The organism is Rhizobium leguminosarum, from assembly GCF_010668065.1.
Classification (GTDB): domain Bacteria; phylum Pseudomonadota; class Alphaproteobacteria; order Rhizobiales; family Rhizobiaceae; genus Rhizobium; species Rhizobium leguminosarum_S.
On sequence record NZ_WUEN01000018.1, the window covers coordinates 1 to 107,837 of the forward strand.

Here is a 107,837-nt window from a genome sequence, read left to right on the forward strand (position 1 = left end):
GCGCAGCCGCCTGTCGTTCTCGCTGAGCGGACCGCTTTCTCCTTCGATGGTCTTGCCGAAGGGCATCGTCGGGCTCGATTTAAGCTCGGTCTTCTCTTTCGGCAGTTCGGGGGTCACCCGTGCTTCGATCTGCGGCTGGGCCGGCGCTTCCGGCATCTTTGCTGTCGCCGGGCCCTGCGCCACCGCGACGGAAGGCGCCGTTTCCACTTTAGCTTCCGGCACCACCATCTTTTCCGGGAGGGGCGCCTGCGTAGCGCTTGCGGGTCCGATATCGGCAGCTTCGTTTGCCGCAGCTTCGGACGTCTTCTTGTGGCGATCGGGCGAAGAAGCAGCCGCACCGCTCAGCCTGCGAAGGTTCTCGACCGCCTCGTCGATCGCGGATATGCACACATCGGTCATCGGCGCATCCGAGGGAGCGGCGGAGGGAATAGTGCCCGATCTCAGATCGAGGGCGCTGCCTGCCGCAAAGATTTGTTTCGAAATCTGGTTCATCGTGGTTCCTTCGCAATACTCAAGGTCAGGCGACCATGGATTGCATTACGTCGGCGGGGTGCGTCGACGACCATGAAAAATCATTCCCGGCATTGATGACGCCGTCAGCGCAATCGCAGCCGGCCGGATCGTCGTTGTCGAGAAAGGCGATGACTTCATTGGCGAGCCTGTCGTCGGCCGGCTGCGGCTGTGTCGTGTCATGCTCCACCAGCCCGCCCTGAATGAGGATGGCGTCTGAATAGAGCTGGCCTGCCAGATAGGTCGTCTGGCCGAAACTGTCGTAGTCGACGATCTCGGCGATGTTGACCACCGCATTGCTGCCCGTATCGATCGTAACCGTTGCGTCGGGATTGTTTTCGAGGATGGTCGACGCCGCCTGGGTCACATCGTCGGAATCGCCGAGAATGCTGACCTGTTTTATGATCGTCATGTCGTAGAGATTGCCGGTGATGTAGAGGACGTTGAGGCCGGCATAGCCCTGGAAATTCATATCGAAGGACAGCCCTTCCGGCATGTTGGGATCGCGATCTTCGATCGCCTTCTGCGTGTCGACCATGTAGTCGGGCATGGCCTCGAACGGGCCGCCCGTCCCGACATTGTGGATCGAGGCGAAATTCCAGATCAGGTTGTTGCCTGTCTGGAGGGCGGCGCCGGGATCGAGGTCGCCCTCTGCCCGCACCCAGTCATTGTCGTAGAGCAGCGAGACCTGCGTGATGCTGTTGATATCGAGCACATTGCCGCCGATGATCACCAGATCATATTGCAGTCCCATCTGGAAAAAGGAGGAGAAATTAATCGAAGTATTGCCGCCCGTCAGAACCGTGGCTTCGGACCCTGAGGTGGTGACCGTCATCGTGTCGTTGTCGGTGACGAAGTGATACTGCTCGATCCATTGGACGAAGGAGACGTCGCCGTCGATGACGCTGACACGCCAGTTGTTCGGGAAGGTCGGCTCGGCCAAATCGGGTTCGGCATGGCTCGATGCTTCGAAGGTGCTTTGTTCGAAGACGGCGATGTTCTTGGCGATGGTTCCGGCTTCCTCGTCCGAATGACCGGATGAGCGAAGCGCCGAGGCAATCTCGTCATTGTCGCTGTAGACGAAGGCCTGGGAGACCGCGTCGATCTGGTGATAGTTGCCCATGACGGCGGTGACCGACGCAATGACGCCGGTATGGATCACCGAGGCGACGTTGACGAGGACGTTCGCACCGGCGGTCACCTCAAGGCTGTTGCCGCTCGGGTCGTCCTGCTCGATCGATGTTTGGGTGTCGTCGGGCTCTTCCGGGAGCTTGGCGAGACCGCGATCGGGCAGGAAGTCGTCGAGGACCGGTATATCGGTCTCGGCTTTGCCGTTGATGTAGACGGTGTCGTTGACCTCGGGGTCGAGGCGGACGAACTCATGCGTCGCGTCGGTGCCGAGCGAGGTTGCGCCGCTGTCCTCGGTATTTTGGGCGTTCTGGATATAGCTTTCGAGATCCTCGGCGATCTTCAGCGCGCCATCATAGGTATCTGTCCGGTGGAGGCTTGCAAAAGGCGTGAAGATCTCGGCCTTTGTGCTGAAATCCGCGAGCCGCTCGATGACGAAGCTCGTGTCCCGCGGCGCATGGACGCCATCCGTCATATCGAGATAGTCGTCGTCGTAGAGGGCGTTGACCTGGAGGACATGACTGATCGCCGAACCAGGCCCGGCAAAGACTGTCAGTTCCGGCTCATCCCTGAGCACGATATCTGTAGGATCGCCGAAATGCGGTAACGGGATGTCCTTTCCGGCAATCGCCGCCAGCTTCTCGAGGCTCTCTTCGAAGACGCGGCCGAAATGGCGCGCCGGGCCAAATTCGATTTCGTAGCTGCCGCTTTTGTAATTGATGCCCGGATCGTAATCCTTGAGCTGGAGATCGGAAGAGAAGGCGGCGGTAAAGGCATCCTGATCCGGCAGAGCCGGTCCATCCGCGCCCGGTCCTGCGCCTTCGGCATAGTTGGTACGCAACCTCATCTCGTCGGTCGTCATCTCGAAGAGACCGATGAAGTGCGCAATGATTTCCGAAATCTTCTCGATATGCATGGTTCGGCCCTCCCATTCGAGATGACGATCGGCCTTGGTGGCGCCCGCCGGGAGCCGTGGTGTGGTCGTCAAATCGTTTTCAAGCAGTCAAACTGCACCGGCTTGAGCCGGTGCAGTTCGTCTTGGTCGCTGGAGGTCAGTGTCAGGTGCTGGTGTCCTCGCCGACGTCGGAGGCATGAGAATTGCCGCCGATGACGCTGGAGTCGACCGTATTGCTGAGCAGGTTCGCACCCTGAACGAGCTCGAGGTGGAAGCCGGAATTGGCAAGGATCGCCGAAGCATCGGCCGCGCTCGAACCAGCGGCGTCGTCGCCGGCCTTGAGATCCCAGCCTTTGCCGTCCATCTCCATGCCTTCTGCGCTGTCGGCGGTGCCGCCATTGGCATTCAGGTGGTTCTGAGCGCCTGCGTTGTCCATCTTGGTGTTCCAGGCGCTATCCTGGTCGGCCAGATGGTTCGCCTGGACCGCGCTGAAGCCGCTGTCATTGCCTGCGCCGGTCAGCGAATTGTTCAGGATGCTGTCGACGTCGAGAGTGAAGGAGAAGTCGTCCCCGAGGTTGAAGGTGAGGTCGTGTCCGGCAACGCCGAGATTGGAGTCCTTGACGTCCTCGATGACGGCGAAGTCTGTGTCCGTCTTGTTGAAGCTGTCGGAGGTGTTGTTGCTGTCGGTAACCGTCTTCGTATCCGTATCCGTCTCCGTAACGGTCTTGATATCGGTGTCGGTCACGGTCTTCGTATCGGTGTCCGTGATCGTCTTGGTGTCGGTGTCGTTGTCGCTGTACGTCTTGCTGTCATAGCTCCAGTCGTAGTCGGTCTTGGTGTCGGTATCGGTGATCGTCGTGGTCTTGGTGCTCGTATCGTCGTCGGACTTGTAGCTCCAGTCATATTCGTTGTCGCGGTTGTCGCCATTGTTGGCGGCGACATCGATTTCCGCCTTGACGTCGACGTCGACGCTGTTGTCGGTATTATCGCGATTGTCGCCATTGGCGACGCCGCCGACATAACCGGTCGAGCCGTCATCGACTTCGGTGGAATTGACAGCGCTGTTGGCAAAGCCGTCGGCAAGTGCCCCGACCTTGGTGATTTCAATTTCGTCAGACATTGCATTCTCCAGAAAAAACCGGAGCAGCTTTTCGAAATCCCTCTCATCTCAAATGGGATTTTACTCGCGCTCGCTCCGATGCGGTTAACATCGGCAGATGTATTCGATACTAGGTCATCTGCAGCTTCATCGCGATTTGTTGATCAAACCGTTGGTATTGGGAACGTACGTACTCAGTACAAGGCCGCACATATCCGGCTCCGAATCCTGAAAGGATAAGGAGTGGTCAGGTTTTCTTTTCGTTGAGTTGCCCTATAATGGAGGCCGTGTATCAAAAACGCATGACAATACCTGGCTTTTCCATGTCGCCACTTGGACGACGATCACAGAATGCTGGAAAGAATGTGGATCGGATAGATACCAATTCGGGCTAAGGCCGATTTGCCACGTCCGACTAGCCCCTGTCGTTGGAGCGTTGAGACTTCTTCGGCCGGGGCGTCGCTAAGCTGCGAGAACCCAGGACTTCCGGCATTCGCCGCTGGGCTGAGGAGCTGCTTTCGACGTCTGCCGGTCTCATATCCAACACTTCATGCATGACGAAATATAACAATCTGTACTGAAATATTACATTCGGCTCTCATCTATAGTGAGCGCAAATATAGCCTCCAAGTATATATCGCAGTAAGAATGCAACCAATGCTTGGTATCGTATCGTTTTTAGTCCGCTAAAACTAATCACTTTGGGCCATTTCCTTCCTTCTCAATCCGTATTAACATAATTAAGAAATGTCTAAAAAATAAAGCGATGACATTTGGGGTCGGCATTTCTTACTATCTAATACCCGCCATCGCGCCAAGTTGAGTAAAGTGTAACGCTAGGGGAGGCGTAAATGTTCATGACAGGCTCAGGAATGGAGAATGCGGACCAGGGGAGGAAGTTGGGTTCGTCCGGAGATACTATACTAGTGGTGGCCAAGGCGGATCTGTTTTCCGAATGCATGGTAGAAGCACTGGCAAAGAAATTTCCGAACTGTGAAGTGGCAAGCATAACGAGTACAAAGCCGATGCTGGAAAAAGATGCCAGCGATATGAAGCTCGTTTTATTCTATCATATACCCGGCCCGGAGCTTCACGAGGCGTTGCAGGCTGCCCGCGAAAACCACCCTGAAACCTCGATCGGACTTGTCGTCGAAGCCATCGACATGCTCGAGCCCTATGTCAGCCGGCTGGTGGAAGCGCGGATCATCGATGGTGTACTGCCACTCAACCTGCGGCTCGATGTCTTCATGGCTGCAGTGGATCTGCTGATGAAGGGCGGCGAACATTTTCCGTCAGCACTTCTCAATCGCCTCACCAACAAAAACACCCAGCTGGAGCCTTCGCTCTATCAGACAAAATCGGTCGATGCGGCCCGCAGCAATGCGCTCAAGCTGAGACGCGACAGCATCTCCGCTTTGACGACCCGGGAGGTTCAGATCCTGGATCTCATATGCAAGGGCACGCAGAACAAGATCATCGCCGACAAGCTGCATCTATCCGAAAATACCGTGAAGGTTCACGTCCGCAACATCTACAAGAAGATGAACGTCCGAAACCGCACGGAAGCTGCATCCCGTTTCTTCAACGAGCATCCCGCCGGTGAAGACGATATGTCCGGTCGTTGGCGCAATTGATCTGACGCTTTTGCTTCAGATCGAGGGGCGTGCAAAGCAGCGTGACTTCTGTCCGAAGCCGCTCGGAGAGCAGATATAAGGCGCCGAGCCGTGGTAGGCTACGGTGCGGACCGTTGCCCCCGCCGGGCGCACGGCCCGATTTGCCGGATAGGCATAGGCCTTGGAAACGCGCGGCGCCTCGACCACGGCGATATTCTTCTTCGCGACGACCGCGATATCGTCGTCGACGACCGCGCAGGCCGTCGGTCCGATCGCAAGAAGCGCCATTCCCCAGGCGAACATCGCCGAGCGGATACGCCGGCCTTTCAGCTGCGCTGCATCTTGTTTTTTCAACATGCCAAAATCCCTCGCATATGGCGCTTCCGGATGCAAGACCGGCGGTGCCGTTGAGCTCCGCCAATCTCCCGCCTTCCCCTTTATATTAGCTGCATTGAGTGGAGCTTGAGCGGCGGGTGAACGCATTGTGGCGGAGAAGAGTTAAGTGTGATTAATCATTTGTTGCCTTGAAGAATACTTGTGTAATTATTTTGGATACTGGAACTTTTTAAAGTTGACCTTCACGCTAATCGTCTTATCATTTGAGTAGTAAATCAGTTATGCGAAGAGTAACTACAAAGTTATTCATGTCTTGATAGGGGGCACGAACATCCAGACGGATAGGAAGACTTGAGGCGTATAAATAAATCAAAAGACTAAATACATGGGAAGGAGTTTGTAATGCGTAGTTTCGTTCCCAACGAAGGCTATTCTAAAGTGTCAGGCATACCGGTGCTCCAAGGGCGACGCACCGTTCTTGTGAATGGCGGGGGCGGTTTCCTCGGTTCACATCTCTGCGAAAGGCTCCTGCAGCGCGGCCACAGCGTCACATGCCTCGATAATTTTTCAACCGGCCGCCGTGCGAATGTCGCTCATCTTGCAGCGAACACCCGCTTCCGCATCGTCGAGCACGATGTTCGCCAGCCCTTCGATATCGAAGCGTCGCTCATCTTCAATTTCGCCTCTCCGGCCTCTCCGCCCGACTATCAGCGGGATCCTGTGGGAACGCTGCTCACCAACGTGCTTGGCGCCGTCAATACTCTTGATTGCGCGCGAAAGACCGGTGCGATCGTCGTCCAGTCGTCGACGTCGGAGGTCTATGGCGACCCGACCCACAGCCCGCAGCACGAATCCTATTGCGGCAATGTCAACCCGATCGGACCGCGCGGCTGTTACGACGAAGGCAAGCGCAGCGCCGAAACCCTGTTTTTCGACTATCACAGGACTTATGGCGTCGACATCAAGGTCGGCCGCATCTTCAATACCTATGGACCACGCATGCGCCTGGATGACGGGCGGGTGGTTTCAAATTTCATCGTGCAGGCCCTGCGCAACGCGGATCTGACGATCTATGGCGATGGCCAGCAGACCCGTTCTTTCTGCTATGTCGACGATCTCATCGAGGGTTTCCTGCGTTTTTCGGCCGCCGGTAGCGCCTGCAACGGCCCGATCAACCTCGGCAATCCAACCGAAATGACCGTTCGACGGCTGGCGGAAATCATCCGGGACCTGACGAACTCGCGTTCCCGGATCGTCCACCTGCCGGCGGTCACCGACGACCCCCGTCAGCGGCGGCCGGATATTTCCCGGGCCATGGCCGAGCTGGGCTGGCAGCCCCGCATCGGGCTCGAAACCGGCCTGGCTCGCACCGTCGACTATTTCGACGGACTGCTCGCCGGCACAGAGAAGGCGGAGGTCGTATGAGATGCCTCGCTACATTCTCGTCACCGGCGGCGCCGGTTTCATAGGCAGTCATATCTGCAAAGCGCTGTCGCGCGCCGGCATGATCCCGGTTACCTACGATAATCTCTCGACGGGGCATGCCGACAGTGTCCGCTGGGGGCCGCTCATCCGGGCGGAACTTGCCGACGTAGCCACGCTGCGCCGGACCCTTGCGGAGTTTTCGCCCGATTGCGTCATCCATTGTGGTGCCAATGCCTATGTCGGCGAATCCGTCGAGATGCCGAGGAAATATTACCGGAACAACGTCGTCGGCAGTCTGACACTGCTGGAGGCCTGCCTCGATCAGGATATCGACCGGATCGTCTTTTCGAGCAGTTGCGCCACCTATGGCGTTCCCGCCTCGCTGCCGATACGGGAGGAAAGCCCGCAGCACCCGGTCAATCCCTATGGGCGCACCAAGCTGATCTTCGAAATGGCGCTCGAGGATTTTGCCGCTGCCTACGGCATCCGCTTTGCCGCACTGCGTTATTTCAATGCGGCCGGAGCCGATCCAGACGGCGAGCTCGCCGAGCGTCATCAACCCGAGACGCACCTCATCCCGCGCGCCCTTCTCGCCGCCGCCGGCAGGCTGGAACGGCTCGATATCTTCGGCACCGATTATGCGACCGAGGACGGAACCTGTGTTCGCGACTATATTCATGTCAGCGATCTCGCGCAGGCGCATCTTGCCGCCGTCAATCATCTGATGGCGGATGGCGGCTCGCTCAGCGTCAATCTCGGCTCCGGCCGGGGCACCTCGGTGCGCGAGATTCTCGAGGCGATCCATCGCGCCAGCGGCCGCGAAGTCCCCGTGCGTTATCGCTCCCGCCGCGTCGGCGATCCGCCGATCCTCTTTGCCAATACCGCAAAAGCGAAAGCGGAACTCGGCTTCTCGCCGGCTTTCTCGGATATCGATACGATCATCCGCACCGCCGGCCCCACCTTCGGGCTGGAGATGAGGGCATGAGCAACGTTTCGCAAATCGGCCATGGCAGGACGGCCAAAGCCGTCGCTGCTGATGCATTCGATCCTGTTTTCACCGGCTGGAACCGTGTCGCCTATGGCTTCGGCATTCTCTGCTGGCTGACAGCACTTGGCTATTTCTGGATCTGGTGGTGCCAGTCCGCCCATATCATTTCCTGGGCCACCTTCGTGCTCGTCACCCTCGTGCTTGCCTGGATCACGCTTGTGCCGGCCTATTTCATCCTGATCTTCCTCGATGCGAGGACGGTCAGCCCTCGCGCGCGGCTGCCGGAAGGGCGGGTGGCTATGGTCGTTACCAAGGCGCCGTCCGAGCCCTTTGCCGTCGTCCGCACCACGCTGCAGGCGATGCTGGACCAGATCGGCGTCGATTTCGATGTCTGGCTCGCCGACGAGGATCCTTCGGAGGAAACCAGGCGCTGGTGTGCGGCGCACGGCGTGCTGATCTCCACCCGAAAGGGTGTGGCGGAGTATCATCGCACCACCTGGCCGCGCCGGACGCGTTGCAAGGAAGGCAACCTCGCCTATTTCTACGACCACTTCGGCTATGCGCGCTACGATTTCGTCGCCCAGTTCGATGCCGACCATGTGCCGACGCCGACCTATCTCCGTGAAATCCTGCGCCCCTTCGCCGATCCCGAGATCGGCTATGTCTCCGCTCCGAGCATTTGCGATGCCAATGCCGGGACAAGCTGGGCGGCGCGTGGCAGGCTCTATGCGGAGGCAAGCCTGCACGGTTCGCTGCAGACGGGTTACAATAGTGGTTGGGCGCCTCTCTGCATCGGTTCCCATTATGCGGTTCGCACATCAGCCCTTCGTCAGATCGGCGGCCTCGGCCCAGAACTTGCGGAAGACCATTCGACAACGCTGATGATGAATGCCGGCGGCTGGCGTGGCGTGCATGCCGTCGATGCGATCGCGCATGGCGACGGACCGGCGAATTTCACCGACCTCGTCGTCCAGGAATTCCAGTGGTCGCGCAGCCTGGTCACCATTCTGTTGCAACATTCCCGCCGCCACATCATGCACCTGCCCTGGCGGCTGAGGTTCCAGTTCGTGTTCTCGCAGCTCTGGTACCCGCTCTTTTCCGCCTTCATGGCCATGATGTTCCTGCTGCCGGTTGCCGCGCTGCTGACGGGCCGTGTCTTCGTCAATGTCACCTATCCGGATTTCCTGCTGCATTTCGTGCCGATGTCGATCGTGCTGACGCTGTTTGCCTTCTTCTGGCGGGCAACGGCAACCTTCAGGCCGCACGATGCGAAATTGCTCGGCTGGGAAGGGCTTGCCTTCATCTTTCTGCGCTGGCCGTGGTCGCTGGCCGGCAGCATTGCCGCTGTTCGCGACTATATCTGCGGCTCCTTCGTCGATTTTCGCATCACGCCGAAGGGAAGGCAGCAGCAGCGGTCTTTGCCGCTGCGCGTCATCGCGCCCTATATCGGGCTCGCCGGCCTTTCCGCCGCCGCAATGATGTTTGCGACCGATGACGCGGCCGCCCAGGGTTTTTATGTTTTCGCCATGATGAACCTCTCGGTCTACCTGTCGCTGACCGTGCTGATAGTCATTCGCCATGCGGTCGAAAACGATCTGCCGCTGCTGCCGCAATCGCGCGGGCTGTGGCTTGCGACAGCCACCGGGCTTGCGATTTTCGTCGCCGGCGGCACGCAGGCGGGGAGCCACGGCCTGCGCGGCCTCGAAGCTCTTTCGCACGGCCAGACGTTTGTCAGTTTCACCGAAACGCAATTTGCCGTGGCCGGCGCCGGCCTCGGCGGCGGCAAGACCAGGATCGTGAAATTCCACCTGAGATGGAATGGTTTCGGCAGAACCGGCCGAGATGAACAGGGTGCGTGAGCCGGCGGAACCGGCAAGTGTCGAGTATGGAGGATGTAATGAGTATCGGATCGAGACTATGGGGAGCAGCGCTTGCTCTCAGCCTGTGCCTGCCGGTGGCAGCGCACGGCGCCGAGGTTGCCAAAAAGGACGCGCCGACGCCGCTCAGCGCCTATGAGCTCTATCGGATCTACGGCGATAAGACCTGGACCTGGAACACCGGCGGCGGCCGCTTCTTCGATGACGGCCGGCGGTTCGTCGCCTGGAGCAACGACAAGGGGCAGCCGTCCTTCGCCGAAGGCAGATGGGTGGTCGACGATCTCGGCCAGCTCTGCATGCGCGCCACCTGGACGAATGCCGAGGGCGCGGCCCGCGCCAGCACCTGTTTCGGACATCGCAAGATCGGCAATACGATCTACCAGCGGCGCCAGCCGAGCGGCGAATGGTACGTCTTCCGCCACGCATCGGTGCGTCAGGGTGATGAGTTCCAGAAGCTTGTTCCCACGGATACCGTGAGCGCGAAGGCAAGCGAACTGAAGCAGATCCTGTTGAGCCAGGAAATAACCCGAAAAGGAGGGTGAGCCATGAAGAAGCTGATGAAAAAAAACCTCTCGACCGCCGCAATAGCGCTGCTGCTGTTGTGTGTCGCGGATCTGCCGGGCCGAAGCGAAGTGCAATATGCCGGCATTGCCCCGAACCCGGCGGCGGCCGTACGGACGATCATCGACAAGCGCCCCGTGCTTCATACCGAGGGCATCAAGTTCGGTGCCTACGATCCGCACGGCGATTTCGGCGCCCAGGCGAATGTCGCGACCGAAGCCCTGTTCCTGCCATGGGAGGACGTCGACCTCGAGACGTTGCGCGTCGCCGATGCCTATGCGCAGGCCAGAGGCCGCAACCTGCTGATCACCGTGGAGCCATGGTCCTGGGACGTCGATTGGCGGCTGACCTCCGCGGAGCTTCGCGCAAAGGTTCTGCGCGGTGATTATGATGTCAACATGCGTTCGATCGCGCAGATGATATCCCAGCTGAAAAGCCCGGTGATCGTCCGCTGGGGACAAGAGATGGAAGATAAGTCGGGGCGGTTTTCATGGTCCGGCTGGAGCCCGCAGGACTATATCACGGCCTACAAGCGGATGATGGACATCGTCCGCCAGGAGGCGCCCGGCACCGAGCTCATGTGGTCGCCGAAGGGAGAGCCTGGCCTCCAGGCCTATTATCCCGGCGACGATTATGTCGACCTCGTCGGGCTCTCGGTCTTCGGTCTGCAGCGCTACGACGAGCTTGCCTACAATGAGCACCGGACCTTCTCGGAAGCGCTGAAGCAGGGATATGATCTCGTCGCCGGCTACGGCAAGCCCATCTGGGTGGCTGAGCTCGGCTATGAAGGCGGCGACGCCTATATGAAGCCGTGGATCGAAACGGCCACGTTGAAGCAGAGCGCCTTCCCGAATCTGCAGGAAGTGGTCTATTTCAACGATCGGGATGTGCACGCCTGGCCCTTCGATCTCGGCCGGCCGGACTGGCGCGTGGTCAAAAGTCTGGCTAACTGACACTCTGAAAAAAGAGAGGCCCGCGGGGGTGTCGCGGGCCTCTCCTCTCATGTCGGGCGACCGATCATCCTTTGATCGTTGCCTTACCCTCTTCGATGAGCCGGGTTGCCGCATCGGCGGGCGAGACCCGTTCGAAGGCGAGTTCGTCACAGATCGGGCGCAGCACCCGCTGGTCGAATTGGGTTGCGCCCATCGGCACCGGCGGCGGATACTCGCCGACCTGATCCTTGAGCAGGTTCACGTATTTGATCGTCTCCTGCTCCGTCGGGTTAAGCTGCGGCAGGATGGCTTCGCGCACGGCAGGTGACATTGGCACGCCGCGTTCCACACCGAGAATCTTGCCGGCTTCGGGATCGTTGACAAAGAAGCTGATGAACTTCGCGGCAGCTTCGCCCTGCTTGGTCGTTGCGCCCACACTCCAGATCAGTGCCGGACGGTAATAATGGCCGGATGGACCGCCCTTCTTTTCGCGCGGCAGCATGGTGATGCCGAGCTTGTTCTTGATGATCAGCTGATAGCCGATCATCTGGTTGGAATAGGCCATGCCGATCACCGATTTGCCGAGACCAAGGCAATTGGTGTCGATGGTGTTCTGATCGAGCGTCTGCACGTCGGCAGCAACAGTGCCGCCCGCTTTGCGCAGCTTCTCCCAGTAGTCGAACCATTCCCTGGCATCGTCGGCCGTGAAGCCGAGCCCAACGCTTTCCCTCGCAAAAAGACTCTTGCCACGCTGGCGCAGCCAGGCATCGAACACATAGGCGTAGCGTGCCGCATAGGGGCCGCCGCTCTTGCCGGAGGACTTGGTGAGTTCTACGGCGAGCTTGGCATACTCATCCCAGGTGAGGTCGGGGGTCGGCAGAGGGATGCCCGCCTTTTCGAATTCGACTGTGTCGAAGAACATCGAGAAGGAGTTGAGCCCGAGGCCGACACCATAGAGCTTGCCGTCGATGGTGGTCAGTTTCAGCATGTCGGCGCCGAAGGACTGGACGTCCAGCGCGGAGGGGACGAATTCATCGAGTGCCAGGCAGGCGCCGCGCTTCGAATAGTCCGAGATTGTTCCCGGCTCGAGCTGGAAGATGTCGGCGATCGAGCGGCCGGCCATCTGCGTTGCGAGCTTTGTCCAGTAGCCGTCGCCCGAAAGCGATTCACCGACGACAGTGACGCCAGGCGATTTCGACTGATAGAGCTTGGCAACCTCGAGCGTGCGCTTGGCGCGGTCGTTGGACCCCCACCACATGGCGCGCAGCTGTGCGTCTTCGGCAAGGGCCGGAATGGCGCTTCCGGCGCCGAAGGCGAGGCCGGCGGCCGCACCGGCTGAACCCATCAGGAATGAACGGCGATTGACCTGCATGATATCCTCCTTGTTCAAATATGCCCGCTGCCATCCTCCAATGGCGTTGTCAGGGCATTTCAGCAAATAGACTACGCAAAAAAAATTTATTTGCAAGAAGCAACCATTTTCTTGCAAATTTGCATTATTTGCATAATGTTTGCCCTATGAACGACCAAAAAATCAGACGGCCGCGTCAGGCCGATATAGCCACATTGGCCGGCGTCTCGGTCTCCACGGTGTCACGCGTGCTCGCCAACGAACCTGGTATCAGCGAAAGCGTACGCCGCCAGATATTGAAGGTGGCAGCCGAGAACGGCTATCCCGTCAAGCCTGCTTCCGAAGCCGTTGCGGGGGGACTGGCGCTGATTGCCAGCGACGGCGTCACCGGCACCCTCAGCGTCTTTTATGAAGCGATCGTCGACGGCCTGCGTGCCGGCGCTGCCGAAGCGGGCATGCCCTTCGAAGTCCGGCTGGTCCGCGAGAATCGAACCACCCCGGATGCCGTGCGTGACTATATGCAGACCGCAGGAGCTGACGGTCTCTTTCTCGTCGGTATCGATCCGAACGACATGTTGCGCGGCTGGCTGCAAGCCAGCATGACCCCCACGGTTCTTGTTAACGGCACCGATCCCAGGATGCAGTTCGATGGCGTTTCGCCGGCTAATTTCTTTGGCGCCTATGAGGCGACCAGCCGGCTGATAAAGGCCGGCCATCGCCGCATCCTGCATCTGAGCGGCTCTCACCGCCATACGATCCGGGAGCGCGTGCGCGGTTTCGAGGCGGCGATCGCCGCCGTCCCTGGCGCCGAGGGCCGTCTCGTGTCCCTGGCCCTTCAAGGCAGCGCCAGTCGAGAGGCGCATGAACGCACGACAGAAGCACTTGCCGAGAATGCCGGTTTTACCGCCGCCTTCTGCATGAATGACTTCATTGCCGTCGGCGTGCTCGAGGCCGTCACCGAGGCCGGGCTGCGCGTGCCGGAGGATTTCGCGATTGTCGGCTTCGACGATCTGCCCTGCGCGTTGATGACCAATCCGGCGCTGTCCACCATGCGTGTCGACCGCCCCGCCCTCGGGCGCGAAGCCGTTTCGCTGATGCTGTCCCGTTTCCGCAACAGGACGGCCTCCGCGCGCCACATCTGCCAGGCGGTCGTTCCCATTCCCGGAGGGACCGTTCCGAACGCCTAGAACAGGATGATTTAGGCCAAGGCCTAAAATCTGAATCCTGTTCTAAATTAAATAGTTAGAGCATGATGTCGTCCGAAAACCGCTCACACTTTTCGGCATCATGCTCTAGAACCCGTGAGTGATACCGATGACCTATGATCCCGCCAGCGCCAACCCGCTCGCAGGCAATCCGCTGGAAACCCGCGCCGATATGAGCCGCGCCCTGCTGGCGCTCTTCGATCCGCTGCTTGCCTGTTTCTCGAACGGCAATGCCCGCGTCACGCTCAATGGCGGCGGCGCCCATTTCGACCGGGCGGCGGCCGATCTGGAAGGGTTCGCCCGCCCGCTCTGGGGATTGGCGCCGCTTGGCGCCGGCAACGGCGACTTCGCCCACTGGCATCGTTTTGCCGAAGGTCTCGCAAACGGCACAGACCCTGCCCATCCCGAATATTGGGGAACGGTCAATGGCCGCGATCAGCGGATGGTCGAGCTTGCCGCTCTCGGTTTTGCCCTGGCGCTGGTGCCGGAAAAGATCTGGGAGCCGCTCGATGCGCGCGCCCGCGGCAATGTCGTCGCCTATCTCAAGCATGTCAGGCAGTTCGACTATGCCGACAACAATTGGAAATTCTTCCGGATCTTCGTCGATATCGCGCTCGATCGTCTCGGTGCCGATTTCGACCGCAGCCTGACGCGGCAATATCTTGAGGAGCTCGAAGGCTTCTATATCGGTGACGGCTGGTATCGCGATGGAAACGTCCGCCGCATCGACCACTACATTCCCTTCGCCATGCATTTCTATGGCCTGATCTATTCGAAGCTCGTCGACGACGATTATGCAAAGCGCTACCGTGAGCGCGCGATCCTCTTCGCCCGGGATTTCCGGCATTGGTTTGCCGCCGACGGGGCGACAATTCCCTTCGGCCGCAGCCTGACCTATCGCTTTGCCTGCGCTGGTTTCTGGTCGGCGCTCGCCTTTGCCGATGTCGAGGCTCTGCCCTGGGGCGAGGTCAAGCATCTCTGCCTGCAGCATCTGCGCTGGTGGAAGGATAAGCCGATTGCCGATCGTGACGGCGTGCTGTCGATCGGTTTCGGCTATCCGAACCTGCTGATGTCGGAGAGTTACAATTCCGCCGGCTCGCCCTACTGGGCCTTCAAGGCCTTCCTGCCGCTGGCGATCGCTGAGGATCACCCATTCTGGACGGCGAAGGAGAAAGTGCCGGAGCAAGCACCTGACATCATCCCCCAGCGTCACCCCGGCATGGTGATCATGCGGGCGGGCGGCGATGTCGTGGCGCTGTCTTCCGGCCAGGAAAACCTGCAGATGCGGAGCGGCACGGAAAAATACGCGAAGTTCGCCTATTCCGCCCGCTACGGCTTCAGCGTCGAGGCCGATGAGCGTGCCTTTGCGCTTGCCGCCTTCGATTCAGCGCTTGCCTTCAGCGATGACGGCCTGCACTACCGCGTGCGCGAAACGAACGAGGAAGCCAAGATCGCAGGCGAGGTGCTGTTTGCGAAATGGTCGCCTTTTGCCGATGTCGACGTCGAAACCTGGCTCGTGCCCGCCGCACCCTGGCATATCCGCCTCCATAGGATTAGGACAAGCCGGCCGCTGCGGATTGCCGAAGGCGGATTTGCCATCGGCCGCCGGGACCTCGAGCTGGATACGCTGTCCGCTTCGGCTGGGATTGCCTATGCGGTCGGCGAAGCCGATTTCACCGGCATTCTCGATCTCGGCTCCTCGGTCAAACGTTCGGGCCTCGTCCAGAAGGCAATGCCCAACACCAATGTGATCGTCGCGAAAACCCTGGTGCCGCAGCTGCGCGGGCAGATTCCGGCCGGTGAAACCATCCTGGTGACGGCAGTGCTGGCACTTGACGATCCCGCTGCCCTCTTGTCTGCCTGGACGAGACCGCCGAAAGCGCCTGAGATTGCAGCGCTGGAGGCCCTGGTGAGGGAAAAGGGCGTGACAGTCAGCGCCATCGAAGCGCCCGGACAAATGCCATGAGCCAGCCGGCCATTATCCTTGCCATGCAACCGTCGCGCACGCAGCATGTCCTGCCGGATGAGGTCCTGCGCCGGCTGGGCGGCATCGGTCGCCTGCTGGATTCCAAGCCGCTGCAGCGCTTCGACGACGAGCGTGCGAAACGTCTGCTGGCCGAGGCGGAAATCCTGATCACCGGCTGGGGCGGGCCCTATGTCGGGCCCGAAATTCCCACTACGGCGCCGCATCTCAAGTTCATCGTCCATGCGGCGGGCACGGTAAAAGGCGTCATCGACGACGCCATCTTCGAAGCCGGTATCCCGGTCAGCCATGCAGCCGAGGCCAACGCCGTGCCGGTGGCCGAATTCACGCTGGCGGCGATCATTTTCGCCGGCAAGCGCGTCTTCCGTTTCCGCGATCTCTACGTTGCCGACCGAAACCGCAACCGGACACATTTGATGCAGCGTGAAGCGATCGGAAACTACCGCCGCACCGTCGGCATCGTCGGCGCTTCGCGCATCGGCCGGCGCGTGATCGAGCTCTTGAGACCCTTTGACTACAGGCTGTTGCTCTCCGATCCGACGCTTGATGCCGCCGAGGCAGCCGGCCTGGGAACAGAAAAGGTCGATCTCGACGAATTGATGCGGCAATCGGATATTGTTTCCCTGCATGCGCCGTCGCTGCCGTCGACGCAGCATATGATCGATGCGCGAAGGCTGTCGCTGATGAAGGACGGCGCGACGCTCATCAACACGGCGCGCGGCATTCTCATCGATGAGGCCGCCCTGCTTTCGGTGCTGAAGACCGGTCGCATCGATGCGGTCCTCGATGTCACCGATCCGGAAATCCCGGAGGCAGGTTCTGCTTTCTACGATCTGCCGAACGTCTTTCTGACACCGCATATTGCCGGCGCCATCGGGCTGGAACGGGCGCGCCTCGGTGAGATGGCGGTGGATGAGATAGAGCGCTTCGTGACCGGCCAGCCGCTGCTTTACCAGATCCATCAGGCAAATCTCGAAAACATCGCTTAGAGGCGCGTCACGCGCCTCTAAGCGATGGGTATCAGCGCGACGTTCTCAGCGAATTTGGCGAACCGTCATTGGCAAGCTCAGGCATCAGGTCGGCGATGTCGACCACCTTGCCGGTGCGCGAACTCGTCAGCGCCGCAATGCCGCAAAGAACGGACATGGCGCCCGCCCGCGTGCCGGCGCGCTGGCCGAGCCTGTCTTCCGTATCGGGCTTGAAGATCATGTTGCGCATCCGGTCGTCGCCGCCGTAATGGCCGCCGGTGAAATGCGGAACGACAATGCGCTCCACAGCCTCCTTACCCTCAGGGAAATTGCGGATGAGGAGGATCGTGTCTTCCTTCGGCTCTTCCCAGGGCTGGGCTTCATACTGGCGAAGCTCGATCCGCCCTTTGGTGCCGTTGAAGGCAAGGTGATGGCCTTCGATCGGCTGGAAGGTGTTCAGCGAATAGGAGACGTGGACATTGTTGCGGTAACGGAGGGACACCACCATCGTATCGGGAATGTCGATGTCCTCGCTGAAGACGCAGCCGTCTCGGAAGTAGCCGTCGAGCTTCGAGGGATCCTCGTAAAGCGAATCGAGGAAGGGATCGGCCTCGAGATCGAGATAGTAGTCGCATTCATGCGCGTGCGGACAGAGCTTGCAGCGTGGGCCGCGGAACGGGCCCTTGCGGCCATAATTCTGCAGGTCGGCGAAGGAGGTGACGGCCTCGGGATCGCTGTCGAGGTACCAGTTCAGCAGATCGAAATGATGCGTCGCCTTGTGGACGAACAGGCTGCCGGAATTTTCCGTATAGGCATGCCAGCGGCGGAAGTAGTCGGCGCCGTGCTTGGTGTTCAGATACCAATGAAAATCGACTGAGGTGACCCGGCCGATCTCGCCGGCATTCAGCAATTCCTTGATCTTCGCAGCCGTCGGCGCATAGCGATAGTTGAAGGACACATCGACCCGGCGACCGGTGCGCTTTTCGGCATCCAGAATCCGGCGAATCTTTTCGACCGAGGTCGTCATTGGCTTTTCGGTAATGACATCGATGCCGGACTCCAGCGCCCGCACGACGATATCGTCATGCGTATGGTCGGGCGTACAAACGATGACGAGATCCGGCTTCTGCTCAGCAAGCATCGAATCGATGTTTTCGTAGAGCGGCGCATTGCTGCCGATCATGTTGCGGGCGCGCTCGCCGCGCAGCGAATTCTTCTCGACGATGGCGGTCAGGTCGACATGTTCGCGCCAGCCGGCAAGCAGATCCTTGCCCCACATGGTGGTGCCGCGGTTTCCCGTACCGATCAGGGCAAAACGGCGTTTCTCCATCGAATGATCCTCCTGCATGCGTGATGAAACAAATACTGAAATCAGGCCTGGCAGCAGCTCCTGAAGCGCTCGACGCAGGTGGCGATCACTTCTTCGGCCGTGCGTTTCCACCAGTTTTCGGCCGAAAAGATCTCCACTTCCTGAGCGCCGAAGAAACCGGCGGCCTCCACCATCCGTCTTATGCCTTTGAGGTCGATCACACCATCGCCCATCATGCCGCGGTCGAGCAGCATGTCTTTTGTCGGCACCAGCCAGTCGCAGATGTGATGGGCGAAGATGCGTTTCATGCGGCCGGCGCGGGCGATCTGGTTGGCAAGATCGGGATCCCACCAGACATGGTAGACATCGACCGCAACGCCGACATCCTCGCCGAGCTGCTCGCACATATCGAGCGCCTGACCGAGCGTGTTCACGCAGGCACGGTCGGCGGCATACATGGGATGCAGCGGTTCGATGGCGAGCTTCACGCCGGCAGCCTGCGCATGCGGCAAAACGGCGGCAATGCCGTCGAACACCATTCGGCGCGCGGCGACGATGTCCTTCGAACTATCAGGCAGACCGCCGACGACGAGCACGAGGCAATCGGCGGAAAACGCTGCCGCCTCATCGATGGCCCGCCTGTTGTCGTCGAGGTTTTTCTGCCAGTCGGCATCGTTTGCCGCCGGGAAGAAACCGCCGCGGCAAAGGCCGGTCAGCTTGATGCCGTTCGACTTGACGATATGCACCGCCTCGTCGAGACCGACCTTGGCGACTTGGTCGCGCCAGGGGGCGATCGCGGTGATGCCGTGTTTCAGGCAGATATCGACGGCCTGCGCAAAACCGCATTGCTCGCGGATCGTCGCCAGATTGATCGAAAGTCCTTCGACCTGCATATCATTCTCCTCCCATTCCGCGTGCTTCAGTTGACGCCGTGGACGGCGAGCACTTGGCGCATGCGGCTTGCGGCAAGCTCGGGATCTGCCAGAACCCGTGCCTTGTCGGCCAGACGGAAGAGTTCGGCCAGATGTGTCAGCGAGCGGGTGCTCTGCTGGCCGCCGACCATGACGAAATGATCCTGCAGGCCGTTGAGATAGGCGAGGAAGACGACGCCGGTCTTGTAGAAGCGGGTCGGCGCCTTGAAGATGTGGCGCGACAGCGGCACGGTCGGCTCCAGCAGATCGAAGAATTCATGGTTGCTCTTGCGGCCGAGCGCTTCCAGCGCTGCCGAGGCAGCCGGCGCGATGGCATCGAAAATGCCGAGCAGTGCGTCGGAATGGCCCTCTTCATCGCCGGCGATCAGTTCGGCATAGTTGAAATCGTCGCCGGTATACATGCGCACGCCTTTCGGCAGCCGGCGGCGCATCGCCACTTCCTTCTCCTTGGAGAGCAGCGAGATCTTGATGCCGTCGACCTTGTCGGCATGGGCCTCGATTACCTCGAGGCAGGTGGACATTGCCTTGATATGATCACCATTGCCCCAGTAACCTTCGAGCGCCGGATCGAACATTTCACCGAGCCAATGGATGATGACAGGTTCCTTGACCTGGCGGAGGATCCGGTCATAGACGCGGATATAGTCGTCCGGCCCTTTGGCGGCAGCGGCAAGCGCCCGGCTTGCCATCAGAATGATGCGGCCGCCGGCCGCCTCCACGGTTTCGATCTGCTCTTCGTAGGCCCTGAGGATCGTGTCGATAGTGACGTCGGGTCCCGGCGTCAGATGGTCGGTGCCGGCGCCGCAGGCGATCAGCGCATCCTTGCGGCCGGCCGCCTCGCTGAGCGCCCGGCGGATGAGGTCGCGCGCTTCCGGCCAGCCGAGGCCCATGCCGCGCTGCGCCGTATCCATCGCTTCGGCAACGCCGAGGCCGAGATCCCAGAGCCGATGGCGGAAGGCGAGGGTGCGCTCCCAATCGATCTCCGGCGTCAGCCAGGGATCGTTGTCGGCGAGCGGATCGGCGACGACATGGGCGGCGGCAAAGGCGATGCGCGGAAAGGCCTTGGCGTCGCGCTTGGCGAGCGCGATCGGCGTGCCGGTCAGCGTATAGGGAACGATCTTGCCGTCGAGAGGGAGATTGATCGTCGTCACGGCTCAGAACTCCAGTGCGGGAACGTCGAGCCAGCGACGCTCGGCCCAGGATTTCAGCCCGAGTTCGGCAAGCTGCACACCCTTGGCGCCGGCTTCCAGGCCATAGGGCCACGGCGCGTCTTCGACGACATGGCGGATGAACATTTCCCACTGCGCCTTGAAACCGTTTTCGAAGGCCTGCGTGTCCGGAACCTCATCCCAGGTCTTGTAGAAGTCGATCGTCTGCGGCTGGTCCGGATTCCACACCGGCTTCGGCGTGTTGACGCGGTGCTGACTCCAGCATTTCGTCAGACCGGCGACGGCCGAACCATGCGTGCCGTCGACCTGGAAGGTGACGAGGTCGTCGCGGCGGACGCGGACGGCCCAGGAGGAATTGACCTGCGCGATCGCGCCGCCTTCGAGCTCGAAGGTCGCATAGGCCGCATCGTCGGTGTCGCAGTCATAGGGCTTGCCCTGCTCGTCGATGCGGCGCGGAATATGCGTAGCACCGAGGCAGGAGACGGCTTTGACTTCGCCGAACAGATTGTCGAGCACGTAGCGCCAGTGGCAGAGCATGTCGAGGATGATGCCGCCGCCGTCGCCCTTGCGGTAGTTCCAGGAGGGGCGCTGGGCCGGCACGCCCCAATCGCCTTCGAAAACCCAGTAGCCGAATTCGCCGCGCACCGAGAGGATCTCGCCGAAGAAGCCGGAATCTCTGAGCAGCGCCAGCTTGCGCAGGCCGGGCAGGAAGAGTTTGTCCTGCACGACGCCATGCTTGAGGCCGGAGCCGCGCGCCTTGCGGGCAAGGTCGAGTGCCACCTGCAGATCGTCGGAGATCGGCTTTTCGCAATAGACATGCTTGCCGGCATCGAGCGCCTTGGACAGAAGTTCGGCGCGCATTAGCGTCGTGCCGGCGTCGAAGAAGATCGTGTCGTCGGGATTGGCGAGCGCGGCATCGAGATCGGTCGACCAGCGCTTGATGTTGTGCTTCTCCGCCAGCTCTTCCATCTTGGCGCCGTTGCGGCCGACGATGATCGGGTCGATCTCGAGTTTCTCACCCGATTTCAGCGTGATGCCGCCCTGGTCGCGGAAGGCGAGAATCGAGCGCACCAGGTGCTGATTGTAACCCATGCGGCCGGTGACGCCGTGCAAGATGATCCCCAAGCGTGCCATTTTTTCCTCCCAGCAGATTTTTGCGGCGGGAGCGGGCATCCTCGTCCGGTCCTCCCGATCCGGTAACTAAACAGTTACTTGATGGCAGAAGAGCAACGCGGCTGTCAATAGTCAAATCCGAATTTAGAGGTTCAGCGCTTGATCGAGGCGAGCGTGACGTAGACGATATGCCTTTCCCAGGCATTGAGATGGGTCGGCTCCATCAGGTCGCGACCGAAGATCGTCGAAAGCGTGTACTGGTTGGAGAGGTAGAAATAACCGAGCGAGGCGATCGTCAGGTAGACATGCAGGGGATCGGCGGTCTCGATGAAGACGCCCTGCTTCTTTCCTTGCTCGAGCACGTCCGAAAGCTCGCCGATCAGATGCGAATGCAGTTCCTTGAGCCGGACGGACTGGCGCAGCCAGCGGGCGCGATGCAGATTCTCCGTGCCGAGCAGGCTGAGGAATTCCGGATGCTGGAGAAAATAACGCCAGGTGAAGAGCGCCAGTTCACCGATGCCTTCCTCCGGGCTGCGGTCGCCGATATGCAGCGCGCGTTCGGCGGTGCGGATGCCGACATAGGCTTCTTCGAGCACTCTGAGGTAGAGCTGCTCCTTGTCGCCGAAATAATGATACAGCATGCGCTTGTTGGTGCCGGCGCGCTCGGCGATGGCGTCGACACGAGCCCCGCCCATGCCGTTTTCGGCAAATTCCCGGGTTGCCGCGTCAAGGATAGCAGCGCGTGTCCGCTCCGGATCGCGTTGGGCCGTCCGTTCGGTAGATGGGCGCCGAGACCTTTTCTTTTCCCCATTCCCCCCGCTGTCGTTCATCTCTCCACCTCCGTCTCACATGTTGCGCTCATAAGCCTTCGGTGCGAAATTGTAAAAACCGAATTTGAAAGCCCCGCGAGCGACACCGCTTGACACGCTCGCCGCTTTGCCCGTAGCTTGTAACCAATTAGTTATTTATGCAAGGGTAACTAGGTTCGGAAGCGTGTGGAGGCGCTTCCCTTTGGAGGAGGAAGAGAAATGACATTCCGTGTAAGCAGACGTAATTTCGTCGCGGGAGGCGCCACGCTTCTCTCGCTCTCGGCGCTGGGAACCAGCGCTTTGGCACAGGAAACGCGACTGCGTCTCCTGTGGTGGGGCTCGCAGCCGCGCGCCGACCGCACCAACAAGGTATCGCAGCTCTATCAGTCGAAGAAGCCGGGCACATCGATCACCGGCGAATTCCTCGGCTGGGGCGACTACTGGCCGCGCCTTGCGACCCAGGTCGCCGGCCGCAACGCGCCCGATGTCATCCAGATGGACTATCGCTATATCGTCCAATATGCGCGGCGCGGCGCGCTCGCCCCGCTTGAATCCTATATGCCGGCCAAGCTCAACCTCGACGATTTCGACAAGGCGCAGATCGAAGGCGGCAGCGTCGACGGTCATCTCTATGGCGTCAGCCTCGGCGCGAATTCGGCGGCCACCGTCCTGAACACCACCGCCTTCAAGGAGGCCGGCGTCGATCTGCCGACTCAGGCGACCACCTGGGAAGAATTCGGCCGCATCGGTGCGGAGATCACCAAGGCAGGCAAACGCAAGGGCATGTTCGGTATCGCCGACGGCAGCGGCGGCGAACCGCTGTTCGAAAACTGGCTGCGTCAGCGCGGCAAGGCGCTTTATACCGCCGACGGCAAGATCGCCTTCGACGTGGACGATGCCTCCGAATGGTACGACATGTGGGCCAAGTTCCGTGAGGCCGGGGCCTGTGTTCCTGCCGATATCCAGGCTCTCGACAAGAACGATATCGAAACCAACACGGTCTCGCTCGGCAAGTCGGCCGCCGGTTTTGCCCATTCCAACCAGTTCGTCGCCTATCAGGCAATGAACAAGGACAAGCTGGCGCTGACCAACTACATGCGCATCAAGCCGGAATCGAAGGGTGGCCATTATCGCAAGCCTTCGATGTTCTTCTCGGTCTCCGCCCAGTCCAAAGCCGTGGACCTGGCCGTGGACTACGTCAATTTCTTCGTCAAGAACCCCGAGGCAGCGCTGCTTCTGGATGTCGAACGCGGCATTCCGGAATCGAGCGCCATGCGCGAGGTCGTCGCGGCGAAGCTTGATGAGAACGGCAAGGTTGCGCTGGCCTATGTCAGCGGCCTCGGCGAACTCGCCGGCAAATTGCCGCCGCCGCCGCCGGCCGGCGCCGGTGAAGGTGAGCTGATGTTACGCAACATCGCCGAACAGGTCGGCTTCGGACAGCTGTCTCCCTCCGACGGCGGCAAACAGCTTGTCGCTGAAATCACGCAGATTCTCGCACGAGGCTGATCCCGTATGAGCAATGCGATGCGCACGCCCGCAGGGGCCATCAATGTGGAAAGATATCAGGGGGCCGTGGCCGAAGGACGCTTCAAGCGTCTCTGGAATGCCAATGCTCCCGGCTATCTCTTCCTTCTTCCATGGCTCATCGGCTTTTTCGGGCTGACGCTCGGGCCGGCCCTGATTTCGCTCTACCTTTCCTTCACCGACTTCGACATGCTTCAGTCGCCGCGGTGGGTGGGAATGGCGAATTACGTGCGCATCGCCACGGCGGATCCGAAATTCTCGGCCGCCATGTATGTCACCTTGACCTATGTCGTCTTCTCAGTGCCGTTCAAGCTGACCTTCGCATTGCTGGTCGCCATGGCGCTGAACCGCGGCCTGCGCGGGCTGTCGGTCTATCGTGCCATCTTCTATCTGCCGTCACTGCTGGGCGGCAGCGTGGCGATCGCCGTGCTCTGGCGCCAGCTTTTCGCCAGCGATGGCCTCGTCAATGCCGCGCTTTCGTATTTCGGTATCGAAGGTCCGAGCTGGATCTCGCATCCGAACTATTCGATCTATACGCTGGTGGCGCTGTCCGTCTGGCAGTTTGGCTCGCCGATGATTATTTTCCTGGCCGGCCTGCGTCAGATCCCGCAGGATATGTATGAGGCCGCGAGCCTCGACGGCGCCTCCAAGTTCCGGCAATTCTACAAGATCACGCTGCCACTTCTGACCCCGGTGATCTTTTTCAATGCCGTCGTCCAGACGATTGATGCCTTCAAAGCCTTCACGCCGGCCTTCATCATATCAGGCGGCACCGGCGGTCCGATCAACTCGACGCTGTTCTACACGCTCTACCTCTATCAGGAAGCCTTCGGCAATTTCCGCATGGGCTATGCCTCGGCGCTCGCCTGGATCCTGGTGGTGATCATCGCGATCTTCACCGCCTTCTCCTTCCTGACCTCGCGTTATTGGGTGCACTACGATGACTGAGATGACCGCTTCCGTCACCGCGGCCAGGCCGCCATCCGACATCACCAAACGCAGCCTGCCGGCGTCGCTCATCATCCACGCCCTGCTGATCGCAGCTTCACTCCTCATGCTCTATCCGCTGTTATGGATGGTTTCGGCATCGGTGAGGCCGGAAAACGAGATCTTCTCGTCGACTTCGCTCATCCCGTCGTCGATCGATTTCTCCTCCTATGCGCGCGGTTGGGTCGGCCTCGATGTCAGCTTCGGCCGGTTCTTCTGGAATTCGCTGGTCATCTCGCTGCTGGTGGTGACGGGCAATGTCATCGCCTGTTCGCTGACGGCTTTCGCCTTTGCGCGGCTGCGTTTTGCCGGCCGGAATTTCTGGTTCGCGATCATGCTCGGCACGTTGATGATCCCCTATCACGTGACGCTGATCCCGCAATATGTGCTCTTTCTCGATCTCGGCTGGGTCAACACCATCCTGCCGCTTGTCGTGCCGAAGTTCCTGGCAAGCGATGCCTTCTTCATCTTCCTGATGGTGCAGTTCTTCCGCGGCATTCCGCGCGAATTGGACGAGGCGGCGATGATGGACGGCTGCAGCGCTTGGCGCATCTACTGGAAGATCATGCTGCCGCTGTCGCTGCCGGTGCTGGCAACGGCTGCGATCTTCTCCTTCATCTGGACCTGGGACGATTTCTTCGGTCCGCTGATCTACCTGAACGACATGAACACCTATACGATCCAGCTCGGCCTGCGCACCTTCGTGGATTCCACCAGCGCATCGGATTGGGGCGGTTTGTTCGCCATGTCGACCCTGACGCTCGTGCCGGTGTTCTTCTTCTTCCTGTTCTTCCAGCGCCTGCTGATCGAGGGCATCGCCACGACGGGCATGAAGCGTTGATGGCGATGACGGGAAAGAGCGACATGAGCATCAGGACAGTCGCGATCGTTGGCTGCGGCATCGGCCGCTCCCATATCGTCGAGGGTTACCTGCCGCATTCCGACAAGTTCAAGGTCGTGGCGATCTGCGACTTGAACGAGCAGCGCATGGCAGCGGTCGGCGACGAGTTCGGCATCGAACGGCGCACCACCTCTTTTGCGGAACTGCTGGCCGACGACACGATCGACATCATCGATATCTGCACCCCTCCCGGCATTCATCTGGAACAGGTTGTCGCAGCACTTGCCGCCGGTAAACATGTCGTCTGCGAAAAGCCGCTGACGGGCTCGCTTGCCGCCGTCGATACCATCATGGAAGCGGAAAAGACCGCCAAAGGCGTGCTGATGCCGATCTTCCAGTACCGTTACGGCGACGGCATTCAGAAGGCCAAGCGGATCATCGACGCCGGTATTGCCGGCAAGCCCTATACCGCTTCGGTCGAAACCTTCTGGCTGCGCAAGCCGGAATATTACGCCGTGCCCTGGCGCGGCAAATGGGCGACGGAACTTGGCGGCGTGCTCGTCACCCATGCGCTGCATCTGCACGACATGCTGATGCATCTGATGGGTCCGGCGGCCAGGGTCTTCGGCCGCGTCGCCACCCGCGTCAACGATATCGAGGTCGAGGATTGTGCCTCCGCCAGCCTGCTGATGGAAAGCGGCGCCTTTGTCTCGCTGTCCTGCACGCTTGGTTCGCAGGAACAGATTAGCCGGCTCAGGCTGCACTTCGAGAATGTCACTTTCGAAAGCAGCCACGAGCCCTATACCCCCGGCAAAGACCCCTGGAAGATCATCGCTGCGAATGACGACGTGCGGGAGCAGATCGACAAGGTGGTTGGCGACTGGCAGCCGGTCGCGCCGCGTTTCACCACGCAGATGGGCCAGTTCCATGCGTTCCTGAGTGGCCATGCGCCGCTGCCGGTAACGAGCCGGGACGCCCGCCGCGCGCTGGAACTCGTCACCGCCATCTACCAGTCTTCCGACAGCGGCGCTGACGTGCCGCTGCCGGTGGGTCCCGACAGCCCGAAATACGCCGATTGGCGCGCAAGAACGAAGTAACCGACAAAATAAAAAGAGAGGGTTTTGAGAAGATGGCAACCAGTGTCGTTCTTCAGAAGGTCGAGAAGCGCTACGGCGCGATGGACGTGATCCATGGCATCGACCTGACGATCGATCCCGGCGAATTCGTCGTTTTCGTCGGCCCCTCGGGCTGCGGAAAATCCACCCTCCTGCGCATGATCGCCGGTCTAGAGGAGATCACCGGCGGCGGGCTGCTGCTCGACAACGAGCGCATGAATGAAGTCGCGCCCGCAAAGCGCGGCATCGCCATGGTCTTCCAGTCCTATGCGCTCTATCCGCATATGTCGGTCTACAAGAACCTCGCCTTCGGCCTTGAGACGGCTGGTTACAAGAAGACCGAGATCGAGCCGAAGGTGAAACGCGCCGCCGAGATCCTGCAGATCGAGAAGCTGCTGGAGCGCAAGCCGAAGGCGCTCTCCGGCGGCCAGCGTCAGCGTGTCGCGATCGGTCGCGCCATCGTGCGCGAGCCACGTATCTTCCTGTTCGACGAGCCGTTGTCGAACCTCGATGCCGAACTGCGCGTGCAGATGCGCGTCGAGATCTCCCGCCTGCACCGCAGCCTCGGCAATACGATGATCTATGTCACCCATGACCAGGTCGAAGCCATGACGATGGCGGACAAGATAGTGGTGTTGAATTCCGGCCGTATCGAGCAGGTCGGCGCGCCCCTCGATCTCTACAACAACCCGGCCAACCGCTTCGTCGCCGGTTTCATCGGCAGCCCGAAGATGAATTTTCTGAAGGCCCGCATCGAGCAGGTCGGCGAGACCGAAACCAGCATCCATGTCTGCGGCAATTCCGTACGCCTGCCGCGCCGACTGAAAGGCCAGGCGGGGGAGGAGGTCACCTTCGGCATCCGCCCCGAACATCTTTCGCTGGCCGAAGGCGCAATCACGCTCTCGACCGTCAACGTCGATCTCGTCGAAAATCTCGGCGGCGCCACCATGCTCTACACCACGACGCCGGATAACCAGCTTCTGACCGTCGCGCTCGACGGCCAGCAGAAGGTCGAGCGCGGCGCCAATGTGAAGGCTTCCTTCGATCCGGCCCGCTGTCACGTCTTCGACGCGGCCGGCAAGACGATCTGACCCCACGGCATAATTCCTTAAATCGGAATCGATTTAAGGATAAATTATGCAGTAATTTAAAAGTGTTACAGCGTCCTTTGCGCGTCTGAAAAGACGCGCGGCGCTATGGCGGCTGCTTGACAGCCGATCCTCCTCTGGCCCATCATTTCGCGAGGGGCCGCAAGGGGGTTGAGCATGACGCCTGAAGATAGGATTCATGCGCTTGGCATCTGGCAGGGGCCGATCGCAATCTCGCCGATAGCAGGCGGCATCACCAACAGGAATTATCTGGTCAGCGATGCCGTCGCGCGCTGCGTGGTCAGGCTCGGCACCGATATTCCGATCCATCACATCAACAGGCAGAACGAGCTTGCCGCAAGCCGCGCGGCGCATGCCGCCGGCATTTCGCCTGCCGTCATCCATCATTCGCCGGGCGTGCTGGTGCTCGAATATATCGAGGCGCGGGCGCTTTCGCCGGAGGATATCAGGACGCCGCAAATGCTCGCCCGGGTCTTGCCGCTGGTGCGCGCCTGCCATCGCGACATCGCCCGGCATTTCCGCGGCCAGGCGATGATCTTCTGGGTCTTCCACGTCATCCGAGATTACGCCGCCAATCTGAAGGCGTCGGCGAGCAGCTATCTTCCTCTGCTGCCGGGGCTCGTCGGCAGGGCTGAGACGCTGGAAGAAGCGGCAGGGCCTTTCGAGATCGCCTTCGGCCACAACGACCTGCTGGCCGCCAACTTTCTCGATGACGGCAAACGGCTCTGGCTGATCGACTGGGACTATGCCGGTTTCAACACGCCGCTCTTCGATCTTGGCGGATTGGCCTCCAACAACGAGTTCTCGCAAGCGGCCGAGCGCACGATGCTGGAGACCTATTTCGACCGGCCGCTGACCGATGATCTCAACAGGCGCTACGCCGCGATGAAATGCGCCTCGCTGCTGCGCGAGACGCTCTGGAGCATGATTTCGGAAATTCATTCCAGCATCGATTTCGATTACGCCGGCTATACGGCCGAAAATCTCGCGCGCTTCGAGCGCGCCTATCAAGCCTTTGAACAGGACCAATAAATGACGAAGGAATTACCGAAGACGGCGAAAGCCGTGGTCATCGGCGGCGGCATCATCGGCTGCTCGACGGCCTATCATCTCGGCAAGCTCGGCTGGACCGATACCGTTCTGCTGGAGCGCAAGAAGCTCACGTCAGGTACCACCTTCCACGCCGCCGGCCTCGTCGGCCAGCTGCGCACCAGCGCCAACATCACCCAGCTTCTCGGCTATTCCGTCGATCTCTACAAGCGGCTGGAAGAGGAAACGGGCCTCGGCACCGGCTGGAAGATGAATGGCGGCCTGCGCCTTGCCTGCAACGAGGAACGCTGGACCGAGGTCAGGCGCCAAGCGACCACCGCGCAGTCCTTCGGCCTCGAAATGCAATTGCTGACCCCGCAGGAAGCCTTCGATCTCTGGCCGCTGATGACAATAGACGATCTCGTCGGTGCCGCCTTCCTCCCGACCGACGGTCAGGCCAATCCCTCCGACATCACCCAGGCGCTGGCAAAGGGCGCCCGCATGTCGGGCGTTTCGATCTTCGAGGATACCGAAGTCCTCGACCTTGAAATCGACAAGGGGAGGATTCGTGCCGTGATCACGGCGCAAGGGCGCATCGAATGCGAACGCGTCGTCGTCTGTGCCGGTCAATGGACGCGTGCCTTCGCCGCCCGCTTCGGCGTCAACGTGCCGCTGGTCTCCGTCGAGCACCAATACATCATCACCGAATCCTTCGGCGTGCCCTCCAACCTGCCGACGCTGCGCGATCCCGATCGCCTGACCTATTACAAGGAAGAGGTCGGCGGCATCGTCATGGGCGGCTACGAGCCGAATCCCATTCCCTGGGCGAAAAACGGCATCCCCGACGGTTTCCACTACACGCTGCTGGACAGCAACTTCGACCATTTCGAGCAGATCATGGAACAGGCGCTCGGCCGCGTTCCGGCGCTGGAAAACGTCGGCGTCAAGCAGCTGTTGAACGGCCCGGAAAGCTTCACGCCGGATGGCAACTTCATTCTCGGCGAGGCGCCGGAGCTAAAGAATTTCTTCGTCGGCGCCGGTTTCAACGCCTTCGGCATCGCCTCGGCCGGTGGCGCCGGCATGGCGCTTGCCGAATGGGTGACAAAGGGCGAACCGCCCTATGATCTCTGGCCGGTCGATATCCGCCGTTTCGGCCGGCCGCATTTCGATACCGACTGGGTGCGGACACGCACGCTCGAAGCCTACGGCAAACATTACACCATGGCCTGGCCGTTCGAGGAACATTCAAGCGGCCGCCCCTGCCGCAAATCGCCGCTCTATGACCGGCTGAAGGCGCAGGGCGCCTGTTTCGGCGAAAAGCTCGGCTGGGAGCGGCCGAACTGGTTTGCCGATCTCTTCGCCAACGAAGAGCCGAAGGATATCTACAGCTACACCAGGCAGAATTGGTTCGACGCGGTCGGCCGCGAGCATAAGGCCGTGCGCGAGGCGGCCGTCATCTTCGACCAGACCTCCTTTGCCAAATTCGTGCTGAAGGGCAGGGATGCCGAGGCGACGCTGTCCTGGATCGCCTCCAACGATGTCGCAAGGCCGGTCGGCTCGCTTGTCTACACGCAGATGCTGAACGACAAGGGCGGCATCGAATGCGACGTGACGGTCGCCCGCATCGCCGAGAACGAATATTACATCGTCACCGGTACCGGTTTCCCCACCCATGACTTCGACTGGATCGCACGCAATATCCCGGCGGAGATGCAGGCCGAGCTGGTCGACGTCACATCCGCCTATTCCGTGCTGTCGCTGATGGGACCGAATTCCCGCGCCGTGCTGGAAAAGGTGACGGGCAGCGACGTCTCGAATGCGGCCTTCCCCTTCGGCAAGGTCAGGACCATCGGCATTGCAGGCTGCCCCGTGCGGGCTCTACGCATCACCTATGTTGGCGAGCTTGGTTACGAGCTGCATGTTCCCGTTGAATATGCGACCACGGTCTATGACGTGCTGATGGCATCAGGCGGCGAGCTCGGCCTCGTCAATGCCGGCTATCGCGCGATCGAGAGCTGCCGCCTGGAAAAGGGTTATCGCGCCTGGGGGTCGGATATCGGTCCCGACCATACGCCTGTTGAGGCCGGTCTCGGCTGGGCGGTGAAGATGCGGAAGAGCATTGCCTTCCGCGGCCGTGAGGCGATCGAGCGGCAGCTTTCGGGAGGCGTCAAGAAGCGCCTCGCCTGTTTCGTCCCCGAGGATGCCGATGCCGTGCTGCTCGGCCGCGAAACGATCTATCGCGACGGCAAACGCGTCGGCTGGCTGTCGAGCGGCGGCTTCGGTTATACGCTGGGCAAGCCGATCGGCTATGGATACGTCCGCAACCCCGACGGCGTGACGGAAGATTTCGTTCTCTCCGGCACCTACGAGCTTGATGTGGCGCGGCAACGCATCCCCTGCAAGGTATCGCTGTCGCCGCTCTACGATCCCGATATGGCGCGGGTGAAAGCCTGACGAACTCGAATTACCTCATTCTTTGCCTTCGAGCGAAGCTTTGAGGACAGAGATGACGAGGAGAGGGCACGCCGTGTGAGCCCCCCTCTGCCCTGCCGGGCATCTCCCCCACGGGTGGGGAGATCGCAAGTAGCCTAAACTTCCTACTCATCTACCGTTTCGTCGGGCTGGACGCTGATTGTTTGGGGAAGCCGTTGCGTCTAGCCAATCTCCCCACCTGTGGGGGAGATGCCCGGCAGGGCAGAGGGGGGCGACCACGGCACGCCCTCTCATTGCAAGAACCCAGCCACCCCGCGTTGGCGTGACTTACTATACTTGCGCAAAACGACTCTCCTGGGCTGAAGCAGAGCCTGCGCCAGCGGTTCCAAGCCTCAGAAAAGCGGCAACCGGTCGTCCTGGATCAGGATCTCCAGCTTGTCAGCCACATCCTGCGCCCAGGCCCGGTGGGCTGTCAAAGCCGCCGGGAAAAGTCCGGGAAGGGTGAAGAGAGCCGCCGAGATCGCCAGGCCGGTGCGCGGTATATCGGCGATGAGAGCAGCGATTCCGCCAGCACGGGGATCGCGCAATTCGTAGCGCTCACCATTGCCGTGCTCGCCGATCGCATAACGCATCCATGCCGCAACGGCGATCGCATAGGTCTCCGCCCTGTCGCCATGCGCCAGCGCCTCGCTTGCCGGTTCCAGCAGCCGCTGCGGCAGTTTCTGCGTGCCATCCATGGCGATTTGATAGGTGCGATGTGCGATCGCCTTGTTTGCAAAGCGCGCTATCAATTCGCTGGCGTAGGCATCGAGATCGATGCCCGGAACCGCATCGAGCGTACGCGCGGCCGCATGCATGTGGCGATAGGCAAGTGCTGCCAGGGCCGCATCGTCCATCACGTCGCGGATGAATTCATAGCCGCCGATATAACCGAGATAGGCGAGCAGCGAATGGGCACCGTTCAGCATCCGGAGCTTCATCTTCTCGTAAGCCGAAACATCGGTGACCATCAGCGCGCCGGCCTTGTCCCAGGCCGGCCGGCCATTGGCGAAATGATCCTCGATCACCCATTGCGTGAAGGGTTCGGTCTCGATCGCCGCCAGATCCTGCCGTCCCGTCAGCCGTTCGGCATCCTGGTAGGTCGCCTCCGTGCTGGCAGGCGTGATGCGATCGACCATGGTCGAGGGAAAGGGCACGTTTTCCTCGATCCATCGGCGAAGCGGCGGATCGACGCGTTCGGCAAAATCGAGAACCAGCCGCTTCAGGACGGCGCCGTTGCTCGGAAGATTGTCGCAGCTGAGCGGTGTGAAGGGGGCGATGCCCTTGGCCCGGCGCCGGGAAAGCCCCTCGACCAGATAGCCGATGACGCCGCGCGGCGCATGGCGGTTGGCAAGGTCGGCCGCCACGTCGGCATGGTTGAGGTCGAGCCCTCCGGTCGCGGTATCCATGCCATAGGCCTTTTCCGTCACCGTCAGGCTGACGATGCGGATTGCAGGATCTTCCAGCCGATCGAGCAGTCCCGCCGGATCGCGGGTCGCCACATGTGCCCGCAAAATGGGGCCGATCACCTGCGCCACCGTGCCCGACGTATCGCGGATCAGCATCGTATAGAGGCCGTCCTGTTCGTTCAGGTGATCGGCGACATCGGCAGTGCGCAGGCTCGCCACCTCGATACCCCAGTCTCCGCTCTCTGCGGCAAGTGCTGCATCGGTAAACGGCGCGAAATGCGCGCGGAAAAAGGCGCCCGGCCCGAGATGCAGGATGCCGCTTTTCAGCTGTTTGCGGTCATAGGCGGGAAGCTTCGCCGTCGGGGCTAGGCCGGAAAGGGTCTGCAGTCGTTCGGTCACAGCTTGTAGGCCTTCTTTGCATTGCCATAGGAGAGCTCGCCCGCGACGATCTCGGCTTCCCGCTTGGAGATCCGGTGCTCGGCGGCGAGTTGGGCAAGGAAGCGGCAGACTTCGCGGCGCCAGACGTCATGCCGGGCCGGGATCGATAGCAGCGCGCGCGTATCGTCGTTGAAACCCGCCATATTGGCAAAGCCCGCCGTCTCGACGACTTGGTCGAGGTAGCGGCGGATGCCGAGCGGGCTGTCGTGGAACCACCAGGGCGGGCCGATCATCAGGCAGGGCCAATGGCCGGCCATCGGCGCCATCTCGCGCGCATAGGTCGTCTCATCGAGCGTGAAGAGCAGCACACGCAAACCCGGTGCGTGGCCATATTTTGATAGCAGCGCATTCAGGCCGCCGACCCAGTCGGTGCTTGTCGGGATATCGGCGCCCATATTGGGGCCCCGGGTCGAGAAAAGTCCGCGGTCGGTATTGCGTCTGGAGCCGGCATGGATCTGCATCACCATGCCGTCCTCGGCCGAAAGCCCGGCCATCTCGGTCATCATCTGGCCACGGAAGAGCTCGGCCTCCTCGGCCGAAAGCGGACCCTTCAGCGCCTTGTCGAGCAGCGCCTGTTTTTCCGCAAGCGGCAGGTCGGCGGTGAAGGCCGTGGGCACGCCGTGATCGGTCGCGGTGGCGCCGAACTGGCGGAAATAGGCGCGCCGGCGCCGATGCGCCTCGATCAGGCCGTCCCAACGCGTGACGTCGACGCCGGTGATCTCTCCGAACTTAATGAGATTGTCGCGGAAGCCGACAGCATCGGGATCGGTGACGCTGTCCGGCCTGTAGGTGGTGCGCACCTTGCCGATCCAGCCGTCGGCCGCCATCTTCTGGTGATGCGCCAGAGGATCGAGCGCTCCATCCGTCGTCGCGATCGTTTCGATGCCGAATCGCTGATGCAGCGCCCGCGGGCGGAATTCGGGAAGGGCAAGCTGGGCATTGATATGGTCGTAGAGCGCATCGGCATTGTCTGATGTCAGCGGCTCGGTGCAGCCGAGCACGGCCGACATGGCGTGGTCGACCCAGAGGCTCGAAGGCGTTCCGCAGAAAAGGTGGTAGTGCGCGGCAAAAGTCCGCCAGATCGCCCGTCCCGTTGCGTCAGGTTTGCCGTCGAGCCGCGGCACGCCGAGCTCGTCCAAGGTGACGCCGACGCTGTGCAGCATCCGGAAGAGATAGTGATCGGGAATGACCAGCAGCGAGGCCGCGTCTTCGAACGGCTTGTCGTCGGCGAACCAGGAGGGTTCGGTATGCCCGTGCGGGCTGACGATCGGAAGATTGCGCACCGTCTCGTAGAGGTCGCGCGCGATAGTCCGTGTTGCCGGATCAGCCGGAAAAAGCCGGTCCGGATGAAGAAAGCCGTTTCCTGCATCCATCAGTATTCCTCCCAGATGGATAACTGGCCTACCCCACAACATCAGGCGCGGCAAGGTCTTTTAGTAACCAAACGGTACAGTTTTGCGCGTGGCCGCGCCGGGCATGGAAAGCATTGACGAGGCGACCAATTTCCGCTTTGCAGAACGTCATATTCTGCCGGTCCCGGTAGAGGAGGATCCGATGTCCGACGAGACGAACCACATCACCCGGCTGGAAGAAATGCTGGCCCACCAGGCAAAGACGATCGAAGAGCTTTCCGATCAGCTCGCCGAGCAATGGAAGACCGTCGAGCAGATGCGCACCAAGCTCGACCGGCTGACCGAACGCTTCCTGTCGCTGGAGGAGCAGTCGCTGGACGCGCCAGCGATCACCCGCCCGCCGCATTATTGACGACACGCGGCGCAATGCCGCGTGTCGTTGGGTTTCTTGCGCCATGAGGCGGCGGATCAAACGCCGCCGATGCAGAGATATTTCATTTCCAGATAGTCGTCGGCGCCGTGCCGCGAGCCTTCGCGGCCAAGGCCGGATTGCTTGATGCCGCCGAAGGGCGCCGTCTCGGATGACATCAGGCCGGTATTGATGCCGATCATGCCGTATTCCAGCGCTTCCGCCACCCGCCAGACCTTTTTCAGATCACCGGCGTAGAAATAGGCGGCAAGACCGAATTCCGTATCATTGGCCTGGGCGATGACGTCCTCGACTGTCTCGAAGCGAAAGAGCGGCGCCACCGGCCCGAAGGTCTCCTCGCGCGCCACCTTCATGCCGCGCGCAACGCCTGTCAGCACCGTCGGCGTGAAGAAGGTGCCGGCGCCGTCGATGCGCTTGCCGCCGGTCAGCACCTTGGCGCCCTTGGCAAGCGCGTCGCTGACATGGTCTTCCACCTTTGCAAGGCCTTGCTCGTCGATCAGCGGCCCGATCACGACACCCGGCTCGAAGCCGTCACCGACCGACATCTCGGCGACCTTGGCGGCAAGCTTGGCGGCGAAGGCGTCGTAGACGTTCGACTGGACGTAGAGGCGGTTGGCGCAGACGCAGGTCTGGCCGGCATTGCGGTATTTGGAGGCGATTGCGCCTTCGACGGCAGCGTCGAGATCGGCATCGTCGAAGACGATGAAGGGCGCGTTGCCGCCGAGCTCTAGGCTCACCTTCTTGATCTGGTCGGCGCACTGCCGCATCAGGATACGGCCGACCTCCGTCGAACCGGTGAAGCTGATCTTGCGCACCTTTTCATTGCCGCAGAGCTCGCGGCCGATCGCCGGACCGTCGACCCCGACGATGACGTTGAAGACGCCGGCCGGAATGCCGGCCTGCTCGGCGAGCACGGCAAGCGCGATCGCCGTCAGCGGCGTCTGTTCGGCGGGCTTCGAGACCACGGTGCAGCCGACGGCAAGCGCCGGGGCGATCTTGCGAGTGATCATCGCCGCCGGGAAATTCCACGGCGTGATCGTGCCGACGACGCCGACCGGCTGCCGGATGACGATCATCCGTTTATCGTCGGAAGGCGCGGGGATCGTCTCGCCGTAGATGCGCTTGGCTTCCTCCGCATACCATTCGATATAGGCTGCGGCATAAAGGATCTCGCCGCGCGCTTCCGGGAACGGCTTGCCCATTTCGGCGGTCAGGATCGCCGCGAGTTCGTCGGCATTGGCGACCATCAGGTCGAACCATTTGCGCAGGATCGCGCTGCGCTCCCTGGCCGGACGGGCAGCCCAGCCCGGCTGGGCGGCATGGGCCGCATCGATTGCCGCCCGCGTCTCGGCCGCGCCCATATCGGGCAGCGAGGCGAGCAGCTCGCCGGTTGCCGGGTTCAGCACGTCGAAAGTCTTCGTGGCATCGCCTGATGTCCAGACGCCGTCGATATAGCCGGCATCGCGCAGCAAGGGCGAGGAGAAGGGAACGTGCTTGGTCAGTGCGCTGGTGAAAGCCATGTCATATCCTCCTTGGGAGTGCGGCTGCCGGTTGCCGGCAGCCATTGAAATCCAGTTCGGGTGCGATCACTTGGCCGCGCTTGCTTGCAGCATGGAGGCCTCGAGAATATCGAGCGCTTCGCCGAAGATCTCGTCCTGGATGGTGATCGGCGCGAGGAAGCGGATGACGTTTCCGTGGACGCCGCAGGTGAGCAGGATCAGGCCCTTGTCGAGCGCGATCAGCCGCACCCGGTTGGCGAATTCCGCGCTCGGCAGTCCCGTCGTCCGGTCGTTGAATTCGACGGCGTTCATGAAGCCCGGCCCGCGGATATCGACGATCTCCGGCACCGTCTCGCGCAATGATTCCAGCCGCTGCTTCAGCCGTCCGCCAAGCTGGTTGGCGCGATTGCAGAGATCTTCGTCGGCAATGACGTCGAGCACGGCGTGGGCAGCGGCGATCCCGAGCGGATTGCCGCCATAGGTGCCGCCGAGCCCGCCCGGTCCCGGCGCATCCATGATCGCGGCGCGGCCGGTGACGGCGGCGAGCGGAAAGCCGCCGGCCAGGCTCTTTGCGATCGTCGTCAGGTCGGGCGCCACCTCGTGATGATCCATTGCGAACATCCTGCCGGTGCGGGCAAAACCGGTCTGCACCTCGTCGGCGATCAGCAGGATGCCGTGCTGGTCGCAGAGCTCGCGCAACGCCTTCATGAAGGCGGCGGGTGCGGAGTAGAAGCCGCCTTCGCCCTGTACCGGCTCGATAATGATGGCGGCGACGCGCTGCGGATCGACATCGGCTGCGAAGAGCTTCTTCAGTGCCGCCAGCGACTGATCGGCGGTGACGCCGTGCAGCTCGACCGGGAAGGGAATATGGAACACGTCGCCCGGCATCGCGCCGAAGCCGACCTTGTAGGGCACGACTTTGCCGGTCAGCGCCATGCCCATGAAGGTGCGGCCATGGAAGCCGCCGCCAAAGGCGATGACGGCCGAGCGGCCGGTCGCGGCGCGCGCGATCTTGACGGCGTTCTCGACCGCTTCGGCACCCGTCGTGACGAAGATCGTCTTCTTCTCGAAATCACCAGGCAGCAGCGCGTTCAGTCGTTCGGCAAGGTGTACGTAGCTTTCATAGGGCACCACCTGATGGCAGGTATGGGTGAATCGGTCGAGCTGATCCTTGACCGCTGCGATGACCCGGGGATGGCGGTGGCCGGTATTGAGAACGGCGATGCCGGCGGCGAAATCGATGTAGCGGCGGCCCTCCTTGTCCCAGATCTCGGCATTCTCTGCGCGATCCGCATAGATCTGGGTCGTCATGCCGACGCCGCGTGAAATGGCTGCGTTCTTCCGGTCCGTAAGGCTTGTCGCGGTCATCGATGGCTCCTGCGCTGAAAGGGTTTGAAAGTTATCTTGTATAATTCCTGCAAGATGTGTATAAAACACCTACATTTTTCCTGCAAGAAATCAAGCGGCATTTTTTGCTTCAAACATCACGCTTTTTGATGGAGGCTCTGGGGCGATTGGAATCGGGGACAGTTTCGGATGAATGATAATGGGCCTGCACGCTACAAGGTGGCGGAAGCCGCGCGGCTGGCGGGCGTTTCGGCCTCGACGCTGCGCCTCTGGGAAAGCCAGGGTCTGGTGGTTCCCGGTCGTTCCGAAACCGGCCATCGGCAATACAGCGCCGACGATGTGGCGCGGCTGAAGCGCATCTCCTGGTATCGTGTCGAGCGCGGGCTCAATCCCGCGGCAATCCGCGAGGCGCTGGAGAGCGAGGAACCTTCCGCCGATGGCGCCGAGGCAAGCCAGGATACCGGCCTCGGCCGCAAGCTGCGCAGCCTGCGCCATGCGAGCGGTAAGACGCTTGATCAGGTGGCCGGCGACATCGGCGTCACCTCGTCGACGCTCTCGACGTTGGAGCGCACCTCGCAGGGCGTCAGCTTCAAGACGCTGCACGATCTCGCAGAGTATTACGGCACCACCGTTTCCCGCCTCTCCGGCGAAGAAAGCGGAGAGGAATCGGCGCATGTGCGCGCCGGCGAATGGCGCGCCTGGCCGGAAACGACGCCCGGTGTCACGGTGCAGCTCCTCGCCGAAGGTCGCCGGATGATGGATTGCCATCGTTTCGTGCTGGCGCCGGGTGCTGCCAGCGAGGGCGCCTATCGCCACGAGGGCGAGGAATTCATGCATGTTCTGTCCGGCCGGCTCGAACTGGTGCTCGACGGCGATCAGTTCTTCGATCTCGGGCCTGGCGATTCACTCTATTTCGAAAGCCGCCGCGACCATTCCTGGCGCAACCGTCACGATGGCGAAACCGTGCTTCTCTGGATCAATACGCCGCCGACATTCTGAACGACTAATGACGCACGGCGCTCCAGCAGGAAAGCGGTTTCGCACTCTGCGCCTTTGCGCTATAGCGCTGCTGCATAATTCCTTAAATCGGAATCGATTTAAGGATAAAATTATGCAGCCATTCAAATTGCTACAGCGTCCTTTACGGCTCTCGAAAAGACGCGCGGCGCTGTAGGGGATGCATCGAACGAAAGACAGTCTCATGGCAGCGACCATACGTTATCACGAAGGCGATATTTCCGCGGCCGACGTTGCCCGCTACACCGGCGCGATTGCGATCGACACCGAAACGCTCGGCCTGGTGCCGCGCCGCGATCGGCTCTGCGTCGTCCAGCTTTCGCCGGGTGACGGCACCGCCGATATCATCCGCATCGCCGCCGGTCAGAAAGAGGCGCCCAATCTCGTCGCCCTGCTTGAAGACCCCACCCATCAGAAGATCTTTCATTACGGCCGTTTCGATATTGCCGTGCTCTTCCATACCTTCGGCGTCACCGCGACCCCGGTGTTCTGCACCAAGATCGCTTCGCGCCTGATCCGGACCTATACGGATCGCCACGGCCTCAAGGACAATCTCAAGGAGATGCTCGACGTCGACGTCTCCAAGGCCCAGCAATCTTCCGATTGGGCGGCCGAGAGGCTGTCTCCGGCCCAGCTCGAATATGCCGCCTCCGACGTGCTTTATCTGCATGCGTTGCGCGATAAGCTGACGGAACGGCTGATCCGCGACGGCCGCTATGATCATGCGACGGCCTGCTTCGAATTCCTGCCGACCCGCGCCAAGCTCGACCTGCTCGGCTGGGAAGAGGCCGATATCTTCGCCCATAGTTGAGCGAATTGCTTTCATTCTGCGTTTGCCAATAACCGGGCGGCAGACTTGTCCGCGGCCGTTAGCGATTCATTAACGCCTGTTTATTAACATTCCTGTTAATTTTTATGCATTCGATGACGCCGGAACTGCGTCATGCGGACAGGAGGATCTGCTGGGATGCAAGGGGACCGGATGAGCGCGGTCCTTTTCTAGAGCCTGCTTTCATCGTCACTTTACGAAAGGAGCATGCCATGTTGACTCCCGTTCGTGCAGCGTCCAATGCAAGCTTTTCGTCCCAGGGTCAGACAGCGGCGATCGTCGCCAGTGGTCTCGGCCACTCGGCGATTGCCCCCGCGCCTGTCAACGCCGTCGAAGCCGCAGACCTCAATTCCGCCATTGCCGGCAAGCTCAATATTCTGCTCCTTGCGGCGCGCGAGCGCATGGTCGAAGCCCTTTTCGATGTCATCGATGCGGCAGGCCGCTCGATCTCGCTCGATCGTGGAGATGATGAGAGCAATCTTGCCTTCGCCTCCCGGCTTGCCGATGCGATCCGGCGGCTGCCGGCCGCGAGAATCGACGAGGTCGAGCGCCAGCTGACCGCGCAAGGCCACGGTCTGCCGCTGCGGACCATTGCCGAAGCTCTGAAAAACCCGACAGGCCCGGAAGCCGCTCGCATCGTCGCCTATCTGGAGATTGTCCGCTATAAGGATCGCGATCTCGCCGCCCGCGCCGTCGTGCGCTCCTATCGCCAGAACGACGCCTCGCCGATGCGCGCCGAAGCCCGCCCCGAAATCCAGCTGCATGAGGACAGCAGGCCGGCTGCCGCCACGCGCCAGCTGGCGGAAAAGGTGCCGGTATTGGTCGCTCCGCTGACCGAGGCTGCAGCGCTCGTGACTGCCGAAGAGCCGCTTATCGCCGAAACTGTCGAGGCCGCCGATCCGGAAACGCCACAGCCTGAAGAAGCCCCGGCCCAGCCTGCCCCGGTGGCGGCAGCGGAAGTCGCCGCGGAAGAATCCCTGCCGCAGGAGATCGAAGCCCAGCAATTATTGTCAACGGATCTGGACAAAATCGAGGATACGCAGGAAGCGGTGGAGCAATCGGCCGTTCAGCCCCGCATAGTGTCCGACAAGGCCGATCCCGTCATTCCCAGGAACTGGGCGGGGATCGTCGCCTCCATGACCGAAGAGGCCTCGGAGATGATCGCCACCCTCATCCGCGAGCAGGAAATCGAAACCGTGCTGGAGGATGTTCCCGTCGAGGCGGCGGTGGAAATCGATACGATCCTCGATGAGGCCGTCATCAGCGAGGCGACCGGGAGCCTGACTAAGCAGCCGGTGGAACTTGCCGCGCCGGACGTCCGCCAGACCGCAGCGCTCCGCCCGTCGCAGCCGGATATCCCGCCCTTGGTTGTCGAGACCCGCCAGCCGAGGGAAGTCTCCGCCCAAGCGGAAATGATACCGCTCCCAGAGACGATCGAATCCCCCTATGTGCCGCTGGCGGCAAGAATGCCGGAGGGACTTGCCTACACCCAGCTGCCCTATCAGTTTGCCAAGGATATTCTGTCGAACGAAAAGGCAGGCGAAACCCACCACCAGCACCAGCACCATCGCGACGGCGCCCCACAGGATCAGAATCAGGACGAGCAGCAGGCGCAGTCCGGCGGCGAGGATGCCGAGCCCGACGGCGAAGAGACCGACGTAGCACCAGCGCGGAGGACCCCGAGGATGATCGATGCCGAACCGGTGGCTCATCAGCCGGCAGGCGCGGCCGCCGATCCGGTCTATGCCCTCTATCAGCGCATGGTCGGCTGGGAATAAAGCAATTCCAGGAAAAGTGTGAAGCGGTTTTCCGTCCGGAATTGCGTGGAAACAAAAGGATAGAGCGGTTCTGCGCTCCATGAAAAGCAGAACCGCTCTTTTTAAAGCCTGAAAATGAAGAACCCGCCGGATCGCTCCGGCGGGTTCTTCAATTCAAAGGCGGATGCGAGGCTTATTCGCCGCCGCGGTTCTTCAGGGCTGCGCCCAGAATGTCGCCGAGCGAAGCGCCGCTGTCGGACGAACCGAACTGGGCAACGGCTTCCTTCTCTTCCGCAATCTCCAGAGCCTTGATGGACAGCATGATCTTGCGGTCCTTCTTGGAGAAGTTGGTGACGCGGGCGTCGAACACCTGGCCGACCGAGAAGCGCTCGGGGCGCTGCTCGTCGCGGTCGCGGGCGAGGTCGGCGCGACGGATGAAGGAAGTGATGTCCTCGTGGTTGACGAGCTTCACTTCGACACCGCCGTCGTTGACCGCGATCACTTCGCAGGAAACGACTGCATTCTTGCGCAGGTCGCCAGAAGCAGCGGCGTCGCCGACCGCATCCTTGCCGAGCTGCTTGATGCCGAGCGAGATGCGTTCCTTCTCGACATCGACGTCGAGAACGACGGCCTTGACGACGTCACCCTTGTTGAACTCCTCGATGACCTGTTCGCCCGGACGGTTCCAGTCGAGGTCGGAGAGGTGCACCATGCCGTCTACATCGCCGTCGAGGCCGATGAACAGGCCGAATTCGGTCTTGTTCTTGACTTCGCCTTCGACTTCAGTGCCGGCCGGATGGCTGCGGGCGAATGCTGCCCACGGGTTTTCCAGCGTCTGCTTGAGGCCGAGCGAAATACGGCGCTTGGACGGATCGACTTCGAGAACGACGACTTCGACTTCCTGGCTCGTGGACAGGATCTTGCCGGGATGAACGTTCTTCTTGGTCCAGGACATTTCCGAGATGTGGATCAGGCCTTCGATGCCCGGCTCCAGCTCGACGAATGCACCGTAGTCGGTGATATTCGTGACGGTACCGGAAATCTTCTTGCCTTCCGGATACTTGGCCTGGATGCCATCCCACGGATCGCTCTCGAGCTGCTTCATGCCGAGCGAGATACGGTGGGTTTCCTGGTTGATGCGGATGATCTGAACCTTGACCTGCTGGCCGATGTTCAGGATTTCCGACGGATGGTTCACACGGCGCCATGCCATGTCGGTGACGTGCAGCAGGCCGTCGATGCCGCCGAGGTCAACGAACGCACCGTAATCGGTGATGTTCTTGACGACGCCGTCAACAACCTGGCCTTCTTCGAGGTTCTGAACAATTTCAGAACGCTGCTCGGCACGGGATTCTTCCAGAACCGTACGGCGCGAAACCACGATATTGCCGCGGCGCTTGTCCATCTTGAGGATTTCGAAGGGCTGCGGGTTGTGCATCAGCGGGGTCACGTCGCGGATCGGGCGAATATCGACCTGAGAACGCGGCAGGAAGGCGATCGCACCGTCGAGGTCGACCGTGAAGCCGCCCTTGACCTGGTTGAAGATCACGCCTTCGACGCGCTCGCCAGCTTCGAACTTGGCTTCGAGCTTGACCCAGCTTTCTTCGCGGCGAGCCTTCTCGCGCGACAGAACGGCTTCGCCAAGCGCGTTTTCGATGCGCTCGACATAAACTTCGACTTCGTCGCCGACCTTCAACAGGCCGTCCTTGGCGCGCGCGCCGAATTCCTTGAGCGCGATGCGGCCTTCAACCTTCAGGCCGACGTCGACAACGGCGACGTCCTTCTCGATGCCCGTGACGATGCCCTTGGTGACATAGCCTTCGGCCAGGTCGTTCTTGGCAAAGGACTCTTCGAGAAGAGCCGCGAAATCCTCGCGGGAGGGGGTAGCTACTGACATAAAATCTCCTGCGTGTCCTGAAACGGAAGCGGACACGTATGCGCCGGTTGGTTTGCGTTGAACGGGCCTGAACCCAGTCCGCCCTCTCTTACGAAGGCAATCCGGCGCTTGGACGGAATTTCAGGCTTGCTGTATTAGAAGCGATCCATGCTCAGAGCACGCAAAATCGCTTGAATTTAGGCATTTCGGCTCAAGACCGCATCGATGATCGATTGAGCAGCTTGAAACGCGGCCTCTATACTCATTTCCGACGTATCAAGCAAGTGCGCATCATCAGCTGGTTTCAAAGGGCTGTCGGCCCGTCCCATGTCGCGTTCGTCGCGCCGCTTGACGTCCTCGAAGATCGCATCGAAATCCGCCGTCAGGCCTTTGCCGAGGATCTCGTCATAACGGCGTCTTGCGCGGACTTCCGGCGACGCCGTTACATAGAATTTCACCGCCGCATTCGGGCAGACGACCGTGCCGATATCGCGCCCATCGAGCACCGTTCCCGGCACTTTCGTCGAAAACCGTCGCTGCGCTTCGACCAGAGCCCGGCGCACCGCCGGCATGACGGCAATCTTCGATGCGGCTTCGCCGATCTCATGTTTGGAAAGTATATCGCGATCCAATCCGGCGAGTTCAACCTCTCTTGTGATCTTTTCCGCCACCGCCTCGTCGTCGAGCGGCAGGCCGGCATCGAGCAGCGCCTTGGCCGTGGCGCGATAGGTCAGGCCGGTATCCAGATGATGGAAGCCGTAGCGCTCTGCGATGCGGCGCGAGAGCGTGCCCTTGCCGGCTGCTGCCGGGCCATCGATGGCGATGGTGAAGGTCTCGTTCGTCATGTGATCAATCCTGCGACAGCGCGCCGAAACGGCAAATGAGTTTGGCTTCGGGGAATGGTGGCTGGCACATCATTCCGGCACCGCCTCGATCTTTGCGCCAAGGCCGGTCATCAGCTGCATGAATTCGGGAAAGCTGGTCGCGATCATCGCCGCGTCGTCGATCGTGACAGGATGCTCCGAGGCAAGCCCCATGACAAGGAAGCTCATGGCGATGCGATGGTCGAGATGTGTGCTGACCCTGCCGCCGGCAGCATTGCCGAGGCCTCTGCCGTCTGGCCGGCCGCGCACGGTGAGAAAATCCTCGCCCTCGTCGCAATCCACACCATTGAGTTTCAGCCCGTCGGCGACGGCGGAAAGGCGATCGGACTCCTTGACACGCAGTTCCTCCAGCCCCTTCATGACCGTCGTGCCCTCGGCGAAACAGGCGGCGACGGCGAGAATAGGATATTCATCGATCATCGACGGCGCGCGATCTTCGGGGACGGTCACGCCCCTCAGTTCGGAATGGCGCACGCGCAGATCCGCCACGTCCTCGCCGCCGGCAAGACGCGCATTCAGCACCTCGATATTGGCCCCCATCTCCTGCAGCGTCAGGATCAGCCCGGTGCGGGTCGGGTTCATCAGCACGTTGACGATAGTGATGTCGGAGCCGGGGACAAGCAGCGCCGCAACCAGCGGGAAGGCGGTGGAGGACGGATCGCCGGGAACGTCGATCACCTGGCCCGTCAGCCTGCCGCGCCCTTCGAGCCGGATCGTGCGTACACCCTCGTTATCGGTCTCGACGGAAAGGGCAGCACCAAAACCCTGCAGCATCTTCTCGGTATGGTCGCGCGTCATCACCGGCTCGATGACCGTGGTGACTCCAGGCGTATTGAGGCCGGCAAGCAGGACGGCCGATTTCACCTGGGCGGAGGCCATAGGCACCCGATAGCGGATCGGGCTCGGCGTTCCCGGGCCTTTGAGCGTCACCGGCAGCCTGTCGCCCTCGGAGGCGCTGATCTGCACGCCCATTTCGCGCAGCGGATTGAGCACGCGGCCCATCGGCCGTTTCGAAAGCGAGGCGTCGCCGATGAAGGTCGAGTGAAAGTCGTAAGTGCCGACGAGGCCCATGGTCAGCCGCACGCCGGTGCCGGCATTGCCGAAGTCGAGCGGCGCGTCAGGCGCAAGCAGCGCACCGTTGCCGGTGCCCTCGATCACCCATTGCGCGCCTTCTTTGCGAATCCTGGCGCCCATCGCCTGCATCGCCCGGCCGGTATTGATCACGTCCTCGCCTTCGAGCAGGCCGGTGATCCGGGTTTCGCCGGAAGCAAGCCCGCCGAACATGAAGGAACGATGCGAGATCGATTTGTCGCCCGGAATACGGACGCTGCCCGTAAGACCGGCGGATTTGCGGGCGGTGGCGGGCTTTGACGCGGAGCCGTTCAGCATGACGCAATCCTTTGCAAACGCAGTCTATTTTCGCCGCAAGACGGGCTTGGCCGGTCGCAATTCCCGTCCGCTTCTGCAGCTGTTGCGGCTCGTTAACATAAACGCACCGGGCGGTCATCTGTCGGCTTGCCAAAAACCCCGCGCTCCGATCGCAAAGTTTGGCTTTGACATGGGAAGCCACAGCGATTAAGGGGACCGGCTTATAAATTCCGATGGAACGCCGGCTTGGTCGGCATTTGCCGAATCTCGCATTCGGTCATTCACACGAGGCTCATAGTGGCGAAAGCGGAACTTGGAACCAAGCGTACCGATCCGGAAACCGGCAAGAAGTTTTATGATCTGAACCGGGATCCGATCGTCTCTCCTTATACCGGCAAGTCCTACCCTCTGTCCTTCTTTGAAGAAACCTCGGCGATCGCCGAAGTTGCCGAGGAAGACGAGGTCGCGGAAGTCGATACTGAAAACACCGAAGTCGAACTGGTTTCGCTTGAGGATGCCGATGACGCCGCCGGCGGCGACGACATTCCGGATATCGGCGATGACGATGTCGAAATCGAAGGCGATGACGACGACGATACCTTCCTCACACCCGACGAAGATGACGATGATGACGACATGAGCGATATCATCGGCGTGACCGGCGACGAAGACGAAGTCTGAGACCACATTTCGGCCCGGCGAGGAAAAAATTCTCCGGGCCGCATTTTTTTAGGCTTGCTATCTCCGGAATCCGGAAGTAATAAGCCGCCACTCCGCAGGGCACGCCTTGAGGAGCATCCCAGGACCGGCCTCGAGCCGGACCACCTTGATGGGGCTATAGCTCAGCTGGGAGAGCGCTTGCATGGCATGCAAGAGGTCAGCGGTTCGATCCCGCTTAGCTCCACCAGCCTACGCTCTTCGAGCTTCGGCTCGGCAAGCCGGCAGGCTTGACGGGACGAGGGCGAGAAGGAAGCGGAGGCTGCCGCGCCGAAGTTGCGAAGCAACGTAGGCGGGCTATGATTCTTCCATGAAGTACGTCTACATTCTCCATAGCACTGAATTTCCGGATCGCTATTACGTTGGCGTGACGAGTGACCTGAAGTCGCGCCTGGCAAAACACAACGCCGGCGAGGTTTCGCATACCTCGAAGTACCTCCCTTGGTCTCTCAAGACCTATCTCGCTTTCTCCGATGAAACGCAGGCCTTCGCTTTCGAGAAATATCTGAAGTCGGCTTCAGGCAGAGCTTTCGCAAAGAAAAGACTCTAGCCGCCCCCTTCAATTCCGGCAGGACGCTCCCACAGCCGCCCGATCAGACAATTGCAACGTCGACCGACCGGGTCGCGCGTTAGATTGACGTAAACGCCCCCATCCCCTTCTAATCGTCTTTGCCAATTAGGCATCCACGCGCAAGCCGCTTGGCTATCGAAAGATGCATCGCTGAAGGCCCCAAGTGAGAATTCACCGGCAATAAGAAAATATCGAAGGCGGCTGTTTCGGGCAAACAGTCAAAATTAGAATATTTTGTCTATTGATTTGATGGATTATAGCGTTCCATAGCCCTGTCGATTTTAACAATAAGATTTTCGAACGTCCGGCGAATGCGTCGTTGGGCGCATGTGACTTGCCGTCTTCTTCCAAGATCAGCCAGGAGATATCCATGAGCAATCCAGTTCTCGTCAATCAGATCATTCCCGAGTCCGATGTCGTGCCGCTGACCGGCCGCGTCGGAGCCGAAATCAGGGGTATTCGCCTCGGCGGAGACCTTTCCGACGCGACGGTCGCAGCCATCAACCAGCTTCTCCTGAAACACAAAGTCATCTTTTTCCGCGATCAGGACCATCTTGGCGATTCCGAACAGGAATCGTTCGCGCGCCGCCTGGGCGACCTTGTGCCTCATCCAACTCAGGGTCCGGTGGCCGGCACGGCTTCCATCCTCAATCTCGATTCCAGCCGCGGAGGCGGCAGGGCGGACCAGTGGCACACCGACGTCACCTTCGTGGATGCCTATCCCAAATTCTCGGTCCTTCGCGGCGTCGTCATTCCGGCGGCTGGAGGTGATACGATCTGGTCCAACACCCATGCCGCATACGAAAGTCTGCCAGCATCGCTCAAATTGCTGGCGGACAATTTGTGGGCCATTCACAGCAATGCCTATGACTACGCAGCCGTGCGCCCTCGCGCCACCGCTGACGAGAAGAAGCATTTCGAGGAAGTTTTCACGTCGACCATCTACGAGACCGAGCATCCAGTCGTGCGTGTCCATCCCGAAACCGGCGAAAGATCGCTGCTGCTCGGCAATTTCGTTCAGCGTCTCGTCGGCTTGTCGAAGAGCGACTCCGCAAAACTCTACGAGGTGTTCCAGTCCTATGTTACCGCGCCGGAAAATACCGGGCGCTGGCACTGGAGAGCCGGTGACGTCGCAATCTGGGATAATCGCGCGACCCAGCACTACGCTGTCAACGACTACGGCGACCAGCACCGGGTCGCGCGCCGCGCCACCGTTGACGGCGACGTCCCCGTCAGCGTCGACGGCCGCCGCAGCGTAACCCACGTCAAGGTCGCCAAGCCGAAAGCAAAGGCCGCGTGAGGCGGCTGGACTAGGGAGCAACCATGAAGCTTGATATAGCGCGGCGCTTTCCGCGCTACTCGATCGGCGAACGCGCGTCATAAAGGGCGAACTGAGCACGGTCACATTTCCAGGCATGCTGGTTGTGAACGCGCCCGCGACACGACGACCAGGGGTGCGCCGGTACGGCCCAGATGGCGAGCGCTCAGTTCGCTTCAAGCAAATTCCTGATACACCAAGGAGAAATTCGAAGAGGAGAACACCCATGGTTAGTCAACCCGTTACCACCCGCATCGTCCTTGCATCGCGCCCATCCGGAAAGCCGGTGGCTGCGAATTTCCGGCTCGAGCGGGAGACGGTTCGGGATCTCGCCGAGGGCGAGGTTCTTCTCAAGACGCTTTATCTTTCCCTTGACCCCTACATGCGGGGCCGCATGGACGTTGCCAAGTCCTATGCCAAGCCGGTCGAAATTGGCGGTGTGATGGAAGGGGGCACGGTTGCGCAGGTCGCGCACAGCCGCAACACGGCGTTCAAGGCGGGGGATATCGTCCTCTCGCATTCCGGCTGGCAGAGCTATGCGATTTCCGATGGTGCGGGCTTGCAGAAGCTCGATCCGGAAACCGCACCGATCACGACAGCACTCGGCATTCTTGGAATGCCGGGCTTTACGGCCTATGCCGGGCTTCGCAATATTGGCAAACCCAAAGCCGGCGAAACACTTGTGGTCGCGGCAGCGAGCGGCGCGGTTGGCTCGGCAGTAGGGCAGATGGCAAAGATTTACGGTGCGCGTGTTGTCGGAATCGCAGGCGGGTCCAAGAAATGTGACCACTTACGCCAAGAGCTCGGCTTCGATGTCGCGATAGACCATCATTCGAGCGATTTTCCGGCACAACTCGCAGCCGCCTGTCCGAACGGAATCGATGTCTATTTCGAGAATGTTGGTGGCCACGTCTGGAGCGCGGTGTTTCCATTGCTGAACGACTTCGCCCGCATACCGGTCTGTGGCCTCATCGCGCATTACAACGAAGGATCCTCTGTCTCGAACGGAGGTGATCAGCTTCCTGCGGTGATGCGTGCCATCCTGCGGAAAAGCCTCACCATACGAGGCTTCATACAGCGCGAATTTGCCGATCAGCGTCCTGACTTCTATGAGCAAGCCGCAGCGTGGATCTCCGAAGGACGGCTGAAGTACAAGGAAGATATCGTTGACGGACTTGAAAACGCTCCGGAGGCTTTTCTTGGCCTTCTGGAAGGGAAGAATTTCGGAAAGCTGATCGTACGCGTCGCGCCCTGATCCGTCGCCCCGGTGTTTCTATTTCGCGGCGCAGTTCTTTTTGCTCACGGTCGGAACAGAACAAAAAAGCGAATCCCGAAGAAGCGGACATCGGAGCACGTATATTCTATCAAAAATATAGAGACGCTTTAATTTGGTCTCGTCTTATTCCGGAGGGTATGATGAAGATCACAAGGCGAGCTTTCACTGCAGTGGTGGCAGGTGCCATCGCGACACCTTTGACCCATGTTCGGCTGGCCGGCGCCGCTGACAAGGTCGTGCGTATCGGCTACCAGAAATATGGAACGCTAGTGCTTCTCAAGGGCAAAGGCACGCTGGAGAAGAAACTTGAATCCATCGGCTACACCGTTGAATGGACCGAGTTTCCGGGCGGTCCTCAACTGCTCGAGGCCCTGAACGCTGGTGCTGTCGATTTCGGATCGACCGGCGAAACGCCGCCGATCTTCGCCCAGGCCGCAAACGCTCCGCTTGTCTATATCGCACACGAGCCGCCCGCCCCGCGCGGAGAAGCCATACTGGTCCCGAAGGACAGCCCCATAAAGTCCGTCGCGGAACTGAAAGGCAAGAAGGTCGCCTTCAACAAGGGCTCGAACGTGCATTACCTGCTCGTCAAGGCGCTCGAAGAAGCCGGCTTGACCTATGAGGACGTCGAATCATCCTTCCTCGCTCCGGCCGACGGCCGCGCAGCCTTCGAAAAGGGCGCGGTCGATGCTTGGGTCATCTGGGATCCCTTCCAGGCCGCGGCGGAAGTCGCGGTCGAAGCGCGAGAACTCAGAAACGGCGAAGGCATCGTCCCCAATCATCAGTTCTATCTCGGCACCAAGTCGCTGGTCGACGGTCACGCCGAGGCGATCGATGTCTTGATCGACGCCATTTCCGAGATCGACGAATGGACCAAGTCCGACACCGCGGCTGCGGCTGCGGAGCTCTCACCATCGGTCGGCATCCCCGAACCTGTCCTCGTCAAGGCGCTCGAGCGCCAGTCCTATGGGGTCAAGAGCCTGGATGACACTGTCGTCGCGCAGCAGCAGAACATCGCCGACACCTTTTTCAAACTCAAGCTCATTCCCAAGGAGGTGACGATTGCCGACGTTGTCCGCAAGGGCAAGGCGTAGTGCTCCTCTTCCCGCCTACGTCTGCATGCCGGACGTCGCGACGTCCGCCTGCGGAAGGAAGCTAGCATGACAGTCCCACTGGTCAGCTTGAGCAATCTGTCGACGGAGCCATCCCCTTCGCCTCAGGTTGCCGCGATATGGGAGGCTCTTTGCACGGAGGCCGTCAATGCTTCGGCCAAAGATGCAGCACTCACGCGCGCCATGAATTCCGCAGTGCTTTATCATGCGAGTTTCGCTCAGGCGCTCGCTCAGCGGGTCGCGATCAAACTGGCCAAACACGACCTCGACCATGACGAACTGCTAGCGGTGATTGCGCAAGCCTTCGACGGTAATCGCAATATTGTCGCCGATGCCGCCGCCGATCTGACCGCGATCAAGGAGCGTGATCCATCGAACACGGAAATCCTGACGCCATTCCTTTATTTCAAGGGCTTTGTGGCTCTGCAGGGACAACGCGTCGCCCACTGGCTTTGGCATCATGACCGCCTCCATTTGGCGCGCCACATCCAGAGCCGAATTTCTGAGGTTTTCGGCGTCGACATTCATCCCGCTGCAAAGATGGGCAGGAGCATCATGCTCGATCATGGGAGCGGCTTGGTCATCGGCGAAACGGCGGTCGTTGAAGATGACGTATCGATACTCCAGAACGTCACATTGGGAGGGACAGGCAAGGAGACCGGCGACCGGCACCCCAAGGTGCGGCGCGGCGCTCTTATCGGAGCAGGGGCCAAGATTCTCGGCAACATCGAAATTGGTGTCGGCGCCAAGGTGGGTGCAGGCAGCGTGGTCGTAAATGCCGTTACAGCCTACACATCGGTCGCCGGCATTCCGGCGAGGCAGGTAGGCAAGCGCCACTTTAACCTTCCGGGCATTACGATGGACCAGACCCTGTCTGAACCGGAGTATACGATCTAAGGCCTGGGGTAGGCTTGTCTGGGCGAGGTTGGCGTGACGAGTGACTTGAAATCGCGCCGCCCCCCACCCATCCCCTTCCAATCGCCTTTGCCAATTCCTCAATAGGACGATGTATGTTGGTTGCCGCAATCTCAGCGATTCGGCTCCAGGACCCTCAGCCAATGACCAGATCAAGACGCCGCCGCATCATCCGTACCCGACGAACCCTGACCGGGCTCGCCCTTGTCGGCTCGATCTCATTTCTTGCCGGCATGACCGATGCCACCGGTCTTCTGCTGACCGGCGATTTCGTCTCCTTCATGACGGGCAACACGACGCGGGCGGCACTCGCCCTGAGCGAGGGCAATCTTTATCACGCCGCGGTCCTGATCTGCGCCATCGTCGTTTTCGTGCTCGGCAATGCGGCTGGCGTCGTCATCTCCCATGTCTCCGAGCGCCGGATCTTTGTGGTGCTCGGCTGCGTCGGGTTGGTTCTGGCGCTCGCCTCGATGATGACGGTACAGAACATGTTGTTCGTGCGGTTCTACATGATCGTTTTTTCCATGGGCATGGTGAACGCTGCCGTCGAGCACATTGAAGGCCTGCCGATCGGGCTGACCTATGTGACCGGCGCCCTGTCGCGTTTCGGCCGCGGTATCGGCCGCTGGATCATCGGCGATCGTCGTGTCGAATGGACGATCCAGATCGTGCCCTGGGGCGGCATGGTGCTCGGCGCAATCGCCGGGGCCGTCCTGACACGGCTAACGGGCGCGCATGCGCTGTGGCTGGTCTCCCTTTTCGCCATGGTGCTTGCACTTGCCGCCATGCTCATCCCGCGGCCGCTTCAGCGCCGCTTCAATCAGAAGGTCGCACCGAGCGGATCGGCCATCACGCGCGCGAAATAAAACCGTCGCATTCCTGTCACCGTCGAATCGGATAGGAAGGATCGCCGCCAATCCTCAAGGAGTGGGTCTTGTTCCTGATTTCGAAGCTTGTCTGGATTTTCGCTCAGCCGTTGTCGCTGGCATTCTTCCTCGTCTTCCTTGCCCTGCTTGCCGGCCTTCTGCGCTGGCGTATCTTAAGTATCCTCGGCGCAGCCGGTTCGGCCCTCATCCTCTTCGTTACGCTCTACACCACGGCCGGCAACCTGCTGATGCAGGGTCTCGAGCAGCGCTTCGCAAAGCCCGCCGCCGATCCCGATAGCCTGCAATGCATGATCGTGCTCGGCGGCGCCTTCGAAAATGAGGTGAACACGGCGCGCCACGGCATAGAATTCAATGGTGGAGCCGATCGCTTCATCGAAGCCCTGCGGCTGGCGCAGAAATTTCCCCAGTCGCGCATTCTGGTGTCGGGCGGCGACGGCTCCATCTCCGGCATCTATGAAGGCGATGCGGCCGCGTCCGAGCGTTTCTTCCCGCTCTTCGGCGTCGGCAGGGATCGCCTGATCGAGGAGAGGCAATCGCGCACGACCTTCGAAAACGCCGTCAACACCAAGGAATTCCTGGCAAGCCAGGGGCTTTCCAATTGCCTGCTGATCACGTCGGGTTTTCACATGCCGCGCTCCGTCGGCATCTTCCGCAAGCTCGGCATCGATATCGTGCCCTGGCCGACCGATTATCGCACCGACGGCCAGGTAAGGCCGGGGTTGGATTTTACCCAGCCGAACCTCAATGCGCAGAACATGGCGACGGCGATCCGCGAATGGTACGGCCTGGTCGGCTATTATCTCGCCGGCCGCACATCGGAACTTTATCCGAGCTGAGAGCTATTTCTTCGAGATGGTGACGAATTTCGTGCCGCGGACGCGTGCCGTCACGATGCAGGGATCACCTTCGGTGCGGTCGCAGAAGCGCGGATGCATCTTCATCGCCAACACCATGTTGCCGAAGCGCTGGACGAAATCGTAACCATAGATTTGCGCCGTCGCGATCATGAAATAACCGCCTTCGGCAACCTGCAGGTAGAAATTATAGGTGCAGCCGTCGTCATTGCATTGCGGCCCCTTCTGCCCGTCGCAGGTCAGCTGGCCCTCGTTGACCACCGCGTCGATCAGGCCGTCATTGTTGATGTCCTGTCGGATGATGAAGCCGTCGGCAAATTCGGCCGTCTTGCACTGCTCCTGGAAATGTTTCTTCTCGTAGATCTCAGGGTCGGAGATCAGCGATTGCTGACTGAGGGCGACAGCCGGCATGGCAAGCAGCAGGACGATATTCAGAACGGCGAGCACCAGCGTTTTCACGGCTTTCCTCTTTTGGATAAAGGCTCTGTGGCCCAATGCATGTCGCCAAAAGTGTGCAGCGGTTCTAGGACAACGACATGCATCACGTAAAGACGTTAGCTTTATGGCGCCGCCGCCTTGCGCCGCCCTTGCCGCCGTGGTTCTTTCGATAAAACGTCTGCCGGTTTCGGGGTTCGCATGTCCTTGCTCGTCTATCTCGATTATGCCGGCATTGCGCTGTTTGCCGCGACAGGCGCGCTCGCTGCCTCGCGCAAGCAACTGGACCTGATCGGTTTTTTGTTTTTCGCCATGGTGACGGGAACGGGCGGCGGCACCGTGCGCGATATCGTGCTCGGCCGCGTGCCGGTCTTCTGGGTGCTGAACCCTGCCTATATCCTCGTCTGCTGCATCGTGGGCGTCATCGTTTTCTTCACCGCCCATCTGCTGGAATCGCGCTATCGCCTGCTGATCTGGCTGGATGCGATCGGCCTTGCCGCCTATTGCGTGATCGGCGCCGCCAAGGGTCTCGCCGCCACCGGTTCGCCGACGATTGCGATCGTCACCGGCACGCTGACGGCGACCTTCGGCGGCATCCTGCGCGATCTGATGGCAAACGAGCCTTCGGTGCTGTTGCGGCCGGAAATCTACGTGACCGCAGCCCTCATCGGCGCCAGTGTGTTCACGCTCGCCAATGCGCTTGGAATGCAGCTCTATCTGGCGTCTGCCTGCGGCGTCGTGGCGGCCTTTGCGGTGCGCGGTGGAGCCCTGTGGTTCGGCTGGACCTTCCCGACCTACAGGCACAAGCCCGGCCGGCATCCCGACGATGTCATGTGAAGGCTAATGCATGTCGCCCAAAAGTGCGCAGCGGTTTGGGACAACGACATGCATAAAAATAAAGATCTAAAGGGCGTCGCATGAGGCCGATTCGGCGCGACGCGCTTTAGAGGCGTCGTCAGCCCTGCTTCGCGCGCAGACGGATCACCACGTCGACATGGGCGATCTCCATGCCCTCAGGCGGTTCCGGCAGATTGGCGATCGTCAGGTTGCTGACGGGAATGTCGAGCACCTCGTTATCGCCTTCGATGAAGAAATGGTGATGGTCGGAAACATTGGTATCGAAATAAGTCTTGGCGCTCTCGACGGCGAGAACCCGGATGAGACCGGCTTCCGTGAACTGATGCAGCGTGTTGTAGACGGTTGCCAAGGACACCGGCACGCCGGCGGCAACCGCCTCTTCATGCAGTTCCTCGACGGTCAAATGCCGGTCGCCCTTGGCAAACAGGAGGTCGCCGAGCGCGACGCGCTGGCGGGTGGGGCGCAGGCCTGCACCGCGCAGCCTTACCTCTATTGCGATCGGGAATGCACCCGTCATCAAAACCAACTCCGGTTATTCTGGCATAAAGCAATCATGTTTCTTTAAGCGGTATAACTTTTGCATCGGAGCCTTTCAATAGTTCAATGGGGACGAGAGCCTGATAAACGCGGCAAAAACGGGCTTTTGACTCAAATAGGTCTGGTCCCAGCCCTAGCCTTCCTGTATGCGACCACCAAATAATGGCGCAAGCCTGGTCCGGGACGATGAATGAAGTTGCCTTGCTCTTGCTTCATTTTCTGAAGAACTTGGACTACACGTTCACATCCATCGGCATGACGCGGGGGGAAAAAGAAACTTTATGACGACCAGACAGTCCAGCTTCTCGTATGAAGAACTCATCGCTTGCGCGCACGGCGAGCTGTTCGGCCCCGGTAATGCGCAGCTGCCCCTGCCGCCCATGCTGATGGTTCACCGAATCACGGATATTTCCGAAACGGGCGGCACCTTCGATAAGGGCTACCTCCGGGCCGAATATGACGTTCGCCCCGACGACTGGTATTTTCCTTGCCATTTCGAAGGCAATCCGATCATGCCGGGCTGCCTCGGTCTCGACGGCATGTGGCAGCTGACCGGTTTCTTTCTGGGTTGGCTCGGCGAGCAAGGCCGCGGCATGGCGCTTTCAACAGGCGAAGTGAAATTCAAGGGCATGGTCCGGCCGCAGACGAAGCTGATCGAATATGGCATCGACTTCAAGCGTGTCATGCGCGGCCGTCTGGTCCTCGGCACGGCCGACGGCTGGCTAAAGGCGGACGGCGAGACCATATATCAGGCGGCCGACCTTCGCGTCGGTCTATCGAAAGACAAGACGGCCTGAAACCGCATTTCGAGCGGCTGACGAAAACAACAAAGGTTTGATCAGATGAGACGGGTAGTTGTCACAGGTCTGGGTGTCGTGTCCTCGATCGGAAACGACGCGGCCGAAGTCACCGAATCCTTGCGGCAGGCAAAGTCGGGTATCTCCTTTTCGAGCGATTTCGCCGAACATGGGTTCAAGTGCCAGGTCTGGGGCAGTCCGAAGCTCGGTTCGGCGGAACTTGCCGAACTGGTCGACCGCCGCGCCATGCGTTTCCTGTCGCAGGGCGGCGCCTGGAACCATGTCGCCATGAAGCAGGCACTTGCCGATTCCGGCCTGGAAGAGAAAGACTACGCTCAGAACGAGCGTACCGGTATCATCATGGGCTCCGGCGGTCCGTCCACCCGCACCCTGATCGAAGCTGCCGAGATCACCATAAAAAACAACAGCCCGAAGCGCATCGGCCCCTTCGCCGTGCCGAAGGCGATGTCCTCGACCGCATCGGCCACGCTCGCCACCTGGTTCAAGATCCACGGCGTCAATTATTCGATCTCGTCGGCCTGCTCGACCTCGGCGCATTGCATCGGCAACGCCGCCGAGATGATCCAGTGGGGCAAGCAGGACGTGATGTTCGCCGGCGGTCACGAAGATCTCGACTGGACGATGTCCAACCTCTTCGACGCCATGGGCGCGATGTCCTCCAAGTATAACGACACGCCGGACAGCGCCTCGCGCGCCTATGACGTCAACCGCGATGGTTTCGTCATTGCCGGCGGCGCCGGCGTGCTGGTGCTCGAGGAGCTGGAACGCGCCAAGGCCCGCGGTGCCAAGATCTACGCCGAAATCGTCGGTTACGGCGCAACCTCGGACGGCTACGACATGGTCGCCCCCTCGGGCGAGGGCGCTATCCGCTGCATGCGCCAGGCGCTCGCCACCGTCAAAGGCGATGTCGACTACGTCAACACCCACGGTACGTCGACGCCGGTCGGCGACAGCAAGGAAATCGGCGCCATCCGCGAAGTATTCGGCTCGAAGATCCCGCATATCCAGTCGACCAAGTCGCTGACCGGCCATTCGCTTGGCGCTGCCGGTGTGCAGGAATCGATCTATTCCCTGCTGATGATGCAGCAAGGCTTCATCGGCGAAAGCGCCCATATCACCGAGCTCGATCCCGAATTCGAAGGCGTCCCGATCGTGCGCAAGCGTATCGACGACGCCAAGATCGACATTGCCCTCTCCAATTCCTTCGGCTTCGGCGGCACCAACGCTACGCTCGTCTTCCAGCGCTATAACGGATAATAATATGACGGGAATCATGCAGGGTAAGCGCGGGCTCGTCATGGGCGTCGCCAACAACCACTCGATCGCCTGGGGGATTTCAAAAGCTCTCGCCGCACAGGGTGCGGAACTCGCCTTCACCTATCAGGGCGATGCGCTCGGCAAGCGCGTCAGGCCGCTTGCTGCGGAGGTCAACTCGGATTTCGTCCTGCCCTGCGACGTCGAGGACATCGCCTCGGTCGATGCCGTCGTCGACGCGATAAGCGAGCGCTGGGGCAAGCTCGATTTCATCGTCCATGCCATCGGCTTTTCCGACAAGAACGAGCTGAAGGGTCTCTACGCCGACACGACGCGTGAGAATTTCAGCCGCACTATGGTCATTTCCTGTTTCTCCTTCACCGAGATCGCCAAGCGCTGCGCTCCGTTGATGGAAGATGGTGGTGCGATGCTGACGCTGACCTATAATGGCTCGACGCGCGTCATCCCGAACTACAACGTCATGGGCGTCGCCAAGGCAGCGCTCGAGGCTTCGGTGCGCTATCTCGCCGCCGACTACGGCCCGCGCGGCATCCGCGTCAATGCCATTTCCGCCGGCCCGATCCGCACGCTTGCCGGCGCCGGCATCTCCGATGCGCGCGCGATCCTCTCCTGGAACCAGCGCAATGCGCCGCTGCGCAAGACCGTGACCATCGATCAGGTCGGCAACTCGGCTCTCTACTTGCTCTCCGACCTTTCCTCCGGCGTCACCGGCGAAATCCACTTCGTCGACGCCGGCTTCAATGTCACCTCCATGCCGACGCTGGAAACGCTGCGCAAAGCGGACGTCGAATAAACACTATTCGATGGAAACTCAAAGGCCGTGCGCAGATGATGCGCACGGCCTTTTCTATCGGTAAGAATGATCGTATCGAGGCCGCTTGAGCCTATTTCTTCGCCCAGAGAACCTTGAACCGGGCGTTGCGGCAAGTTTCGCCGCTTTCCCTGAAATTCGCCGCCAGAACCGGCTCGTAAGGCAGGCCGCGATTGGCGACGAGCATCAGGCGGCCGCCACCGCGAAGGGCGGATGCGGCAGTCTTGATCATTGCCTGGCCGAGCGCCGGATCGGCCGCGTGTCCCTCATGGAAGGGCGGGTTCATGATGACGAGATCGTATTTATCCTTGACCGGCTCACCCGCCAGATCGTGCCAGAAGAAGCGCACAGGCGCGTTCGGGCAGTTCTTAGCCAGATTATCCCTGGCAGCCTCCAGAGCCGCGTGATCGGCCTCGTAGAGGTCGAGGCGCGTCAGTCCACGCGACTTCCGCCCCATCTCGACGGAGAGATAGCCCCATCCGGCACCGAAATCCGCAACGTCGCCGGTGAAATCCTCAGGCAGGCGCGAGGCGAGCAGCTCCGATCCGGCATCGATGCGGTCATGCGAGAACATGCCGGCGGTTGCATTGAAACGGCCGTCGACGCGGACCGGCGCCTTTGCCAGCTTGGAGACAATCTCGTCAGCATCCGCCGGCCGGCCGAACCAGAAGGCGACGCCGTGATATTTCGGCATATGGTCGACGGCGAGATTGAAACCTTCCATCCGCTTGCGCAGCGGTTGGACACCGTCTTCCTTGGCGCCGGCAACGACGATCAGGCCGCCGAGCCGCGTACGGGCGATAGCAGCGGCAAGATTGGCCTCGTTCCCGCCCTTGTGCTTGGTGCAGAGCACCAGAGCCGCATCGTAGTCCTCGCCGTCGATCTCCGGCTTCGCTTCGATCCGCTGGGCCAGCAGCTGCCGATAGAGCGGTCGGAAGCCCTGGACGGCGCTGAGCGAGGCGGCAAAGCCTTCCGGCAGTGCAAAGCCTGCCTCGGCGCCGAGGAAGAGCACGCGCTCGCCCTCGCCGGGCGCCGCGACTGTGCCGCTGGCAAAGGGATGGAACAGGGTCTTCAGCGTCTCGCTGCTCATGGTCTCGTCTCGTCTTCTCATACAAAAAAGGGCGCGGAAGCATTCCCGCGCCCGATAGCAAATTTGGAAGGCGGCTTATTCGGCCGCTTCTTCCTTCTTCTTCTCGTTCGGGATTTCCTGGCCGGTGGCCTGGTCGACGACCTTCATCGACAGGCGAACCTTGCCGCGTTCGTCGAAGCCGAGCAGCTTGACCCAGACCTTGTCGCCTTCCTTGACGACGTCCTGCGTCTTGGCAACACGCTCGGAAGCGAGCTGCGAGATGTGGACGAGGCCGTCACGGGCGCCGAAGAAGTTGACGAAGGCGCCGAAGTCGGCGGTCTTCACGACCGTGCCTTCGTAGACCTGGCCGATTTCAGGTTCGGCAACGATCGAGTGGATCCACTTGCGGGCCGCTTCGATTTCCTTGCCTGAAGACGAGGCGATCTTGACGGTGCCGTCGTCCTCGATGTTGATCTTCGCGCCGGTCTTTTCGACGATTTCGCGAATGACCTTGCCGCCGGAGCCGATGACTTCACGGATCTTGTCGACCGGGATGTTCATGACTTCGATGCGCGGAGCGAATTCGCCGAGCTGGCCGCGGCTTTCGGTGATGGCCTTGGACATTTCACCGAGGATGTGGACGCGACCGCCCTGGGCCTGGCCAAGGGCGACCTTCATGATCTCTTCGGTGATACCGGTGATCTTGATGTCCATCTGCAGCGAGGTGATGCCGTCGGCGGTACCGGCGACCTTGAAGTCCATATCGCCGAGGTGGTCTTCGTCACCGAGAATGTCGGACAGGACAGCGAAGCGATCGCCTTCCAGGATCAGACCCATGGCGATACCGGCAACCGGCTTTGCCAGCGGAACGCCGGCGTCCATCAAAGCGAGCGAGGTACCGCAGACGGTCGCCATCGAGGACGAACCATTCGACTCGGTGATCTCGGAGACGACGCGCAGCGTGTAGGGGAATTGCTCAGGCGTCGGCAGCATCGGACGGATCGCGCGCCATGCGAGCTTGCCGTGGCCGATTTCGCGGCGACCCGGGGAGCCCATGCGGCCGGTCTCGCCAACCGAGTAGGGAGGGAAGTTGTAATGGAGCAGGAAGCGCTCCTTGTACATGCCCGTCAGGCTGTCGACATACTGCTCGTCTTCGCCGGTGCCGAGGGTGGCAACCACGATCGCCTGGGTTTCGCCGCGGGTGAACAGCGCCGAACCATGGGTGCGCGGCAGAAGACCGACTTCCGAAACGATCGGACGAACGGTTTCGAGGTTGCGGCCGTCGATGCGGCTCTTGGTGTCGAGGATGTTCCAGCGGACGATCTTCGCCTGCAGATGCTTGAAGATCGCGCCGACTTCTTCGGGTGTGTACCGGGCTTCGCCTTCCTCGGGGAGGAAGTGCGCCTTCACCTTCGCCTTGACGGCGTCGACGGCGGCGTAGCGATCAGCCTTCTGGGTGATCTTGTAGGCTTCACGAAGTTCACCTTCGGCAAGGCCGAGCATTTCGGTTTCGAGAGCGGAGTAGTCTGCCGGCTGGAAGTCGCGCGGCTCCTTGGCGGCCACTTCGGCGAGCTTGATGATCGCGTCGAGAACCGGCTGGAAGCCCTTGTGGCCGAACATGACGGCGCCGAGCATGATGTCTTCGTTAAGTTCCTTGGCTTCGGATTCCACCATCAGCACGGCGTCATAGGTGCCGGCGACGACGAGGTCGAGGCTCGATTCGTCCATCTCGTCGAGATGCGGGTTGAGAACGTATTCGCCGTTGATGTAGCCGACGCGCGCACCGCCGACCGGGCCCATGAAGGGAACGCCGGACAGCGTCAGCGCAGCCGAGGTGGCAACCATCGACAGCACGTCGGGATCGTTTTCGAGGTCATGCTGGATAACGGTAACGACAACCTGCGTGTCGTTCTTGTAGCCCTCAGGGAAGAGCGGGCGGATCGGGCGGTCGATCAGGCGGGAAACCAGGGTTTCCTTTTCGCTCGGACGGCCTTCGCGCTTGAAATAGCCGCCGGGGATCTTGCCGGCCGCATAGGTCTTTTCCTGGTAGTTGACGGTGAGCGGAAAGAAGTCCTGGCCGGCCTTCGGCGCCTTGGCCGAGACGACGGTGGCGAGAACGACGGTTTCGCCGTAGGTGGCGAGAACCGCGCCGTCGGCCTGACGGGCGATCTTGCCGGTTTCGAGTTTCAGCGGGCGGCCAGCCCACTCGATTTCCACTGTGTGTGTATCAAACATGTCTTGTCCTTCAATGCGGGAGCACGCGCCATCGCCGATATCAAGGCGCAGCGCACAGTCGACCGCAATCAATGTGACGTATCACGGGCAAGACAACGGGAGGCTTTTCATCCTCGGCTTCCTCGGGGAGTCCCTGAGAAACCGGGCCAAAGCTCATTGACAAGCCTTGGCCGAAAGCATCCGGCAATCCTGCCCCATGACAGGTCAACGGTTGGTTTGGCAGAACCGGCCCATCCGGGTCTGCCGGTCTTTCCACCGCGTAAAAGATAGGGCGCGGCTGGAACATTTCATCGGGAACCGTGTCCCGAAACACATCCGGCGGGCGCTCGGAAAGCGCCCGCCGGACAATCTTAGCGGCGGATACCCAGGCTGGTGATCAGCTTGGAATAGCGGCCTTCATCCTTCTTCTTGAGATAATCAAGAAGCGAGCGGCGGCTCGAAACCATCGTCAGCAGGCCACGGCGGGAATGGTTATCCTTCTTGTGGTCCTTGAAGTGTTCGGTCAGGTTGTTGATGCGTTCGGTCAGGATCGCGACCTGGACTTCCGGAGAACCGGTATCGCCTTCAACGGTCGCATATTCCTTGATCAGCGCAGACTTGCGCTCAGCAGTGATCGACATCGGGTTATCCTTTCTAAGAGGAGGAGATAAAGTCGCCAAAAGCCGGGATGTCGTCCAGCTTTGGCCGTGAATGCAAACGGGCGTACCCGATGCTGGCGCTGCCTATAAACCAAATATGGATCGATGGAAAGAGGGGTCGTCCTTGGCGGCTTCAACGGCCCGCCATGGCGCCCCGGATCATCCCGTCATAGGCTGCAGGATCCTGCAGCATGGCGAAATGGCTCACATCTTTCAGGATGACGAGTTTGGCGCCCGGAATCTGTTTTGCCATCATTTCCGTATGGTCGAGCTTTACGGCTTCATCATGATCGCCGATGGCAAGTGTGACCGGCACCGAGATCTTGCCAAGATCGGCGGCCGTCCAGGCCGGCTGGGTTGCCCACATTTCGGAGATCTGCTTGACGAAGGCGTCGTATTCGTTCGGCGTCGGCGAAAGCTTCCGGTACTGCTCGCCGGCGACGTTGATGTAGTCGTTGAAGGTCTTGTTGTCCATCACGTCAGCCTTGACGCCGTCGGTCGTGACGTTGGCTGCCTGGGCAATGACGCGGGTCAATTTTTCCGGGTGTTTCATCGCCATGTCGATGCCGATGATGCCGCCGTCCGACCATCCGACAAGCGTCACCTTGTCGATCTTCAGATAGTCGAGAAGTGCCACATAATCCGATGTCATCAGGTCATAGCCGAAGGGCTGCTGGCTGCGCGTCGAACGTCCATGGCCGCGGCTGTCGGCAACGATGACCCGATGATCCTTGGCAAAATCGGCGACCTGGTGACCCCAGACCTCGGCATTTCCAAGACCGCCATGAATGAACAGGATGGGGTCGCCTTCGCCGTATTCGGCGTAATACATCTTGATGTCGTTCACCTCGGCCATCCCACTCGTCTTTGCCACCGGCATCAAAGGAAAGGCCGGAAGCTCGGCCCAGCGCTCGGCGGATCGAGCGCCGGCGACGGCGAGAAACATCGAAAAGAACGTCAGGATTCCGATAGCAGTTCCGCGCATGATCTTTCCCTCTGTCAGGCCCCCATGGCCCCTCGGGCCGCTATGGCGGCCCGACAGGGAAGATATCGCATCGCTACCGGCTGACAATCGCTGTCTTGTCAGAAAGCAAGACAGGCTCAGGCGAAAACCCGCTTCGGGCGAAACTCGCCCTGGCCGATCTCGCCGATCGCGATCAGCTTGCCGCGGGCTGTCGCATAGGCTTCGCTTTCGGCAACCGGCGCATCGCGGCCACGCACCAGGATCGGGTTGCCCATCTTCAGCCGGTGCGCCTGGTCGTCGTTGATGACGAGATGGGGCAGCGAGGATAGCGCTTCGCAGGTGTCGATCAGCAGCGCGTCGAGGGCCGCCAGGCGCTCGTCCATATCCTCGATCGCCTCCAGTGCCACGAGATCTGCGAGCGGCACCATGGCCTCTTCCGCGAAAGGCGCGACGAAGGTGCGCCGCAGCCCGGACACATGGCCGTAGCAGCCGAGCTCGCGGCCGAAATCGCGCGCCAGCGCCCTGACATAGGTACCCTTGCCGCATTCCACTTCGAAATGCGCGCTGTCGGCGTCCGGGCAGGCGAGCAAGGTCAGCCGGAAAATATCGACCTCACGCGAGGGAATTTCGACGGTTTCGCCTTCGCGCGCCAGATCATAGGCGCGTTCACCTGCGATCTTGATGGCGGAAAACTGCGGCGGCACCTGGCTGATAGTGCCGATATATCCAGGCAGGATATCGCGGATCTGCTGTTCGCTCGGGCGTTTGTCCGAACTCTTGGTCACCTCGCCCTCGAGATCGTCGGTCGCACGCTCCTCGCCCCAGCTCACCGTGAATTCATAGATCTTGCGGCCGTCCATCACATAGGGAACGGTCTTCGTCGCATCGCCGAGCGCGATCGGCAGCATGCCGGAGGCAAGCGGATCGAGCGTGCCGGCATGACCGGCCTTCTCAGCCTTGTAGAGCCACTTGATCTTGGAAACGGCTTCCGTCGAGCCGAAATCCACCGGCTTGTCGAGGATCAGCCAGCCGGAAATCGGCCGGCCTTTGGGTTTGCGTGGTTTGGACATGCGTCTCTTCTGTTTATTGTTCGTCATTATCGCCGTCGAGGTCGCGGCTCACCTCGGGCGAACGCAGCAGCTCGTCGATCTTCTTGTAGTTGTCGAAGCTGGTATCGTCGCGGAAGCGTACCTCCGGCATGTATTTCATCTGCCGAAGCTGCGGCCCGAGCCGGCCGCGGATGAACCTCGCATGGCGGTTCAGGGCCTCGATGACGATGCTGTGGTCGGAAACGCCGAGCGGCGTCACATAGGCGGTGGCGATCTTGAGGTCCGGCGACATGCGCACTTCCGAGACCGAGATCACGGTCGCCTCGATGACGTCGTCACGCACTTCGCCGCGCTGCAGCACCTGAGTGATAGCGGCGCGAACCTGTTCGCCAATGCGCAGCATGCGCTGCGAAGGCGCGGAAGAAGTTGGTCTGGTCATTGTTATCTCTATTTGCCGATGCGGCTGGGAATCGAACCCGTCAAAGGAGAGCGTCCATGACTCTTTTGGTCGAAAAGGTCAAGTCGGCAGATGCCCGAAAGCCATCCGCCGGCTGGCGGATGGCTTTCGGAAAAGTTCAGGCGCAGCAGTTTAGAGCGTGCGCGTGATATGTTCGACGCGGAAGCACTCGATGACGTCGCCGGCGCGCATGTCCTCGTAGTTTTCGAAGGCCATGCCGCATTCCTGACCCATCGGCACTTCGGACACTTCGTCCTTGAAGCGCTTGAGCGTCTTGAGCTTGCCTTCGTGAACGACGACGTCGTTGCGGATGAGGCGGACGCCGGCACCACGTTCGACCTTGCCTTCGACGACACGGCAGCCTGCGACCTTGCCGACCTTGGTGATGTTGAACACCTCGAGGATCTCGGCATTGCCGATGAAGGTTTCGCGCCGTTCCGGAGACAGGAGGCCCGACATCGCTGCCTTCACGTCATCCACGAGATCGTAGATGATGTTGTAGTAGCGGATTTCGATGCCTTCGCGCTCGGCGAACTGGCGTGCCTGCGTATTCGCACGAACGTTGAAGCCGATGATGGCCGCGTTCGAGGCTTCGGCGAGCGAGATATCCGACTCGGTGATACCGCCGGCGCCCGAATGGACGATGCGGGCACGCACTTCGTCGGTGCCGAGCTTCTCCAGCGCGCCGGCAATCGCTTCGATCGAGCCCTGCACGTCACCCTTGATGACCAGCGGGAACTCCTTGATGCCGACGCTCTGGCGCTGCATCATCATCTGTTCCAGCGAACCGCGCTGTCCCGACTGACGGGCAGCCGCCTTGTCGCGGGCCAGACGCTGACGATATTCCGAGATTTCGCGGGCGCGGCTTTCGCTTTCGACGACGGCGAACTTGTCGCCGGCCTGCGGCGTGCCGGAAAGACCGAGAACCTCGACTGGCGTTGCCGGACCTGCTTCTTTCACATGGTCGCCCTTGTCGGTGACGAGAGCGCGCACGCGGCCCCAGACGTCGCCGGCAACGATGATCTGACCCGGACGCAGCGTACCCTTCTGGACGAGCACGGTCGCGACTGAACCACGGCCACGATCGAGCTGGGCTTCGATGACAGTGCCTTCCGCGGTCCGGTTCGCATTGGCCTTGAGATCGAGAATTTCCGCCTGCAGCAGGATCGCCTCGAGCAGCTTGTCGAGGTTCTTGCCGGTCTTGGCCGAAACCTCGACGTCAAGCACTTCACCGCCCATGGATTCCACGAAGACTTCGTGCTGCAGCAGTTGGTTGCGGACCTTCTGCGGATCAGCCTCGTGCTTGTCGACCTTGTTGATCGCCACGATGATCGGAACCCCGGCGGCCTTGGCGTGGTTGATCGATTCGATCGTCTGCGGCATCACGCTGTCGTCGGCTGCGACGACCAGGATCGCGATGTCGGTCGCCTGCGCACCGCGGGCACGCATTGCCGTGAAGGCGGCGTGGCCGGGCGTATCGATGAAGGTGATCTTCTGACCGTTCTGCTCCACCTGATAGGCGCCGATATGCTGGGTGATGCCACCGGCTTCGCCGGAGACCACGTTGGCATGACGGATGGCGTCGAGCAGCGAGGTCTTGCCGTGGTCGACATGGCCCATGATGGTAACGACGGGCGGGCGCGAAACCAGTTCGCCATCGTCGTCGGAAACGTTGAAGATGCCGAGTTCGACGTCGGATTCCGACACGCGCCTGACCGTATGGCCGAATTCGCCGGCGATGATTTCGGCAAGGTCGGCGTCGATGACGTCGCCCGGCTTCATCATCTGGCCTTCCTTCATCAGGTACTTGATAACGTCGACGGCGCGTTCGGACATGCGCTGCGACAGTTCCTGAATGGTGATGGTCTCGGGCAGAACCACCTCGCGGGAGATCTTCTCGCGGGTTTCCTGCATCTGACCGCGGCGGAACTTCTCCTGCCGGCGACGCATCGCCGAGAGCGAACGACCGCGGGCATTATCCTCGCCGTCGACGTTGGCAGTAGTGATCGTCAACTTGCCGCGACGGCGCTCTTCATCCGTCTTCGGACGCGTGGTGACCGGCTTTGCGGGTTCCGGGCGAACGACACGGCCACGGACTGGACCGCTGCGCGCTGCGCCACGATCGTCTTCTTCCTTTTCTTCGCGACGGCCGCGAACGGCGCCGGGGACGGCAGCGGCGGCTGCCGGACGGGCAGCCGGTGCTCCGGCCGCATCGGGCCGGCGTGCGGCCGGTGCCGACGATGCGGGCTGCTGCGGCCGCGGCGCGTCGGAGCGTGCTTCGGCCGGAGCCGGTTCTGCGGCTGCCGGTTCAGCAACAGCGGGTGCCTCAGCCTGCCGGATAGCCTCTTCAGCGGCCCGGCGGGCAGCTTCTTCCGCTTCGGCTGCCTTGCGGATCACCTCTTCGGCGGCACGGAGCTTTTCTTCCTCGGCGCGGCGGATCGCATCCTGGGCGTCACGCGCCTGGGAGTCGGCAAGCGCACGGCGGCGGGCGTCCATCTCTTCCGGCGACAGATGGTTCAGCACCACCGGGCGCGGGCGATCGTTCTGGCGCGGCGGCTGGTGGGACTGCTGCGGCGGACGCTGGTTCGTCTGGTTGTTGTTGCCCTGCTGAACCCGCGGAGCCGGCGTCGGCTGCTGCGGACGCGCCTGCACGGGTGCGGGCGCCGGTTCGGCTGCGCGCACGGGGGCCGGCGGAGCGACGGGTGTGATCGGCTTTTCGTCTTCCGGGCGCATCGGGCGCCGCTTACGGGTCTCGACGACGACCGCCTTGGTGCGACCTCGACCCATATCCTGGCGAACGGTGCCCTGGCTCATCCCCGATGGTTTCAGGGTGAGTGTCTTTTTGCCCGCTACGCTGATTGTCTTGTCGTCGTTACTATCGGTCATTCGTTCCCGTTCCTTCGGACAGGGAGCGATGACTAGATCAGACCCTGTCGTTCAATACTGTCGATCAATGAGGATGGGACCGGCCGATGCCGGTGACCGCCTCATTGTTTTTGCCGGCCAGCGCCGCCCGCTGCCCGGGACTGACCGCCAATACGGTACTGTTCGAGCATCTTTGCGCGCTTCACTACACCTTCACCCGCCTGCCCTGCAAGCACTGCGGCATGGATAAAAGCATTCTGGCCCATCAGGCCTTCCATTTCGCTCTCCGAGAAGAGACGGAAGGAAGGTATCTCCTCCTCGGTCTCCATTCCGAGGTGCCAGGCCTTGCGGGCCTGGTCGATTTTCCGGACGCCGTCGTCCGCTGCACCAGTCGCGTGGAACACCGCAAGGGCTGCTCCACTTCTGACCGCGGCATCCACTTTCGAGGAGCCGCTGACGAACTGGCCGGCTTTCCGCGCCATGTTCATCATCTGCATCAATTGCGCCGCGAGCAGCCGATCGACACTCGCGCCGAGATCGTCCGCCGCCTTTACATCCGTCTTCAGCGCGCGGGCGAAGAGCTTCTTCGCCACTGCCCTGTCGACCAGCGACCGGTCGATCTTCACCCAGCATCCGCGTCCCGGAAGCTCGCGCTTCAAGTCGGCGACAACTGTTCCATCGGGAGCGGCGACGAAGCGGATCAGCTCTTCCGGCGATCCGCTTTCGCGCGTCACGATGCACATGCGTCCGTTCACGTCATAACCTGCAAGATCGTCGTCCTCGAGAGGAGCGTCCGGTTCATGCGCGGTCATCATGCTTCTTGTTCGGCTTCGGTGACCTCTTCTTCGGTCCCCTTATCCAGGTCCTCTTGCGTGATCCAACCAGCCGAAAGGCGGGCCTGGACGATCATCTGTTCTGCTTCGACGCGCGAGACATCGAACTTCGAGAACAGACCCTCGAACTTCTTCGTTTCGCCGTTCTTGCGTTCCGACCAGCCGACGAGATCGTCGGCAGCGCAGCCGGCAAAGTCCTCGATCGACTTGATGCCGTCTTCGCCGAGCGCCACCATCATCTGGGCGGTCATGCCGTTGATTTCACGCAGCTCGTCCTGGACACCGAGCGCCTTGCGCTTCTCGTCCATCTCGGCTTCGAGACGCTCGAGGAATTCGCGGGCGCGCTGCTGGATTTCCTGCGCCGTCTCCTCATCGAAACCGTCGATCGAAGAGATTTCGTCGAGATCGACATAAGCCAGTTCTTCGACCGCGGCAAAACCTTCCGAAGCCAGAACCTGGCCGACCATCTCGTCGACATCGAGAGAATCCATGAACAGGTTGGTGCGCTCGTTGAATTCTTTCTGGCGGCGTTCCGATTCCTCGGCCTCCGTCATGATGTCGATATCCCAGCCGGTCAGCTGCGAAGCGAGGCGGACGTTCTGGCCGCGGCGGCCGATCGCAAGCGACAGCTGCTCATCGGGAACGACGACTTCGATACGCTCGGCATCCTCGTCGAGAACGACCTTGGCGACTTCGGCCGGCTGCAGGGCGTTGACGACGAAGGTCGCCGGATCTTGGCTCCACGGAATGATGTCGATCTTTTCGCCCTGAAGCTCGCCGACAACGGCCTGGACGCGTGAGCCGCGCATACCGACGCAGGCGCCGACCGGATCGATCGAACTGTCGTTCGAGATCACCGCGATCTTGGCACGCGAACCCGGATCACGGGCGACCGACTTCACCTGGATGATGCCGTCGTAGATCTCCGGGACTTCCATGGTGAAAAGCTTCACCATGAATTGCGGATGCGTGCGCGACAGGAAGATCTGCGGGCCGCGTTGCTCGCGACGGACATCATAGACGTAGGCACGGACGCGATCGCCATAGCGGACGTTTTCGCGCGGGATCATTTCGTCGCGGCGGATGATGCCTTCGCCACGGCCGAGATCGACGATGACGTTGCCGTATTCGACGCGCTTGACGGTACCGTTGACGATTTCGCCGACGCGATCCTTGAATTCGTCGAACTGGCGGTCACGCTCGGCTTCGCGCACCTTCTGCACGATCACCTGCTTGGCCGACTGTGCGGCGATACGGCCGAAATCCATCGGCGGCAGCGGATCGGCGATGAAATCGCCAAGTGCGGCGTCCGGATTGCGGTCGCGAGCCAGCTCCAGCGGGATCTGCGTCGAATAATCCTCTGCCTTCTCGACGACTTCGAGCAGGCGCTGCAGGCGGATTTCGCCGGTCTTCGGATTGATGTCGGCCCGGATGTTGGACTCGGTGCCGTAACGGGAGCGTGCCGCCTTCTGGATGGCATCGGCCATTGCGGCCAGCACGATCTCGCGGTCGATGACTTTTTCGCGCGCCACTGCATCTGCGATCTGCAGAAGTTCGAGCCGGTTCGCACTGACTGCCATTGTCTTGTTTCTCCGTCTTTACTCCAGGGTTCCCGTCCCTGGAGCGGTCTGTTGATCGGTTATTCTTCGTCGTCCGCTTCGTTCTGGTTGGCGGCCTGGGCTTTCGCCAGCTTGTCGGCGCGCAATGCGTCACGGATCAGGTCGTCGGTCAGAATGAGCTTCGCATCGCTAAGCGCCGTGAAGGGAATGGTGACCTTCTGCTCTTCCCCATAGGCGATCTGGTCACGCTCGAGCGTGAAACCATCTGTGCCTGCTTCGACGATCTTGCCGCGGAAGCGCTTGCGATTGTCGATCAAGATCGACGTCTCGCATTTCACAAGGTGGCCCTGCCAGCGGACGAAATCGGATTTCCGCACCATCGGACGGTCGATGCCGGGCGAAGACACTTCCAGATGATACTCTTTATCGACCGGATCTTCCACATCGAGGACGGGAGAAATCGCCATCGAGACTTCTTCGCAGTCCTGGACCGTCATCGTGCCGTCGTTGCGTTCGGCCATGACCTGCATCGTCGCGCCGTTCTGGTTCATCATGCGGACGCGGATAAGCCGGAAGCCCAGGTCGACGAGAACGGGTTCGATGATATCGGCAAGACGCTGGTCGAGCCCGGTTTCGGTAATCAGCCGCGGCTCACGTTCATTGTCTGCGTTTGTCAGATCCGACAAGCGGTGCGCTCCTCGCAATTTCATGCTGTTTCGGCGATCGCGGTAATAAAAAAGAGCGGGTCCTTGCGGCCCACTCTTCATCAAGCGATCAAGAATTTGAGAGGCATATAGTCGGGTTTTTCCGAAATTGCAAGGTCTGCGACCGATTCGGCCAATTCGCTTCCGGCGACGTGATGAGGCCTATGGCCAGCGCCGGTGTTGCGCATATATTGCCGTTGGCGCGCAATAACAAAAGCGGGAGAAATCGTGGCCTACACTTCGTCGACATTGGCGCCTTTGCGGCACGATACCTACCGCACCATCTGGTTCGCGAGCCTTTCTTCGAATTTCGGCGGCCTGATCCAGGCGGTCGGCGCCGCCTGGATGATGACGACGATCACCGCCTCGGAAGACATGGTGGCGCTGGTGCAGACCTCGACGGCGCTGCCGATCATGCTGTTTTCGCTGATATCGGGTGCGCTGGCCGACAATTATGACCGCCGCCGGGTCATGCTGACGGCGCAGTGCATGATGCTCACGGTCTCGGCGCTGCTGACGGCCTCAGCCCTTCTCGGCTGGATCACGCCCTGGCTGCTGCTCTTCTTCACCTTCCTGATCGGCTGCGGCACCGCGCTCAACAATCCCTCCTGGCAGGCCTCGGTCGGCGATATGGTGCCGCGTGCCGATCTGCCGGCAGCGGTCACGCTGAACAGCATGGGTTTCAACATCACCCGCAGCGTCGGCCCGGCGATCGGCGGCGTCATCGTCGCGGCTGCCGGCGCGGCCGCGGCCTTCGCGGTGAACACGCTGAGTTACCTCGCCTTGATCTATGCCCTGCTGCGCTGGCGGCCAGCCGCGCCCGTCTCGACCCTGCCGCGGGAGGCGCTCGGCAGCGCCATCTTTGCCGGCCTGCGTTATGTCTCGATGTCGCCCAATCTCGAAAAGGTCCTTGTCAGGGGACTGCTCTTCGGCATCGGCGCCAGCTCGATCCTGGCGCTGCTGCCGGTCGTCGCCCTCGATCTCGTTGCCGGCGGCCCGCTGACCTATGGTTTCATGCTCGGCGCCTTCGGGATCGGCGCAATCGGCGGTGCGGTGCTGAATGCGAGGCTTCGCCAGGTGCTTTCCAGCGAGATGATCATCCGCCTCTCCTTTGCCGGCTTCGCATTGAGCGCGGTCATTGCCGCCGTGAGCCCGAGTGCCGTCTTGACCTCCGCCGGGCTGCTCGTCTCCGGCGCCTGCTGGGTCTCTGCACTTTCGCTGTTCAACACCATCGTTCAGCTTTCCACGCCGCGCTGGGTGGTCGGCCGGGCGCTGTCGCTTTATCAGACCGTCACCTTCGGCGGCATCGCCGGCGGCAGCTGGCTGTGGGGCGTCGCCGCCGATCGCTACGGCGTCGCCGATGCGCTGCTGATGTCATCCGTCGTCATGCTGCTCGGCATCGCCATCGGCCTGCGCTTTTCGATGCCGGCCTTCGCCTCGCTCAATCTCGACCCGCTGAACCGCTTCACCGAGCCGGCCCTCAGTCTCGACATCACGCCGCGCAGCGGCCCGATCGTCATCCAGGTCGACTACGAGATTGCCGACGAGGACCTTGCCGAGTTCATGGAATTGATGGGCGAACGCCGCCGTATCCGCATCCGCGACGGCGCCCGCAACTGGGCGCTGATGCGTGATCTCGAAAATCCCAGCCTTTGGACGGAAACCTACCATACGCCGACCTGGGTCGAATACATCAGACACAACCAGCGGCGCACGCAGGCCGATGCCGAAAATACCGACAGGCTGCGTGCGCTTCACCGCGGCGAAGGTCCGCTGCATGTCCACCGCATGATCGAACGCCAGGCCATTCCGCCAGGTGACGACGTCTTCCACAAGGCGCCGATCGATCTGCATCATTGAGACAATGTGTGCAGAGGTCGAACATGTATAGATTCAGGCTCGCCCGCCAATCCGATCTGGCCGCCATCATCCGGCTTCTGGCCGATGACGATCTTGGCGGCAGCAGGGAGATTGTTTCGGATCCTGTCGATGCGCGTTATCTCTCGGCCTTCGCCGCGATCGAGGCAGACGCCAATCAGCTTCTGGCCGTCGCCAACGACGCGACCGATCGGGTCGTCGGCTGCCTGCAGCTGAGTTTTGTTCCCGGTCTTTCGAGGACGGGCATGTGGCGCGGCCAGATCGAAAGCGTGCGTGTCGCAAGCGATCTTCGCGGTTCTGGCCTCGGCGCACAATTCATCGAATGGGCGATCGCCCAATGCGCCGAGCGCGGCTGCGGATTGGTGCAGCTGACATCGGACAAGACGCGGGGGGACGCGATCCGCTTCTACGAGAGGCTCGGTTTCGTCGCCAGCCATGAAGGTTTGAAACGCAACCTCTGAAGCCGGTTACTTCAGCTTGCCCTTCATCGTCGCCTCGGGAAAACATGTCGGCTTCATGCCGTTCTTTGCCTGCCACTGGCCGATCGAACGCCGGGTCTTGTAGCCCGGCAGGCCGTCGGAGCCGCCGACATCATAGCCCTGCCGTTCCAGCGCCTTCTGCATGGCGGCGACATCCGAGCGCAGCATCTTGCCGACATCGCCCCATCTGCCCTGGAAGGCGCCGCCATTATAGGCGATCCGGTCGGCGAGATTGCCGATATAGAGCGCGTAGAGATCGGAATTATTATATTCCTTGATGATGTAGAAATTCGGGGTGACGATGAATTCCGGTCCGTCGCGGCCGGCCGGAACCAGCATCATGCCCTCAGCCTTCATCTCGCCGGAGGGAAAGCCCTTGCCGGAGATGCGGTCGATGCCGAGCGAGGCCCAGTGCGACAGCGGCTTTGCCAGATCGGGTCCCTCCTGCGCGCAGGAGACCGCCTCCGGTATCGACACCTCGAAGCCCCAGTCGCGGTTGCGCTGCCAGCCTTTCTTGACCAGGTAATTGGCGATCGAGGCGAGCGTATCGGGCACCGAGGTCCAGATATTGCGGTGACCGTCGCCATCGAAATCCACGGCATATTTCAGATAGCTGGTCGGCATGAATTGCGGCTGGCCGAGTGCGCCCGCCCACGAACCCTTGAAGTTGGCAGGTGTGACGTCGCCGCCGTCGAGAATATGAAGTGCGGCCACCAGCTCGGTGCGGAACATCTCCTTGCGCGTCGACATGAAGGCCTTGGTCGCCAGCACCTCGATCGCCGAATTCGGGATCTTCGCCGCACCGAAGCCCGTCTCCCGGCCCCAGATGGCCAGCACGATCGAGCCCGGCACGCCATAGGTCTTTTCGATCCGCTTCAGCGTCGAGCCATATTGGGCGGCAAAGCCGCGTCCCGTTGCGGCAAGCTTCTTCAGCTGGTCCTCGTTGAAATAGGGAGCGGGCGAGGAAAATTCGGCCTGCGTCTGCTTCTGCTCCTTCGGCGGCGGGAAACCGGGCGGAGCGAGATCGGGCAGGTTCCAGTTCAGCGTGATGCCGGAGAAAGCGGATTGAAAGACTTTCTCCGAAATGCCGTTCGCCTTCGCCTCCGGCCAGAGGTCGCTCTGCACCCATTTTTCGAACTGCGCCTCGACATCGGCTTTCGAAGGGGCCGCGTAACAGGAGAGGGGCAGGAGAGCTGCCGCCAATGCGAGTGCGAATATCCGCAGCCGCCGTGGGCCATCTTTCAGCATATGCAACCCCCTCATATCACAGTCCGCGCCCGAAGTGCCGCTGCAAGCGTGCCCTCGTCGAGATAGTCGAGTTCGCCGCCGACAGGCACGCCATGCGCCAGCCGTGTGATCTTCACATCGAGTCCCTGCAGCTGGTCGGTGATGTAATGCGCCGTCGTCTGTCCCTCGACCGTGGCATTGACAGCGATGATCAGTTCCCGGATGCCGCCTTCGCCGACCCGGTCGATCAGGCCGCGAATGTTGAGATCGTCAGGACCGACCCCGTCGAGCGGCGACAGCGTGCCGCCGAGCACGTGATAGGCGGCATTCATCGCGCCTGCCCGTTCCAGCGCCCAGAGATCCGAGACGTCCTCGACGACGATGATGACGGATTGATCGCGTTGGACGTCGGTGCAGACAATGCAGGGATCGACCGTATCGACATTGCCGCAGCGCGAGCAGATCTTCACCTTGTCATAGGCTTCGCCCATCGCATTCGACAGCGGGCCGAGCAACTGGTCCTTCTTCTTGATCAGGTGCAGTGCCGCCCGGCGCGCCGAACGCGGCCCGAGGCCCGGCACCTTTGCCAGAAGCTGGATGAGTTTTTCGATTTCGGGGCCGGTGACTCGTTTTGCCATGCGCCGTTCTTAACTGATATGGAACGAAAACGGAATCGCGGAAGGATCGGCCATCCCATGAAAATCCTGGCCTTGTGCACCGGCAATCCGGAAAGACTGCAGGGCAAGAGCTACAAGACCGGCATCTTCAAACATGCCGTCAACGGCGCCGTGATGATCGACGCCGAAGGTCTTGTCGGGGATGCGATCTGCAACCGCAAACACCATGGCGGCGTCGACCAGGCGGTCTATGTCGAGGGATCGCTGACGCTCGACTGGTGGGCGCAGGAGCTGGGCCGACCCTACGAGGCCGGTACTTTCGGCGAGAACATGGTGATATCGGATCTCGACAATCGGGACGTCGCCGTCGGCGACCGCTTCGCCGCTGGCGATCTCGTCCTCGAGGTCACGGCATGCCGTATGCCCTGCGCCACCTTCGCCGCCAGAATGGCCGATCCGAAATTCGTCAAGCGTTATACCGCCGCCGCCCGTCCAGGCATCTATTGCCGCGTCATCCGAAGCGGCGTGGTCGAGCCCGGGATGCCGATGGAATACACGTCTTTTTCGGGAGACAGGATAACGATGCCCGAACTAATGGAGACCTTCGGCCGAAGGCTTCAGGGCGCAGATCGGGCGCGATATCTCGCGGCCCCAATTCACTACAAGCTTCGGGCCATGCTGGAATCCCAAGCCGACGAAGCGCACTAGATCACTTGACACCTTGATATGAGGGCCGCCTCAGAATGGCAGCTTGAAGCCGGGCGGGATCGGCAAGCCTGCTGTCAGCGCCTTGGTCTTTTCGGCGGCCAGTGCCTCGGCCTTGTCCTTGGCGTCCTTGTGGGCGGCGACGATCAGGTCCTCGAGGATCTCGACATCGTCTTCCTTGAACAGCGACGGATCGATCTTCAGGCTCTTCAGCTCGCCCTTGCCCGTGATGACGACGGCGACGAGACCGCCGCCCGCCTTGCCTTCGGCCGTGAGCTCGGCGATCTCCGCCTGCATCTGCTCCATCTTGGCCTGCATTTCCTTGACTTTGCCCATCATGCCCATGATGTCGCGCATCGTCTCGCTCCTTGTTGAAACCTTAGAATTCTATGTCGTCGCCCGGCAGGATGTCACCTTCCTCGGATTCGGCGGCGGCCGGCGGCGTCGCCTCGCCTTCCTCCTCCGGTTCGGGCGCCCGTACGCGCACGTCGATGATCTTGGCACCGGGAAAATGTGCAAGGATCGCCGCCACGTCAGGGTCCTGGCGCGCGTCGATCACATGCTGTTCCCGCGTCCTGGCCTCCGCTTCGACCAGCGTCGGCTGGCCCTCATCGCGGCTGAGGCTCACGATCCAGTGGATGCCGGTCCATTCCTTCAGCTTGACGGCAAGCTCGTTGAGTAGCGTCGTCGGCGCACCGGGAGCCAGGCTGACGTCGAGCCGGCCGGCTTCGATCCGGACCGGGCGCAGGAAGGTGCGCACCATCGCCTTCAGCTTCGGATCGCGTTTCTCGGTAGCGAGGTTGACGATATCATTGACCGAATTGACCGGGACGAGCGGCTTTAATGCTTCCACCGGTTTTGGCTCGATCCGTCCGACAGCCATCGTCTCCGGCTGGCTGCTCGGCACGGCACGCAGCATCGCCACCGGCGCGGAAGACGGTGGCTGGCTCGGTGCGGTTTCCGCCGCGCGCGCCGTGACACCGTTCTGATAGGAAACCCGTGTCCCGTTGCCACCGCCATTGCCGGACGGCGGGGAAGAGGGCCGTGGGCCGGCATTGTCGCCGGAAAATTCGGCAAGTCGCCGCGCCGCATCCTCGGGCGCCGGCAGATGTGCGGCATGTGCAAGGCGGATCAGCACCATCTCGGCTGCCCCTGCCGTCCTCGACGAGCCTTCCGTTTCCGGAATGCCCTTGAGCAGCATCTGCCAGATGCGCGACAGCGTCGTCACCGCAACGCTCTTCGCAAATTCCGCCGCCTTGGTGCGCTCGACCTCGCTGAGCGAAGGATCGTTTGCCGCATCCGGCACATATTTCAGCCGCGTCACCAGATGGGTGAAATCGGCAAGATCGGTCAGCACCACCACCGGATTGGCGCCGGCTTCGTACTGGTTCTGGAACTCGCCGAGGGCGGCGGCCACATCGCCTTTGACGATATGCTGGAAGAGATCGACGATCCGGGCGCGATCGGCAAGGCCGAGCATGCCGCGCACGGCTTCCGCCTGCACGACGCCTGCGCCATGAGCGATCGCCTGGTCGAGCAGCGACAGGCCGTCGCGCGCCGAGCCTTCGGCAGCACGCGCGATCATCGCCAGCGCGTCGGCTTCCGCCTCGATGCCTTCCTTGGCCGCGATCGTCGTGAACAGCCCGACGAGATCTGAGGCGCTGATGCGGCGCAGGTCGAAGCGCTGGCAGCGCGACAACACGGTGATCGGCACCTTGCGGATTTCGGTGGTGGCGAAGATGAACTTCACATGCTCCGGCGGCTCTTCCAATGTCTTCAACAGGCCGTTGAAGGCCTGTGTCGACAGCATGTGCACTTCGTCGATGATATAGACCTTGTAGCGCGCCGAAACCGGCCGGTAGCGCACCTGCTCGATGATCTCGCGGATATCGTCGATACCGGTATGGGAGGCGGCATCCATCTCGATCACGTCGACATGCCGGCCTTCCATGATCGCCTGGCAGTGCTCGCCCGGCGTGCGAAGGTCGATCGTCGGCTTGTCGATTTCCGATGTCTTGTAGTTCAGCGCCCGCGCCAGGATGCGCGCCGTCGTCGTCTTGCCGACGCCGCGCACGCCGGTCAGCATGTAGGCTTGGGCGATGCGGCCGGTCTCGAAGGCGTTGGTGAGGGTGCGGACCATCGGCTCCTGGCCGACCATCAGGTCCGTGAAATCCTTGGGGCGGTATTTGCGAGCCAGCACTCGGTATCCGGTGCCCGTCGAGGCGGCATCTTTTGCTTGTCGCTCGGTGTCGCTCATCGCCCTGCTTGTCGCCCGGACTGTCGGGCACTTCGTGGAGAGAAGGTGGGAGGCTGGCACGATGACCCGTGCCGGGCTCGTTAGGGCTGCTTCCTTCCGGACCTGACCCGGTTGGCGAGTGGCTCGTCCACCACCAACCTCCCGGATGCACATATCGGCAATATCGTCATCAAAAGCAAGCCAACATGCGAAAAAACTGCTAGTCGTAGGAAAAGACAGGAGGAATGCCCTTTGAAAGGTTTCGCGCTCGACCCGCGGCTGGAAAACGACAGCGTCAGCATCATGGTCACCGGCCTCTGCGATCTGAGATTGTCGAAGGACGCCCGCTGGCCCTGGCTCATTCTCGTGCCGCGCCGGGCTGATATCACCGAAATCTTCGAGCTGACACCGCTCGACCAGGTGCTGCTTGCCTTCGAGACGGAACTGGTCGCCAAGGCGCTGAAGAAGATCACCAGCGCGACAAAAATCAATATCGGGGCTCTTGGCAATATCGTCCGCCAGCTTCATGTTCATGTCATTGCCCGCTTCGAAGGCGATGCGAACTGGCCGGGTCCCGTCTGGGGCTTCGGGCGCGCGGAGCCCTACGAAGACGGAAAGAGAGACGAATTTACAGCGAAGCTGCGGGAAGCCCTTTCATCATGAGTCATTCGCTTTTCGATTCGGATGTGCCTCATCCGGAACCCAGCAATCTCACGGCCTTTGCCGCCAACGATCTCAACCGTGATTCCGAGCATCGCGACGAACAATCCGTCGAAAAGGCGCTGGCCAAGGAAGGCACTCATATCTTCGCCTTCACCAGGGATAAGCTGGTGCTGAAGCATGACGGCCAGGTGCTCGACCCGCTCTTTGCCCGCTACGAGCTGCAGGAATTGCAGCCGGATTGGGACGAGACCATACTTCTCGGCTACCGCAAGAGCGGCGAGCCGCGCCTTGCCGTTCCCGTTGGCATCGACGTCGACGACCTCACCAGCCAGTACAAGCCTGCCGACGGTCGCACGCTGTTTCGCGAAATGCTGATCGACGAAGTGTTGCTCGGCGAATTCGCCCAGGCCGCAAGCCTCATCCGCTGGAATGGCGACAATCGCTTTTGTGGCCGCTGCGGCTCGGCGATGGAGATCCACATCGGCGGCTACAAACGTGTCTGCGCTGCCTGCGAACACGTGATCTTCCCGCGCACCGACCCCGTCGTCATCATGCTGACGGTCGACGAGCAGCGCGACCTCTGCCTGCTCGGCCGCAGTCCGCATTTCGCGCCCGGCATGTATTCCTGTCTTGCCGGCTTCCTCGAACCCGGCGAGACCATCGAGAACGCCGTGCGTCGCGAAACACTGGAGGAATCGGGCATCCGCACCGGCCGCATCCGCTATCACGCCTCGCAGCCCTGGCCGATGCCGCATTCACTGATGATCGGCTGTTACGCCGAGGCGAAATCCACCGAAATCAGCCGCGATGAGACCGAGCTGGAGGATTGCCGCTGGTTCACCCGCGAGGAAACGATCGAGATGCTGGAACGCCCGAGCGCGACAGGCAGGGCCTCGCCACCGAAAGGGGCGATCGCCCACCGCCTGATGCGTGACTGGGTGGAGTGGAAGCGGTAGCGCCATGCCGGTCGCCCGCTCGGAACGGCTGCTGACGCTGCTCCAGACGCTCCGGCGTTACCGGCGGCCGGTGACCGGCACGGTGCTGGCACAAGAGACCGGGGTCAGCCTGCGCACGCTCTATCGCGATATTGCCAGCCTGCAGGCCCAGGGCGCGATGATCGAAGGCGAAGCCGGCATCGGTTATGTGCTGAAGCCCGGCTTCATGCTGCCGCCGATGATGTTTTCCGAAGAAGAGCTTGAGGCTTTGGTGCTCGGCTCGCGCTGGGTGGCCCGCGCCGCCGAGCCGCGCCTTGCCGGCGCCGGTGCCGACGCACTGGCCAAGATTGCCGCCGTGCTGCCGGCCGATATGCGCGAGATGATCGATTCGGCAGCGCTTTTTGTCGGTCCCAAACGCAGGGACGAGGACAAGGCTGACGTTTCGGCCATCCGCAGGGCGATCCGCCTGGAGCGTATCCTCGAACTACATTATGGCGACGAGCAGGGCCGTATCTCGCGCCGCCGCGTCTGGCCTTTCGGGCTCGGCTATTACGAGCATGTGCGCGTCCTCATGGCCTGGTGCGAACTACGCCAGGATTTTCGCCATTTCCGCACCGATCGCATCATCGACATGGCCTTGCACGAGGTGCGTTATCCGCGCCGCCGCACGGTGCTCCTCAAGGAATGGCGCGAGACGCAGGACGTACCGATGGAGAACTGAACGCTACTGCCATAAACTGTCAGCAGCCAGGGTTATTATCAGTGCCAATCCACTACAGCGCCGCGCGTCTTCGGACGCGCAAAGGACGCTGTAGCATCTAGGTTCCGCGCATCGTGCCGATGCGCAAGGGAAGGAGTACTGATCATGGTAACGCCTCCAGCCATTCATTTCACCAACGACAGTTTTGCGGCCGAGTCCTTTGCCGATGTCATTTCGGCCGAGACTTTTGCCGATGTCCGCCAATCAGCGCCGTCCGGCCTGCTGCACCTGGTCATGAACATTTTCCGATTTCGCAGAGGAGACCGCACCGGCCTCGACCTTGAAGCGACACCGGATTACCTGAAGCGCGACCTCGGCTTCATCGACGGACGCGACCCGCACTGCGAGGACCGTTTTCCGCTCTAAAGCATATCGCGCCAAAGTGTGCAGCGGTTTTGCGACATGCGCGACCGCTTTAGGCCGCCCATCCTTATCAACATTCTGCCCGACGAGAACGGGGCGTTGCGATCGCAACGCCCCAGGTAGTCTGCTGCCATAATTTGTCGGCAGACGATCTCTCGCGGCGCCATTCTTAAACAACGGGAGAACCGAAATGACCAGCCCCAACCTCATCATTCTTTACGTCAAGGACCCGGGTGAAAGCGCCAGCTTCTACCGGAACCTGCTGAACCGCGAACCGGCCGTGGAAGCGCCGAATTTCGTCGCTTTTCCGCTTGAGGGCGGCTTCACGCTCGGCCTCTGGCGGCGCAGCAAGGTCGAGCCGCAGCCCTCCGCCATCGGCAACCGCGGCGAAGTGGCCTTCATGGTCGAAGGCGAAAATGCCGTCGCCAGACATTATGAAGACTGGCGTCAGCGCGGTCTGCCGATCGCCCAGGAACTGACCGAACTGGATTTCGGCCCGACCTTTGTCGTGCTCGATCCGGATGGGCATCGGCTGCGTGTCTGTGAGCCGGATAAATAATTCAGTCGACTTGCGGGGCTTGCCTTGGAGCATGATGCCGAAAAGTGTCAGCGGTTTTCGGACAACATCATGCTCTAACTATTTAATTTAGAACAGGATGACTTCATCCTGTTCTAAAGCAGGCCTCGCATCGCATGCCCCTTGTAGACGCCGAGGATGCGGACTTTCTCGGAAAAGAACCGCAGTTCCTCCAACGCCCGACGCACGTTCGGGTCGTTCGGGTGGCCTTCGATATCGGCGTAAAACTGCGTCGCCACGAATTTTCCGCCGAGCTGGTAGCTTTCCAGCTTGGTCATATTGATGTTGTTGGTGGCAAATCCGCCGAGCGCCTTGTAGAGCGCGGCCGGGATGTTGCGGACGTTGAAGACGAAGGTGGTGACGACCTTTTCTTCCGCCGAATTCCGCTGCGCCCATTCTTCGTCGCGGGACAGGACGACGAAGCGGGTGACGTTGTTTTCCGTATCCTCGACATTTTCGGCGATGATCTCGAGCCCGTAGAGATCGGCGGCAAGACGTGGCGCCAAGGCGGCCATTGAGCGGTCGCCAGTTTCCTGCACGAGTTTCGCCGCCCCCGCCGTATCGCCGGCGATCACCGGCTTCCAGCCATTGGCACGAACGATCTTGCGGCACTGGCCGAGCGCGTGGATATGGCTGTGCACAGTGCGGATCTCGTCCTTGGTAACACCGGGCAGCACCATCAGCTGGAAGCGGATCGGCATGAAATATTCGCCGATGATGTGCAGCCGCGACTCCGGCAGCAGATGGTGGATATCGGCGACCCGCCCGGCAATCGTGTTTTCGATCGGGATCATCCCGATGTCGGCGTCGCCATTGTCGACCGCCGTGAACGCATCCTCGAAGGTCTGGCAGGGCAGCGGCTCCATGGTTGGAAACATGTCGCGGCTGGCCATGTCGGAATTGGCGCCGAATTCGCCCTGGAAGGCGATCCTATTGGTCTTGATGTTCATGATGGTTCCGTCAGTTCGACTTTGCGGAGAGGATGCGCCGCGCTTTTTCGAGGTCGGCGGGAGTATCGACACCGAGCGGAACCGTGTCAACGATCTCGGCGTCGATACGCATGCCGGCTTCAAGCGCCCGTAGCTGCTCCAGCGATTCGCGCTTTTCGAGCGTCGAAGGGCCGAGCGAGACGAACCGTTCGAGCGCTGCGCGCCGATAGGCATAAAGGCCGATATGATGGTAGAGCGGCCCCTGGCCGTAAGGGGCGGTTGCGCGCGTGAAGTAGAGCGCGTGCAGCCGGGCGACGGAAATCGGCGAGCCGACGATCTTGACGATGTGCGGCGCCGCCTTGTCCTCGTCATTATCGATTTCGGTCGTCAGCGTGCCGATATCGACCGCCTCGTTCTCGAGCGGGCGCAAAGCTGCGCGCACTGTTTCCGGATCGATCGTCGGCAGATCGCCCTGGATGTTGACGATGATTTTCGCCTTTCCGTCCGGATCGACTTTCGTCAGCGCCTCAAAGATCCGATCGGAACCCGATTGATGGTCTACGCGGGTCATGACGACTTCGAAGCCGGCGGCGGCCACGGCATCGAACACTCTTGTGTCGTCGACGGCGACGACGACGCGGCCGATGGCTGCCTCCCTGGCGCGCATCGCCACCTGCACGATCATCGGCAGACCGCAAATATCGGCCAGCGGCTTGCCCGGAAGCCGGGTGGAGGCCATGCGCGCCGGGATCAATACGAGCACGCCGTCTAAATTTGAATCACTCATTGTTCGGGCCTTCTATTCCGGGCTGAAAAGTGTCAAAAAGTCTCATGCGCAAGACCATTTAGACAGTTGCAACGAACAGCCAAAAGACATAGGTTCCGCGCGATTTCAAGATGGTCCGGTTTATGATCTGCCGGCTGCAAGGGGAGCATTGCAGATGAATTCATACGTCAATACGGCCGTCGGGGCGCTGCTCGGAACGATTTTCGTTCTGATGTCGGTCTCTATCGCGTCCGAAGGGATCTTCCATTCCGAAGCACCGGAAAAGGAAGGTTTCGCGATTGTTGCCGAAGAGGCGCCCGCCGCTGGCGGCGAGGCTGCGCCTGCCGTTGCCGTTCCGATCGCGCAATTGCTCGCTTCTGCAGATGCCAAGGCCGGTGAAACTGTCTTCAAGAAGTGTCAGGCCTGTCATGACGGCACCAAAGGGGGACCGAACAAGGTCGGTCCCAACCTGTTTGGTGTCGTAGATCGCCCGATCGCCTCGCATGCGGGCTTCGCCTATTCCGCTCCCATGAAGGATTTCTCCAAGGGTGGCAGCGAGAAGTGGACCTTCGAATATCTCAACAAGTTCCTGCTGGCGCCAAAGAAGGACATTCCGGGCACCGCCATGGGCTTCGCCGGTCTGGCGAAGGATCAGGAGCGCGCCAACGTCATCCTCTACCTGCATACGCTTGCCGATTCGCCGGGACCGCTGCCGGATCCGAACGCCGCGACGCAGTAACGCGGCAGACAATCGCATGACATCGAAGCCCGGCCCGCAAGCCGGGCTTTTCTTTGTGCGGATATCAGCTCAGGCGCCGAGGAAATAGGCCCAGAGCGAGACCGTGATGGCGCCGAGCGCCGTCGTCACGGTGATCGTCGAGGCGGCGAGGCTGTGACCGACGCCGAAGCGATTGGCGATCAGCCAGGCGTTGACGCCGGTCGGGACGGAGGAGGTCAGCACGATCGCTGCCGTCCATTCGGGGCTGAGACCGAGGAGACGGCTCGCCGCCCACACGCAGCCGGGCAGCAGCAGCAGCTTCAGGCTCGAGGTGACGCTGGCAATGCCGAGATTGCCGGAGACGCCGTATCTCTCCAGCGCCATGCCGAGCGAGATCAGCGCCGCCGGGCCGGCAATGCCGGCGATCTGCCCGACGACCGTTGCCAGCGTTGTCGGCATGGTGAGACCGGAAAGGTGCATGGCCATGCCGGCTGCAAGGCCGATCACCAGCGGGTTGCGCACGAGATTGACAGCGATCTGGCGGAGCACGAGCATCATGCTGCGATCGCTTTTGCCGGCGATCTTGCGCTCGGCATGCTCCATCAGCACCGTGCCGGCGACCATCATCACGGGCAGATGCACGGCAAGCAGGATCGACAGCGCCACCAGCCCTTCGTCGCCGACGGTCCGCTCGACGAGCGGCAGGCCGATGAAGATATTGTTGGCGAAGGCCGAGGAAACGCCGGCCAGCACGCCGATCCGTTCGTCGCGGCCGAAGAGGCGTGTGGCGGCGATATGCCCGGCCGTCCAGGTGATGGCAACGCCCGAAAAATAGACGATCCAGAGCCGGAAGGGCGAGGCGCCATGAAAATCCGCCTCGGCGATGGTGCGGAAGAGCAGAAGCGGCACGGCGATCTTGAAGACGAATTCGCTGAGCGCTTCGCCGACATTCGACGCCATCAACCCGCTGCGAACGATCACCCAGCCGATGAGAATCAGAATGAAGACGGGAAGGACGTCGAAAATGATGGCTGACATGCGGGAGGCTGCTCTGCGCGGGGAGTATACGACCTCTACAGGGCCGCGTCTTTTCAAGACGCACAAAGGACGCTGTAGTACTTTGAATTAAGGAATTATGCAGTAGCAGCAAACGGCTTGGATTGAAAAGCCAATCGCCGCCCGATCCGGCAGCCCGGGCATCCGAAAGCAAAAAAAGCGGGCACAGCCCGCTTTTCCGCTCCGGCCGTGCCGGATAGCCGGATCACAAAGCTGCCAGTTCATCCGTGGTCAGCATCGCGCCGGTAAGATCGAAGGGATCATCCCTCGTGAGCCCGGCTGCAACTGAAAGCTGCTCATGCCGGTCATCTTGCGAGTATTTCTAGATATTGAAAATGACAGGGGCATGACGAACAGGCGGCACTTTTGCGAAGAAATAGAGAGGCCATCCACCATTTTTCCTTCCAAACCGCGGAAATTTCGCTAAGACCAAACCCCGGCTATCACAAACTCCGGGACCTCCCATTTCATGACAAGATTCGATGTTCTGACAGTCGGCAACGCAATCGTGGATATCATTGCCCGTTGCGACGACCAGTTCCTCATTGACAACCAGATCACCAAGGCGGCGATGAACCTCATCGATGCCGAACGCGCCGAACTCTTGTATTCGCGCATGGGACCGGCGCTCGAAGCTTCCGGCGGCAGCGCCGGCAACACGGCGGCGGGCGTGGCGAGCCTCGGCGGCAAGGCTGCCTATTTCGGCAATGTCGCCCAAGATCAGCTCGGTGACATCTTCGCGCACGACATCCGCGCCCAGGGCGTCCACTACCAGACCCGGCCGAAGGGCACCTTCCCGCCAACGGCGCGTTCGATGATCTTCGTCACCGAGGATGGCGAGCGTTCGATGAACACCTATCTCGGCGCTTGCGTCGAGCTCGGCCCTGAGGATGTCGAGACCGACGTCGTGGCCGACGCCAAGGTTACCTATTTCGAAGGTTATCTCTGGGATCCGCCACGCGCCAAGGAAGCGATCCTCGATTGTGCCCGCATCGCCCATGAAAACGGCCGCGAAGTGTCGATGACGCTGTCGGACAGCTTTTGCGTCGGCCGCTATCGCGACGAATTCCTCGATCTGATGCGCTCAGGCAAGGTCGATATCGTTTTCGCCAATCGCCAGGAGGCGCTGTCGCTCTACGAGACCGACGATTTCGAAGAGGCGCTGAACAGGATCGCCGCCGATTGCAAGATCGCCGCCGTCACGATGAGCGAGGACGGTGCCGTCATCCTCAAGGGCAAAGAGCGTTATTACGTCGACGCCATCAGGATCAGGGAAGTGGTCGATACGACAGGCGCCGGCGATCTCTTCGCCTCCGGCTTCCTCTATGGTTACACGCAGGGACGGTCTCTCGAGGATTGCGGCAAGCTCGGTTGCCTGGCTGCCGGCATCGTCATCCAGCAGATCGGCCCGCGCCCGATGACCTCGCTTTCCGAAGCCGCCAAACGGGCAGGGCTTATTTGAAGGCTTCGCCGGGATAGGCGCCCCAGATCTCCGACTGCGCCACCCAGCCCGAGGCGCCGTCGGATTCGGCGCGGCACCAGTCGCCGTTGCATTCGCCGATCGTCAGCATCACGCCGGGTTCCAGCTTGGCGACGATCGAGGCGGAGGGCTGCGCCTCGCGGCGCAGATTGACATAGATCCCCTTGCCCTTGGTCTTCATCCACGGGGCGGCGATCGCCGCGCGCTGGCCTGACAGCAGCGACTGATTGACCCAGCCTTCGGTGCCGTCGGCATCGCGGATGCGGCGCCAATTGTCGTATTCCTGGATGATCTCCACCGGCAGGCCGGATTTCAGGTACATCCACGACACGGCGTAATCTGTTCCCGGACCGATGCGCAGGTTGACGCGCTTGGATTTCAGCGTGACGAAACGCGGCAATGGCAGTCCGCTTGGCCCCTTGGCCGCCTGCGCATGGGCGAACTCGACGCTTCCCATGGATGCAGCCAGAGCGATGGCAAGGGCGAGGCAGGACTTCAGGACTTTGCTGCGCATGGAAGTTTCCGTTTGCTCGAATTCGCGGGCAGGCCCGGCCTGCTCGCGGTCCGGGCTCTGACATTCCCCGGCTGCACCACGAGTTTTGTTTGTCTTCGCGTGCGGGTCTGGTAGAAAATGCCCGGAATGGGAAAATTATCACCCCTCTTGGTTAAAGACCTCTGAACAAGGCACCACAGGCAGCCATGACAGCGAAGAAAAAACCGAAGGTCTACATCACCCGCAAGCTGCCGGATGCCGTCGAAACCCGCATGCGCGAACTCTTCGACGCTGAGCTGAACATCGACGACGCGCCGCGCTCCGTTCCCGAGCTGATCGCTGCGGTCAAGACCGCCGATGTGCTGGTGCCGACTGTCACCGATCGCATCGACGCGGCGCTGATCGAACAGGCGGGACCGCAGATGAAGCTGATTGCGAGCTTCTCCAACGGCACCGATCACATCGACGTCGAGGCGGCGGCGCGCAAGGGCATCACCGTCACCAACACGCCGAACGTCCTGACCGAGGACACCGCCGATATGACCATGGCGCTGATTCTCGCTGTTCCGAGAAGGCTCGGCGAAGGTGCGCGCGTGCTGACCGACAAGCCGGGCGAATGGGCAGGCTGGTCTCCCACCTGGATGCTCGGCCGGCGCATTCACGGCAAGCGGATCGGCATCGTCGGCATGGGCCGCATCGGCACGGCGGTGGCCCGCCGCGCCAAGGCTTTCGGCCTGTCGATCCACTATCACAACCGCAAGCGCGTCAATCCGGCCGTCGAGGACGAGTTGGAGGCGACCTATTGGGAAAGTCTCGACCAGATGCTCGCCCGCGTCGACATCGTTTCGGTCAATTGTCCGTCGACGCCGGCGACCTTCCACTTGATCTCGGCCCGCCGTCTGGCACTGCTGCAGCCGACGGCCTATCTCGTCAACACCGCGCGCGGCGACGTGGTCGATGAAGCTGCGCTGATCAAATGCCTGAGGGAGGGCCGGATTGCCGGCGCCGGTCTCGACGTCTTCGAAAACGAGCCCGCCGTCAATCCGAGGCTCATCAAGCTCGCCAATGAGGGCAAGGTCGTGCTGTTGCCGCATATGAGTTCGGCGACGATCGAAGGCCGCATCGATATGGGCGACAAGGTCATCATCAATATCCGCACCTTCATCGACGGCCATAGACCGCCGAATCGGGTACTGCCGGGTCGTTGAAGAACGCTGTAAATCAGGCGACGCAGATCGGAGGCGCAAGGACCTTGCGCATCTCGACGAATGTTGTCCTGGCAAAGCCGGGATGCGCCTTTTCGGCGGTTCTGCAAAATCCCCAGGCGGCAAAGACGGCGTGGTTGTCGGTGAGTTCGATCCGCGTTTCCAGCCGCAAGGCGGGAAGGTCGAGCGCCGCAGCGGTCTCCTCGGCAATTGCCAGCAGCCGTTTGCCGAGGCCCTTGCCCTGCACCTCAGGCAGAACGGCGAGCTTGCCGACATAGAGACAATCGGCCTCCGGCCGCAGGAAGAGGCAGCCGATCAGTTTTTCGCCGTCGATGGCGACATGACCGATCTCGGTCCCTGCCTTTTCGGCCAGTGATGCCGTCGTCAGCTTGAGCGCCGAAGATGGCGGGTCGATCCTGCCGTTCATGGAGGCGAAGGCGGAAAGGATCAGCGCCAGCAGTTCGTCCCAGCGCGTGAAAGTCTGATCAAGCGGAACAATCCTCATCCCGCCTGTCTCTGTGTTGTACGGCGTCGTTTGTAGCGGATGGTGTCGAAGCGGGCCGAGAGCGCGTCGTAGAGCAGCAGCCGTCCGACCAGCGGTTCGCCGGTGCCGGTGACGAGCTTGATAGCCTCCATCGCCATCATCGTGCCGATGACGCCGGTCAGCGCGCCGATGATGCCGGCCTCGGCGCATGCGGGAATCAACCCGGCCGGCGGCGCTTCCGGAAACAGGTCACGATATCCAGGGTTGGGCGTTCCGTCCTCAGCCGTTTCATAGGGCTTGAGAACCGTCAGCGAGCCGTCGAACCGCCCGACGGCGCCGGTGACGAGCGGAATGCGCGCTTCATCAGCCGCATCGGCGGCGGCATAACGGGTGTCGAAATTGTCGGAGCCGTCGATCAGCAGATCGAAGCCTGAGAGCTGACGGCGGGCGGCCTCCGGGGAAAAGCGTTCCTCGAAGCGGATCAGTCGGACATGCGGATTGAGCCTGGCGATGGCGAAGGCGGCACTCTCCGTCTTCAGTTCGCCGATCGTGCCGGAATCATGGATCACCTGGCGCTGCAGGTTCGACAGCGACACCCGGTCGTCGTCGACGATCCCGAGCGTGCCGACGCCGGCTGCGGCCAGATATTGCAGGACCGGCGCACCGAGGCCACCGGCGCCGATCACCAGCACGCGGGCGGCTTTCAGTTTCTGCTGGCCGGCGCCGCCGATCTCGGGCAGCAGGATGTGGCGGTGATAGCGCGCGATTTCTTCCGGGCTGAGCGGTTCCATGGCGCCGATGTTATCATGACGCCCGACGCCGGGAAAAGCCGCCTCGGTCATTCGAACACCCTTCCGTCGGAAACCGTGAAAAACTGCGCCCTGTCGCCGAGTGCTGAAAACATCGCGCGATCCGTTCCGGTCATGAAGGCCTGGCCGCCGAGCCCGTCGATAAGGTCGAATAGCGCGGCGCGGCGGCCCTCGTCGAGATGGGCCGCGATCTCGTCGAGCAGCAGGATCGGCGCATGGCCGGTGAGATTGCCGACGAGCCGCGCATGCGCAAGCACCAGGCCGACAAGCAGCGCTTTCTGCTCGCCGGTGGAGCAACGCTCCGCCTCCATCGCCTTTTCGCGGTGATGCACGATGAGATCGGCCCGGTGTGGTCCCTCGAGCGTGCGCCCTGCGCCGGCATCGCGGTAGCGGCTCTCCGCCAGCATCGCCGCGTAGTCGTCCTCGAGGTCGACCGAGGGGCGCGAGAACTGGCCGTCCATGAAGCCGGAGAGCTGCAGCGATGCCGAAGGGAAGGGCGACGTTTCGCGGGTTTCCTCGATCAGCCGGGTCAGCAGGCCGAGCATCTCCTGCCGGGCGAGCGCCATGGCGATGCCGAGGCTTGCCATCTGCTCCTCGATGCCGGCAAGCCAGGAGGGATCGAAGCGCCCCTCATCCAGCAATTTGTTGCGGCTGCGCATGGCGCGCTCGAAATCGCTGGCGCGGCGGCCATGGGCGGGATCGAGCGACAGCACCAGCCGGTCGAGAAAGCGGCGCCGGTCGGAAGAGGCGCCGGTAAAGAGCCCGTCCATCGCCGGTGTCAGCCAGAGAAGGCGCAGATGGTCGGTCAGTTCGTCGGCAGTCTTTGCCGTCGTGCCATTGATGCGCAGCCTGCGGGCGATGGTCTCCTCGCTCGTTTCAATGCCGGTGCCGATCTCGACGTCGCCCTCCATGCCGTCGAGCGCGGCGAAGATCGAAAAGCCGCCGGCCGCGCCGACCCGGGTAATGTCGCCATAAGCCGCACGGCGCAAACCGCGGCCAGGCGAAAGCAACGAGACGGCCTCCATGAGATTGGTCTTGCCGGCGCCGTTGTCTCCCGTCAGCACGGCATGCCGACCATCAAGGGCAAGGGCCGCCGCCACATAGTTGCGGAAGTCTGTCAGCTTCAGACGGGAAAGAGAAACCTTGTGCGGCATCGAATGTCCGGAATCATAAAGCGTGACAGCTAAGCCGAAGCGGCGCTGATGGCAAGGCTGGCAGCTTTTTGGCCGCGGATCGTGTACCGCCGCTGCTGCCGAACGTCCGGAGGCGGCGGCTGGCGCCACAGCCATGGCACTTTCGAAATTCGGTTAAAAGTACAACCATCGGAGATGGCCTGACATCGCCAAACCGATCCCGTCGACAGTCATTGCCAATGTCTTCCAGCGCCGGATATTCAAGGTTTGCCGCCATCCTTTAAGGCTACTGACGTTACGTAAAGCCCAAAAAAAGTTGGTTGAATTTTGCAACTGCAGGGTTGAGTTATCCGATGCAAACGATATGGTAAACGGACCGTTTATGTATAAGAGAGTGATGAAGTGCCAGATCCGGTTGATATTATCGTCGGTCGCAACGTCAGACAGTTTCGCGCCCTTCGCCGTGTTTCCCAGCTCGAGCTTGGTGAAGCACTCGGACTGACTTTCCAGCAAATCCAGAAATACGAAAAGGGGGCGAACCGCGTTTCCGCCAGCAAGCTGCATCAGATCGCGGTTTTTCTCGACGTCGACATCTCCGCTCTCTTCGAGGGTGCCGGCATGTCGCCATTCGGCAGCCGTGTCGAACTCAGCCCCGACGCGTATGCGCTTGCGCTGAGCTACGACAAGCTGAACTCACCGGCAGGCAAGGAAGCGGTCAAGACCATCGTCACCCTCATGACGGGCGAAGCAGCCGAAACCACCGCCTGATTCCACCGCAGCAATCACGGTTCCCACGGAAAGCACGACCTATTCAAGGTCTGGATGGCTTCCGGACACATGCGGGTGTGCAGCAATATTGGGGGATGACGTGCATCAGGACAAAGACCGGAAGCGGACCGCCTGATTGAGGTTCGATGCCGCGCGCTTCAGTGAATCTCGCATTCGTGCAGCGCCATCAGCAGATCGTCCTGCGTTTGGTGGCCGGCATGATAGAGGTCGATCGCGATGCTGGCGATGGAAAGGCCTTGCTGGCTGCGAAGCTTGATGTTGCGCTCGGCGCACCATGTGTAGATGGCGCCGGCGAGAACGTCGACGTCTTCGGACTGAGATGAAAAGGCTGGCGCCATGGCTGATACCCTTGGTTTGTTTGTTCCCGCTAGCGCTAAGGACGCTCTATCACATTGATTTGGTGCATGACCCCGACAATCGATTCCGGCTCCCGGGGTCATGCACTGACGGCAGAGACTGAATTCATTTGGAAAACTTGCAAGCGGCATCATCTGGCTGCGTTAACGCAAGTCGCCGTCCCGCCCGCTGCCGTATCGATCCGGGACAGATTCGCCGGCATGAACGGCGAATGTCGCAAATCGGGATTCCGGGAACAAAAAAACCGGAGACGTTTCCGTCCCCGGCTTTCGTAATAGGCGATGTCGATTGCAGCTCAGCCTTCGAAGAATTCCTTCATGCGGGCAAAGAAGCCCGTCGATTCGGGATTATTCTCCTTGGAGGAAAGCTGCTCGAATTCCTGAAGCAGTTCGCGCTGGCGCTTGGTGAGCTTTTGCGGCGTCTCGATCTGGATCTGGATGTAGAGGTCGCCCGTCTGCACCGAACGCAGCACCGGCATGCCCTTGCCCTTGAGGCGAAACTGTTTGCCGACCTGGGTACCCTCGGGCACGGTGACGCGCGACTTGGTGCCGTCGAGCGTCGCCACGTCGAAGGTGCCGCCGAGCGCGGCCGTCGTCATCGAGATCGGAACGGCGCAATAGAGATCGGCTCCGTCGCGCTGGTAGAATTCATGCGGTTTGACGGACAGGAAGATATAGAGGTCGCCTGCCGGTCCGCCGCGGGCGCCGGCCTCGCCTTCGCCCTGCAGGCGGATGCGGGTGCCGTCCTCGATGCCGGCGGGAATATTGACCGAGAGCGAACGCTCTTCCGTCACCCGGCCCTGGCCGTGGCACTTCGGGCACGGATCGGGAATGATCTGGCCGCGGCCATGGCAGGTCGGGCAGGTCCGCTCGATCGAGAAGAAGCCCTGTGCCGCGCGCACACGCCCCGTTCCCTGGCAGGTGCCGCAGTTCTTCGGCTGCGTGCCGGGCTTGGCGCCCGAACCCGAACAGACGTCGCAGGTGATCGACGTCGGAACACGGATCTGCGCCGTCTTGCCGGAGAAAGACTCTTCCAGCGTTATTTCCATGTTGTAGCGAAGATCGGCGCCGCGTTCGCGGCCGCCCGACGAGCGCTGGCGCGCGCGCCCTCCACCCATCATTTCGCCGAAGATATCTTCGAAAATGTCGGAGAAACCGCCGCCGGCAAATCCGCCGCCACCGCCGCCCATGCCGCCATGCTCGAAGGCCGCATGACCATACCGATCATAGGCCGCCCGCTTCTGCGGGTCCTTGAGCATCTCGTAGGCTTCGTTGATTTCCTTGAACTTCCGTTCGGCGTCCTTGTCATCCGGGTTCTTGTCCGGATGGTATTTCATCGCCAGTTTGCGAAAGGCGCTCTTCAGCTCTTTCTCGTCCGCCGACTTGGCTACACCCAGAGTTTCGTAAAAGTCCGCTTTTGCCATTAAGGATTAAACCCCGGAAATGGATTTCCGGCTGCCATGGTGAGCAGCCGGATCAGATGTTGAAGCATAACCACGCCGTCGCGGATTACGCGGACTTCTTGCGGTCGTCGTCCTTGATTTCCTCGTAGTCGGCATCGACGACATTGTCGCCGCTTTCCGCAGAGGCATCACCGGCAGCGCCGCCTTCGGCTTGCTGTGCTTCATAGATCGCCTGGCCGAGCTTCATCGACACTTCCATCAGCGTCTGGGTCTTGGCCTTGATGTCGTCGGCATCGGGTTCGGACGCTTCCGACGCCGTCTTCAGCGCGGCGATCGCATCCGAGATCGCGGTGCGGTCGGCCTCGGAAACCTTGTCACCGTAATCCTTCAGCGACTTTTCCGAGGAATGGATCAGGCTTTCAGCCTGGTTCCGGGCTTCGACGGCCTCGCGGCGCTTCTTGTCTTCGGTGGCATGGGCTTCGGCATCCTTGACCATCTTCTCGATGTCGGCGTCGGAAAGACCGCCGGAAGCCTGGATGCGGATCTGCTGTTCCTTGCCGGTGCCTTTGTCCTTGGCCGAAACCTGGACGATGCCGTTGGCGTCGATGTCGAAGGTGACTTCGATCTGCGGCATGCCCCGCGGCGACGGCGGCAGACCGACGAGGTCGAACTGGCCGAGCAGCTTGTTGTCGGCAGCCATTTCACGCTCGCCCTGCGAAACGCGGATGGTCACGGCCTGCTGGTTGTCTTCGGCGGTCGAAAACGTTTGGCTCTTCTTCGTCGGGATCGTCGTGTTGCGTTCGATCAGGCGGGTGAAGACACCACCGAGCGTCTCGATGCCAAGCGACAGCGGCGTCACGTCAAGGAGCAGGACGTCCTTGACGTCGCCCTGCAGAACGCCGGCCTGGATGGCGGCGCCAAGCGCTACCACTTCATCGGGGTTGACGCCCTTGTGCGGCTCCTTGCCGAACAGCTGCTTGACGACTTCCTGTACCTTCGGCATGCGGCTCATGCCGCCGACGAGAACCACTTCGTCGATTTCGGCAGCAGTGACGCCGGCATCCTTGAGCGCTGCCTTGCACGGCGCGATCGTGCGCTGGACGAGATCGTCGACCAGGCTTTCGAGCTTGGCGCGGGTCAGCTTCAGTGTCAGATGCTTCGGGCCGGAGGCGTCGGCCGTGATGAACGGCAGGTTGATTTCGGTCTGCTGCGAGGACGAAAGCTCGATCTTTGCCTTTTCCGCAGCTTCCTTGAGGCGCTGCAGGGCAAGCTTGTCGTTCTTCAGGTCGATGCCGTTGTCTCTCTTGAACTCGCCGACGAGATATTCGACGAGGCGCATGTCGAAGTCTTCACCGCCGAGGAAGGTATCGCCGTTGGTGGACTTCACTTCGAAGACGCCGTCGCCGATCTCGAGGATCGAAATATCGAAGGTGCCGCCGCCAAGGTCGTAGACGGCAATCGTCTTGCCTTCTTTCTTGTCGAGACCGTAGGCCAGCGCTGCAGCAGTCGGCTCGTTGATGATGCGCAGAACTTCAAGACCGGCGATGCGGCCGGCATCCTTGGTTGCCTGGCGCTGCGCGTCGTTGAAGTAGGCGGGAACGGTGATGACGGCCTTCTCGACCTTTTCGCCGAGATAGGATTCGGCGGTTTCCTTCATCTTCTGAAGGATCATCGCGGAAATCTGTGCGGGCGAGTAGCCCTTGCCATTGGCTTCGACCCAGGCGTCGCCATTGTCGCCCTTGACGATGGTGAAGGGAACGAGGTGCTTGTCCTTCTCGACGGTCGGATCTTCGTAGCGGCGGCCGATCAGGCGCTTGACTGCAAAGAGCGTATTCGTCGGGTTGGTGACTGCCTGGCGCTTGGCCGGCTGGCCGACGAGGCGCTCGCCATCATCGGAAAATGCCACCATGGAAGGGGTCGTACGCGCACCTTCCGCATTCTCGATAACCTTCGCGTCCTTGCCGTCCATGACTGCGACGCAGGAATTCGTCGTTCCAAGGTCGATACCAATTACTTTTGCCATGTCATTCTCTCCTTGAAGCAAGCTGTCGGAACCCCGAGAAGGCATTTCCCTGACAGCCCCTTACGGGATGGGTCTACTTGAGATTACGCAATCGTGATTGCGGTGATGCGGCGTATATAAGGAGCGGTTTTCTGGACTGCAAGGCGAGAAATGCCCCGGAATCCAGCAAAACGAATGTGTTGCGTTCAATTTTTACAGTAGTCGGGAGAGAGGTCGCCCCATGTCTGGAAAGCGGTCGTTTTTTAGGCCCTGTTGCGCAAAAGTGCGAGGCGCGAATCTGAAAGGTTGCGGCGCGCTTAAGAGCATCGGGCTTGTGCCGGGCATGTAGCAAAGATCTCACTGGCCCATGATCAGATCGAGCAGCGTCGTGCGCCGCGGCTGGACGGAAGAGGTGGTCTGCGCACCCCCGACATCGCCGGGCGGCACCATGCCCTCATAGCCAGAACCGCCGCCTTCGGCAATGTCTGCGGGCGGAACCGGGCCGTTGCCGGAGGTCGCCCCCTGCTGCCGGACAGGCGCTTGCGGATAGCGATTTGCATTGTCGTCGCCGCCGAAGACGCCGGAAATGATGCCGCCGATCGTCGATGACGGCGCCTCCGCCGTCATCGGCTGCCCATCACCCGGTGCGGCCTGCGCCATGGGCTGACCATTGTTCGGATCGGCGATCAACTGGCCGTTGCCGAAGAGCGGTGCCGGCGAAAGACCCTTGTGGGCGGCGATCATGAATTCCTTCCAGGCCTTGGCGGGCAAGCCACCGCCGGTCACCTTCTTCATCGGCTTGCCGTCGTCATTGCCGAACCAGACACCCGTGGTGAGGTTGCTGGTGAAGCCGACGAAGAGCGCGTCGCGCGAATTCTGCGTCGTGCCGGTCTTTCCCGCCGCCTGCCAGCCGGGGATCTTGGCGCTCTTGCCAGTGCCGCTTTCGATGACGCCCATCATCATCGTATCCATCTGGGCGGCGATCTGCTCGGACAGCACGCGCGGCGGGCTGTCATAGGTATTTTCGTAGAGAACTTTGCCTTCGGCCGTCGTCACCCGGCGGATGACGTGCGGCGTCGCCTTGTAGCCGCCGTTCATGAAGGCGGCATAGGAGGCGGTCAGTTCCATCAGCGACACCTCGGAGGTGCCGAGCGCGATCGAGGCGTTCGGCTGCAGCTCGCTTTCGATGCCGAGCCGGTGGGCAAGCTTGATCACCTGCTCCGGTCCGTCATACATCACCAGCTGGGCGGCCACCGTGTTCAGCGACTTGGCAAGCGCGGTCGCCAGCGTCACTTCGCCATTGTATTTTTTCTCGTAATTTTCGGGCGTCCAGTCGCCGATCCGGATCGGCGCGTCGTTGAACACCGAATAGGGCGTCAGCCCCTTCTCGAGTGCTGCGGCATAGACGAAGGGCTTGAACGAGGAGCCCGGCTGGCGTTTGGCCTTGACGGCGCGGTTGAACTGGCTCGTCGCATAATCCCTGCCCCCGACGAGCGCCCGGATCGCGCCGGTGCCGTCGATCGAGACGAGGGCCGCCTGCGAGGCGTCGAGCTTGCCGCCCTCCTTGTCGAGCACGTCGACCAGCGATTGCTCGGCTTTCTTTTCCAGCGACTTGTCGATGGTCGTATCGACGATGACGTCTTCCTTGACGTCGCCGATCAGACCCGGCAGCTGATCCATCACCATGTCGGCGACATAGTGTCCGGCGCCCGACCAGTAGCTCTTGGCCGAAGCCGGGGTCTGCGACATCGCCGTCTTGACCTCGGAATCGGTGATGAAACCCTGTTCGCGCATCGCCGCGAGCACGAGTTGGGCGCGTGCATTCGCCGCATCCGCATCGCGGGCCGGCGAAAGCCGCGACGGCGCCTTGAGCAGGCCGGCCAGCACCGCGGCCTCGCCGAGGTTTACGTCACGCGCCGATTTGTTGAAGTAGCGGCGCGAGGCTGCCTCGACGCCATAGGCGTTCGATCCGAAGAACACCCGGTTGAGATACATGGCAAGGATCTGGTCCTTGGTGTATTTCTGCTCCAGCCAGAGCGAGAGCAGCACCTCCTGCACCTTGCGTTCCAGCGTTCTTTCAGGCGAGAGGAAGAGGTTCTTGGCAAGCTGCTGCGTCAGCGTCGAGCCACCCTGGACCATGTGGCCAGCCGTGAGATTGGTCACGATAGCCCGGCCGAGGCCGAGCGGATCGACGCCGAAATGCGAATAGAAACGCCGATCCTCGATGGCGATGACGGCTTCCGGAATATAGGGCGACATGTTTTCGAGCGACAGCGCCTCGCCGCCGGTGGCGCCGCGATTGGCGATAACGCTGCCGTCGACAGCGGTGATCTTGACGTTCGGCGGCCGCTCCGGGATCGCCCATGTGCTGGCGCTCGGCATGCGTGAGCCATAATAGACCACCAGCCCGGCAACGCCGATGCCGGCCCAGATGAAAAGCACGACGCACCAGTAGATCATGCGGCGCATGAAGCCGAAAAACCCGCCGCCTTCACGCTCCCGCGGCTCGCGCCGCCGCCGAGGGGCGGGGCGCTGCGGCGGGGGTTTCGAGCCGCCGCGGCGCTGAGATCGGCCTCCGGCGATGCGATCGTCGGCATCGAGCGAGAATTCGTCATCGTCGCGCGCCGGGCGGCCGCTGAAAGAGGGTTCTATTCTGTCGCCTGATCTGCCTCTGCCTGCCATCGCGGACCGGTCACACCCCATGTTCGATCGCGAAGCCAACTTCGCATAACGATCCTCTTCTGCAGCGCCGCGCGTCTTTTCAGACGCACAAAGCGCGCTGCAGCAGGCACCGTGATCACCCGACTGAACTGTAAATGCGGCGATTTAACGGGGTGTTAACAATGGAAAGTAAAGCATATCGCGCCGGGCGACAGTATTGGCCTTCAGAACTGGCGGGCCTCGTAATCGTCGAGTGTTTCCGGGTCCTGCTTATATTCCCACTCGCCTAGATGAAAGCGGCGCCAGATCTGACCGGAAGGATTGAGGCTCGCTCCATCGGTAAGGCGTACAGGCAGGATGGGGTTGTGTTTATGCCAAACGGTAACATCTGTGGCGGCCGCCCGAGGGGCGAAAAGCCCGAAGAAAGCCAGGTAGTCTTGCGTCATCAGGGTCCAGCCTCGAACGGATTAAAATCAATCCGCAACTTCACGAAACTGCAATAAACAATCCCGCAAAACAAGAGCCTCGCGATGGCTTCACATCAAATTGTCGGTGACCGCATTCGAGGATCGATGCTTCCCCCGCGGCTCCTGTCTTGCGCTCGCCGGCAAAGCGGCATGAAGGCCCGAAAGGCGTGGCGTGAGTTACGTGCTATACGACGTAGATTATCGCGCCGCGCGTCTTTTCGAGAGACATAAAAGAGGCTGTAACACATTGAATTGCCGCATAGTGTTTCCTCAAATCGGTTCTGCTTCAAGGAATTGTGCGGCAGGCGGAACCAATCGGCTTCGCGATTGTTTATGAAGAAGCGGGACAGCCCCTCACGTCCCGCGAATGATCGGCCGTCTCCCCTCAACGCGTGCCGATCGACATCAGGCCCGGTGCATCCCTCCCAAGGGAGCGCCGGGCTTTTTCTTGGGTGTTTGCCTTTGGCTTGGCAAACCTCAAAAGAGGACGGCGCTGCCATCCCCTTTCTGTTTCATTCGTCGCAGGAGGGATCGCCGGGGCGGCAATCAAAGTCCCTGCGGTCCGGCCTGCGATCATCGCCTCTCCGGTCGTCCCTCTGCCGTTCACCTCTTTGCCGATCGTCCCTTTGATTGTCGTCGCGCCAGTCGCGATCGCGGTCGCGCCCATCTCGGTCGCCATCCCGCTCGCGCCAGTTACGGTCGCGATCCCGGTTATCCCGATCTCCGTCGCGATCCCGATTGTCGCGGTCGCGGTAGTAATAATCCGGGCCGCGGCTCCAGCGGTCACGGTCGCGATAGAAATCGCGGTTGCGGTAGTAGCGGTCCCAGTAATTGTCGACGCTGAAGCGAATCATCGGAATGCCGAGCGGACGGTAATATTGCGGGCCGACATAGACGCGGCGCTGCTGGTAGAGGGCCTGCACATACTGGCCGGAAACCCAGCCGCGGCCGCCGTAGAACTCGACGTCGCACCAGTTGACGTCGGAAAGGCATCCGCGGATCTCGACGGAGGAACCGGCGGGTATGACGGCAACGGCGGGATATCGGGTGCTCGGACCCGCACGCATGTTGACGTTCGCCGTCGAGTAGCCCTCGGCAGCCTGCGCTATGGCAGGCAGCAGCATAAGCAGGCCGACGGCTGCGATTTTAACAAAGAGATTTTTCACGCTTCTCAGTCCTTGTTGGCACGTTTTTCAGGCAGCGACTGGCCGCGTTTCCTTGGCATATGCCATTGAAACAAAAGATAGAGCGATCGCCCACAGGTAATAGGGTTTTATCATTCGTCTTATCTTTCAATGGCTTATATGTCGCACGCGATGAACGCAGCTTGAACGGCAAATGTCCGTCAGCGCCTTGGAGCTGCGAGTGGTGCTTCCGGTTCTGTTAACGGTTCGTTAACCTTTCGGCGGCAATCTCGTTGCAATACCCGCTTGCTCTTTGACCACGGATGAACTGGCACTGAGGTGAGCGGATGACGAAAGGCCGGGTCGAACCGGCCTTTTTGTTTTTTGCGATGCTGCTTGGCACGCCTTTCAGGCAGCGAGCGCCTGAAGAATCCGCACCCAGGAGCGGATGCCCTTGTGGTAGGAGACGAGCTCGTATTTCTCGTTCGGCGAATGGATGCGATCGTCGCTGAGGCCGAAGCCGACGAGCAGCGATTCCATACCGAGCATCTTCTGGAAATCTCCGACGATCGGGATCGACCCACCCATGCCGATGACGATGGCGGGTTTCGGCCACTCGTCGGAAAGCGCGTTCTTCGCCTTGGTGAGAACAGGCGAATCATAGGAGAGGTGGATCGCCGGCGAGCCGCCATGCGGATGGAACTCGACCGAGCAATCGGCGGGAATCTTCGCGCTGATATAGCTGCGGAAGGCCTCGCGAATGGCGGCCGGATCCTGCGTGCCGACGAGGCGGAACGAAACCTTGGCCGAAGCCTTGGCGGCGATCACCGTCTTGAAGCCTTCGCCGGTATATCCGCCCCAGATGCCGTTGATTTCGGCGGTCGGCCGCGCCCAGGTGAGTTCCAGCACCGAGCGACCTTTTTCGCCGGATGGAATGGAAAGGCCGACTTCGCCGAGGAAGCTCTCCGCGGTCTTGCCGAGCGTCTCCCATGACGCCTTGATGTTTTCAGGCGTTTCCTCGACGCCGTCATAGAAACCGTCAAGCGTAATGCGGCCCGTCTCGTCATGCAGGCCGGCAAGAGCCTCGACGAGAATATGGATCGGATTGGCGGCCGCGCCGCCGAAGAGACCGGAATGCAAGTCGCGGTCGGCGGCCGTCACGATCACTTCCTCGCCGACGAGGCCGCGCAGCGCTGCGGCGATCGCCGGAGTGTCGCGGTCCCACATGCCGGTATCGCAGACCAGCGCATAATCGGCCTTGAGCTCGGTGGCATTGGCTTCGAGGAAGGGCTTCAGGGACGGCGAGCCGGACTCCTCCTCGCCCTCGAAGAGGATGGTGACGCGGCAGGGAAGCGCGCCGTTGATCTCCTTATAGGCCCGGCAAGCCTCGACGAAGGTCATCAACTGGCCCTTGTCGTCGGAGGTGCCGCGGCCGGTCAGGATCTTGCGGCCCTCGCCGACATACTTGATCGATGGCTCGAAGGGGTCGTTTTCCCAGAGCTCGATCGGGTCGACCGGCTGAACGTCGTAATGGCCGTAGAAGAGAACATGCGGCGCATCGGCGGAAGCGCCGGCATGATGGGCGACCACCATCGGATGGCCTGGCGTATCGCGTACCGAGGCCGTAAAACCGAGCGTCCCGAGATAGGCGACGAGCCATTCCGCAGCCTTACGGCATTCGGCTTTGTAGGCGGGATCGGTGGAAATCGACTGAATGCGCAGAAGCTCGAACAGCTTGTCGAGGCTCGATGGAAGGTTCTGGTCCGCGCACGCAAGCACCTGGCTTACATCGGTCATTTTCGACTCCTTTTTGAAATTCGGCCGGACGATAGACCAAACCAGAAAGGCAGGCGAGGCGGAAAAACAAAAAATCGGCGGCGCGAAATGTCGGCGGGGCCTAGACTAATATCAGGAAGGTTTGCTGGACAATATAAAAGAGAATTCTAATTCAATTTACAGTTATTTAGCATAAGCTAAATAGCCTGACCGAATTCAGCTGTGCGAGGTTCGGATGTTTTCGGTCATTACTTGTATTCGGGACAACCACGATTGGCGGCTGGTGCTTGCGGCCGCCGCCGTCTGCCTGGTCGGCGCTATAGCGGCTATGCTGCTGCTTTCCCGCGCCCAGGAATGCGATGCCGGGCGGCGCAAGCTCTGGATCGGCGCTTCGGCTTTTGCTTTCGGCACCGGCGTATGGGCAACGCACTTCATCGCGATGCTGGCCTATGATGGCGGCATGCCGATCGGCTACCAACTGGGCCTGACAACGCTTTCTTTCCTCCTGTCGGTTGTCGGTTCGTGGGCGGCGATCCTCGTCGCTTCGGAAAGCCGCGGCAGGTTTTCTCGCATCCGAGGCGGCGTCCTGATGGCGCTCGGCATCGCCTCCATGCACCTGACCGGCATGCAGGCGATCGAAACGCAGGCGGCAATCCTTTATGATCCCTTCATGACGCTGAGTGCGGTTCTCGCAGGAGTGCTGTTGTCGAGCGCCGCCTTCCACGCCTTTTTCCAATTGAAGGGACTGAGGCGGCTCCTCGCCTCGTCAATCACTTTCGTCCTTGCGATCTGCGCTCTCCATTTCATCTCGATGGCTAGCATCACGCTCGTGCCGGATCCGGGCAAAGAGGTTCCGGCAACGGTGCTCGATGCCAGCCTGCTTGCTGCGATCGTCGTTGTGGCGGCGACGACGCTCATTCTCATTGCGCTCGCGGTGGTCTTTATCGAAAGCCACCTGACGGATCTGAAGGGGCTCGCGAATGCCTCGCAGGAAGGGCTGCTGATCCTGCGGGAAGGCCGGATCATCGATGCCAATGAACGCTTCCAGGGGCTTTCCGGCTGGAAGCTTGCCGGTCTTGCCGGCAAGGCGCCCTCGGTTGTTTTGACCGCTATTCAGGGGACTGGGCAGAACAGACCCAGCGAGACGCTGCTCAACACCAGGGACGGCAGGGAGATCGCCGTCGAAGTGACCGCGAGCAGGATCGTCTATCGCGGGCACAATTGCGAGGTGCTGGCGGTGCGTGATCTCACCGAGCGCAGGCAGGCCGAGGAGATGATCGAGCATCTCGCCCACCACGACGTGCTCACCGATCTGCCGAACAGGTCGCTGTTCGATACCCGCATCCGGCAGGCGCTGCAGATGGCCGAACGAAAGAACAGCGAGGTTGCCCTCTTCTATCTCGACCTCGATCGCTTCAAGGCCGTCAACGATATCTTCGGCCATGCCGAAGGCGACCGTATTCTCCGCAAGGTCGCCTCGATCCTGCGCCGCGTGGCCGATGAAAGCGATACGATCGCCCGCCTCGGCGGCGATGAATTCGCCATCATTCAGCTCGCCGGGCAGCAGCCAGCGGCGGCCCAAAAGCTTGCGGCTGATATCCTTGGCGAATTCGCCGCCGAGATGGATACGGCGCGCGACCCGACCGCCGTCGGTGTCAGCGTCGGCATCGCTCTCTATCCCGCGGATGGCGCTGCTGCTGAAGAACTCTGCAACAATGCCGATACTGCACTCTACCGCGTCAAGCATGACGGTCGCGGCAAGGTCTGTTTCTTCGACGCGGAAATGGATAAGGCGGCACGCAACCGCCGCCAGATCGAAAGCGAACTGCGCCATGCGATCATCCGCAACCAGATCCATGTCAGCTATCAGCCGATCCTCGATGCGCTGAGCGGCGAGATCGGCGGCTACGAGGCCCTGATGCGCTGGAACCGGCCAGGTCACGGCTTGACCGAGCCCGATATCTTCATCCCGATCGCCGAGGAAAGCGGCTCGATCGTCCAACTCGGCGAATGGGTGTTGCAGCAGGCCTGCAGGGAGGCCGTTCGCTGGCCGCTGCCGTTGATGATCGCCGTCAATCTCTCGCCGGTGCAATTCATGCTGCCGAACCTCTGCGAGCGGATCGAGGCGATCCTTGCCGAAACCGGGCTTGCGCCCAGCCGGCTGGAGCTCGAGATTACCGAGGCGGCCCTCATTCGCGATCGCGACCGGGTGATGACGACGCTGCTGCGGCTGCACAAGCTCGGCGTGCACATCGTCATGGATGATTTCGGCACCGGTTTTTCCTCGCTTTCCAACCTGCGTTCATTCCCTTTCGACAAGATCAAGGTCGATCGCAGTTTCACCGGCGTGCTGGAACATGATGCGGGGGCGCGCTCGATCGTGCGCGCCATCATCGGCCTTGGTCATAGCCTCGGCATGCCTGTCGTGACGGAGGGGGTGGAAACCGAGATGCAGCGCCGGATCGTCGTCGAGGAAGGTTGCGCGCAAGTGCAGGGCCTTTTACTCGGCAAGCCGGATATCGAGCCGAGCATCAAGCTTGCAGCTCACGAAAACGTCTTGACCGCGCAGATCGAAACCGGCGTGTCCTCATTGCGACGCGCACAGGGTGCTGGTGAGTGATCTTACAGCGCCGCGCGTCTTTTCAGACGCGCAAAGGACACTGTAACACTTTTGGACTGCTGCATAATTTTATCCTTAAATCGATTCCGATTTAAGGAATTATGCGGTGGTCAGAGCGCCTTGGCGTTTTCCAGAAGCCGGCGGATATATTCAAGCGTCAGCTCACGCTCGAAAACTCGGAAACCTTTAAACAGCGCAAGATCGGCCTCACGCGCGGTCTCGATCGCCTCGGCCTCCATGGCGCGCGCCCTCGGCGTCAGGAAGAGCAGTTGCGCCCGCTTGTCGGATGGATGCGGCCGGCGCTCGATCAGCCCGTCGCGGACCATGCGCGAAAGCGTATTGGCCATGGTCGCCTGTTCGATATCGACCCGCTCGAGAAGCTGTTTCTGGGTCAGCCCGTCCTCGGCCCAGAGTTCCAGCAGAATGGGGAACTGCCCGGGAGAAAAACCGAGCCCGACCGCGCGCTGGTGCAGCGAGCGGGCAAAACCCTTCGCCAGCTGGCTGGCAAGGTAGGCTCCCGAATCCATGCGGTTAAATCCCATGATTGCAAGTTAGGCTCAAAACCATGCCGGAGACAATGCAGCAAATCGCATACGATGCTCCTTAACATGCAAGCGGCGAGCAGAATTTCGAGTGCCTCGAAAAAACAAAAGTCGCCATGGCCTGGAGGTTGGCCATGGCGACTTTAAAGTGGGGACAAAGGCCCGGAGAGGGGGATAAGGCCTTTGTCCAAGCCTGACGCGGCGGGGGACAAGCCGGTAATCAGACCCGCGACGCAATCAAGCGCCGGTGACATGGATTTGTGGCCCAGAATGTGGTTTTTCAAGGGAGGGCCATCGTTACAAATCGGTAACAGTTTGGTGAGCCGGAATCCCTGCCGCACAATTCCTGAGATCGGAATCGACGGAAGGATAAAATTATGCAGCAACGCCAAGTGCTCAGCGTCCTTTGCGCGTCCGAAAATGCGCGCGGCGCCGTAGCGCTCCGAACGCCATAATCCTTTTCGCGCGCCGAATTTTATGCCGAACTCTATATGGACCTCGTCCCATGCCCGCGCTATCCATGCACGCATGAAAAAAGGCGATCACCTCTTCCTAGTCGATGGTTCCGGATTCATCTTCCGGGCGTTTCACGCACTGCCGCCGCTGACCCGCAAGACCGACGGCCTGCCGATCGGCGCCGTGTCCGGTTTCTGCAACATGCTGTGGAAGCTCTTGAGGGACGCGCGCAATACCGATGTCGGCGTGACGCCGACGCATCTTGCCGTCATCTTCGATTATTCCGCCAAGACGTTTCGCAAGGATCTCTACGACGCCTACAAGGCGAACCGTTCCGCCCCGCCGGAAGAGCTCGTCCCGCAATTCGGCCTCATCCGCGAGGCGACTCGCGCCTTCAATCTACCCTGCATCGAGACCGAAGGCTTCGAGGCCGACGACATCATCGCCACCTATGCCCGCCAGGCCGAAGCGACCGGCGCCGATGTCACCATCGTCTCCTCCGACAAGGATCTGATGCAGCTCGTCAGCCCCAATGTCCATATGTATGACAGCATGAAGGACAAGCAGATCGGCATTCCCGATGTCATCGAGAAATGGGGCGTGCCACCGGAAAAGATGATCGACCTGCAGGCGATGACCGGCGATTCCGTCGACAATGTTCCCGGCATTCCGGGCATCGGCCCGAAAACCGCCGCCCAGCTGCTCGAGGAATACGGCGATCTCGATACGCTGCTCGAACGCGCCACCGAGATCAAGCAGGTCAAGCGCCGTGAGACGATCCTCGCCAATATCGACATGGCCAGGCTCTCACGCGACCTCGTGCGGCTGCGCACCGATGTGCCGCTCGATCTCGATCTCGACGCGCTGGTGCTGGAACCGCAGAACGGTCCTAAGCTGATCGGCTTCCTGAAGACGATGGAATTCACCACGCTGACGCGCCGCGTCGCCGAAGCCTGCGATTGCGATGCCGGCGCCATCGAACCGGCGATCGTCCGCATCGAATGGGGTGAGAAGGCCCGCGGCCCGGATCTCGATGCGGCGGAGCCCGAGCCCGTTGCCGGCGGCATCCCCGACGTTTCCGGCGAATCCGTGCCGGTGCCGCCGCGTGCAAAGGCGAAGACCGCGGTCGAAGGCGCCTTTTCGCCCGCCGATCTTGCCAAAGCGCGGGCCGAGGCCTTTGCGACGCTGCCCTTCGATCATTCGGCCTATGTCACGATCCGCGATCTGACGACGCTCGACCGCTGGATCGCCGATGCGCGCGCCACCGGCCTCGTTGCTTTCGATACCGAGACCACCTCGCTGGATGCGATGCAGGCCGAGCTTGTCGGCTTTTCGCTGGCGATCGCCGACAATACGGCCGATCCCACCGGCACGAAGATCCGCGCCGCCTATGTGCCGCTTGTCCATAAGAACGGCGTCGGCGATCTGCTCGGCGGCGGCCTTGCCGAAAACCAGATCCCGATGGGCGATGCCCTGCCACGGCTGAAGGCATTGCTGGAAGACGAATCGGTTCTCAAGGTCGCCCAGAACCTGAAATACGATTACCTGCTGATGAAGCGCTACGGCATCGAGACCAGGAGTTTCGACGATACGATGCTGATCTCCTACGTGCTCGATGCCGGCACCGGCGCGCATGGCATGGACCCGCTCTCGGAAAAATTCCTCGGCCATACCCCGATCCCCTACAAGGACGTGGCGGGCAGCGGCAAGGCGAATGTCACCTTCGATCTGGTCGATATCGACCGCGCCACCCACTATGCCGCCGAAGATGCCGACGTGACGCTGCGCCTCTGGCTGGTGCTGAAGCCGCGGCTGGCGGCGGCGGGATTGACCAGCGTCTATGAACGGCTGGAGCGGCCGCTATTGCCGGTGCTGGCGCGCATGGAAGCGCGCGGCATCACCGTCGACCGGCAGATCCTGTCGCGCCTCTCCGGCGAGCTGGCCCAGAGTGCAGCAAGGCTGGAGGACGAGATTTACGTGCTGGCCGGCGAGCGTTTCAATATCGGTTCGCCGAAGCAGCTGGGCGATATCCTGTTCGGCAAGATGGGCCTTTCCGGCGGCAGCAAGACGAAGACAGGCCAATGGTCCACCTCCGCCCAGGTACTCGAGGATCTGGCCGCCGCCGGTTTCGAATTGCCGCGCAAGATCGTCGACTGGCGCCAGGTCACCAAGCTGAAATCCACCTATACCGACGCGCTTCCGGGTTACGTTCACCCCGAGACAAAGCGGGTCCACACCTCCTACTCGCTGGCATCGACGACCACGGGGCGCCTGTCCTCGTCCGAGCCGAACCTGCAGAACATTCCGGTGCGCACGGCAGAAGGCCGCAAGATCCGCACTGCCTTCATCTCGACGCCTGGCCACAAGCTGATCTCTGCCGACTACAGCCAGATCGAACTGCGCGTGCTTGCCCATGTGGCCGAGATCCCGCAGCTGACCAAGGCCTTCGAAGACGGCGTCGACATCCACGCCATGACGGCGTCGGAAATGTTCGGCGTGCCGGTGGAAGGCATGCCGGGCGAGGTGCGCCGCCGCGCCAAGGCGATCAATTTCGGCATCATCTACGGCATCTCGGCCTTCGGGCTTGCCAATCAGCTTTCGATCGAGCGTTCGGAAGCCGGCGACTACATCAAGAAGTATTTCGAGCGTTTCCCCGGCATCCGCGACTATATGGAAAGCCGAAAGGCCATGGCGCGCGACAAGGGTTATGTCGAAACGATCTTCGGCCGCCGTATCAACTATCCCGAAATCCGCTCTTCCAATCCATCCGTGCGTGCCTTTAACGAGCGTGCGGCCATCAACGCGCCGATCCAGGGCTCGGCTGCCGACGTCATTCGCCGGGCAATGATCAAGATAGAGCCGGCGCTTGTTGAAGTCGGCCTTGCCGATCGCGTCCGCATGCTGCTGCAGGTGCATGACGAACTCATCTTCGAGGTCGAGGACGAGGATGTCGAAAAGGCGATGCCGGTCATCGTCTCGGTCATGGAAAACGCCACCATGCCGGCGCTGGAAATGCGCGTGCCGCTGAGGGTCGATGCCCGCGCCGCCACCAATTGGGACGAGGCGCACTAAAGCATGTCGCGCAAAACTGTGCGGCGGTCTTTGCGACAACGACTTGCGCGGAAATAAAGCCTAAAGCGCGAGGAGCGATCAGAGCACCTCCCCAAAATTGGCAAAGATTTTTCTCACTGCCAGAACTCATTGAAAGTGCAGCGATTTATCCCAAGGGGTCGTATCGGAACGATACGGCAGGAAGGAACTTATTAACCTTCCTTTTCTATCCCGGTAGGGTCGTAATTTGCAAAGCATGAGTGAGTAGCGGACGCATGCGTTTTCCTAGAACCAATTTGACGGATGCCGGAGATTTTTCCAGCGAGATTGAAACGGACCTTCCGGAGGAAAACCCAGGGGAGAAGCCGGCGGCACCCATCTGGCAGAGCAACTTTTCCCTCGCGCCGAATGTGCGTTTCACCCGCACGCCGGAAACGCTGATCAGCAGGCGGCGTGCGCCGAATGAGCCCGTTCGCGATGATTCGCAGATTGGACAGCAGGCAATACGGATAGAGCCGGTTGCCGTCGACGTGCCGTTCGATATCTATCTGCCGGAGCCGGACGAAATTTCCGCAGCACCACACAAGATCGAACTGCAGCAGTCACCTGTGCTTGATGAGGCCGTCGCGCCGGCTTTCCGCGCCAGCGCCGAGCTTTCCTCCATTTCGGATTTCGCCTTCTGGGAAGTCATGGCCTTCGAAGAGGCCGAGCCGGTTCGTGCACCGCCGTTGATATCGTTCCCGAAGACCGAGACCTCGCCCGAATCGATCACGTCGCTGTTCCGGATCATGGAATGGCGCCCCGGCAGGCCGGCCCCCGCTCCCGTCGTCTCC

93 protein-coding genes, 1 tRNA gene, 1 other RNA gene and 2 pseudogenes are annotated in these 107,837 nt (G+C 61.2%); 48 read left to right on the forward strand and 49 right to left on the reverse strand.

The window, feature by feature from the left end:
* From GR198_RS31270 to GR198_RS31280, 3 genes and pseudogenes are all read right to left on the reverse strand, one after another.
* A pseudogene (locus tag GR198_RS31270) lies at positions 1-492 on the reverse strand (type I secretion system permease/ATPase); the annotation flags it as partial.
* Between the two features lie 25 nt (positions 493-517).
* Positions 518-2,554 (reverse strand): hypothetical protein, encoded by a 2,037-nt coding sequence (locus tag GR198_RS31275; RefSeq protein WP_032984412.1) that lies wholly within the window; start codon positions 2,552-2,554, stop codon positions 518-520.
* A gap of 142 nt (positions 2,555-2,696) precedes the next feature.
* Complete coding sequence (locus GR198_RS31280) at positions 2,697-3,653, reverse strand: hypothetical protein (protein WP_029873803.1); 957 nt, start codon at positions 3,651-3,653, stop codon at positions 2,697-2,699.
* Between the two features lie 830 nt (positions 3,654-4,483).
* Here GR198_RS31280 and GR198_RS31285 point away from each other — a divergent pair.
* Entirely contained in the window at positions 4,484-5,266 is a 783-nt protein-coding gene (locus GR198_RS31285) for a helix-turn-helix transcriptional regulator (protein ID WP_025396555.1), read from the forward strand.
* A 15-nt stretch (positions 5,267-5,281) separates the two neighbouring features.
* Here GR198_RS31285 and GR198_RS31290 read toward each other — a convergent pair whose 3' ends face one another.
* A complete protein-coding gene (locus tag GR198_RS31290) occupies positions 5,282-5,602 on the reverse strand; it encodes a hypothetical protein (RefSeq protein WP_029873802.1) in 321 nt (106 codons plus the stop codon).
* A 381-nt stretch (positions 5,603-5,983) separates the two neighbouring features.
* Between GR198_RS31290 and GR198_RS31295 the strand changes: the two genes are divergently transcribed.
* The 5 genes from GR198_RS31295 to GR198_RS31315 are packed head-to-tail and all read left to right on the forward strand — an operon-like array spanning position 5,984 to position 11,385.
* The gene (locus tag GR198_RS31295) at positions 5,984-7,006 is read left to right on the forward strand and encodes a UDP-glucuronic acid decarboxylase family protein (protein ID WP_029873801.1); all 1,023 of its coding nucleotides are present in this window, start codon (positions 5,984-5,986) and stop codon (positions 7,004-7,006) included.
* Between the two features lies 1 nt (position 7,007).
* Positions 7,008-7,991, forward strand: coding sequence for a UDP-glucose 4-epimerase GalE (gene galE, locus GR198_RS31300; protein ID WP_029873800.1), 984 nt, complete (start codon positions 7,008-7,010; stop codon positions 7,989-7,991).
* On the forward strand, positions 7,988-9,853 hold the full coding sequence (locus tag GR198_RS31305; protein ID WP_029873799.1) for a glycosyltransferase family 2 protein: 1,866 nt from the start codon (positions 7,988-7,990) through the stop codon (positions 9,851-9,853). The genes galE and GR198_RS31305 overlap by 4 nt, the downstream gene beginning before the upstream one ends.
* 38 nt (positions 9,854-9,891) lie before the next feature.
* Positions 9,892-10,413, forward strand: a complete 522-nt coding sequence (locus GR198_RS31310; RefSeq protein ID WP_029873798.1) for a DUF995 domain-containing protein — start codon at positions 9,892-9,894, stop codon at positions 10,411-10,413.
* Between the two features lie 3 nt (positions 10,414-10,416).
* On the forward strand, positions 10,417-11,385 hold the full coding sequence (locus GR198_RS31315) for a glycoside hydrolase family 26 protein (RefSeq protein ID WP_029873797.1): 969 nt from the start codon (positions 10,417-10,419) through the stop codon (positions 11,383-11,385).
* Between the two features lie 64 nt (positions 11,386-11,449).
* Here the strand turns inward: GR198_RS31315 and GR198_RS31320 are convergent, their stop codons facing one another.
* Positions 11,450-12,736 carry an ABC transporter substrate-binding protein gene (locus GR198_RS31320; protein WP_029873796.1) on the reverse strand — a complete coding sequence of 429 codons (1,287 nt, stop codon included), beginning with the start codon at positions 12,734-12,736 and terminating at the stop codon, positions 11,450-11,452.
* Between the two features lie 146 nt (positions 12,737-12,882).
* On the opposite strand from GR198_RS31320, the gene GR198_RS31325 reads away from it, so the two are divergent.
* The 3 genes from GR198_RS31325 to GR198_RS31335 all read left to right on the forward strand — a co-directional run bounded on the left by GR198_RS31325 (position 12,883) and on the right by GR198_RS31335 (position 16,893).
* Positions 12,883-13,902 (forward strand): LacI family DNA-binding transcriptional regulator, encoded by a 1,020-nt coding sequence (locus tag GR198_RS31325; protein ID WP_164070223.1) that lies wholly within the window; start codon positions 12,883-12,885, stop codon positions 13,900-13,902.
* Positions 13,903-14,029: 127 nt separating this feature from the next.
* Positions 14,030-15,886, forward strand: coding sequence for a DUF2264 domain-containing protein (locus GR198_RS31330; RefSeq protein WP_164070224.1), 1,857 nt, complete (start codon positions 14,030-14,032; stop codon positions 15,884-15,886).
* Positions 15,883-16,893, forward strand: coding sequence for a hydroxyacid dehydrogenase (locus GR198_RS31335; RefSeq protein ID WP_164070225.1), 1,011 nt, complete (start codon positions 15,883-15,885; stop codon positions 16,891-16,893). The genes GR198_RS31330 and GR198_RS31335 overlap by 4 nt, the downstream gene beginning before the upstream one ends.
* A gap of 31 nt (positions 16,894-16,924) precedes the next feature.
* On the opposite strand, the gene GR198_RS31340 is transcribed toward GR198_RS31335, so the two are convergent.
* The 5 genes from GR198_RS31340 to GR198_RS31360 form a co-directional block, all read right to left on the reverse strand.
* The gene (locus tag GR198_RS31340; RefSeq protein ID WP_164070226.1) at positions 16,925-18,202 is read right to left on the reverse strand and encodes a Gfo/Idh/MocA family protein; all 1,278 of its coding nucleotides are present in this window, start codon (positions 18,200-18,202) and stop codon (positions 16,925-16,927) included.
* 41 nt (positions 18,203-18,243) lie between these two features.
* Positions 18,244-19,074, reverse strand: coding sequence for a sugar phosphate isomerase/epimerase family protein (locus GR198_RS31345; protein ID WP_164070227.1), 831 nt, complete (start codon positions 19,072-19,074; stop codon positions 18,244-18,246).
* 26 nt (positions 19,075-19,100) lie between these two features.
* On the reverse strand, positions 19,101-20,264 hold the full coding sequence (locus tag GR198_RS31350; RefSeq protein WP_164070228.1) for a dihydrodipicolinate synthase family protein: 1,164 nt from the start codon (positions 20,262-20,264) through the stop codon (positions 19,101-19,103).
* Positions 20,265-20,267: 3 nt separating this feature from the next.
* Positions 20,268-21,416: a Gfo/Idh/MocA family protein gene (locus GR198_RS31355; RefSeq protein ID WP_164046166.1), complete on the reverse strand. Its 1,149-nt coding sequence runs from the start codon at positions 21,414-21,416 to the stop codon at positions 20,268-20,270.
* 131 nt (positions 21,417-21,547) lie between these two features.
* Complete coding sequence (locus GR198_RS31360) at positions 21,548-22,225, reverse strand: TetR/AcrR family transcriptional regulator (protein WP_164070229.1); 678 nt, start codon at positions 22,223-22,225, stop codon at positions 21,548-21,550.
* Between the two features lie 198 nt (positions 22,226-22,423).
* On the opposite strand from GR198_RS31360, the gene GR198_RS31365 reads away from it, so the two are divergent.
* From GR198_RS31365 to GR198_RS31395, 7 genes are all read left to right on the forward strand, one after another.
* Positions 22,424-23,710, forward strand: coding sequence for an ABC transporter substrate-binding protein (locus GR198_RS31365; protein WP_029873787.1), 1,287 nt, complete (start codon positions 22,424-22,426; stop codon positions 23,708-23,710).
* 6 nt (positions 23,711-23,716) lie between these two features.
* Positions 23,717-24,676 (forward strand): carbohydrate ABC transporter permease, encoded by a 960-nt coding sequence (locus GR198_RS31370; protein ID WP_017962699.1) that lies wholly within the window; start codon positions 23,717-23,719, stop codon positions 24,674-24,676.
* On the forward strand, positions 24,669-25,556 hold the full coding sequence (locus GR198_RS31375) for a carbohydrate ABC transporter permease (protein WP_024323117.1): 888 nt from the start codon (positions 24,669-24,671) through the stop codon (positions 25,554-25,556). Before GR198_RS31370 ends, GR198_RS31375 begins: the two co-directional genes overlap by 8 nt.
* A complete protein-coding gene (locus tag GR198_RS31380; protein ID WP_204337285.1) occupies positions 25,556-26,653 on the forward strand; it encodes a Gfo/Idh/MocA family protein in 1,098 nt (365 codons plus the stop codon). Before GR198_RS31375 ends, GR198_RS31380 begins: the two co-directional genes overlap by 1 nt.
* Positions 26,654-26,685: 32 nt before the next feature.
* Entirely contained in the window at positions 26,686-27,762 is a 1,077-nt protein-coding gene (locus GR198_RS31385; protein ID WP_029873785.1) for an ABC transporter ATP-binding protein, read from the forward strand.
* Positions 27,763-27,936: 174 nt separating this feature from the next.
* On the forward strand, positions 27,937-28,812 hold the full coding sequence (locus GR198_RS31390; protein ID WP_164070231.1) for a phosphotransferase: 876 nt from the start codon (positions 27,937-27,939) through the stop codon (positions 28,810-28,812).
* Positions 28,813-31,263: a GcvT family protein gene (locus tag GR198_RS31395; protein WP_164070232.1), complete on the forward strand. Its 2,451-nt coding sequence runs from the start codon at positions 28,813-28,815 to the stop codon at positions 31,261-31,263.
* Between the two features lie 371 nt (positions 31,264-31,634).
* Here the strand turns inward: GR198_RS31395 and GR198_RS31400 are convergent, their stop codons facing one another.
* Entirely contained in the window at positions 31,635-33,089 is a 1,455-nt protein-coding gene (locus GR198_RS31400; RefSeq protein WP_164070233.1) for a mannitol dehydrogenase family protein, read from the reverse strand.
* Entirely contained in the window at positions 33,086-34,501 is a 1,416-nt protein-coding gene (gene uxaC / locus GR198_RS31405) for a glucuronate isomerase (RefSeq protein WP_164070234.1), read from the reverse strand. The genes GR198_RS31400 and uxaC overlap by 4 nt, the downstream gene beginning before the upstream one ends.
* Before the next feature lie 181 nt (positions 34,502-34,682).
* Between uxaC and GR198_RS31410 the strand changes: the two genes are divergently transcribed.
* Positions 34,683-34,892, forward strand: coding sequence for a SlyX family protein (locus GR198_RS31410; RefSeq protein WP_011649924.1), 210 nt, complete (start codon positions 34,683-34,685; stop codon positions 34,890-34,892).
* Positions 34,893-34,948: 56 nt separating this feature from the next.
* On the opposite strand, the gene GR198_RS31415 is transcribed toward GR198_RS31410, so the two are convergent.
* Together GR198_RS31415 and GR198_RS31420 are read right to left on the reverse strand one after the other, a co-directional pair.
* On the reverse strand, positions 34,949-36,430 hold the full coding sequence (locus GR198_RS31415; RefSeq protein ID WP_029873780.1) for an NAD-dependent succinate-semialdehyde dehydrogenase: 1,482 nt from the start codon (positions 36,428-36,430) through the stop codon (positions 34,949-34,951).
* A gap of 66 nt (positions 36,431-36,496) precedes the next feature.
* Entirely contained in the window at positions 36,497-37,777 is a 1,281-nt protein-coding gene (locus GR198_RS31420; RefSeq protein ID WP_164070235.1) for a 4-aminobutyrate--2-oxoglutarate transaminase, read from the reverse strand.
* Positions 37,778-37,945: 168 nt separating this feature from the next.
* On the opposite strand from GR198_RS31420, the gene GR198_RS31425 reads away from it, so the two are divergent.
* The 3 genes from GR198_RS31425 to GR198_RS31435 all read left to right on the forward strand — a co-directional run bounded on the left by GR198_RS31425 (position 37,946) and on the right by GR198_RS31435 (position 41,380).
* Positions 37,946-38,755 (forward strand): MerR family transcriptional regulator, encoded by an 810-nt coding sequence (locus GR198_RS31425; protein WP_164070236.1) that lies wholly within the window; start codon positions 37,946-37,948, stop codon positions 38,753-38,755.
* A 202-nt stretch (positions 38,756-38,957) separates the two neighbouring features.
* Positions 38,958-39,584: a ribonuclease D gene (locus GR198_RS31430; RefSeq protein ID WP_164070237.1), complete on the forward strand. Its 627-nt coding sequence runs from the start codon at positions 38,958-38,960 to the stop codon at positions 39,582-39,584.
* Between the two features lie 230 nt (positions 39,585-39,814).
* Complete coding sequence (locus tag GR198_RS31435; RefSeq protein WP_164070238.1) at positions 39,815-41,380, forward strand: hypothetical protein; 1,566 nt, start codon at positions 39,815-39,817, stop codon at positions 41,378-41,380.
* 172 nt (positions 41,381-41,552) lie between these two features.
* On the opposite strand, the gene rpsA is transcribed toward GR198_RS31435, so the two are convergent.
* The 3 genes from rpsA to aroA form a co-directional block, all read right to left on the reverse strand.
* Entirely contained in the window at positions 41,553-43,256 is a 1,704-nt protein-coding gene (gene rpsA, locus GR198_RS31440) for a 30S ribosomal protein S1 (RefSeq protein WP_003544285.1), read from the reverse strand.
* 176 nt (positions 43,257-43,432) lie between these two features.
* Positions 43,433-44,080 (reverse strand): (d)CMP kinase, encoded by a 648-nt coding sequence (gene cmk / locus GR198_RS31445; RefSeq protein WP_164070239.1) that lies wholly within the window; start codon positions 44,078-44,080, stop codon positions 43,433-43,435.
* Positions 44,081-44,149: 69 nt separating this feature from the next.
* Positions 44,150-45,508 carry a 3-phosphoshikimate 1-carboxyvinyltransferase gene (aroA, locus tag GR198_RS31450; protein WP_164070240.1) on the reverse strand — a complete coding sequence of 453 codons (1,359 nt, stop codon included), beginning with the start codon at positions 45,506-45,508 and terminating at the stop codon, positions 44,150-44,152.
* Positions 45,509-45,784: 276 nt separating this feature from the next.
* On the opposite strand from aroA, the gene GR198_RS31455 reads away from it, so the two are divergent.
* The 9 genes from GR198_RS31455 to GR198_RS31495 all read left to right on the forward strand — a co-directional run bounded on the left by GR198_RS31455 (position 45,785) and on the right by GR198_RS31495 (position 53,119).
* Positions 45,785-46,168 (forward strand): TIGR02300 family protein, encoded by a 384-nt coding sequence (locus GR198_RS31455; RefSeq protein ID WP_017966434.1) that lies wholly within the window; start codon positions 45,785-45,787, stop codon positions 46,166-46,168.
* A 150-nt stretch (positions 46,169-46,318) separates the two neighbouring features.
* Positions 46,319-46,394, forward strand: a tRNA-Ala gene (locus GR198_RS31460).
* 120 nt (positions 46,395-46,514) lie between these two features.
* On the forward strand, positions 46,515-46,754 hold the full coding sequence (locus GR198_RS31465) for a GIY-YIG nuclease family protein (protein ID WP_029873772.1): 240 nt from the start codon (positions 46,515-46,517) through the stop codon (positions 46,752-46,754).
* Between the two features lie 391 nt (positions 46,755-47,145).
* A complete protein-coding gene (locus GR198_RS31470) occupies positions 47,146-48,075 on the forward strand; it encodes a TauD/TfdA dioxygenase family protein (RefSeq protein ID WP_164070241.1) in 930 nt (309 codons plus the stop codon).
* Positions 48,076-48,319: 244 nt separating this feature from the next.
* Complete coding sequence (locus GR198_RS31475) at positions 48,320-49,348, forward strand: NADP-dependent oxidoreductase (RefSeq protein WP_164070252.1); 1,029 nt, start codon at positions 48,320-48,322, stop codon at positions 49,346-49,348.
* A 161-nt stretch (positions 49,349-49,509) separates the two neighbouring features.
* Positions 49,510-50,463, forward strand: coding sequence for a sulfonate ABC transporter substrate-binding protein (locus tag GR198_RS31480; RefSeq protein WP_164070242.1), 954 nt, complete (start codon positions 49,510-49,512; stop codon positions 50,461-50,463).
* 66 nt (positions 50,464-50,529) lie between these two features.
* Entirely contained in the window at positions 50,530-51,378 is an 849-nt protein-coding gene (gene cysE, locus GR198_RS31485; RefSeq protein ID WP_164070243.1) for a serine O-acetyltransferase, read from the forward strand.
* A gap of 161 nt (positions 51,379-51,539) precedes the next feature.
* The gene (locus GR198_RS31490; protein WP_164070244.1) at positions 51,540-52,262 is read left to right on the forward strand and encodes a YoaK family protein; all 723 of its coding nucleotides are present in this window, start codon (positions 51,540-51,542) and stop codon (positions 52,260-52,262) included.
* Between the two features lie 68 nt (positions 52,263-52,330).
* Positions 52,331-53,119, forward strand: coding sequence for a YdcF family protein (locus tag GR198_RS31495; RefSeq protein ID WP_164070245.1), 789 nt, complete (start codon positions 52,331-52,333; stop codon positions 53,117-53,119).
* Between the two features lie 3 nt (positions 53,120-53,122).
* Here GR198_RS31495 and GR198_RS31500 read toward each other — a convergent pair whose 3' ends face one another.
* Positions 53,123-53,596 carry a hypothetical protein gene (locus GR198_RS31500; RefSeq protein ID WP_003544300.1) on the reverse strand — a complete coding sequence of 158 codons (474 nt, stop codon included), beginning with the start codon at positions 53,594-53,596 and terminating at the stop codon, positions 53,123-53,125.
* A gap of 177 nt (positions 53,597-53,773) precedes the next feature.
* On the opposite strand from GR198_RS31500, the gene GR198_RS31505 reads away from it, so the two are divergent.
* Positions 53,774-54,409 carry a trimeric intracellular cation channel family protein gene (locus GR198_RS31505; RefSeq protein WP_017962724.1) on the forward strand — a complete coding sequence of 212 codons (636 nt, stop codon included), beginning with the start codon at positions 53,774-53,776 and terminating at the stop codon, positions 54,407-54,409.
* 118 nt (positions 54,410-54,527) lie between these two features.
* On the opposite strand, the gene irrA is transcribed toward GR198_RS31505, so the two are convergent.
* Entirely contained in the window at positions 54,528-54,947 is a 420-nt protein-coding gene (irrA, locus tag GR198_RS31510; RefSeq protein ID WP_164026655.1) for an iron response transcriptional regulator IrrA, read from the reverse strand.
* A 301-nt stretch (positions 54,948-55,248) separates the two neighbouring features.
* On the opposite strand from irrA, the gene fabA reads away from it, so the two are divergent.
* From fabA to fabI, 3 genes are read left to right on the forward strand one after another with little or no spacing between them, the layout of a single operon-like run.
* The gene (gene fabA / locus GR198_RS31515) at positions 55,249-55,764 is read left to right on the forward strand and encodes a 3-hydroxyacyl-[acyl-carrier-protein] dehydratase FabA (protein ID WP_003555774.1); all 516 of its coding nucleotides are present in this window, start codon (positions 55,249-55,251) and stop codon (positions 55,762-55,764) included.
* Between the two features lie 45 nt (positions 55,765-55,809).
* On the forward strand, positions 55,810-57,042 hold the full coding sequence (fabB, locus tag GR198_RS31520) for a beta-ketoacyl-ACP synthase I (protein WP_012759646.1): 1,233 nt from the start codon (positions 55,810-55,812) through the stop codon (positions 57,040-57,042).
* A 4-nt stretch (positions 57,043-57,046) separates the two neighbouring features.
* Positions 57,047-57,853: an enoyl-ACP reductase FabI gene (gene fabI / locus GR198_RS31525; RefSeq protein ID WP_029873762.1), complete on the forward strand. Its 807-nt coding sequence runs from the start codon at positions 57,047-57,049 to the stop codon at positions 57,851-57,853.
* A 91-nt stretch (positions 57,854-57,944) separates the two neighbouring features.
* Here fabI and GR198_RS31530 read toward each other — a convergent pair whose 3' ends face one another.
* The 10 genes from GR198_RS31530 to rimP all read right to left on the reverse strand — a co-directional run bounded on the left by GR198_RS31530 (position 57,945) and on the right by rimP (position 70,226).
* Positions 57,945-58,961, reverse strand: a complete 1,017-nt coding sequence (locus GR198_RS31530; RefSeq protein WP_029873761.1) for a class I SAM-dependent methyltransferase — start codon at positions 58,959-58,961, stop codon at positions 57,945-57,947.
* Positions 58,962-59,036: 75 nt separating this feature from the next.
* On the reverse strand, positions 59,037-61,175 hold the full coding sequence (gene pnp, locus GR198_RS31535; protein WP_025396629.1) for a polyribonucleotide nucleotidyltransferase: 2,139 nt from the start codon (positions 61,173-61,175) through the stop codon (positions 59,037-59,039).
* A 350-nt stretch (positions 61,176-61,525) separates the two neighbouring features.
* Complete coding sequence (gene rpsO, locus GR198_RS31540) at positions 61,526-61,795, reverse strand: 30S ribosomal protein S15 (protein ID WP_003544317.1); 270 nt, start codon at positions 61,793-61,795, stop codon at positions 61,526-61,528.
* A gap of 151 nt (positions 61,796-61,946) precedes the next feature.
* The gene (locus GR198_RS31545) at positions 61,947-62,798 is read right to left on the reverse strand and encodes an alpha/beta fold hydrolase (protein ID WP_164070246.1); all 852 of its coding nucleotides are present in this window, start codon (positions 62,796-62,798) and stop codon (positions 61,947-61,949) included.
* Positions 62,799-62,914: 116 nt separating this feature from the next.
* Complete coding sequence (gene truB / locus GR198_RS31550) at positions 62,915-63,847, reverse strand: tRNA pseudouridine(55) synthase TruB (protein ID WP_130709189.1); 933 nt, start codon at positions 63,845-63,847, stop codon at positions 62,915-62,917.
* A gap of 13 nt (positions 63,848-63,860) precedes the next feature.
* Positions 63,861-64,265, reverse strand: a complete 405-nt coding sequence (gene rbfA / locus GR198_RS31555; protein WP_003544322.1) for a 30S ribosome-binding factor RbfA — start codon at positions 64,263-64,265, stop codon at positions 63,861-63,863.
* 150 nt (positions 64,266-64,415) lie between these two features.
* Positions 64,416-67,169 carry a translation initiation factor IF-2 gene (gene infB / locus GR198_RS31560; protein ID WP_164070247.1) on the reverse strand — a complete coding sequence of 918 codons (2,754 nt, stop codon included), beginning with the start codon at positions 67,167-67,169 and terminating at the stop codon, positions 64,416-64,418.
* Between the two features lie 101 nt (positions 67,170-67,270).
* On the reverse strand, positions 67,271-67,963 hold the full coding sequence (locus tag GR198_RS31565) for an RNA-binding protein (RefSeq protein WP_017989926.1): 693 nt from the start codon (positions 67,961-67,963) through the stop codon (positions 67,271-67,273).
* Positions 67,960-69,561, reverse strand: coding sequence for a transcription termination factor NusA (gene nusA, locus GR198_RS31570; protein ID WP_003544328.1), 1,602 nt, complete (start codon positions 69,559-69,561; stop codon positions 67,960-67,962). Before nusA ends, GR198_RS31565 begins: the two co-directional genes overlap by 4 nt.
* Before the next feature lie 59 nt (positions 69,562-69,620).
* The gene (gene rimP / locus GR198_RS31575; protein ID WP_003544329.1) at positions 69,621-70,226 is read right to left on the reverse strand and encodes a ribosome maturation factor RimP; all 606 of its coding nucleotides are present in this window, start codon (positions 70,224-70,226) and stop codon (positions 69,621-69,623) included.
* A 198-nt stretch (positions 70,227-70,424) separates the two neighbouring features.
* On the opposite strand from rimP, the gene GR198_RS31580 reads away from it, so the two are divergent.
* Positions 70,425-72,104 carry an MFS transporter gene (locus GR198_RS31580; protein WP_204337289.1) on the forward strand — a complete coding sequence of 560 codons (1,680 nt, stop codon included), beginning with the start codon at positions 70,425-70,427 and terminating at the stop codon, positions 72,102-72,104.
* 23 nt (positions 72,105-72,127) lie between these two features.
* Entirely contained in the window at positions 72,128-72,583 is a 456-nt protein-coding gene (locus GR198_RS31585) for a GNAT family N-acetyltransferase (protein ID WP_164070248.1), read from the forward strand.
* A 6-nt stretch (positions 72,584-72,589) separates the two neighbouring features.
* Here the strand turns inward: GR198_RS31585 and GR198_RS31590 are convergent, their stop codons facing one another.
* Both GR198_RS31590 and recR read right to left on the reverse strand, forming a co-directional pair.
* Positions 72,590-73,849, reverse strand: a complete 1,260-nt coding sequence (locus GR198_RS31590; protein WP_164070249.1) for a lytic murein transglycosylase — start codon at positions 73,847-73,849, stop codon at positions 72,590-72,592.
* A gap of 11 nt (positions 73,850-73,860) precedes the next feature.
* Positions 73,861-74,466 carry a recombination mediator RecR gene (gene recR / locus GR198_RS31595; RefSeq protein ID WP_003544338.1) on the reverse strand — a complete coding sequence of 202 codons (606 nt, stop codon included), beginning with the start codon at positions 74,464-74,466 and terminating at the stop codon, positions 73,861-73,863.
* 57 nt (positions 74,467-74,523) lie between these two features.
* Here recR and GR198_RS31600 point away from each other — a divergent pair, with 57 nt between their 5' ends.
* Entirely contained in the window at positions 74,524-75,153 is a 630-nt protein-coding gene (locus GR198_RS31600; RefSeq protein WP_204337286.1) for an MOSC domain-containing protein, read from the forward strand.
* A 30-nt stretch (positions 75,154-75,183) separates the two neighbouring features.
* On the opposite strand, the gene GR198_RS31605 is transcribed toward GR198_RS31600, so the two are convergent.
* From GR198_RS31605 to ffs, 3 genes are all read right to left on the reverse strand, one after another.
* Positions 75,184-75,507: a YbaB/EbfC family nucleoid-associated protein gene (locus tag GR198_RS31605; protein WP_003544342.1), complete on the reverse strand. Its 324-nt coding sequence runs from the start codon at positions 75,505-75,507 to the stop codon at positions 75,184-75,186.
* 22 nt (positions 75,508-75,529) lie between these two features.
* Entirely contained in the window at positions 75,530-77,407 is a 1,878-nt protein-coding gene (locus GR198_RS31610; RefSeq protein ID WP_164070251.1) for a DNA polymerase III subunit gamma/tau, read from the reverse strand.
* A gap of 45 nt (positions 77,408-77,452) precedes the next feature.
* Positions 77,453-77,549, reverse strand: an RNA gene (ffs, locus tag GR198_RS31615) — signal recognition particle sRNA small type.
* Positions 77,550-77,638: 89 nt separating this feature from the next.
* On the opposite strand from ffs, the gene GR198_RS31620 reads away from it, so the two are divergent.
* From GR198_RS31620 to GR198_RS31640, 5 genes are all read left to right on the forward strand, one after another.
* Positions 77,639-78,049 carry an HIT domain-containing protein gene (locus GR198_RS31620; RefSeq protein WP_029873753.1) on the forward strand — a complete coding sequence of 137 codons (411 nt, stop codon included), beginning with the start codon at positions 77,639-77,641 and terminating at the stop codon, positions 78,047-78,049.
* A complete protein-coding gene (nudC, locus tag GR198_RS31625) occupies positions 78,046-79,005 on the forward strand; it encodes an NAD(+) diphosphatase (RefSeq protein ID WP_029873752.1) in 960 nt (319 codons plus the stop codon). The genes GR198_RS31620 and nudC overlap by 4 nt, the downstream gene beginning before the upstream one ends.
* Before the next feature lie 4 nt (positions 79,006-79,009).
* Positions 79,010-79,705: a helix-turn-helix transcriptional regulator gene (locus GR198_RS31630; RefSeq protein WP_011649958.1), complete on the forward strand. Its 696-nt coding sequence runs from the start codon at positions 79,010-79,012 to the stop codon at positions 79,703-79,705.
* Between the two features lie 144 nt (positions 79,706-79,849).
* Complete coding sequence (locus tag GR198_RS31635) at positions 79,850-80,110, forward strand: hypothetical protein (protein WP_028743611.1); 261 nt, start codon at positions 79,850-79,852, stop codon at positions 80,108-80,110.
* Positions 80,111-80,297: 187 nt separating this feature from the next.
* Positions 80,298-80,666: a VOC family protein gene (locus GR198_RS31640; protein WP_003555800.1), complete on the forward strand. Its 369-nt coding sequence runs from the start codon at positions 80,298-80,300 to the stop codon at positions 80,664-80,666.
* 113 nt (positions 80,667-80,779) lie between these two features.
* Here GR198_RS31640 and GR198_RS31645 read toward each other — a convergent pair whose 3' ends face one another.
* Both GR198_RS31645 and GR198_RS31650 read right to left on the reverse strand, forming a co-directional pair.
* The gene (locus tag GR198_RS31645; protein WP_003544355.1) at positions 80,780-81,634 is read right to left on the reverse strand and encodes a prephenate dehydratase; all 855 of its coding nucleotides are present in this window, start codon (positions 81,632-81,634) and stop codon (positions 80,780-80,782) included.
* A 10-nt stretch (positions 81,635-81,644) separates the two neighbouring features.
* On the reverse strand, positions 81,645-82,400 hold the full coding sequence (locus tag GR198_RS31650; RefSeq protein WP_029873750.1) for a 3-deoxy-manno-octulosonate cytidylyltransferase: 756 nt from the start codon (positions 82,398-82,400) through the stop codon (positions 81,645-81,647).
* Between the two features lie 154 nt (positions 82,401-82,554).
* Here GR198_RS31650 and GR198_RS31655 point away from each other — a divergent pair, with 154 nt between their 5' ends.
* Positions 82,555-83,118 (forward strand): c-type cytochrome, encoded by a 564-nt coding sequence (locus tag GR198_RS31655; protein ID WP_011649960.1) that lies wholly within the window; start codon positions 82,555-82,557, stop codon positions 83,116-83,118.
* Positions 83,119-83,187: 69 nt separating this feature from the next.
* On the opposite strand, the gene GR198_RS31660 is transcribed toward GR198_RS31655, so the two are convergent.
* The gene (locus GR198_RS31660; RefSeq protein ID WP_029873749.1) at positions 83,188-84,135 is read right to left on the reverse strand and encodes an AEC family transporter; all 948 of its coding nucleotides are present in this window, start codon (positions 84,133-84,135) and stop codon (positions 83,188-83,190) included.
* 487 nt (positions 84,136-84,622) lie between these two features.
* On the opposite strand from GR198_RS31660, the gene GR198_RS31665 reads away from it, so the two are divergent.
* On the forward strand, positions 84,623-85,615 hold the full coding sequence (locus GR198_RS31665) for an adenosine kinase (RefSeq protein WP_029873748.1): 993 nt from the start codon (positions 84,623-84,625) through the stop codon (positions 85,613-85,615).
* Here GR198_RS31665 and GR198_RS31670 read toward each other — a convergent pair.
* Positions 85,608-86,147 carry an SH3 domain-containing protein gene (locus GR198_RS31670; RefSeq protein ID WP_011649962.1) on the reverse strand — a complete coding sequence of 180 codons (540 nt, stop codon included), beginning with the start codon at positions 86,145-86,147 and terminating at the stop codon, positions 85,608-85,610. The two genes, GR198_RS31665 and GR198_RS31670, sit on opposite strands and share 8 nt — an antisense overlap.
* A gap of 185 nt (positions 86,148-86,332) precedes the next feature.
* Between GR198_RS31670 and GR198_RS31675 the strand changes: the two genes are divergently transcribed.
* On the forward strand, positions 86,333-87,334 hold the full coding sequence (locus GR198_RS31675; protein ID WP_011649963.1) for a 2-hydroxyacid dehydrogenase: 1,002 nt from the start codon (positions 86,333-86,335) through the stop codon (positions 87,332-87,334).
* A 13-nt stretch (positions 87,335-87,347) separates the two neighbouring features.
* Here GR198_RS31675 and GR198_RS31680 read toward each other — a convergent pair whose 3' ends face one another.
* From GR198_RS31680 to recF, 3 genes are read right to left on the reverse strand one after another with little or no spacing between them, the layout of a single operon-like run.
* Positions 87,348-87,836 (reverse strand): GNAT family N-acetyltransferase, encoded by a 489-nt coding sequence (locus GR198_RS31680; RefSeq protein WP_029873747.1) that lies wholly within the window; start codon positions 87,834-87,836, stop codon positions 87,348-87,350.
* Entirely contained in the window at positions 87,833-88,657 is an 825-nt protein-coding gene (locus tag GR198_RS31685) for a molybdopterin-synthase adenylyltransferase MoeB (protein WP_029873746.1), read from the reverse strand. The genes GR198_RS31680 and GR198_RS31685 overlap by 4 nt, the downstream gene beginning before the upstream one ends.
* A complete protein-coding gene (gene recF / locus GR198_RS31690) occupies positions 88,654-89,778 on the reverse strand; it encodes a DNA replication/repair protein RecF (protein ID WP_029873745.1) in 1,125 nt (374 codons plus the stop codon). Before recF ends, GR198_RS31685 begins: the two co-directional genes overlap by 4 nt.
* Positions 89,779-90,159: 381 nt before the next feature.
* On the opposite strand from recF, the gene GR198_RS31695 reads away from it, so the two are divergent.
* Positions 90,160-90,525 carry a helix-turn-helix domain-containing protein gene (locus GR198_RS31695; RefSeq protein ID WP_029873744.1) on the forward strand — a complete coding sequence of 122 codons (366 nt, stop codon included), beginning with the start codon at positions 90,160-90,162 and terminating at the stop codon, positions 90,523-90,525.
* 158 nt (positions 90,526-90,683) lie between these two features.
* On the opposite strand, the gene GR198_RS31700 is transcribed toward GR198_RS31695, so the two are convergent.
* The 7 genes from GR198_RS31700 to GR198_RS31730 form a co-directional block, all read right to left on the reverse strand.
* Positions 90,684-90,884 (reverse strand): hypothetical protein, encoded by a 201-nt coding sequence (locus tag GR198_RS31700; RefSeq protein ID WP_003544370.1) that lies wholly within the window; start codon positions 90,882-90,884, stop codon positions 90,684-90,686.
* Between the two features lie 314 nt (positions 90,885-91,198).
* Positions 91,199-92,326, reverse strand: coding sequence for a molecular chaperone DnaJ (dnaJ, locus tag GR198_RS31705; protein WP_011649969.1), 1,128 nt, complete (start codon positions 92,324-92,326; stop codon positions 91,199-91,201).
* Between the two features lie 85 nt (positions 92,327-92,411).
* Positions 92,412-94,328, reverse strand: a complete 1,917-nt coding sequence (gene dnaK / locus GR198_RS31710) for a molecular chaperone DnaK (RefSeq protein ID WP_011649970.1) — start codon at positions 94,326-94,328, stop codon at positions 92,412-92,414.
* Positions 94,329-94,664: 336 nt separating this feature from the next.
* Positions 94,665-96,989: a transglycosylase domain-containing protein gene (locus GR198_RS31715; protein ID WP_029873743.1), complete on the reverse strand. Its 2,325-nt coding sequence runs from the start codon at positions 96,987-96,989 to the stop codon at positions 94,665-94,667.
* A gap of 203 nt (positions 96,990-97,192) precedes the next feature.
* Complete coding sequence (locus tag GR198_RS31720) at positions 97,193-97,414, reverse strand: hypothetical protein (RefSeq protein WP_018244288.1); 222 nt, start codon at positions 97,412-97,414, stop codon at positions 97,193-97,195.
* A 533-nt stretch (positions 97,415-97,947) separates the two neighbouring features.
* Positions 97,948-98,601, reverse strand: a complete 654-nt coding sequence (locus GR198_RS31725; protein WP_029873742.1) for an SH3 domain-containing protein — start codon at positions 98,599-98,601, stop codon at positions 97,948-97,950.
* A gap of 366 nt (positions 98,602-98,967) precedes the next feature.
* Positions 98,968-100,356: a dipeptidase gene (locus GR198_RS31730; RefSeq protein WP_029873741.1), complete on the reverse strand. Its 1,389-nt coding sequence runs from the start codon at positions 100,354-100,356 to the stop codon at positions 98,968-98,970.
* Positions 100,357-100,570: 214 nt separating this feature from the next.
* Between GR198_RS31730 and GR198_RS31735 the strand changes: the two genes are divergently transcribed.
* Entirely contained in the window at positions 100,571-102,955 is a 2,385-nt protein-coding gene (locus GR198_RS31735; protein WP_029873740.1) for a bifunctional diguanylate cyclase/phosphodiesterase, read from the forward strand.
* 110 nt (positions 102,956-103,065) lie between these two features.
* Here the strand turns inward: GR198_RS31735 and GR198_RS31740 are convergent, their stop codons facing one another.
* Positions 103,066-103,482 (reverse strand): MarR family winged helix-turn-helix transcriptional regulator, encoded by a 417-nt coding sequence (locus GR198_RS31740; RefSeq protein WP_003544385.1) that lies wholly within the window; start codon positions 103,480-103,482, stop codon positions 103,066-103,068.
* A 543-nt stretch (positions 103,483-104,025) separates the two neighbouring features.
* Between GR198_RS31740 and polA the strand changes: the two genes are divergently transcribed.
* Positions 104,026-107,025 carry a DNA polymerase I gene (gene polA, locus GR198_RS31745; protein WP_032984398.1) on the forward strand — a complete coding sequence of 1,000 codons (3,000 nt, stop codon included), beginning with the start codon at positions 104,026-104,028 and terminating at the stop codon, positions 107,023-107,025.
* Positions 107,026-107,279: 254 nt separating this feature from the next.
* Positions 107,280-107,837, forward strand: a pseudogene (locus GR198_RS31750) (DNA translocase FtsK); the annotation flags it as partial.

Excerpts from the sequence above, each read along its gene's own strand:
- GR198_RS31275 (WP_032984412.1), bottom strand. The coding sequence starts at position 2,554 with ATGCATATCGAGAAGATTTCGGAAATCATTGCGCACTTCATCGGTCTC.
- GR198_RS31280 (WP_029873803.1), bottom strand. The coding sequence starts at position 3,653 with ATGTCTGACGAAATTGAAATCACCAAGGTCGGGGCACTTGCCGACGGC.
- GR198_RS31285 (WP_025396555.1), top strand. The coding sequence starts at position 4,484 with ATGTTCATGACAGGCTCAGGAATGGAGAATGCGGACCAGGGGAGGAAG.
- GR198_RS31290 (WP_029873802.1), bottom strand. The coding sequence starts at position 5,602 with ATGTTGAAAAAACAAGATGCAGCGCAGCTGAAAGGCCGGCGTATCCGC.
- GR198_RS31295 (WP_029873801.1), top strand. The coding sequence starts at position 5,984 with ATGCGTAGTTTCGTTCCCAACGAAGGCTATTCTAAAGTGTCAGGCATA.
- galE (WP_029873800.1), top strand. The coding sequence starts at position 7,008 with ATGCCTCGCTACATTCTCGTCACCGGCGGCGCCGGTTTCATAGGCAGT.
- GR198_RS31305 (WP_029873799.1), top strand. The coding sequence starts at position 7,988 with ATGAGCAACGTTTCGCAAATCGGCCATGGCAGGACGGCCAAAGCCGTC.
- GR198_RS31310 (WP_029873798.1), top strand. The coding sequence starts at position 9,892 with ATGAGTATCGGATCGAGACTATGGGGAGCAGCGCTTGCTCTCAGCCTG.
- GR198_RS31315 (WP_029873797.1), top strand. The coding sequence starts at position 10,417 with ATGAAGAAGCTGATGAAAAAAAACCTCTCGACCGCCGCAATAGCGCTG.
- GR198_RS31320 (WP_029873796.1), bottom strand. The coding sequence starts at position 12,736 with ATGCAGGTCAATCGCCGTTCATTCCTGATGGGTTCAGCCGGTGCGGCC.
- GR198_RS31325 (WP_164070223.1), top strand. The coding sequence starts at position 12,883 with ATGAACGACCAAAAAATCAGACGGCCGCGTCAGGCCGATATAGCCACA.
- GR198_RS31330 (WP_164070224.1), top strand. The coding sequence starts at position 14,030 with ATGACCTATGATCCCGCCAGCGCCAACCCGCTCGCAGGCAATCCGCTG.
- GR198_RS31335 (WP_164070225.1), top strand. The coding sequence starts at position 15,883 with ATGAGCCAGCCGGCCATTATCCTTGCCATGCAACCGTCGCGCACGCAG.
- GR198_RS31340 (WP_164070226.1), bottom strand. The coding sequence starts at position 18,202 with ATGGAGAAACGCCGTTTTGCCCTGATCGGTACGGGAAACCGCGGCACC.
- GR198_RS31345 (WP_164070227.1), bottom strand. The coding sequence starts at position 19,074 with ATGCAGGTCGAAGGACTTTCGATCAATCTGGCGACGATCCGCGAGCAA.
- GR198_RS31355 (WP_164046166.1), bottom strand. The coding sequence starts at position 21,416 with ATGGCACGCTTGGGGATCATCTTGCACGGCGTCACCGGCCGCATGGGT.
- GR198_RS31360 (WP_164070229.1), bottom strand. The coding sequence starts at position 22,225 with ATGAACGACAGCGGGGGGAATGGGGAAAAGAAAAGGTCTCGGCGCCCA.
- GR198_RS31365 (WP_029873787.1), top strand. The coding sequence starts at position 22,424 with ATGACATTCCGTGTAAGCAGACGTAATTTCGTCGCGGGAGGCGCCACG.
- GR198_RS31370 (WP_017962699.1), top strand. The coding sequence starts at position 23,717 with ATGAGCAATGCGATGCGCACGCCCGCAGGGGCCATCAATGTGGAAAGA.
- GR198_RS31375 (WP_024323117.1), top strand. The coding sequence starts at position 24,669 with ATGACTGAGATGACCGCTTCCGTCACCGCGGCCAGGCCGCCATCCGAC.
- GR198_RS31380 (WP_204337285.1), top strand. The coding sequence starts at position 25,556 with ATGGCGATGACGGGAAAGAGCGACATGAGCATCAGGACAGTCGCGATC.
- GR198_RS31385 (WP_029873785.1), top strand. The coding sequence starts at position 26,686 with ATGGCAACCAGTGTCGTTCTTCAGAAGGTCGAGAAGCGCTACGGCGCG.
- GR198_RS31390 (WP_164070231.1), top strand. The coding sequence starts at position 27,937 with ATGACGCCTGAAGATAGGATTCATGCGCTTGGCATCTGGCAGGGGCCG.
- GR198_RS31395 (WP_164070232.1), top strand. The coding sequence starts at position 28,813 with ATGACGAAGGAATTACCGAAGACGGCGAAAGCCGTGGTCATCGGCGGC.
- uxaC (WP_164070234.1), bottom strand. The coding sequence starts at position 34,501 with ATGGATGCAGGAAACGGCTTTCTTCATCCGGACCGGCTTTTTCCGGCT.
- GR198_RS31410 (WP_011649924.1), top strand. The coding sequence starts at position 34,683 with ATGTCCGACGAGACGAACCACATCACCCGGCTGGAAGAAATGCTGGCC.
- GR198_RS31415 (WP_029873780.1), bottom strand. The coding sequence starts at position 36,430 with ATGGCTTTCACCAGCGCACTGACCAAGCACGTTCCCTTCTCCTCGCCC.
- GR198_RS31420 (WP_164070235.1), bottom strand. The coding sequence starts at position 37,777 with ATGACCGCGACAAGCCTTACGGACCGGAAGAACGCAGCCATTTCACGC.
- GR198_RS31425 (WP_164070236.1), top strand. The coding sequence starts at position 37,946 with ATGAATGATAATGGGCCTGCACGCTACAAGGTGGCGGAAGCCGCGCGG.
- GR198_RS31430 (WP_164070237.1), top strand. The coding sequence starts at position 38,958 with ATGGCAGCGACCATACGTTATCACGAAGGCGATATTTCCGCGGCCGAC.
- GR198_RS31435 (WP_164070238.1), top strand. The coding sequence starts at position 39,815 with ATGTTGACTCCCGTTCGTGCAGCGTCCAATGCAAGCTTTTCGTCCCAG.
- rpsA (WP_003544285.1), bottom strand. The coding sequence starts at position 43,256 with ATGTCAGTAGCTACCCCCTCCCGCGAGGATTTCGCGGCTCTTCTCGAA.
- cmk (WP_164070239.1), bottom strand. The coding sequence starts at position 44,080 with ATGACGAACGAGACCTTCACCATCGCCATCGATGGCCCGGCAGCAGCC.
- aroA (WP_164070240.1), bottom strand. The coding sequence starts at position 45,508 with ATGCTGAACGGCTCCGCGTCAAAGCCCGCCACCGCCCGCAAATCCGCC.
- GR198_RS31465 (WP_029873772.1), top strand. The coding sequence starts at position 46,515 with ATGAAGTACGTCTACATTCTCCATAGCACTGAATTTCCGGATCGCTAT.
- GR198_RS31470 (WP_164070241.1), top strand. The coding sequence starts at position 47,146 with ATGAGCAATCCAGTTCTCGTCAATCAGATCATTCCCGAGTCCGATGTC.
- GR198_RS31475 (WP_164070252.1), top strand. The coding sequence starts at position 48,320 with ATGGTTAGTCAACCCGTTACCACCCGCATCGTCCTTGCATCGCGCCCA.
- GR198_RS31480 (WP_164070242.1), top strand. The coding sequence starts at position 49,510 with ATGAAGATCACAAGGCGAGCTTTCACTGCAGTGGTGGCAGGTGCCATC.
- cysE (WP_164070243.1), top strand. The coding sequence starts at position 50,530 with ATGACAGTCCCACTGGTCAGCTTGAGCAATCTGTCGACGGAGCCATCC.
- GR198_RS31490 (WP_164070244.1), top strand. The coding sequence starts at position 51,540 with ATGACCAGATCAAGACGCCGCCGCATCATCCGTACCCGACGAACCCTG.
- GR198_RS31505 (WP_017962724.1), top strand. The coding sequence starts at position 53,774 with ATGTCCTTGCTCGTCTATCTCGATTATGCCGGCATTGCGCTGTTTGCC.
- irrA (WP_164026655.1), bottom strand. The coding sequence starts at position 54,947 with ATGACGGGTGCATTCCCGATCGCAATAGAGGTAAGGCTGCGCGGTGCA.
- fabA (WP_003555774.1), top strand. The coding sequence starts at position 55,249 with ATGACGACCAGACAGTCCAGCTTCTCGTATGAAGAACTCATCGCTTGC.
- fabB (WP_012759646.1), top strand. The coding sequence starts at position 55,810 with ATGAGACGGGTAGTTGTCACAGGTCTGGGTGTCGTGTCCTCGATCGGA.
- fabI (WP_029873762.1), top strand. The coding sequence starts at position 57,047 with ATGACGGGAATCATGCAGGGTAAGCGCGGGCTCGTCATGGGCGTCGCC.
- GR198_RS31530 (WP_029873761.1), bottom strand. The coding sequence starts at position 58,961 with ATGAGCAGCGAGACGCTGAAGACCCTGTTCCATCCCTTTGCCAGCGGC.
- pnp (WP_025396629.1), bottom strand. The coding sequence starts at position 61,175 with ATGTTTGATACACACACAGTGGAAATCGAGTGGGCTGGCCGCCCGCTG.
- rpsO (WP_003544317.1), bottom strand. The coding sequence starts at position 61,795 with ATGTCGATCACTGCTGAGCGCAAGTCTGCGCTGATCAAGGAATATGCG.
- GR198_RS31545 (WP_164070246.1), bottom strand. The coding sequence starts at position 62,798 with ATGCGCGGAACTGCTATCGGAATCCTGACGTTCTTTTCGATGTTTCTC.
- truB (WP_130709189.1), bottom strand. The coding sequence starts at position 63,847 with ATGTCCAAACCACGCAAACCCAAAGGCCGGCCGATTTCCGGCTGGCTG.
- rbfA (WP_003544322.1), bottom strand. The coding sequence starts at position 64,265 with ATGACCAGACCAACTTCTTCCGCGCCTTCGCAGCGCATGCTGCGCATT.
- infB (WP_164070247.1), bottom strand. The coding sequence starts at position 67,169 with ATGACCGATAGTAACGACGACAAGACAATCAGCGTAGCGGGCAAAAAG.
- GR198_RS31565 (WP_017989926.1), bottom strand. The coding sequence starts at position 67,963 with ATGATGACCGCGCATGAACCGGACGCTCCTCTCGAGGACGACGATCTT.
- nusA (WP_003544328.1), bottom strand. The coding sequence starts at position 69,561 with ATGGCAGTCAGTGCGAACCGGCTCGAACTTCTGCAGATCGCAGATGCA.
- GR198_RS31585 (WP_164070248.1), top strand. The coding sequence starts at position 72,128 with ATGTATAGATTCAGGCTCGCCCGCCAATCCGATCTGGCCGCCATCATC.
- GR198_RS31590 (WP_164070249.1), bottom strand. The coding sequence starts at position 73,849 with ATGCTGAAAGATGGCCCACGGCGGCTGCGGATATTCGCACTCGCATTG.
- recR (WP_003544338.1), bottom strand. The coding sequence starts at position 74,466 with ATGGCAAAACGAGTCACCGGCCCCGAAATCGAAAAACTCATCCAGCTT.
- GR198_RS31600 (WP_204337286.1), top strand. The coding sequence starts at position 74,524 with ATGAAAATCCTGGCCTTGTGCACCGGCAATCCGGAAAGACTGCAGGGC.
- GR198_RS31605 (WP_003544342.1), bottom strand. The coding sequence starts at position 75,507 with ATGCGCGACATCATGGGCATGATGGGCAAAGTCAAGGAAATGCAGGCC.
- GR198_RS31610 (WP_164070251.1), bottom strand. The coding sequence starts at position 77,407 with ATGAGCGACACCGAGCGACAAGCAAAAGATGCCGCCTCGACGGGCACC.
- nudC (WP_029873752.1), top strand. The coding sequence starts at position 78,046 with ATGAGTCATTCGCTTTTCGATTCGGATGTGCCTCATCCGGAACCCAGC.
- GR198_RS31630 (WP_011649958.1), top strand. The coding sequence starts at position 79,010 with ATGCCGGTCGCCCGCTCGGAACGGCTGCTGACGCTGCTCCAGACGCTC.
- GR198_RS31635 (WP_028743611.1), top strand. The coding sequence starts at position 79,850 with ATGGTAACGCCTCCAGCCATTCATTTCACCAACGACAGTTTTGCGGCC.
- GR198_RS31640 (WP_003555800.1), top strand. The coding sequence starts at position 80,298 with ATGACCAGCCCCAACCTCATCATTCTTTACGTCAAGGACCCGGGTGAA.
- GR198_RS31645 (WP_003544355.1), bottom strand. The coding sequence starts at position 81,634 with ATGAACATCAAGACCAATAGGATCGCCTTCCAGGGCGAATTCGGCGCC.
- GR198_RS31650 (WP_029873750.1), bottom strand. The coding sequence starts at position 82,400 with ATGAGTGATTCAAATTTAGACGGCGTGCTCGTATTGATCCCGGCGCGC.
- GR198_RS31655 (WP_011649960.1), top strand. The coding sequence starts at position 82,555 with ATGAATTCATACGTCAATACGGCCGTCGGGGCGCTGCTCGGAACGATT.
- GR198_RS31660 (WP_029873749.1), bottom strand. The coding sequence starts at position 84,135 with ATGTCAGCCATCATTTTCGACGTCCTTCCCGTCTTCATTCTGATTCTC.
- GR198_RS31665 (WP_029873748.1), top strand. The coding sequence starts at position 84,623 with ATGACAAGATTCGATGTTCTGACAGTCGGCAACGCAATCGTGGATATC.
- GR198_RS31670 (WP_011649962.1), bottom strand. The coding sequence starts at position 86,147 with ATGCGCAGCAAAGTCCTGAAGTCCTGCCTCGCCCTTGCCATCGCTCTG.
- GR198_RS31675 (WP_011649963.1), top strand. The coding sequence starts at position 86,333 with ATGACAGCGAAGAAAAAACCGAAGGTCTACATCACCCGCAAGCTGCCG.
- GR198_RS31680 (WP_029873747.1), bottom strand. The coding sequence starts at position 87,836 with ATGAGGATTGTTCCGCTTGATCAGACTTTCACGCGCTGGGACGAACTG.
- GR198_RS31685 (WP_029873746.1), bottom strand. The coding sequence starts at position 88,657 with ATGACCGAGGCGGCTTTTCCCGGCGTCGGGCGTCATGATAACATCGGC.
- recF (WP_029873745.1), bottom strand. The coding sequence starts at position 89,778 with ATGCCGCACAAGGTTTCTCTTTCCCGTCTGAAGCTGACAGACTTCCGC.
- GR198_RS31700 (WP_003544370.1), bottom strand. The coding sequence starts at position 90,884 with ATGGCGCCAGCCTTTTCATCTCAGTCCGAAGACGTCGACGTTCTCGCC.
- dnaJ (WP_011649969.1), bottom strand. The coding sequence starts at position 92,326 with ATGGCAAAAGCGGACTTTTACGAAACTCTGGGTGTAGCCAAGTCGGCG.
- dnaK (WP_011649970.1), bottom strand. The coding sequence starts at position 94,328 with ATGGCAAAAGTAATTGGTATCGACCTTGGAACGACGAATTCCTGCGTC.
- GR198_RS31715 (WP_029873743.1), bottom strand. The coding sequence starts at position 96,989 with ATGGCAGGCAGAGGCAGATCAGGCGACAGAATAGAACCCTCTTTCAGC.
- GR198_RS31720 (WP_018244288.1), bottom strand. The coding sequence starts at position 97,414 with ATGACGCAAGACTACCTGGCTTTCTTCGGGCTTTTCGCCCCTCGGGCG.
- GR198_RS31730 (WP_029873741.1), bottom strand. The coding sequence starts at position 100,356 with ATGACCGATGTAAGCCAGGTGCTTGCGTGCGCGGACCAGAACCTTCCA.
- GR198_RS31735 (WP_029873740.1), top strand. The coding sequence starts at position 100,571 with ATGTTTTCGGTCATTACTTGTATTCGGGACAACCACGATTGGCGGCTG.
- GR198_RS31740 (WP_003544385.1), bottom strand. The coding sequence starts at position 103,482 with ATGGATTCGGGAGCCTACCTTGCCAGCCAGCTGGCGAAGGGTTTTGCC.
- polA (WP_032984398.1), top strand. The coding sequence starts at position 104,026 with ATGAAAAAAGGCGATCACCTCTTCCTAGTCGATGGTTCCGGATTCATC.